Here is a 115,343-nt window from a genome sequence, read left to right on the forward strand (position 1 = left end):
GATTACTTTTTTCAAAGTTAGAAATAGTATTTTTAAATCTAATAAAAAGTCTTGGTTCTGTACATACCATAAGTCTAGCTGAAATTTCTCATCCCAAGAAATTGCGTTTCTACCATTGATTTGTGCCCAGCCTGTGATTCCTGGCTTCACATCGTGGCGCTTATTTTGTTCTTCTGTATATAGCTCCAAATAACTCATCAATAGTGGTCTTGGTCCAACCAGACTGATATCTCCTTTGAGTACATTCCACAATTGGGGGAGTTCATCTAGGCTATTTTTTCTTAAAAACTGACCAAATGGAGTTAGCCGATCTTCATCAGATAACAGATTTCCAAAACGATCTTTTTGGTCTGTCATCGTACGGAATTTATACAGATAAAACGGCTTGGCATGGAGTCCTGGTCTTTCCTGCTTAAAGATAATTGGAGATCCGAGTTTGTTTTTTACTAAGATGGCAAGAATGCCTATTACAACTGAAAATATGATCAATAAAACAAGAGAGGTAATCATATCAAAGGTTCTCTTCACAATTTCTAGGCTCCTAATCTTTTAGGTGTAATTGAGGCTAAAATCTGTTTTTTCAGTTCATTAATCATGTCTATTGCATCTTCAATTAGTAGATTCTCTCCTTGTTGCTTAACATCTATCAAAATGCGTTTTAGTTTTTCTTGAGTCAGTAATTCGAATGAACCCATCTTAATCCCCCGCTTTTTCAGACATAAAAAAAGCATCTTAATTATTTAAGATACAATGGTCTGTAAAACTATTTTATTAATGCGCAATTGCTTTCTGTTCCCGTTTATTATCGATAGATACTAATTTACCTTTACTCATTTTAAACACAATGTCACAATTTTCTATCGTACTGAGTCTATGAGCGATAATGATCAATGTCTTTTCGCCTTTTAACCCATCAATCGCCTTCATGATTTCTTTTTCAGTTTCATTGTCCAATGCAGACGTTGCTTCATCCATAAATAAGATTTCTGGGTTATGGTACAATGCTCGTGCAATTCCTATTCGTTGACGTTGCCCGCCAGAAAGCCTTACTCCTCTTTCCCCAACCTCTGTTTCCAATTGGTTAGGAAGTGCCTCAACAAATTCTTTTAATTGTGCTTGATCTAATGCTCTCCAAACAGCTTCATCATCTATCTGTTCATCAGCAATCCCAAAGGCTACATTTCCCCGTATGGTATCATCCGTCAAGAATATAGATTGCGGGATATACCCAATTTTCTGCTGCCATAATGATTTTTGTTCAAAAATACTTTTCCCATCAATTAGAACATTACCTTTTTCAGGCTGGAACAACCCTAGAATGATATCAACAATTGTAGTTTTTCCAGCACCAGATTCACCGATAAATGCAACGGATTTACCAATCGGGATTGTTAAGGAGACATTTTTTGCGGAATAGTCTCTTTGATTAGGGTATCTAAAAGAGACTTCATTCAACTTAATTGAACCTTTGAATGTTTTTTCTCTTTTGTTTATGGATGTTAATACGGAATCTTCTTGAGAAAAAAAGATATTTGAGTTCTTATCGTTGCTAATAAATAGATCTTCATAAACAACATCTAATGCTGGCTGACTGTAACGAATTGTTGTAATCAAGGCTATTATACGTGTAATAGATGGCATTAAACGGAAAGCTGCCATCGTAAATAGAGCCATGGTAGAAATGAGTTGTGAAGTACTCTTTTCTTGAAAAACGATAATTAGCATTGTTATAAGTACGATTGACACAAGTAATGTTTCAATAAAAAGCCTCGGTACCTGTTCTAACATTTTCATATAACGACTATTATTCGCTTTAGTTTGGCTGTGCTTGGTGTATGCATTAATAAAAAGGCGTTCTCTTCCTGACACTTTAACTTCCTTACTAGCTCCTAATCCTTGATTAACCCATTTAATCATTGATCCACTTACTTCTTGTTGTTCCTTACCTAATAAAGTGATTTTTTTACGAAAAAATTTAAAAAACAACCACATACTTCCACATAATAGAATTGCTGAAGTTATTGTCGCTACAGTATTTGTCATTAACAGAAGAAATAAAATACTAGTTGTTACTAATATTTCAGTAAAAAGCTGAAAACCAGACATAATAATACCTTGGAATACTTTAGGTACCTCATCATTCACATTTCTAAGTAAATCTGCCGTATTACGTTGTAAGTGAAATGTATATGGTTTATTTAAGTACTCTTCAAACAATCTTTTGGAGAGCTTAACTTGCTGATTAAGGATAACTTTTAATTGAGCAAAGTTAAAAAAAAGTAAATACAGGTTTTTCAGTACAAAAATTGTAAGTAAAACCACAACACCAAATACAGTAAAAGCTAAAGTTGATTGAAAGTTAAAAAGTTTATATATATAAGATAAAATTTCTTGTTCTTGAATTATTGTAGGATTTGTTACTAATCCAACGAATGGAACGATTAATCCAATTCCAATAGTCTCAAATAAAGCAGCAACTACCATTAAAAAAAATAAAAATATTAATTTTTTCTTTTCTTTTTTATTCAAAAGCAGTAAAAGTTTTTTTATTGTTCTCATCATTTTTTCACCTTTCACAAAACCAGACATTTTTCTAAAATTTATTTAATAGTAATTGAAATTTATTCTTGGTAAATATGACCTTGTATAATAGCCTTTCGTTTTTGTTAAAACAAAATACCTTTAATAATTTATAGTAAAAGGATGGGCATTTATAACCTTTAAGATCCTCATTAAAATGTATATCATTTAAAATCGTAGATATGATTTTGTATTTTTCATTGATAGTTAAAGGACTCTTTACCACTTCTTGTATATAAGATAAAGTTACACTTGTATAATGATTTTTTACATATATAGTGTAATCTTTAAGTTTGTAACTATTACATATCTCTATTAAAAGTTTTTTGTTATCAACAATATAATCGTAAAAGTTTTCTCTGAAAATCTGAGTAAGTGATTCTCTTTTGTGTTTATAATAATTATATAAGGGCTGTTCTACAAACACTAAATTATTTGTTATTGTTAAAAACTTAAAATTAAGCCTTGCATCTTCACTATGATGTTTGTGTTCTTCAAATTTAAAAGAATTAAATAACGACTTTCTATAAAGTTTATTTACACTAGATACAAGACTAAAAGTTTTATTTTTTAGAATTGATGGAATTATATAATCTTCAATTGCTTTTTTACCAATAACAGAATTAGTATTTTTCCAAATTGATGAAGTAGAATAAGTGCTTGTTTCTACATTTATTGTCTTTATGGGACAAACAACAATATCAGCGTTAAGATGTAACGCATTCTCTAATAACACTTCGTACATGTTTGGCTCAATAGTATCATCGGGATCAACAAAAGCTATATACTCCCCCTTTGAAATTTCTATCCCTTTATTACGTGCGGAGGATACACCTCCATTCTCTTTATGAATAATTTTGACTCTTTTATCTTTTCTTTTGTAATACTCACAAATTTCCCCACAATTGTCTGGAGAACCGTCGTTTACAAGTATTAGTTCAAAATCTGAATAAGTTTGAGATAGAATTGAATTAATACAATTTTCTAAGTAGTTTTCAACTTTATAGATTGGTACAACTATACTTAGGACTGGCCTCATAGAATCCTCACCTTCTTATTTACAAATTAAATTAATATGCATAAAATACTTAATTAAAAATCGAACTCATATTTTTATCTTCTATTGAAGATTTAATACTTTCGTCTAGTAGATTGGAACATAATATGTTTCTTAATTTATGATCTTTTAATAATTTAGATACAGCAACATACAATTCATTTTCATCAATTTTCACTACTAGTCCAGTTACTCCATTTTTAATTTGTTCATTTACACCATTTACATTAGTTGTTACGATAGGTTTTTTTAATATTCTAGCTTCAATAAGGGATATACAATAACCCTCGTATCTAGAGGGTTGAACATATATATCACATTGATCAATAAAAGGATATGGGTTTGGATTGGAACCTAACAAAATAAAATTATTCTGAAGATTATTTTCTGCTATTAGTTTTTCATATTCTGTTCGAGAACTTCCTTCCCCTAAGCAATACCATCTAACGTTATAACCATTTTTTATTAACCGCACCAAAACTTTTATAGCTAAATCCTGTCCTTTTTCATTAGTTAACCTTCCTACTGTAAGAATTCTTTCACCTTCAAAATTATCGTTAAATCCAGTTCCTTCTTTTGATTGTTTAAAAACCTCATTCTTAGATACCATGTTGAAGAAAATATCTGTCTTTCCTTTTATAGTAGGAACTGCATTAATAAGTTTATTTTTTGCTTCTTTTGAAACAACAAATATTTGGTCAAACTTATTATAAATTTTTGATGCAAAATGTTTGTTAAATCCAATCTTAGTAATATCAAAATGAATCCATTGAATTTTCTTTTTAGCTTTTATTTTTTTTACAATAAAATAGCTTATGAAGTCCATCGGACCTGCATAAGCTACAGCGATATCAAAATCATTTTTAAAATCTGGTATATTCTTTAATATATATTTAAAAATAATTGATCTATCTTTTATTAGTTTTGAAGTAAAATGAAGGATTAATAGATATAGACCATTTAATACTTTCCCTTCATTAATAAGGTTCCAAGCAGTTGTTTTTGGTGGCTTATTCAATATTGGTTTAATTTTATTATAACCTTCTAAATACTTCACCTGAACGTCTTTTGGTATTAAGTCTAAGAACCCTCCATACTTTTCAAGCATAAGGATGGTGATATCAAACTCTTCTCTTGGCATCTCTGATATCATGTTTAGTAAGGCTTTTTCTGTCCCACCCACATTCATATTTATTACCATGAATAAAATTTTCTTTTTCATTATGTTTATTCACTCTTTCATTAATGGCACTAACCAATTAATTGATAGAACTTATCTATTTCCTCTAAGTTGCCTTTTTTTTCGGAATGCAAATAATCAATTATACTTTGCTTTAACTCACTATCCTTAATTAACCTTTTTATTCCTTCGCTAATTGCATTAGCATTCATATCAACTACTAAACCATTTTTTTCATGAATCATTTGATTAAATACTGCATCAAACCTTGTAGTGACTACTGGTATATTAAGCATTCTAGCCTCTGCAATCGCCAGTCCAAAACCTTCATATCTTGAAGTCTGTACGTAAATATCAGATTTTTTTATAAATGGATACGGATTAGCATGAACTCCTAATAAAATAAAATGCTCGGATAAATTATGATCTTTTATATACTTTTCAATTTCTTTTTGAAGAGGTCCTTTGCCTAGTACATACCATTTAAAATTAACACCTTCTTCTTTTAGTTTTTTACAGGCTTCCAAAGCAACATCATAACCTTTTTGATTTGCTAATCTTCCTATAGTCAGAATCTTTATTCCATCAAAAAAATCCTCATCTTTAGGTCCAGCTTCAGCTAAACTAGAAATAAAGTGGGGATTGTTGATATCATATATAATATTGATTTTATCTTCGTATTCGGGAAAAGTTTCAATTAATATTTCCTTTGTTGAATCAGACACTGCAATTATTTTTTTATATTGATCATAATATGCTTTTTGAAATTTCTTTTCATTTTTATTTAACCGATAACTAACATTCACCCATGCAAACTTTTCTTTTGCCTTCACTTTTTCAGCTACATAAAAGGTGGGTACTCCCTGTGCATAACTAATAGCAATATCATAATTTTTCGGGTTGATTTCAATAACATCAGATACATTTTGCCAAAATATTCGAGCTTTTTGTGGATTACTGTATTTTTGTTTACGGATTTTTGCTGAATACTTAAATCTTGAAAGCAGCATTTTGAACTCTAATTTTTGAATAGTGTATTTTATTGATTCTGTTAGACTCAGACTAGAATATTGGGTATATTTCATTGGTCGTAATAGATTAACTTCTTTTGGAATAAGGTCTTCAAGCTCACCGCCATACCCAAACAATTGTAAATCAACAGAGTATCTTGAGTAATCCAGCATTGATAATAATGTAACTAAACTTTTTTCTGCTCCCGCACAATGCAATGAGTCTATAACAAATAAAATGTTTTTTTTCATTTTTATCAACTCTTTTGAAATTATTTTTGTTTCTAATTTATTTGTGCCAAATCTCTTCTCAAAGAAATTAGATTTATAAAACTATATAAATAGAGAAATCCTCTAGTGTTAACATTTATTAGTGTAATTATGAATTTACTCTTAAAAGATAATTCACTACTTCTAATAATTTCTTTAAAGTGTTTTCTAATATATTTTTTTATTACATTTAAATATTCAAGTTGTTTTTCTTTCAAAAGAACTTGGTTTAAAATATAAAAAATATTGTCTATACACCAATAAACAAAACAAGATATATATTCTTTAGAAAGTTGTGGATATTTCTGATCCATGTATTGAATTATTTCATCCCATCCAATAAATGCATCTAACCTTTTATTACTATATATAGAGGTTAATATACTACTCTCTCTTTTCACATAGATATATCCACTATAATTTGTAAAAACTACTTTTTTTGCGTTAGCAAATACTTTATATGAAGTTGATAAATCTTCATGAATTCTTCCTTCTGGAAACTGAATATTCTCAAAACATTTTTTATTATATAACTTATTCCATACCGCAAATCTATATAAATCACCTTTGAAAAGCTGTCTCATTGCTTCAACATTATCTAATTCTGTAATAAATTCCTTTCTATTTAAATAAACTATCTTATTATCAATTTCTCGTAACATAGTACAAATAGCTATATCACTTTTAGTTTCAATACATAACTCATATAAATTTTGATACATATCCTTTAATATCCAATCATCGCCATCTACAAATCCTAGATATTTCCCTGCAGCCATCTTAATACCAACATTTCTAGCTGAGCTAAGCCCACCATTTTTTTTATTAATCACTTTGACTCTTGCATCTTTTAATGCATATTCCTCACATATCAGCCCGCTATCATCCGTAGATCCATCATTTACAACAATAAGTTCAAAGTTTTTAAAAGTCTGTGCTAAAATACTATCCAAACACTTTCTAAGATACTGAGCAATATTATAAACAGGTACAATAATACTGATTTCTGGTGTCATTTAGTACCTACTCCTTTATAACATTATTTTTTCTTTTACAAGAGTAGACGAAACATTTTGTGTATATGGAAAATAAACAATGTCTACCCCTACTTTGCTAAATTGTTTTTCAAGTTGATTAAATAGATTATTTCCTTTCCAATCATCCCCAACAAACATTACATCAAAACTTAATTGTTCCCAGGCTGTAAACTTATCTCTACTCGTTTGAGGAACAACCCGATCTACATATTTCACTCCTTCTACAATTGCCATCCTGTCTACATGCGAAATTACAGGTTGTTTTTTCTTATAATTCAAAACTAACTCATCCGAACTGACACCAACTATCAGATATTCACACTGTTCCTTTGCTCTCTTTAAAATATTTAGATGTCCAACATGAAATAAATCAAAAACACCTGTTGTATATCCAACTTCATACCGCTTCATAAATATCGCTCCATTCCTCTAAAAACAAATATTTTGAATATGCTGCATCAAGTATTCACTTGCCCTTCCATCTTCAAAAGAACCAACTTCTGATAAGAATCTCCTAAGATCTTCTTCATAACTTTTGTATTGAAAACTTTCTATTTTTTCTAATAAGTCATGATTACTAGTAGCACTAACAAAAGGGAGTTCCATTAAATCAAAATAAAGATCCCTATCGTTATTTGTATATTCAAGTAAATCAGGCACATAAAGAAAACATGGTCTTTGTGTAATAGAAAAATCAAATATAAGTGATGAATAATCAGATATTAGAACATCGGAAATTAAAAGCAGTTCTTGTACATCATCATATGACGTCACATCCACAACATTTTCACCAAATGTTAATTGACTAGATTGTGAGACTAAATGAGGGTGCAATTTTACTAAAACGAGCCATTCGCCTCCGAATTTATTAGAAAGTTTTTGTTCTATCTGGCTAAAGTCCAGGTCATAGACATCTAAACGGTTATTCTTTCTAAAAGTGGGGGCATACAACAGAATTTTAGAATCCTGCTGTATATTTAGCCTCTTCTTTATCTCAACGCTTTTTTGTTCATTCTTTTGAAAGAGTAAATCATTTCTTGGAATTCCATGCTCAAATATTTCACCATCATACCAAAAAGATCTTTTAAAAATCTCTGTACTGAATCGGCTTCCAGATAGAAGTAAATCACATTTTAACGAGTCTTTTTTAGCCATTTTTACATAGTACGGTGGCAATGCGTCTTCAGCATCTTTTTCAATTTGTTTTAGTCTTAAAGAACTATGCCAAGTCTGTATATAATACTGATTTTTTCTCTTTACAAATAAATCTGTCGTTCTAAAATTCGTAATAATAATTTTGGATGTACAGATTTCATAAAAATATTTTAAAGACATCGTTCTAACTTTTCGTACACCAATGATATTTTGCTTTGACTCAGGTTTATTGAATGCCCATACAAGGTCATATTTATCTGATGGATAATTTCCGAGAATAAATTCAGTTATATATTTAGGGCTCCCTCCAAATTGGCTGCCATAATAACTAAATAAAAAAATTTTATTTTTCTTTATTGGAAACATATTAAATAAATAGATTAATAGGAGGTATGTATATTTTTTTATTATTTCAATATCTAACTTCATTATTTAAAGTCTCCTTACTTCAACCTGTAGTAAAGGCTGCGATATCAAATTCATTTTCCTTAACACTTTATTAATTATCAGAAAACCCACATTTAAATAGGGGTGTATTCTGAAAAGAATCAGTTGCTTTTTAAGTTGTTTATCATCAATTAATGCTAATTCGGAATTGTAATTTTTCACGTAAGTTCGTATTTTTTTTCTATGAAACCCATCACTATCTTCCTTCCTATTAGCCAGAAGTAAATTATAGTGAACCAGACAAGTTCGTAATAACAATTTTAAAGACTCATCTAATAATTCCTGATAATACTCTTTAATAAATTGATGCCTCTCTTTTAGTCCTGTAATCATATCCAAGTTTCGTATTGTATAAGTAGCTACAATACTGTCGTTTCTTTGGTAATAGTTGTAATACGGTTGCTTTAACATAAGAAAGGTATTTACCCGGTGCATTACATGATGAGCCCAAAACACATCTTCAAAAAGAACACCCTTTTTAAATGGAATATCTCGGATGATCTCCGTTTTATATAATTTTCCCCAAGCAAAATTTTTCACTTTTTCATTAGTCACTAACTCGTGCATTAATGTTTTCTTATCTAATATTTCAGGAGAAGCATTTTGCGAATCGTATATTCGATCCAGTAAAAGCTTATCTTCATAGGCATAATAAAAAGCTGATTGAACGACATCAGCTTTGTTCGTTATTGCACTATTCACCATGTTGTTTATCATCTCTATCTCTAGCCAATCATCACTGTCCACGAACATAGTAAATTCGCCAGTTACCTGTTTCATACCATAATTTCTAGCATCCGATAATCCACCGTTTTCCTTATGAATTACCTTTATACGATTATCTTTAGAGCCATAATCTTCAGCAATCTTACCACAACGATCTGGGGAACCATCATTTACTAAGATGATTTCTAAGTTTTTATACGTTTGATTCAGAATACTATCTATACATCTATGAATATATTTTTCTACCTTATAAATAGGGACAACGACACTCACTTTTGTCTCTTCTTCCATTTATTGTCCCTCCTAAATCAATTGATATAATTTTTGTAATTCATGACTATTATGATAGTTTGTATCAAGGCAATTATGCGAAAGCTGTTTTCTGAATTCTTTATCCTTATACATCCGTTCTATTCCATCTGCTATTCCTTCAATCGACATTTCACATATTGATCCATCAAATCCATTCTTTACTTGACTGTTTGCTGTGGCATAATTTGTGATCAGTACTGGTTTGGAAAGAATTTGGGCTTCTCCTACTGTAACAGCTTTTCCCTCATACCGAGATGGCTGGACGTATAAGTCAGCTGCATTCATAACCGGATATGGGTTTAATTGTTTCCCTAAAAGGATGAACTGATCTTCCAGTCCATTTTGTTTGATTAATTCTTTCAACATTCCTTCATCTCCCCCATATCCAACCACATACCAGACGATATCATCATAACCCTTTTGTTTTAATAACTTTAATGCTTTAACTGCATTATCTATTCCCTTTGCATAGGATAAACGAGCCACTGTTACGATCTTAAACCTTGAATCCTGAAAAATCGGACTATCCACTTTCTCGGCTGCTAGGTTAAGGATAAATTCTGGAGAAGTAATATTTTCAATGACAAGTACCTTATTTTCTAAAGCCTTATATTTACTTAGAAAAGCATTTTTGCATTCCTCAGATACTGCCATAATGTAATCAAATTTATTCCACATTTGAAAATCTAACTCTTCATCTGTATCTACGGTTGAAAAGTCTGTATGTATCCAGGCAATTTTGGTTTTTGCTGTCACTTTCTCTGCAACAAAATAATGGGGCCACAAATAACTTATCGCAACATCATATTTCTTCTTTAACCTTGGTAAAAAAGGTAGTGTGTACACCCACATATATTGCAATTGTTTATACCCATTTTCATGAGAATGATTTAAATTTGCTTTATATTTTGCAAATAATCTTGCTAAAGCTAATGGCAATTTCGCAGATTGCAGTATTTTCCCGATAGGCATTCTAAATGTTTTATAAGCTTTGGATTCGCTCAATAATTTTGCTTGTTTAGGGAGTAAATTCATAAAGTCACCCGTATGACTGTATAACATCAGATCTACTTCATGATTTTTATAGTCAAAGTTATTTAACATACTGATAAGACTTCTTTCTACTCCACCCACTTCCATATCATATGAAGCTATTAGCAGCTCTTTCATACACTTCTCCATCATTCGTTTTATAAATGGCAAATAATCGTGATATTCCTTCAGTCAAGGAGTATCCATTATCATCAAAGCATTGAATAATTTTATTTATATCTTTTTCTTTTTTACCTGCTATTTCTATAATATTATCTGCCCAAACCTCGCTACCTTTTGCTAATGGAAGTTTTGTCACTAAACCCATTTTCAGATCTGCTTCTGGTTGTATGGCTTCAGATACTATGCAAGGAACACCGCATGCTTGAGCTTCTAAAAGCACAAGTCCTAATCCCTCGTATAAAGAAGGGAAAACAAATACATCCATACTATGCAGCATCGTAGGTATGTTATCTTTTACACCGACAAAGTTTATTTGTTCATATATCCCATCTTTTTTTGCCTGTTCTTCTATATGGTTTCTTAAGTCTCCATCTCCAACTAATAATAATTTTATGGTAGGATCATTTTTGATTACTTGTTTCAATATTTCTAATAAAAACATATGGTTTTTCGCTTCTATAAACCTGCCAATGTGACCGATAACTAAACTCTTATCAAGACTTTCTTCATCTTTAAAACATTTAACATCTGAAATGGGAACATTTAAGAATCTCGAGTAATCAATTACATTAGGAATATAGGTATATTTTTCATTTAATAAAGCTTTTTTGCCAAACAAATATGTTCCAGCACCGTTACTGCATGCTAAAAGGTTTGTAGAAAGATGATTAATAATAAATCGCATAAAGTGAAAGTAAATCTTTCTTATTAGGCTTTTATTATGATCTAAAGTTGTATGTGCATGGGATATTCTGATTTTCACACCTGCTAATACAGCAGCGATAATAGCAATTCCACAATGAAACAATGTATGGGCGTGGACAGCATGATATGGCCCATGTATTTTGATAGCTTGATAATGTTCTTTAATTGAGAGCGTGCGGGGTATTCTAATAACATTGCCACCCAAACTTTTTATTTCCTCATCGTAGTGAGCGCCTTTTTGACTATAAGAGATAAAATCAAATTGAACTTTATTTCTGTCGATGTTTCTATAAATATTCATTAACATGGTTTCGGTTCCAGCTCTATTCATAGCTCCAACAACATGGAGAATTTTTATAGGTTCATCGTTATTCATAACTATCTCCCTTTAGATCATCTTATTAATAAACCTAACTTTTTCTAAGTTAGGTTTCCTACCAGCTTAAAAAATCACTTTTATATACGGTATGCAAACTTATTACATTTTCAAAAAAATAATAAGCTCCATAGCAAATTAAAAGTCCATAATAAACGAACATTTCGTCTTGTTTCCTAAATAGCTTTACAATCCAAGAAATTAATAGAAGCAAATACAGATCAAAATAGATTGAGAACCTGGCAAAGATCCAGTTTTGTGTTGAAATAATCATAAAGACAAGTCCGATTATTGACATATTTACGATATAATCACTTTTCGGATATATCTCTTTTAGTTTTTTTCTTCCTATAAAAGCTATAATTACTGGAGCAGCATTTACAGCTACCCTAATAATATTTGCCCCACCTTCCGCAAAATTTTCGTATTGGCCATATTGAGTATCTTTAATGCTTGAAAATAAAAATGCGGAAAATTGATCGAATACAAGTGTTATTGCTATTGATAAAAATATAAGTAACACTGTTGCTTTAGACCATGCTTTTGTTCTTGCTAAAAAATAAATCGGTATCAAAATGAGTGCGCTTTGGTGAAAAGTAGATGCAAAAAGAACGATTAAAACATATTTTTTCCAATTACCTTCAATAAGATATTTGGTCGCTGTAAAAATGATGGATGCTGCAAAAAGTTGCCTGATCCCATTCATTGAAATTAAAAATAAGCCTCCTGTGATATAGACATAGAGACTTAATTCAAAAATCCTTGAATATTTAAATAAGATAAGTACAATTAAAACATTTGTTATAAGTGCGGTAGTAAATATCATAATCTGCGGGTCATCTGAATACATTTTTAATATTTTTTGTAGAATGCCAAATCCTATATCTTTCTGACTCAAGATAAAATCCCAAGTAAAATCATTTATTTCATAGATATGCTTATAAAAAAAAGTATCCCCAATGTTTGAACGAAGACCTGAAACTAAGACTAAAGTTAACATAGCGAGGAACATTAATAATCGATTAGGCTTTATAAGAATATGTGTTGAGGAAGGATACGGAATCAAAGTTGCAGGACTTGAAAAATATCTTGCAAAAAATGAAAAAATAAAAACTATGGCAAGATTAATCCATAGAATAGTCATACTTTTTTTCCTTTCTTTTAGATCAGACTGTTTTTGTCTTATTGGATATATAAAGATATAATAAAAAACCAAATGGTATGGCCAATATTGTTAAGTCTTTTCTTGGTGTATCATTAAGAAATTTCCAATTTTCCATTAATAGATTACTAGAAACAAAGTGGATTGCCTGCCTAAACTTAAATGAGAGACTAGCAAAAGGTAACTTCATAAGCTCTATACGATAAAAAGCAAATCCTCTAGGGTTTTTTCGATATTGGTTTATCATATTTAAAGAAGAGCCGTCTGGTAAATACTCCACACAACAGAGAATTTCATTCATAAGCAACATTTTATATTCTTTATCTAACATGTAATATTTATATGCTAATCCAACATACTTTTCATTATCAAAAACAGGATATGGGTATTTCCTTGTTAGTTCTGAACGATAGACAAGTTTTTTGTCACCAGTTACCCCATGTTTGTTATATAAATCAAACAGCGTAGACTGCTTTATATGATCTGGTAACATTGAGCCAATGATTTGGTTTTCAGTATCGGAATCAAGAGCAATCATTCCACTGACTTGATCACTTCCATACCTATTCCAAAATGTAAGGATTTTTTCAACAGCATCCTTTGGCATATAATCATCGGAATCGATACACACATTTAATTCTGTTTCAATGAGTTCATACGCTGTATTATGCGCGCCATGCATCCCTTGATTACTTTGCCAATAGTAACTAATTTGAATCCCTTTTTCATCGATCCAACTTTGTACGAGCTCTTTTGTATGATCTGTAGAACCATCATCTATAATCAACCACATAAAATCTTTACTTGTTTGTTGTTTTAGACTTTCATAACATTTATGAAGGCAATAAGCTCGATTAAATGTTGGAGTAAAAATCGTTAATTGCTTCATATTCACCTCACCATTTTTAAATATAAATCCTGTGTTTGAGTTGCTGCAGCGTTAATATCATAGCCATTGTTTTTTAAGGCTGTCTTTGCATGATAATTTCTTAATACTGAACACCTTACTGATTTTAAGGATGCTTTCCATTTGTTTATACTATTTATTGGTAACTTTTTTACCATTTCCAAGCCCATATCAACCTCACTTGTAATGGTATCTGAGATCAGACATGGGAGACCTGCACATTGAGCTTCTATAAGTGTGACTGGCAAACCTTCATGAAACGACGGGAAAACAAACACATCAAATGCCTGAAATAAGTGATGCACATCATCTCGCACCCCTAAGAACTTCACACAATCATTTAGGTGCAAATCGTCTACTTTCTTTTTAATCGCAGGAAGTAAGCTGCCCTCTCCAATTAATAGAAGTATGGATTTATGATTTTCTTTTAATGATTCAGCAAAAATATCAATTAGAAAATGATGATTTTTTTGCTTATTAAATCTCCCTACATGACCCACCACAAAGGTATCGTCAGGTATTCCTAAATCATTCCTTACCTTCAGCCTTGTTTCATTTGAGAATTCAAACTTATTACAATCGATGCCATTTTTTAATATGAATGCTTCATTCGATTTTTTACGAAACAGCCAATTTGCTGCTTTCTGTGAACATGCTATTTTATGAGTTGCACTCTTATTGATTTTATTACCCGCATACCACTTATAAAGTTTAGCTATACTTCCACCCTCACTATTTGTGTTATGACTATGAGAAACTCTACATGGAATCCCTGCTTTTGCAGCAGATTGAAGAACCAGCCCACTCATCTTATCCATGTGAGAATGAACAATTCTATAGTCTTTATGAGCTTCAAAAAAATAATCTAATGACTTTATATACTTAATGTGTCCGATTTCTGTTACATAAGGAATTCTATAAATTCTCCCGCCTAACCGGGCAATTTCCGAATCAAAAATGCCTTTCTTACTCGTTAAAAAATCGAATTGTACTTTAGATCGATCAATATTCCGATAAAGATTCATAATCAGTGTTTCAGCACCGCCACGATTCATGTTTACGACTACATGCAAAATTCTTATTGGGCCATCCATTCTCTTTTTTCCAACCCTTCCATATAAGTCTTATAAATGGAAATATTCTGTTCAAGTACTTTATTAATCGCATATTTATTTTGAACCATCTGCCGACCTTTTTTTCCAAACGATTGAATCAGCATTTTATCCTCAGCAATTCTTATGATTTTTGAAGCTAGATCTTTTGTGTTATCACTCTCAAATACCCAACCGGTTTTATTATTTAGTACTAACTCCTTATGACCTCGATTAAGAGTTGCGATAACCGGCAGCTCACAAGCCATAGCTTCCATAACATTAACTGGCAATCCTTCTCGCAAACTTGATGCCACCGCAAGATCACACATTGGTAAAATCGAAGATAAATCATCTCGATATCCTAAAAAATCAATGTAATCAAAAACACCAAGACGAGCAGCTAAGTTTTTGCATTCCTCAAGCAATGGACCTGTTCCTGCCAGCAGCAGCTTTGCATGCGGTATTTTATCTTTTAATAAAGATATTGCATGAATTAACAATTGCTGATTTTTGTTCTTATTAAATTCCGCTGCATAGAACAGGAGAAAATCATTTTTGGAGTAACCGAATTCTTCTCTTAAACTAAGTTTTTGCTCTTTACTAATTGGTTTAAAGCCATTCGTATCTACTCCTACACCATGGACATGCTTTATTTGTTTTGCAGAGAATTTGTGTTTGCGGGATAAATTGTAATCTTCGCAATTAATAGTAATTAGACAGTCTGTAATAGATGATAGAACCCTTTCAACAGGATAGTAGATCAACCAGTTTGGAATAGGTGCTCCTTTATAAAAATGAAAGCCATGAGCCGTATATATAACTTTCGCACCCTTTTTTCTTGCTTTTCGCGCAGCTAACCGAGTAAGAACTCCTCCCATAGGGGTGTGACAATGTATGATATCAAAATCATTATTACAAATAATTGATTTGAGAGATTTATAAGCTTGCATATTTTTGGGATGTAATGGTGAACGCTGAATAGAAATGTTATATTGTTTATCCACAAATGGAAGGTTCATCGTTCCTGATGCTGCCACATGAACTTCCCATCCTTGTTCTTTACACCATTTCATAAGTGGTATATGAAAGGCTATAAAATGATAATCAACAGTCGCACATAACAAAATTTTTTTCATCCTGGCTCATCCTTTATTTAGCATAAAAAATACAGCACGGTTATCATCACCGGCTGTTTGATTAATTTATATTGATTTGTTCCTTGGTAAGGATTCGTGAGAAATAATCCAAAAGATCATATTTTAATTCGTCTTGCTGGAGTGCAAAATCTATCGTTGTTTGAATATAACCCAGCTTTTCTCCGACATCATACCTCGTTCCTTCAAAGTTATAAGCATAAATAGCTTCGAAATGATTCAGCTCTGCAATTGCATCCGTTAATTGAATCTCACCGCCAGCACCAGGTCTTTGATTGGCTAGCAAATCAAAGATTCGTGGATTTAATATATATCGTCCCATAATCGCAATATTAGAAGGTGCTTCACTTTGTTTTGGTTTCTCAACTAAATGACTAACTGAATATAGTCGCTCTGTTAAGCTTTTACCGCTCACAATACCATAGCGAGACACTTGATTATCAGGAACTTCCTGTACTCCAATTATAGATGAACGGTATCGCTCATATTGTTCAATCATTTGCTGCAGACACGGCTTTTCAGCTTTTACGATATCATCGCCAAGCAAGACAGCGAATGGCTCATCTCCGATAAATTTTCGTGCACACCAAATGGCATGCCCAAGGCCTTTTGGTTCTTTTTGTCTAATATAATGAATATCTACTAGCTTTGATGATTTCTGTACTTCTTCAAGCAATTCTAACTTTCCCTTTTCTAACAAGTTTTGTTCTAATTCAAAAGAATGATCAAAGTGATCTTCAATCGCTCTTTTCCCTTTTCCAGTTACGATAATAATATCTTCAATTCCTGACTGAACAGCCTCTTCAACGATATATTGAATTGTAGGCTTATCAACGATTGGAAGCATTTCTTTAGGCATTGCTTTTGTTGCTGGTAAAAATCGTGTACCAAGACCCGCTGCTGGAATAATCGCTTTTTTTACTTTCATAGAATTCTCCTTTAGCTTGACAATGTCATTAATGATTCCGCTGTGTCCCGTTGATTAGCAAGATTTAATAATGTTTCGCGTAACTTTTCTTTGTCCATATCTGGAAAAGTGTTTACAAGCTCTTCAATTTCTTCTATATACAATTGAGATGTTTTTCCGATATAAATTTTAGGGTAAATTTGTTCTTCATGTATTTCCTCTTTTTCCAATAATTCTTCAAACAATTTTTCACCTGGTCGTATTCCTGTGTATTCAATTCGTATTTCATCAGTAGAATAACCCGATAATTTTATTAGATTCTTGGCAAGGTCCACTATTTTTACCGGCTCTCCCATATCTAGCACAAAAATTTCCCCACCCTTTGCTAGTGCACCAGCTTGAATGACAAGCCGTGAAGCTTCAGGAATCGTCATGAAGTAACGAATCATATCTGGATGTGTAACCGTTACAGGACCGCCTTTTTCAATTTGTTGTTTAAAAAAAGGAATGACACTTCCTCTGCTTCCTAATACATTTCCAAAGCGTACAGCTACAAATTTTGTTTCACTTTTATTATTTAAATCTTGAATAATCATTTCTGCTAATCGTTTTGTAGCTCCCATCACACTTGTTGGATTAACCGCTTTATCTGAAGAAATCATCACAAATGTTTGAACCCCGCTCCAACTTGCTGCTGTTGCAGCGTTCAACGTTCCTAGTATGTTATTTTTTAAAGCCTCTTCGGGATTTCGTTCCATTAGCGGTACGTGTTTATGTGCAGCAGCATGGTACACTACATCAGGGCGATATGTATGCATAACTTCCATCATTTTCTTAGCATCCTGCAACTCAGCGATTTCAGTAATAAATTCAATAGCACTATCTTTATAAATTTCTTTTAAATTCATTTCAATAGAATAGATGCTATTTTCACCATGACCTAAAAGAACGAGCTGTTTGGGTCCGAACATAGAAATTTGACGGCAAATCTCTGACCCTATCGAACCGCCTGCACCTGTTACCAAAACAACTTTATTCGTTACATAGTCAGAAATACTTTCCAGATCTAATTCCACAGGATCTCTTCCCAGTAAATCTTCAACTCGCACTTCTCTAAACTGGGTTACAGATACTTTTCCTGTTACTAAATCTTCTAACATGGGGAGTATTTTTGTTTTCGCTTTAGTTTTGGCACATTCCTTAAAAATAATGTTCAACTCTTGTTTTCTAAGAGACGGAATTGAGATTACGATATTTTCAATATTTTCGTTTTGTACAATTTGTTCTAATTGATTCACACCACCAAAAACGGGGATACCAAAAATATCGAGATTATGTTTTTTATCATCATCATCAATAAATCCAACTGGTAAAAGATCGGATTCTTTATTCTTTAACAATTGCCTTGCTACCATAGTTCCTGCAGAGCCCGCTCCAATAATTAAAGTTCTTTTTCTGTTATCTGTTTTTTTCATAAGAGAATCTCGATATAACCTCCAGCAAAAGCGAGAACCTCCGATCAGGAGCATATGAAGGAGCCATGTAACTAAAAGGAGACGAAAGTGTGTTTCTTTTAATACAAATTGCTGAAATAATCCACCTGAAATGATTGAGCATGTCACAACATTAAAAATAATAATAAGTTCACCCACACTAGCGTATTCCCAAACCTTTTTATAAAGTTTGAATTTCAAAGCAAAAAAATGATGACCTAGAACTATAGCCATTGCACTTAATGAAACCATCGGTGTTATGACATGGATATCAGCACTAACTAAAAAAAGGCTAAAATAAATCGCGGTTATGACAATACATGAATCAATCAATAAAAATAACGACATTCTCTGTTTATATGTCATTATTGCCCTCCTTTCACTTACAGTTATTTTTTTAAAATTGATTTTTTAAAGTCCTTAAAGATATACTCTCTTTAAAAGAACCCATCATTAAAAACTTTAAAATTAAAATGGGCATTCAACCCGTCCTCACATCACACCAACGACAACTAGCGTCTAAGGTTATCTAACCCACAGCATGATCGAGTGCCTGCATTGTTACCGATAAGCAGACATCACCGCTAAAATTCTTATTACCAAACAAGTCGTTCTAAATAAAGAACGTAACGTTAAAAAAAATATTCTTCTAACCATGAATTATTTTTCTCATTCAACACAACACCAATAATATTAGCCTTTGCAACTTCAAGCGCTTTTTGCGTTTTTACGATTTCTTCAATCTTCGTAACAAATTTGTTTGTTATTAGTATTACTCCATCACTTTTACTGGCAAGAAACCTAGCTTCAGCAGCTTCAAGTACTGAAGGAGCATCAATTAAAATGGCATCATATTTATTTGAAAGAATTTCCAACAGTTCTGTCATGGCAGTCGTTCCAAGTTCCTCTAATGCACTGGTTCGAGTATCTCCGCTTGTTAATACATCTAAGCCTTCTATATACGTTTGGTGAACCGCATTTTCAAAAGTTTGTATTCCTTTAATTACATCAATTAATCCTCTTCTGTTTTGTAGTTTAAGAATGGTATGTATGGAAGGATTTCTAAAGTTAGCATCAATAATGAGAACTTTCTCATTACCTTTAACCATAGATATTGCAAGATTGACGAGCGTTGTCGTTTTTCCCGCTCCTTTTCTAGGTGATGTAACCAGTAAAATTTTTCTCCCACCTTTTTTTGTGAGAAAATATAAATTGGTACGCGTACTTCTATATTGCTCAGCAATACTTGAATATGGGTTTGTATATGAAAGTAAACTTCTCATTTTTGCAGCAACAGGATTATTTTTTTTAAATCCCAACCGTTTCACCCCTTACTTTCAATTCCTCTTGTATGTGAACATCTTTTTTTAAATTTTTTTTGGTTATTTTTGAGATGTTTCCAATCACTGGCAGACCTATTAACTCTTCAATTTCATCTTCTCTTTTTACCGTTTCGTCTAAAGAATTCAGAAAAAAAACAAAACCAACTCCAATAACTATTCCCATTACCATCGAAATAAATAAAAAACGGTATTTGTTGTCATTAATTGGATAAGGATTTTCTTTTGCTTCCTTTAACAATTGAACATCATTAAAACTTAATATTTTAGCAACTTCATCTTTAAAAGTACTCGCCGTATTATTGGCAATCATTGCCGCAGTTGCCGGGCTATTATCAACCACAGTTATCAGAACAACTTGTGAATCACCAATACTTTCAACTGTTATCTGTGACGCTAATCCTTCAGCTGATCTTGGCAGTTGTAATTCAGAGACCACTTTCTCCATAATAGCCGGATCTTTCACCATAACCATCAGTGTTTTCATCTGATCTGGATTTGCTTTAATTAAAAGTCTAGTAGAGGATTGATACAAATACGAAGTTGTATATTTATTGTATAATCCTCCGAGTAAGGTTATCAGTATTACGAACAATACAATAACCCAAAATCTTCTTTTTAGTAGACTATAAATCTCTATTAAATCAATCTCTTTTACTTTTGATTTATTTTTTGCCATGTTACTGTTTAGATCCGTCATGAAAACCACCTTATTAAATATGACTTCATCTCTCATCTTATTATTATGTTCTAAATAAAGAACTTGTAGTGTAAAAAAAATATCACTTCACAAAAAAAATAACACAATCGACAAAATGACGTAATTTTCAATATATATTACTACAAGTATAGTTCTATATAAAGAACAAGTCAACTGTATTATTTATATATTCTTACAATTAACTTTTGCTTAAAACCATTTGCTTCTCAAGTAAATCGCTAAATGTCTTTTGTTTTTCATCTGCTAATTTTTGAAATGCTCCATTTTGAATAATTCTACCTTCTTCCAAAACTATTATTTGATCAGCATTGCTGATCGTTGATAACCGATGTGCGATTACGATTATGGTCATCTTCCCTTTTAATTGTTCAAGAGCCTCTTGTATTTTTGCTTCATTTTCTGAATCAAGTGCACTCGTAGCCTCATCCAATATTAGGATGGATGGTTTTTTTAAAATTGCCCGTGCTAATACAATTCTTTGTCTTTCGCCTCCAGAAAGTCTTACTCCACGATCACCAATATAAGTATCAATTCCTTTTGGCAGCTTTTTAACAAAATCTGCTGCTGAAAAGTTCAATGCCTCCCATATTTCATCATCTGTTGCTTGGGGATGTACTAATATCAAATTGTCTCTTATAGTACCATTAAACAAAAAGGGTTCTTGAGGGACATATCCTGTTGCTTTTCTTAATGACAATAAATTTTCTTTTGTTATAGGCAATCCGTCTACAATAAGACCTCCTTTTTCAGGCTGTAAAAGACCCATTAAAATATCAATCAATGTACTTTTTCCTGCACCTGATCTTCCTATTATAGCTGTCATCTCATTTACTTTAATCACGAAATTAATATCTTGTAGAGCTGACTCTGAACTATAATCATATTTAAAGTACATATGCTTACATTCAATTTTCTGTTGAAGAGAAATCGATGGCAAACTAGTATCTCTGCTTGCATCTCCCAATTCAATTGAACTTTTACTTTCTTCTTGTAATTGTAAAATCGAATGAATGGACGGAATATTTGTAGCAAGTTGCTGTAAATTATTCTGAATAGCAATCAGTTTTGGCCAAAGCCTTGAGAAAATAAGAATAATCAACAACAATTGTCCTGGTTGTGCCTTAAACATGACGATGGATAAAAATATGAGCCCCGCAATGAGCAGCGCTGATATTATTTTATATAAAACTTGTGAATTGTTAATTAGCTTACTAAATTCAGACTGTTCTTGTTCAAAACGTTCAGACCAGTTTTTTAACCAAATATAGCTCGAGTTCTCTAAATGGTTGCTTTTTATATCTTTAATTCCATTAAAATTATCTGTTAAACCACCGATATATTGCTTTGCTAGATCAGATTTTTGCATACCTAGAATTTTCGAGCTTTTTAATGTTTGTTTCGAAAAATAGGCAAGTATACACCCTGCAATTAATACAAATAATGTGATTTTTGCTGACAACAAAAAAGCAATAATTAATTGAACAAATGTAAAAATGACAGAAGTGAAAAGTTGAAACAGAAGATTTGTTCCATTCGCGACACGATTAAGATCATCTGTTAGAGCATTAATAAAATCTGATTTTCTTCTTCTCATTAAAAATAGCCAATTTGCTTCCAGCAGCCCTTTATATGTCACTAATCTTATTTGATTAACAAAGCGAACAAGAATTTCCACATTTCTTAATGTTAAATTGCGTTTTAATAATGAATGTCCTACCACTAAGAAAATATAAACCCCAAAAATCATTAATAAACCATATAATTCTGGAACACCATTAAAGATTGAAGAAAGGCCAGAAAAAATAGTAGACTCTTTTACATTCATTAGGTTACTTAGATGAAGCATAGGAAGGAGAAGTAACAAACCTATCCCTTCTAATAAACTCACCACTATCATTCCGAACAGATTGATAAAAAGTGACTTTCCTGCAAATTGATAGAGTTGTTTTGCAAAAAATATGAGACTACTCATTTGATGTCCCCCTTAAGGGTTTGTGCGCCAGGTCTCGCCTTATTCCACAGCCATAAAACGGGTCTAAGCGGAAAATATAAGAAATGGAGTTTTTTAGGTAACGGTAAAATATCTTGATCTTCTGGGTATGGGTAAAAGAAGCTAAGAAAAAAAATAAATTTTTGAATCGGTGTTTTTAATTTAAATAAGTAGTTTTTATGATAGCTAGATATGTCTTCGGGAACTGGATAGGTATGCAAATTAACTTTATTCTCTAGATAAAAAATGGATTTTCTAGCCAAATATAATGCGTGCTTATTATTACTTAATTCAACAAAATACTTTATTTTTTGATAATTAAATAATTCATAAGATAATCGAATAGCTTGACCTAATAAATGTTTCGTTTGATGTTTCTCTGCTATTTTCTTTAGTATTTCTAGTTTTACATTTTCTTTCATTAACATTTGATGGATATCCAGTAGCCATCTTAACCTTGACCATCCATGTCTAGCACCATGAGTCGATAAAAACATGAAAAGATCTTCATTACCTAACATATAAAGAGGTGTGTGAGTTAATGCACTAATCTGTCGTCGTTCCCATAGATCATTAAAGGAAGGTTCACTTGCCGGTCCAGGATTTAATCGCCAGTGAACTTCAAATTTAACCTCTTTTACGGGATGAAAATAAGTAACATGATGATGTCTCCATTTCCAGTCATTTAAAATGCTACGAATATAATCATTTTTTATATAACCTTCATTCTGTAAAATTACATCAATGTTTTCTAGTTCATCTATTCGAACTAAAAGATCTATATCGCACGAGGTTCTAAGGGAAATATCCCCATATAATTCTTTAGCCAATGCAGGACCTTTTAATAATAGGAACTTAATATTTTCTTTTATCATCAATTTGTTGATTCTATCCATCTCGGCAGATAGATGTAACATTTTATAAATATTTTTTTTATAGAGTATTTCTAATTTACGTATGACCTTGTCGGGAATATGCTCACCATTTAACAGTTTTACTTTTCTATAAAGCGTACAAAATGTTCGGTGGTGTAAGGTTGATGCTAGAAATTCATCCCAGTCAATCTTTTTAAACAAATCTTTATTCATTTCATCCAAACTATCAAACTTTAACAGTTCAACTTGAAGTAATAATTCCTTTGATAAACTAGTTAAATCAAGTAATTTCGAACGTTTCATTTTATGCCACCTTCTTAATGTACGGTTTTTGCAAATTTACCCACTATCGTAAATCTGTTCATTTCTTCTGCTCCAGAAATATATAAAGAACCACTTCTTAACCATGCATGTGCGCACATATTTCCATCTTGATCTCTACCGGTACCAAAATAAATAGTACATGCAATTCTGCGTTTATTGAGCATCCTCATTCCAGCTAATGCTTTAACCATACATTGACTTTCCCAAAAGGTATGACGACTCATAATATGAATAGCTTCAGAAATTTTTTTTAAAAGGATCTCATCTGATTCTCTTGTAATATAAGGTGTCTCTTCCATATGTGCACCTAATGAATTTGAGGTCTTAGATATAGGAAGTAATTTTAATATACGAGCAAATCCTAATTCAAAATAAGCCTCTATTAATAACATTTTCATATCACGTTTCAATAAGGAGAATGTCCATAAAAAATGAAATGATCTCATCATATGTTCACACCTATTTTATTTCAGAACAATCAAATTCTCTTCATGCAAGGAATCTAAAAATGAGATGACATGACTCTCACAGACCTTCCTATCAATATCAAATTCAGCGGTCAAATCGTCGATAAGTTCCTCAAAAGTAATTGGATCAATTAGTTTGCTCCAAATCATTCCTCCAATAGTGCCTAAATTGTAATATTTTCCATTAGCAATACTCATCATTACTGTTTCCCCATCCATATCGCTGATAATGTTATTCTGTTTTTGATGTATGATAGATTTTTGTAAGATGCTCGATATCTTTTCCATGAATATCCCCCTCAAATATTGTCTAATACGACAGCTACTAGTTCATGTGCTGTAAATTGGTTTTTAGGCCGGCTTAATTTATTTATTTGTATTTTATCCAGAAGTTTTACGGTTTCTTTAAAATGCCAATCTGATAGCTCTAATCTATTAATAAATGAGCTGCGATATGTATGTTGAAAAAGGGTTGCAATCTTATTCAGCCCTTTTATTTTTTCATATTTAATCGAATCACTATCGTTTACTTCTAATTCAATTACACCTGCAAGTTCAATCGGAACCTTAACAGGATTTTCAACCGGAACTGCAAATTTAGTTTCTCGTTCAAATAATGGCTGGTACTTTTTAGAATCCATGCCAAACTTAATTAAACTTTCTTTCCATAGCTTTTGTTGAGGATATGAAGGCATCATTATAGGGTTGTTTTGATTATCAAAATTAATAGCAATAACATCATCACTTATTAGTTTAAAATCCTGCAGAATAAATGCTGAAGCCAGTGTGGATTTTCCAACACCTGATTCTCCGATAAAAGCATAAGCCTTTCCATTAATAGCTATAGCACTACCATGTAAACCAAGTATTTTTTTCTGAAGTAAAATCGTACCCATGCACGTTCCTAACAAATAGAGCCTTATCTTGTCTAAATCAAGATTCAGAAATGGCGAAAATACAATGGAATTTCCATCACGAATGCAGAAAATTGCTAAATCTGGTATTTGAAATAACACAAAGTTTCTTTCCACAAATACTTGTGTATTCGGTGATACTTTTTGTTCCCAGATTTGTGTTAGATCACTTACCTCGATATGTACATCTCCTTCACCATAAAAGGGAGTAGGAAATAATTCTGGCAGTTGAATTTCACTGCTGATCGATAGCCCAAATGTGTTATATTGGTAAGTTTGTTTTGTTGTAAGCAAACTTTTCACTTCCTTTCACCCACCTAAGATGATAACCCTTATACAGTTTAATGGTATAAGGGCCTTATCCTCTAAATAATTAAGTATTCTTTTTAGCTGTAATGAATATGTTCAGTTGGATCCGGCTGTACGGCATCTGGAGTTTTTATTCCCGGGCCAGCCATTGTCATATTAATATCAAGTACTTCCAATACTGGTTGCTGCCAATCTTTTTTCATATCGATCACCTCCTTTCAATCTTTTTAGAAAGCGATAAACAATTATACTTCTCATCATTACTCGAAAACTCGGATTAAAAGCGTCATCTGTTACTAGGTTATTTCTTGCGGTTTTTAAAGTATCTAAATTTAGATATTGCTCTGTTAGCGGATCTGTACAAATATAATCAAATTCATCCAAAAATGCTGACCATTGAGCAGACATTCGCTGAATCACATCAACACCTTGAATTCCTCTGATACGTTGGTTTAATCGTACCTTATCAGGTAAGTAACCTTCAGTTGCCCTTCGAATCATCCATCTGCCATATCCATTCCTTATAAATTGATCGATCGGAACAGAGAGACAAAATTGAACAACACGCAAATCGTTCGTTGGATCATGCGGGCGTATGGAATGATTTAAGGAGAGTTTAGTCCCTGTTGTTCCCGTAATATTCCAATTGTTCAGAATAACAAAATGGTGTTTTCTTAGATCATGTATCTCGATTTTTGAAAAATCGACTTGATATAAGCCCCGGTCTTTCAGGCTTTCATAAATATTGGTTTTTTCAGCTAATTCATTGCTAATCATTTCTGGAAAAATGTAAGGTTCTTCGTGTGATTTAAAATACTTGGGAAATGCTATTTTTCTTATTTTCCTAACCACTTGTGATTTATTAACATTAATATTTTTGGAGTAAAGCTTAAGTTCACTATTTAATTTTATCCACTTCATGGTTTTCATTAAGTTAGCGAAATATTGTAACTCTGGACCCCAAGAAATCGTATAGTTTCCGCGTTGACCATTTAATAAAATTCCTATTCCTTCTGATTGAGCTTGTTTATAAATCCCTTTTAACCAAACAGAATTTTCGAAAAATTTAAATGGCATTTCCATTATATCGAGCCATTCATCAATATCGGAATATGGATCACAGCCATTAAAAGCTTCATAATGATCTGAAATATTTCCAACATGATTAACAGTAGATTTTATATATTCACTTTCGTCAGGTAATCTATATTTATTGTTCCACCCCTGAAACTCAGGAATTGGGATGGCACTAAAAGTAGTTAACGTTTTGTTCATGTCTTTCAATGAGTTAGAAGCAAAACTTACAACAGATCCTGAATCCAATCCGCCGCTTAATTCAGATCCTATCTTTTTAATTGTGCGCAGCCTGGAATTCACAGCTGTCTGAAACACATCCCTGAAGGCTGCTATGTATTCATTGTTATTCTTAAGTTTTAACTCCTTATTGTCCAAAATATTAAGATATCTTAATAAGCTTAGTTTTCCGTTCTTTACTGTAATCGTATGCGAAGGAGGAACAGACAGTATATTTTTGTAAACGGTTATATTGGGATTTTCCACATCATTCATATGTTGGATTGTTAAAAATTCTGCTAGCCAATATTTATTTAGTTCATTTGAAATATAGGGTAATTCTAGTAAGGGATTTAAGAGTGTAGCGAATGCGACTCTTTGATCGTCATGATAATAGTAAAATGTACGCTTACCTGAAAAATCTCTTGCCCCAAAAAGACTTTCTTCTTTTTCGTCCCAAATCATAAAAGCAAATTCACCATTTAAGTGTTTTGGCATTTCTTCTTTCCATTTACAATAAGCAAGTAATATAATTTCGTTATCCGTCATAACCTTGCGATCTGATTGGTCAACGTTCAATTTATTAAATAGCTCATCCCGATTATCGAGTATGGCATCTGATGTAATTGCTAATCTTTTTTCCGAATCATAAAATGTTTTTTTCTTATTTAAGTCCTCGGGCATAATCCATTGAGCATGACAACCAAAAAACAAATTGTCTTTAGAATAGATATCTATGCTGTCTACTGGAAATCGTTTAAAATAATCCATCATTAAAAATCCTTCTTGATGAACTGACTGACCTTCATTAAAATTATAAATTCCAGCAATTGCGCTCATATTTCCTCCAGTACGATAACGAATTTCATTTTAAAGAACGATATATTTAATATATGTTCATTATAAAGAACAACTTAAGTATAATTTACCATCTGTATTTTTGAATGTCAAAGATATTTTTAAAAATTTCTCTAATGAAAAACTTTTTATGCTTAAAACAAAAAAAGCCCGCAAGGTTACCTTTAAGGTTCCTTGCAAGCTTTTTTTACTCTTTTTATTTCGCTGTTTTTCTAAATTTAAACACGAATCCAATGATAAATGACAAGATCGTTGTTACCAATACTGCTGTTGTGAGGGTTGTGATTCCTTGGTTGATTCCTACAGCATGATAAACTTGTACACAAACGCCAAATGGAACTGCAAAGAATAGAAATACCAACCCGAACAAAGCATTTCTCGTATTGTAAAGTGCAGTCTTATGAGCAATGTCTAGCACTTTAAGGCTTACAATCCAAAATACACTAGCTATTGACCAGAATAAGAGTATGGAAGTAATAAATGAAGTAGATGTCATACCCATAATTCGATCAAGGACAAAGTTCATATTCTCCCAGACCATCACCGTCTGATAAAGTCCGAGTGCAAATAGTGCTGCTAAAAAAACAAATGCGTATTCAAATCCTGATGTATTATTTTTCATCCCCAAATATACTCTCCTTCCCCAATTCCGGTAATCCGAAACCTCATTTTCAAATTATTTTACAATATTTTTCGAAAAATTTAAACCCTTAAATAATTTTAATGTGCTTTTTTGGATTTTTCAGGGGGGGACAGACCCCATAAAAAGACACTTTTATGCATTTGTCCTTTTCAGGAGGACAATTAAGTTGTTTTGCTTGAATCCAAAAACTAAGAAGGGATCTGACTTTATTACATACATACTTTTGAGGACAAAATAAAAAGGCAGCATATGTCTGCCTTTGAATAGGAGTGTTGTTATTTGAGATGTTCCGTGATGTCCATCTGAATTACACCTTTTATTTACTGATTGTATTGTTACTATCGATGATCCAGAATAACCTTGTTCAAAATAACCAATTAATCTTTCAGTATGTTTATTCCCTTTGTCATCCTTATAAAAGAGTTTCATCGTATTCTCACTAAACTCTTCAGTAGGGGTTACTTTAAGTTTGTATATTTTATTAGGTTGTATTGGGGGGATTTCAATATCTGAAGCTATGTTATGGTACGTAATCTTTAAATGCGAGATCTTCTTTTCGGTTTGATTTTTTATTGTGATGTCAAATCCAGCCTCATACCTAGGAATAACATAGCCTCCAACAGCTAGAAAGCATAATAGCAAAACCACAATAAAAATAATTTTTTTCATCACTCACCCTCATTTTTAAAATACTAAAAAGCAGTTAGATCACATTAAAATCTACTGCTTCTATATTATTTATTTGGTTGTTTTGCCTATCTCTTTTGTATTGCTTCCTTTTTGCTTTGGTTAGCTAAAATCCCCTCCACATGACTCTGTAATAGGTCTGCCTTCGTGTAAATTGTTTTTTCAAATTGCTCAATCGTCGTTTGGTTTCCATTGCTCTTAATCCGATTTTTATTAATCAATTCTTCCAGATGATATTTGATTGCCTGATTAGAAAGTTTTTTGTTTTCTGTTTGAGTGATAAAAACAAAAACATCCATATCCTTATAATTGAGTTCAATCTCAATTACAATCTCTTTATTTTCATATAAGAAGGTCGTCTTCCAGCTCCCATCTGTTGCAATAGGATTTGTAAACCCATAGTTGCTTACAAGAAAAGAAAAGCTTTCTTCTGTTTGTGATGAGAATAAATTCATGATGACACCTCCATAATTTATAAAATTTAAAATGATCTACCTATTATTACTTATATTTTCTTCTTTTTGCTCATTAATCCTCTTTTGTAATGATTATGTAAAGAGCTCGTTCAGTCATATTGACTAATCATATCAAAATATAGAATTAATTTTCTTAATTTCATATGGATAAAATTACAAAATCCCCCATTTGGAGTTTACAAATTCTTGAAATAGGGGATTTAATTTATAATTATTTAGTAATTAGTAAATTTTTTGTTTCAAGTGCCTTTTTATAGTCCAAAGCTAACTCTTCTACGACATCTTTAACGGTTGCCATCTTTTTGATACTTCCTACCCCTTGGCCAGCTGACCAAATATCTTTCCAAGCTTTTGCTTTTGATTCAGAAAACGATAAATCGACTGCTTCTTTTTTCTTGAGATTTTCAACATCGAATCCCGCTCTTTGTAAGGATGGAAGAAGATAGTTTCCATTAATTCCACTTATAGCGTCTGTGTAAACTAAATCTTCAAGCGTGGATTCAATCAGCATCTGACGGTATTCTTCGCTAGCAGAAGATTCTTCTGTTGCAATGAATCTAGTTCCCATGTATACGAGATCTGCTCCAAGTATTTTTGCAGCAAGAATGTCCTCACCCGTCGAGATCGATCCTGCTAAAACTGTAATTCCATCCCAGAATTCTTTTACAGCTTTTAAGAAAGCGAATGGATTGAGTGTACCACCATGTCCTCCTGCCCCGCTGCAAACGAGGATTAGTCCATCTATACCCGTTTTGGCAGCTTTTCTAGCATGATCAAGTGAAATGACATCAGAAAATACTATCCCTCCATATTTATGTACAATCGCAGCAACGTCAGTAGGGTTACCAAGGGAGGTAATGACGACAGGCGGTTTATATTTTTGAATGAGCTCTAAATCTTCTTGAAATCTTTTGTTTGTGCGATGAACGATTAAATTGACTCCCCAAGGCGAAACTTTAGTCGTTGGGTTTTCATTTTGATATTGTTCAAGATTTTCAGTAATATGAATCATCCAGTTTTCAAGGAGTTCTGATGTTCTGGCATTTAATAAAGGAAACGTTCCAATGATACCTGCTTTGCAGCTTTCAATCACCATTTCCGGGCTGGAAACTAAAAACATTGGAGCATTTATGATTGGCAATGATAATTGTTTCGACAAATTTGTTGGTAATTTTGACATCAAACTGGTCCTCCTTAGAAAATTATCGTTAAAATAGTTTTCCACAGTTATTGTCAGAATCCTTCAAATTGAACACTTTTATGATGCAATAGCCTCAATTTCACCTTGATATATTACATTTTTGTAACAGCCATTTTCTGACAATATTTTCTTTTTAGCTTGTATATAATCAATTTATATTAGGAAATTCGACCTAATACCTTCAGACAAGGGCAAACATTATCGAAAGAAATGGGCGCAAAGCCACGGGTCTAAAGCAAACCGCTATGATCGCCGGGTTACCTGAAAAAATTACCTATCTGGAGGGATCTTTTAGTGGAAAATACAGTAACGTTAGATCGTGAGTGGATTGATTTAATGAAAGAAGCTAGAGATCAAGGTTTCACTAAAGAAGAGATTATTGAATTTTTGAAAAACCCAGCCGCTAAATTAAATGCACTCTATACATCACAAATCGCCAGCTCCTAAATGGATTCAAGATTATATTTACTTCATCTGTGCAAAAAGTTATAATATAGGCAAATTCTTCACAAATGGGGAACGCACATGATGATTGGTGAACGAGTAAAAAAATACCGTATGGACAAAGGTCTCTCCATTACCGCTCTAGCGGAAAAAGCTGGAGTTGCTAAATCCTACATAAGCGCTTTAGAGCGAAATATTCAACAAAATCCATCTATACAACTTTTAGAGAAAATTGCTGACGTTCTAAATATTTCTGTCGATCACCTGATTAATCAGGAAGTGGACACAAAAAATTTGGACCATGAATGGGCAGAACTTGTAAAAGAAGCGATGGGTTCAGGTGTCAGCAAAGAGCAATTTAAAGAATTCTTAGAGTTTAATAAGTGGAAGAATAAACAAAGCTAGCCATTAGGTTTTCCTATAAGCTAGTTTTTTTATTAGTAATCGTATGCCTATAGTGTGGAATATGACGTTTCTTAACGTATGGTGTTGGTTTTTCACAGAAATCGTCTATTTAATTTGGTTTACTTTCTTTTGTACAAAAGTTACGATTATCATTATTAAGAACATTACCGTTCTTAATAATGATAATTTGTGCACTATAAGGAGGATAATCAATGAAATTGGGTAAAAAACCACTCTCATTACTGCTCTCATTGCTTTTGTTGTCTTTATTTTTTTCTCCTCTTAAAGCAGCTGCAGCACCAGAAGAAAATCACATTACATATGTTGCTCTAGGTGATTCGTTAGCTGCTGGTGTAACACCTTCTAATACGTTAGGACTTGGCTACCCTCATTACTTAGCTGGAATGCTTCAGCAATCTAATTACACAGTCACACCTGGCTTTTTTGGAGTTCCGGGTTATACAAGCACTGATGTATTAAACGATTTAACTGTGCCAGCCCGACCTCTTTATTACCAATTACAAAATGCCATAAAACAAGCAGATATAATTACAATTGATATCGGTGCGAATGATATTCTTAAAAAACTGACTTCAGGACAACAAATTAAAAATACGGATATCCAACAAACGGTGAGTAATTTAACGGCCATTTTGGTAAACATTAAAAAGACGAATCCTTCAGCAAAAGTTTATGTGATGGGTTATTACAATCCGTTTCCACATCCTAATTCAGTTTATGCACCATATGTCCCTACACTTATGAGTACTCTTAATAAATATAGTCTGATGTCACAGGGTATTTCAAAATTATTAAATGCCACATTTGTACCGACAGCAAGTCTCATTCAATCAAACTATGGAGCTTATCTTACAAATCCAAACAACATCCATTTAAGCCCTGCTGGGTACCAAGCAATTGCTGCAGAATTCTTTAAAGCTATTCAATCCAATAAGGCTTTAAAAAGCGCTGTAAATTAGAATTTGATATCGAGTATGCCCTTCAACAGTGTTGATAAGGCATACTTTTTTGTTTCATTCTCCTCCCAACAGGGTATAGGTATTGGATGTCTATTATTTATGAGTTGTTGGAGGATAATTTATGGATTTGACACCGAAAGAATTAAATAATTCTCAAAAAAAGATAGATATTAATGGTTCATCATTTTTTTGGGATTTAGAAAATGGCACTTTCCAATTTGAAAGCGGAGACGTCATGTTGTTTTGGATTGATTCTGCATTCAAAGTTTTCCTTAGCACCATTGAGGAAATCACTGGTGAAGGTACAGCTGATCTTGTATTTGAAACTGCAGGTTATCGTACAGGCCTGGTGGTTAGTGATTTTTACAAAAATTCTGTGGGAGATCTTGCGAAATCCATAGATGCTTTGCCGAATATTTATATTACTGCCGGCTGGGGAAAAACATATATAGAAGCGGATATCGAAAAAAAGGAAGCCATTATTACAATTACGAACAGCTGGGAAACGAAAGTAAAGGTCTCACAAAACAGTGAACGTATTGGCAGATTCTTACCTGGCCATTGGGCAGGTGTATTTACTGGATTGTACGATACAAATATGTGGTACAACGTAATCGACGATGAATGTGATGAAAAAAGATTAAAAATTAAAGTTTTCGAGTCTGATATTACACCTAGTACGAATATTCGTGATTTGATAAAACGAGAAGAACAAAATGAGATTATGAAACTGGAAGCGATGGTTGAAAATCGAACACGTGAATTAACGGATTTAATTAAAGAAATATCATCGCCAGTTATTCCAGTTACAGACAATATTGTCGTCATACCTTTAATTGGAAAATACAATGAATTACGTTCGAAAGATATGTTAGAACACACACTTACAGCTCTTCCTGCCCACCACGCACAATTTGTCATTTTAGATTTAACAGGCATCAAATCGATCGATACAACGATGATTGATATGCTGAATAAATTAGTATCTTCTGCACGGCTATTCGGGATGGAAACATTGCTCGTAGGCATCTCCCCAGAAATGAGTATGGAGATTACTAAGAATCAATATTGCCTTGGTGAAAGTACCTATTTCCGCAACTTAAAACATGCCATCTATTTTGCCTTTGCAAAAGAAGGCATGCATATCCAGGAGCCAAAATAGCAGCTGGATAAAAGAATCCGCAGTGCAGAACTTGCACCGCGGATTCTTTTTGTTTTTTATATTTTGGTCTGGTGTCCTCCTGAAAAACACAAAACACCTAAAAAGTATTTGTATGGGGTCTGTCCCCACCTAATTTTTAGAAAACACCCTACATTCGTCTATGCAACTCATCTGTTCGTTCATATGATATACAGAAGCCGACACGTGAGATCGGTTATCATGCTGTGAGGTGAAATTATCAATGTGTTACAAGTGTGGAAATTTCGACCACTGTGAACTCAAGCACGAAAAAAAGGAAATGGAAAAGGAAAAGAAAGTGAAAAAGGAAGAAGTTAAATGTGAATCTTCTTCATCTTCTTCATCTTCTTCATCTTCTTCATCCTCTTCTAGTTCTTCTAGCTCTGTCGTTTACAAGTGCAAGAAATTCAAAAAGAGAAAGAAGCACCACTGCTGCTGCGATCCTTGGGCAAGAATCTTGTTCTAGGATGACAAAAGGAGACCAATATAAACTTGGTCTCCTTTATTATTATCCTCTTCACACTACAGACGCTTAGCCCCTAGATAACGAGGCTGCCAGTATGTGTTGCTCATTTCAGCAATACTTACACCATTAGAAGAAGTTGCACTGATAAACTTTCCACTTCCAATATAAATCCCTACATGTGATGCACCTGAGTCAGTCGTCGAAAAGAATACGAGATCACCGACACCAAGAGTAGTTACTTTATACCCGATGTTTGCCCACATATCTTTAGCTGTTCGTGGCAATGTGATGCTGTGTGATTGCTTAAATACATAATCCACATAACCTGAGCAGTCAAATCCGCTTGGGTCTGTTCCACCCCACTTATAAGGCGTTCCTAAATAACGTTTTGCATAATCTACTAAATACGAGTTATTAACCTTGTAAACTCCTAATTTATCAAATGTGCTGCGGCCAGCAACACCATCAGCTGATAGACCTTTTGCTCGTTGAAAGCCTATTACAGCACTTTTCGTGTAAGAACCGTAGTATGAAGTATATGAGCCGCTGTATGTAAAGTAACCCTTATCTTTTAACATTGATTGTAAAGTTTTAACCTCTGAAGCAGTCATTGTTGGACGAAGTGTTTGATCTCCTAAATTAGCAAAAGCTTGTACCGGTGCAAGTAATAAAGTCGCGCCTAAAACCGTAGTTGAAATCCACTTTTTCATAATATTCCTTAACCCCTTTTAATTTCCAAGTAATCTATAATTATCCTACTATATTAAAAAGAGGTTGTGTTTTACACTTAAGTTACGAAAAATAGGAATATGGTCTATCTTGCTTTCGCGTTAAAAGTATATTAATAGTTTTCTGTTCTAAGAAATTAAAGTGGCATTAAATACTTTAAACCATACCCCGTAAACATTTCCACACAATAAAAACCTATCGCAATTAAAAATAAAAGTGCCGCTCCATTTATGGTGAGTTTATTGTTAGAATCGTTCTTTTTTTGCTTTTGCCATTCATCTGACATAAAAAACAACACTGTACAAATAATGCTAAATAACGCAAACCCTTTAATTAAAAACATAGTAAGTACTGCAAAGAATATATGTATAAATGCTGAGCATACAAAACGATAATGCTCCATTTTATTTGTTAATGTATCAGAAAATAGTGAGACAGGAATCATATAAACAAAGTTTCCGATAAAAAGAACAATAAGGGTTACAATCAAAATAACACCAGAACTTTCACTAAAACCCTCAAATAAAACCAATAAATAACTAAAGCAAAGGAAAACAAGGGTCGAAAACCAAGCTGCTCTCACTTTTCTAGGAATGAATCCCTCCATGTTTAACTCTCCTTTTCACCAAATTGTGAATATATTCACATAAATAATACCATATTTTTCTATAAAAAAATTAAATAAAATAGACCTTTCACTTAAGTGATCAGGTCTACGTATAATTATAAAGTTTTTGCTTCCTCTAAATATTCCTTTGCCGGGTCAGGATGATTATACCTGGCCATAGCCGTCTTATGCTTTCTCAACCCTAGTTTTTCATAAAAGCCTTCTCTGCCAGTAGTAGCAGTCAAATGAATAAAAAAGATATCTTTTGCTTTCGTTAAAATATCATTCATGATCTTTTTACCGATGCCTATACCCTGGTACTCTGGATGAACAATTACATCATAAATTGCACCGTAAAAGACTCCATCCGTTACTACCCTTCCGCATCCTATCAGCTTTTCACCCGAATAAATGAGTGTGACAAAATAGCTTGCCGTAAAAGCTTTCATTAATTTTTCTTTCGGAAAGCCATCCCAATTTACAGCTTGAAATAGCGATTCAAGCTCAACCCAGTCAATGCTATCTAAATGGTTTACTATCGTCATATTTGAACTAATATTAATTTCCATACGTAACCCTCCTGAACGATTTGTCTTTTTTTAATCAAGCTCTTCTCATCAAATTACTCCCATTTACATCTGTAGTAAATCCGAATTTTTCATAATAAGAAGTCAATCGGTCCGGACAATACAATTCAACTCGTTCAACATTTTTTATTAACGGATGATTTAGTAAATGATCCATAAGTATTTTTCCGATTCCAAGTTCGCGATGTTCTGAATGAGCAATCACATCAAAAATAAATGCTCGATAAATCGTGTCTGTTATAGCTCTTGCAAATCCAACTAACTTGTCAGTGCTCGCATCTATCAAACCGATCACCACATTGCTGTTTTGAAGCATTTGTTCGATATCGGCAGCCTTTCTTTTCTGCGTCCACCATTCATTTTTAAAAAGCAATGTAAGTTCTTCAATCTGGTTTTTGTCTAGTGAATCTATCACTCTATAATCCACAATCAATCCCCCTCACTATTTTTTATAAATATCGTAATCAATCTGCAGAAAAGGTATGCCGAAGATTCTCATTTTATGAAGTGCTGTGAGGTACCCTGGCTTTGTTTCTTGAATGGCAAAATGTTCGGATAATGGCAAAACGATTAGGGTTTTGCCTGCTGCTAAATAAATACCTGTATCCCCTCCACCTTCACTCGTAAGGATGAGTGAACCCTCCAATTTTTTAAGCTGTAAAATACCAATCATCGACGAAAAGGGCAATGGAAGTGCGATGTTCATATATGTTCTTCCATCGGTTTCATGCTGCGAATAAATGGCTGCAAATACGACATCTTCTTTCTCTTTACGAATCCAAACTCTCGGATTTCGCCTGCCGTCTAGAGAAGAATCGACAGTACGAATTTCTCCTGTCATTTCAATTTGTTTACTAGAAATGGGCAGGTTCAACTGCTGCATTTTTTTACTGATCAATTTGTAGCACACGGCAAAAGGTTTAAACCACGGTGACCATTTTATAGAGGCGAATAACTGGTATTGACTTGTTTGCTCATAAAAATCGACAATCGTTTTGGGCAACTCTCTTGTATCGACGAGAACACTCAAATCATCCACCAGTCCCGGATGTTCCTTCCCTGTTCCTTTTAGCTTTCCTCGAATCCTGCTTACAGGAAAGTCAGGTGTTACATGCTTTGTTTCAGGAGGTGCTATAGCCCAGCCAATTACGCCAAGAAACCCAAATCCAATACAGTTCACAAAGCCATGGAAAGTCAGCATAAAATCAATGGTGATCGGCCAAATTCCAAATGCATTATTTGCCGCATATAGCATCGAAAATAAAATAGTGACGCCAATTGCGCTGTATGAGAGACGTATGAGTACGGTTTGAAATGTAGTCGAAAAACGTGTGCGACAGGCAAGGATGATTAACGTGTAAATCGCAAATATATACAATGCAACGGAAAGGACTTCAAGTAATGGCCAAAATGTAATGGCAACTGCAACAAGGATCGGACCTGCTAAAATAATGGAAACCATCCATGGGTACCATTTTGAATCGTGCAAACGGCCGAATAATCCTAATGATATAGGCAATAAACAAGCTGAATAATGAAAATGAATAGCGGTCAGCCAGTTGATTAGTGGACTAAATCCTGTATCAATCCCGGCAATATAGGCAAAAAACCATAAACCGCCTACAAATAAATACATCATCCCAAAATCAATTGAGATTTCTACGGCGTTTTTAAAACCACGCTGGAGAAATCGCAGAAATCCTTGAATCGCCACTAAAAAAGTGTAAACCAAATAGACGAGCGCAAACACAATCTGCCCTGTATGCGATGTAATAACATACAGTAATAAGACCGAGAGCATCGCCATCCAAGTAACAAAAATATGTATCCTGTTTATTTTTAAAACGAGCTGCAGCATAATCGGCACAAATATCAACTGAGCCGCTGTCAGCATAAGCAAATAGGGTTCCTCAGCCAGCAAACTGCATGCGATAAAGAGTAAGACTCCGGCAAGTGTAATCGGACTAAATAGATTCTTCTTTATATTCGCCTTCATACACCATCACCTTCCCTACAATTGGATTTTGAATATGCACGTTTACTGTATAAACTTCCCGGTCATCATCATATCCGTCCTCAACCGTCACAACCCCTTCTAAAATCTTTGGAATCGGGATTTCTAAGGAACCCAAAAGAAATCGTTGTCGGCCAGAATGAATGAGCTGATGACCCTGAGGTGTTACTTCAAATTTTAAGTCTGAATAAAAAAGGCTCGGCTCTCCTAAATAATCTTTAACGATCTTCCGCTCCGGATCAATGGTCATAAACGCATTGAATTTACGGATAACTTTTTCAAAATAAAACGTACGCTCCCAATAAATTTCTGTTTCTCCTGTCGGCAATGTCCGGCACGTATTTCTCACTGTAAATGGCACATCCTGCCCGGTTTCGGGAAAAAGAAACTGCCAGCGTGTGGCTAATTTGAGAAACGGCCAAAGCCAACTTCCACCCGATTCAATTTTTGTCATTTTTCCAGCTCCATAAAAGGGTTTATCGACCGGAAGTGCGTAGCGTTCTTGCAATTTTGGATGAAGTTTTTTGAAATCTTCCCCTAATAGAGTTTGGTAGATGGTCATTATGAATCACTCTTTCTTTTACGTTTGCAGCTCGTCGCTGTAGGCAGATCTTTTGCGATTAAGTAGCCGATGATGGAAAGAATCCACAAACTGGCATTGAAAGTTACCGGGTTAAACGGATGGGATGCAATCGATGAATTACCGATTAAAGCACTGATCGTTAACAGCGGGAAAACAATAACTTGAAGCAGATGTAAATTTGTTTTCTTGCGATAAAATAGCCAGACGAGTCCAAATAGCATCTCCAGCAGACCGATGATTCCAACCGCTTTTACAGCAGCCGCTCCTTTAATAGAAGATAAACTGGAAAACATGGCAATTTCCTCAGGGTGATGGGCAATTATCTTAGGTACAAGTCCTTGATAAAACCAAACAAAGAAAAATAATAGCGTTATAAGAGCACTGCTAAAAAAACGGAAATATTGGGTTCTTGGTGTTTCTCCCTTTTCCAGCAAGCGTTTTAGCACATCAAAACTAAGTGCTGTCGCCCACCCCATCATCGGGCGGAAGAAGAAATCTAGCAATCTTCCGAACAAACCATAGCGAACATCATAATCATATTGGGTAAGAAAGGTTGTTCCCTTACCAGCCGGTATGTACTTCCAATAGCCTTTCCCTTCTGATATAGGAGAGATTTTTTGGTCGGTACCAAAGTGGAGTGAAGATGTTTTTGAGCCATCCTCTTTATTGTGGGTGCCGATGCTCTTACCCCACCCCGCTACTTTTAATCCGAGTCCAATTTTCGTTTCGTACAAAAAGGATTGCGGCTCATCTTCGTTCTTTTTCGGCAAATAGGTAATGGATGAAAAGCGCAGGTCCCATTGCTCGTGAAGCTCAGGATTCTGACTCTTATCCCACACTTCCTGTACATCTGCATGTATCGGTATTTCTACATAAATCGATTTGTTTTTCATAAATAACACCTCTATGTATAAAGTAACATAAATTCCCATCGGTGATTTTACAAATTTGCTGGTTACCATAAAAAGAAAAATAAGGAAATTTAACCTAAAGTTGAATATAATGGAAGTAGTTTATGCATTTATTTTATTTTTTAGGGGGAGGTCATACGTATGCAGAGATACAGACGAAGAAACACGCAGGCTTTTACTTTACTAGCTTATTTCACGTTCTTTGCAGGAGTCGCGCTATTCTGCATCGGACTATACAATGCGGATAGTCTGCAGCTTAATGAAAAGGGCTATTACATTGCGGTTATGATTCTAGTGGCGGTTGGAGCGATTTTAACTCAAAAAGTAACTCGCGATAATGCGGAAGACAATGAAATTATCGCCGAACAGGAACGAGAAGAACGCGCTAAGTTGAGTAAGGCGGAATAGTGGCACGTAAAAGAAAGTCACCCCCGTGGGTATGAGGTAATAACAAACAGATAACAAATGTAATGCAAACAGCTGACTAATTCACACATGATTTAGTCGGCTTATTTTAGCTGGCGGTTCTTGTTTCTTATATATTTTTTTAAAAGAGCAGTTTCATGAAATAATCGTTTTTAAGAAAGAGTGATAAATATGGGTGCGATTTTAACTCTGCTGGGAGATTTATTTGCAGCTATTGCAGGCTCCCTGATTAAAAAGGAGAAGAAAAAGAAAGAGGAAACAAAGGACTGAACATTTACATAAATTTCATGAACAAAATTGTTAAAGCACTGCGTTTTTGCAGTGCTTTTTTTTTGATATTCAATTGACTATCGCCCCAAGTGTTTCGGCGAAATTTTTTGATTGTGAAATTGACCCGAACTGGCGGACCTTTTGCTTCGATCCGTAAAAGAGCAGCTCACCGTCTTTTAAAATAAGAAAAGATGTACAGAGTGACTCGAGTTCTTGTGCATCATGGCTGGAATAAAGGATCGTTTTCCCTTCGTTTCCAAGCTGTCTAAGATCGTTCACGATTTCCTGTTTCGCTGTAATATCAATGCCAACTGTCGGTTCGTCCAAAATTAGAATGTCAGGATCATGCAATAAAGCGACGAGAATATTTAGCTTTCGCTGATTGCCTCCTGAAAGATGCTTTACTTTTTTATCGAGGTGTTCGGCCAGCTTCCATTCTTCACACCGCTTCATCCAGCCTTGTTCTGACCTGCATTTCGCAAGCTTTGCAAAAAAACGCAGATTCTCTCTAGCAGTCAACTCATGATACAGCGCGATTTCTTGTGGAACATATCCGATTTTTTGACGAATTTTTTTCATATCTTTTTTAGCGTCTAAGCCACTGATCTGTATCGTTCCGTTATTAGCTTTCATGATGGTCGCTATAATTCTTAAAAGAGTGGATTTGCCTGCTCCATTCGGGCCAACAACGCCGACTGTTTCCCCTTTTTCGATAAAGAAGTTCATTTCTTTCAGCACTTCTTTTTTACCGAATTTTTTTGTGAGTTGATTGGCTGCAATCATGCGTTGTCACCTGCCTTTATCGTTGAAAGTCCAAATAGCACGATGCTGAGCCCCAAAAAAGTTAGCGGAATCAACATTGTATCTTGATGCAGTGCAGCCATGACCCAATATTGCGGCGTCCATTGTGCTGCTTTTTCTAAAAATCTTGTAAGTTCATCACTCGGAAAAAATGTCCCGCTTAAAAGTGAAGTCGATAGCACGGTAAAGAGCGTAATCGCCTGCCATGTCCTATTCGCTGAAACGAAATAAGCAAACAATAGAGACAGTGCGTTCAAAAATAATACATACCCCAATAATGATGCAACAGTGGCACTATTCACGGCCAATTCACCTTTCCACCAGCCAAACGCGACCAGCAGTACGAGCAGCTGCAACTGTAATATCCATACACCAAGCGCGTTCCCGCTCCAATACACAAAAGATGATCTCGCAGAATAAGGAACTCGGAAACGCATGCCCGCTTCTCTGTCTTTGATCGGCCAGCTATTCCATAAAAAGCTGAATAGCATTAACAATAGAAGCATTCCTGGCACATAAATGGATAGGTTTCGTTCCTGGACGGGCTGTGCTTTTTCTTTAGTTGCTCCGACTTTGTAATTAATCGTCATTAAAGGTTCTGGCTTCCACTGATGATCACTGTATTCCCAAGCCTCTTTCCAGACCGTTTTCTGTTCTGCTGCGTTCTCACTTTTCCCGTATGTTTTTATAACGGTGCTCGCACCATATGAATTGGCCGAGAGCCGTTTCACTTCACTCGCAAAAATTTCTCGGACTAACCCGTGTGAAATCGAACCTGTGGATAGCCACATCGTGACGAGCTCATTTTCCTCATTTTCTTGAATGTGTTTCATAAATCCTTCTGGAATCAGAAATCCGATTGAAGCTTCTTGGGTTTTAATTTGGTTTTTTGCTTCAGATCGGCTAACGGTTTTTACTGAAATGGCTGGATTTTTTCTAACTCGATCGAGGACCAGCTTGGAATAATCGGACACATCTTCATCCACGATAACAACAGGAATTTTGCTGTTTTGGGCTGTTTTTTCAACTGACAAATCTAAGAAACCGAGCAGAAGTACGGGAATGACCAACCCCAGCCAGCTCCAGGGACTTTGAAGAAGTAATTTTATACGTGTAAAGGCAATTGTCCAGACCATAACAACCTCTTCTTCACCATAATTAGTATTAGCCCAGCTACCCAGGTTACAAAGGAAAATTCAACTAAAATTAGGATCGGATACCACGAATTTGTGCCGATAAATAATGTCTCCATTAATGCTTGGTGCGTGTGGTGCATGATGTTGAGTTCACTCACACCCCGCCAGCTGTCAGGCAAGTACGATAACGGTAATAACGTTCCGCTTGCTGCTGTCATTCCTGCGGTCATAAGCAGCCCCGCTCCCCATTTTGCTCCGTTTTTTTGAAAAAGCTCCTGACAAAGTGCAAATAGTGAGCTAACAGCTAAGCAATAAGCCAAAATGATTCCTATTGCAGAAAAACTCCATGTTTTTGTTACGAAAAAAAGAAGTGCTACTAAAATTAAACTTTGAAAAGCCAGCAGCATAAATACGGATAGAATGTTTCCGAAAAAAAAGACGGATGATCTGACACCTTGTAAGGAAAGTCGGTCTCTTAATGCGATCTGTTCTCCCCTTGATGTTAAACTCATGCCAAATAATCCGCCGATCATTAAGAGAATCAGCATGCCTGACAGACTGTAGAACTGAAACGGAGTAACCCCGCCAAATGCACTTAGAGTGTGTGTTTCATAGATTTTGTTCCGGTTTAATGCTTGTAAGGTAAAATCGGGAATAATGGCATCGCGGTATTTTGAAAACTGAGCTGAACTCAAGTCCATTTTCCGCAAATAATAAAAAACCGTATTCGCACCGCTTTGGGCGGCCGAAATTAAGTTCGCATTACTTACCATCACTTGTCTTAAAAGCTCTGCTTGAAATGGACGCGCCGGGTTTCCTATAACCGTAACAGGTTTGTTTTTGCCGTTTCGAATTCCTTTTGTAAAACCTTCTGGGACGATGACCATTCCAGCGATCTCATTGTTCGATAACTGCTTGCTCGCGGCTGATGCGCTCGTTTTTTGAAAAGAAAGAACACTGCTGATCTCTTTTGACTGTTCGTATTGCTTCATCAACAACTTAGTTTCGAAGGTGTTATCCTCATCAACAATTGCTACCGCAAAGGGCTCTACCCACTGTTTGTCTTGCAACAGTGGCTTTAAACCGAGGTAAGTGACCGAGAGCAGCAAAAGCGGAAACACCATCATCGCTAAGAGCGGAAACGGCTGTTTCAGCCAGCATTTTACAGTTAAATGGGCAATGAGTAACGTTTGCCTCATAAAATAATTCCTTTCTCTCGTGGTGTTTAAAAAAGGACAAAGATAAGTGAGTTGCCTTTATCTCTGTCCTTCTTATTTTGTATTAAACGGTTGATTTCCGCTTCAGGATGTTCGCACCTTCCACTCCAATCAACTTTTTTCAACAATTCTTTTTCACAAAACTTTATAGTCCTTGCATAAAACTAGCATTTTCACCCATAAACTGCTGCAGGTTGCGCTGGATTTCGGACATTAAGCCCATCATCTCTGCATCACTCATTTCGGCTAAGTTCACCGATTTTCCTTCTGCAAGTTCAGGGAACTTTAATTTTTTGCCGAATGTTGTTTTCGTTTTAATGTTCAGTCCTACATTCAAGTCCCCTAATGAAGGATCTTTTGAAATCAGTCTCACTTTGTAATCGTGGTTCGCAAAGTCTTTATCCAGGTTTTGATCGCCTTTGTGCTCAATCTCAAGTGTTGCTTGCGGGATTTGAGCAGGCATGTCTCCTGCTGGAACGAGCTCAGCTGTCCAGTTCGACTTTTCGCTTGTGCCTTCTCCCTTTACATGGAAACCAATCCCTTGTGTTGATCCATTTTCAGCTGATTCGAATTTTGCTTTAATATCGCGTTTCATACCTTTTCCTTTTGGTTCGCTCTGCATTTTCACATCAGCAAGAACGGTTTGACCTTCAGGACCAGCGTTTAATGTCCATGATGAGTTTGTCACATCGTCTTTTGTCCAGCTTTCAGATGCGTAATTCATTGGAATCACTTCGCCGCCGTTTGCCGCCGCACTCAGTTTCAGATCACGCTTCACTACGTTTTCATCACTGTCGATCAGTACAACTTGCTTCATTCCTTCTGGGAAAGAGGCATTTTCTTTTACTGCTTTTTGTGCTTCTTTTAAACTGTTCTTTAATTCTTTTTTCGTTTCCTCTTTACTCATCGCTCCAGGTGTTGGTGCCATCGTCCCTGTAGGAAGTCCTCCAGACAAGGAAGCCTGTTCTGCCATTGCATCTAACAGCTTATCATCAGACTCAATTTTCTTTAAGAAGTTCACGATCAAGTCTTTTGTTTCTTTTTCAGAAAGGGTTACGGTTAATTGGCGAAGCTTTTCGCCTTTAAAATCAACATTTTCTTTTAGTTTTACATTGTCTTCTTTAATGCTGTCCGCGTACACTTTTGCGTACTCTTTGAACAGATCATCGCGCTCTTCTTCGCTAGTGATGTATCCGTCGTATGCTTTAAAGAAGTTTTCAAGCTTTTCCATACCTACGTATGCCGGGTCGAACTTGCGCATCACATCACCAAATTTGGCATTTGGAAAATACACACGTTTGTCGTAGGCCGCAGGTACATTCAATGCCGTTTCTTTATTGTTTTGGTAAAAATCAGCTTTCACAAGGTCTGCGTCGTTCACGGTAAGTGCCATGTTAACTTGGCCTTCTTCTTTTTTCGGGTCATGCTGAGTTGTGAATTTCAGCTCGCTCGATTTTAAAATCGAACCGATCATAGCTGCTTCCATTCCGCCCGCTCCAAGCTTTTCTGTGTCCATATCTACACTGACACGTGCTTCAGACTTATACGCTTCTTTCGCTTGTTTTTCTTGAAGCGACAATGCATCTTTAAAATTGTCATTTACAGATTCATTCAGTGTTTTAAAGGTGTTCATCTCTGATTTTAAATACAGTTCACGCGGTGAGAGATCGATAAACATCGCATAAGCCGTAGCACCAATCGCAAGTAAGGCGATAATGGCGAGTCCAATTATAATTGGACGTTTTTTACTTCCAGGATTCTGATTAACTTGTGTTTCCATCGTTTGGTTGTCCCCCTCTTAGTACATGTATAAGCTTTTCCCTATCAACTTAGTACACTATATTTCTACTTACAAATTTGGGTAAATTTAGTAATTTACCATCACAGTTTCTAACTATACCCTAATTATTGAATTATATCCATGATTAGGAGTAGTAAGAAAGAGCATTTTAATTGGAGTTCAAAACCAATCTTAGCTTTTTAATCGCCGATTTACGCCATGATTTTACTGCATAAACCGAAACACCAAACATTTCTGCAATCTCGGCTTCGCTTTTCAAATCAATGATACGATGCATGACCCAGCGCTGCTGATTTTCGGTGAGATGGGCTAAGTACAGGTTTAACGATTCATCTTCTAAAAACGGGATGGAGTCCATGTGTGAGAGATTTTGAAATACAAAAGATTCATGAGGATCATGATTATCTTCTTTCTCCAATCGTCTCATTTCTCCTCTAAATTCTTGTAAAATACGGCCCCTCACTTTTAAAAAAGCATAGGAAGAAAACTGCCCTTTCTCTGGATCAAAAGTTTCATAGGCTTTCCAAAGTCCAAGTAAACCAGCTTGATAGTATTGATCAAAACGGGACGTCAAGTGGTAGAGGCGGATTTGAGATTTAATAAGCGGATCAAACTGAGAGGCAACTTGTTCAAAAGTCATTTCATTCATCGGATAAAGTCCTTTGGAGAATGTGCGCACATTCGGGAATTCCGCGGTAAACCTACTATAGAAAATGAACACTCTACCGAACAAAGCAGCAAGATTGAAGAATGATGATGTGATGCCGATCAGATGATATGACTTCTTCCTGACATTTTAGTTGAGTTATCCACAGTTCAAAGATCATATGACAAATTGCGACACATTTTCGGGGTGTTTTTGAGAAAAACAAAGGAAATTAGGGTGGATTTTCGGAAAAATTTCTTCAATTGAGGATAAGTGCATGAAACGGTCGATGATATTACGTTAAAATGGAAATAACAGTTTACAATATTTGGAGGTACTGATTTGAATAAAAGATATACTTACACAGCCCCGCTTTTAAAAACAATGAATAAGGCTTTTGAGATTAAGGATGAGAATGGATTATCTGCAGGTAAAGTTCAAAGATATTATCCAAATAAGCTAAAGATATGGATGGAAATTGTTATGCAAGGCTGGGAAGCACATGTTAAAGCAAATCAGGACGATAACGATTACTTAATTAAAGAACACTTTCGCTGGACAACTTGCGAATGGTCCATCTTCGAAAACAATATAAACATCGGCACCTTAAAAAACATAAAGAGAATTGAATGGGGAGATACGAAAGAGCTTTGTATAAAAGGTGAAAAATTTTATTACCTGGATAAACCGCTTCAGACAGAGAGTTTCATTTATGACGAAAACAAAAAAACGATCGCAAAGATTAATTATAAAGTTCTGGACTTGTTTCAAAAAAAGGAAATCGTTTTGTACAGTGATGCGGTGCCTCTCGCCTTGCTGGTCTCTATCGATTACCTATCGAACTTAAAGAAAAGATAATTTTTTATGATGATGGCTCTTTCTTTCACTTTTCAGGAACTTATAAAGTGAAAGGAGGTGAGGCACATGGCTACAGCAGCTTTAGTCGACTCGTCCATGCGCTTAGAGCTTGATGGTGGTTTAGACGCTGACAATAAACCAGTTGTGAAGTCCAAAAACTTCGCGAACGTAAAAACAGCATCAACACCTGACCAGCTTTATGCAGTGGCAACCGCTCTTGCAGGTCTGCAGGAGTATCCGCTTCTCATGATCAGACGCAACGATTCTTTCGCGATCAACTCTTAATCTGAGTGGCGCGGAATGAAAATATAAAAGAAAGGAGGGATTTTGATGGCCAAAGTACTTGAACTGCAATTTCTAAACCAGGAAGACAAAACGGTGACGATCCGACTGGATGCTCCTGTTGAACCGGTTGATCCGGCAGCTGTAGAAGCAGCGATGGACACAATTATCGCTCAAAACATCTTCATTTCGTCTGGCGGCGATTACACAGCGAAAAAAGGCGCGCGCATCGTAGACCGGACAGTGAGTGACATCGTGTTTAACTAACTTCAAAAGGCTAGAGCGACCGCAAAAAGAGGCTGATCCGAATGGGTCAGCCTCTTGTTATTTTGTGTGAGAATGTGAGTGCGGGTCTTGCCGGTGTCGAATGATGGCGCTTCGTGGTTATAATTGGAAAAAGTGTGGGTATTTTTTTAAAATCTCTGGGATTGTCATCTAAATTTCTGGAATGATCACGTAAAATTCTGGGATTCCCATTAAAAAGTGTGGGAATAACGAGTCATAGCTTTTTTAAGATGATGTTCCCCGTTAAAATTCTATCGTTTGAGGAACTTTTGGCTATAATATCAATCGTCAGGAGGTCATTTTCAACGTTGGCAATCGTTCCATGTATCGTAAGGGCTTCTCCAGTAAAAACTGGTGCGCGAAATGTAGTCTCATATTGCTTTACCCAATATCCAACACGTAAAAGAGGTTCCACAATTTGAGCAGCGAGTCCCATTGAAAGCATGCCGTGAATGATTGGTGATTGAAATCCTACCTTTTGTGCAGCTATTTGGTCCAAGTGAATGGGATTATAGTCACCGGAAACTTTCGCATAGTCCTCTACCATTTCTTTTTTGATCTCCGAAAAGTGAAGCGGCTCTAGGGCTGAACCTGCTTTTAGGAGTTCCATTATTCCGCCTCTTTTAAAAGGATCGATTTTGCCGAAAACACGACCTGATTTCCGTCGTTTTTGCCAATAAGCTCTTGGTGTAAAACGAGAAAACGGCGTCTTTTTTCGAGTGAAATTAAGGAAACGGTACATTGAAGGGAATCGCCTAACGAGATAGGATGTTCATACGAGAACACTTGTTCCTTATGGATAAATGATTGCTGCTCCAGCCAAGGTACTTTTATGAATTGATAAAAAATCATAGGAAAGGCAGGCGGAACAAATTGCGAATCTGCAGCTAAACCATTTGTGGCTTTGAGATACTTATTTAACAGTTCGTTTGTCACACTAATAGTTACTGGAGCTGTTTCTGTACCTTCCCATTGTTTAAAATTCATTGGCATTCATCCTTTTGTTATATTTTCAAAAAGTGCTGCAATCCCGAGTCCCCCGCCAATTCCTAATGTAGCAATTCCATAGCGGTCATGAGCGGTCATTTCTCTAAGCAATGATGTAACCAATATGGCTCCTGACGCACCGTACGGATGGCCGAATGCGATGGCTCCCCCGCCTTTGTTGAGTTTGTCCCATGGAATATGGAGTTCCTGAGCAGAAGCAACCACTTGTGACGCAAATGCTTCATTTAATTCAAATACATCAATTTCTTCAACCGTTTTGCTGTTTCTTTGTAAAAGAGATTCAACAGCAGGAACAGGACCGATCCCTGGCAGGTTTGGATCTACACCGGAAGCAACACTGTCTATGAATTTTAATTTGGGACGAAGCCCGAGTTCTTTCGCTTTTTCTTCGCTCATCATTAAAACGGCGGAAGCTCCATCATTCACAGCGCATGAATTTGCTGCTGTTACAGTTCCGTTCTCTTTAAACGCGGGTCTAGATCGCTTTATGATTCTCTCTAAAGTAGAGATTGGTTTTATTCCTTCATCTATTAGAGGTACATCTTCAAACGGAACAACTTCACGAGTGAAACGTCCCTTCTCGATGGAATGATGCGTTTTTTTATAGCTTAAGAGTGCAAATTCATCTTGAATCTCACGCGTAATACCGTAAAATTCAGCAACTTTTTCTGCTCCTGCTCCCATGTCTGGATCTCCAATTGCGTTAGGTGAAAAACGAGCTCTTTTTGGATAAGTAGATGTACTTGCAGATTCAACACCACCAGCAATATAGATGTCACCTGCTCCTGACTGAATTAATCGGCATGCTAAATTGATTGCTTCGAGCCCTGACCCGCACTGCCTGTCTACTGTAAACCCCGGAACTGTCACGGGAAGCTCTGCCGTTAATGCGGATAAACGCGCCAGATTCCCACCTGGTCCGACGGTATTGCCTAATATGACATCTGAGACTAAGTGAGAGGGAATATTATTTTCTTTTAAAATAGCCTGAATAACGGCTGCTGCAAGCTTTTCAGGTGGTACATCTTTAAAATAACCATCCTTTTTTCCGATTACCGTTCGTTTTGCATCAATAATGACTGCTGTGTTCATTCTTTGAATACTCCTTGGTCGTAGTAATCTTTTATTTTTGCACGTGCTATTTTCCCGCTTTCGGTATAAGGAAATTGTTCCGTAAAAAGAATCTGCCTTGGTACTTTATAAACCGATAAATGCTCCCTGCAATAACGCTGGATTTCTTGTTGTGTTAATGCGAATCCGTTTTGAAGCTTTACAGCTGCTAACACTTTTTCACCCCAGTAAGCATCTTTATCTCCAAAAACCACTGCTTCATCAATTCCGATCATTGAATGGAGGATATTTTCGATTTCTTCTGGATAAACGTTCTGCCCTCCTGTTATCATCATGTTGTTTTTTCTGCCAATGATATAGAGGTGATTGTCTTGATCGAGTTTGGCAAGATCACCTACCGTAAGCCAGTCGTTATCATCCCATACTTCCCGATTGGCATCAGGACGGTTCAAATAAAAAGAAAAAAGCATTTCACTTTTCACATACAGTGTACCAATTTCACCATATCCTACCTCTTTCCCTTCTTCATCACGAATCGATAATTGCACGTTATGAAAAGGACAGCCAACTGACAACGGTTTGAATTCTGTTTTTGTGTGATTGATATAACTTACAAAACTAAGTTCTGATGCCCCATAAAATTCGATAAGCTCTGTCTCAGGAAAAAGTGCATTAATCCTGCTCTTTAACCCTGGCTCCCATTTTGCCCCAGACGAAATGATCTTCTTTAAGGAACTTGATTGAGGATCTGATTTCTCTATTTCGCTTGCAAGTGCTGCGAGCATGGTCGGAACGGCATATAACGCTGTAAGGCAGCCCGCTTTAATTTCTGTTAACATTTTTCTCGCTGAGAATTTCTGCAAAAGTTTGACGGTTCCTCCTAAAAACAATGTGCTGACCGCAGCGTACAGAAACAAAGAATGCACAAGAGGTCCAGGTATTAAAACAATATCTTTTTCAGAAAATCCGAATTCCTTTTCACTGCAATCAAAGCTTTTTACCCATGAACGATGGCTGCGTACAAAACATTTTGGTTTGCCAGTTGAGCCCGAAGTAAATCCCATATAAAAAAGGGACTCCTCATTGATGGAATCGACCGAGTGCTTTGTATTTTCGAATTGAGCTGATTTTATTTCTAAGTCTAAAATGACAATCCCATTCCCGAGGTCAATTTGATTCTTTAGTTTTTCAGTTGTTATGATTAGATCCAGGTCACCTTGTGAAAGTCTTTCTTGCCGTTCATTAGCTTTCCATTTCGGATCAAAAGGAACTGCAATCCAGCCAGCCGCTATCGCCCCAAAGAAATATTGTAAAAAAGCAATACTGTTTGGCAAAAATAATCCTACTCTGCCTTGTTTTCCTTTAAATGAATGTGAGAGAAAAAAGTTTGCCGTATTTTCAACACTGTTATTAAAATCTTGATAAGTTATTTTTTCTTCACACATCTGAATCGCTATTTTTGTTGGATGATTCAAGGCATTTTGTCGTATCGTATCAGTGATGAGCACAAGACTTCCTCCTATACAAAAAGACTGCCCGAGGGCAATCTTTATTGGCTGATCGTTTTGGTTTGCGTGTACTGACTATTTATCTTGATTCTTTCTCTAATCTTAACTCCAAGTATTGCGGCGATTACAGCTTTCGTCAAATCACCAGGCAAGTAAGCTAAACTTGGAATAGCAGCAGCTTTAAGGCTTATGTCCATAACCATTGCCTGAACTGGAATTCCACAAGCATAAACAAAAATAATTCCTGCAAGTATATTATATAAAAAGACCTTCCAAACACTTAAAGGCTGCCGAGATTTATCTGTTAACCAGCCGATTAAAAATGCTGAGATCGGCCAACTGAGCAAATAACCTGCACTCGGTCCAAAAAGAACGCTCAAGCCGCCTCTTCCACCAGCAAGTCCGGGGACACCGATTGCAATAATTAATAAGAATACAATCATACTTATTGAACCGAGTCTTGCACCTAAAACGACCCCTGCCAGCATAACACCTAATGTTTGTGCTGTAATCGGAACGGGTGTAAAAGGTAATGCGATTGGAGGCAATAATCCAAGTACGATCATAATTGCTGCAAATAAGGATACGTATGTCATTTCTCTTACTTTCATGTAAAAAGCACCTCTGTTTTCTTATGTTAACTTTCAATATAAATAAGTTAACATTAAAAGCGCTTTAATGGCAATAACTAATCTTTGCCGCTATAATTACTTAACAAATAGAAATTTTACCGAAACCAAGTATTTCACTAACAATTATGGTAAAATAGAACAAATTATATTTTGGGGGATAAATGATGGAATTTAAAATCGGTGACATTATTGAAACAAATGACGGTTTAAAAGGCGAAATTACATCTTTATTAACAAATACGGCGGTTGTAGATTTTTCTTTAACCGAAGATTATGAAACACATTTTGAAGATGCAAAACAAGTTGTACGCCTAAACAACATAAAACAAATAGTAAATGGATAATTTATAAATCAAATACCAAAACAGTCCTCTTTGTAAAAACAATTTACAGATGGCTGTTTTTTCTTTTGTCCGCTTTATTCTTTATACATAAAAACAACTCTTTTTCTTCATACTATAGGGAAATGATGCAAGAAAGGAGAATTTCTAATGGGTCGAGACAGACAGGAAAAGAAGCTGAAAGAATCAAGACGCGTAGAATCTGACCGCGATCAAAGCTTGAAATATTCAGGAGCTGCAAAAATGGAAAGTCCAGATGAAGCTCGCGCGCGCAATCACCAAGATCAATAACAACAGAGGCTGAGCGATGGACACTTCAAGTAGTCAAATCGCCAGTCTTTTTTCTTGTGAAATTACATCTCTTAATCTAAGTGAACAAAATAGGCGTCTAGATTAAAATTTTGTATAATAAACGTAGTACATACTTAGACTTTTGAGGGTGTAATTTTTAGGCTGGCTTGTTATTACTGCCGGCCGCTAAGGGGAAAGCAACAATAATGACAATTCTAATGGTAGATGATAATCCTGTAAATTTATTCGTGATTGAGAAAATCTTAAAAAATGCAGGATATGATGACTGTGTTTCCTTATCCTCCGCTCAAAAATTATTTGATTATCTTGAGCAAAACGAAAAAGAAATCGACAAAAAATCGATTGACCTTATCCTTCTTGATATTATGATGCCGGAAACTGACGGTGTCGAAGCATGCCGCCGAATCCAGCAGATGGATATGTTTAAGGATATTCCTATTATTTTTATTACAGCTTTAGAAGACTCTAGCAAACTAGCAGATGCCCTAGATGCTGGGGGTATGGATTACGTCACAAAGCCCATCAACAAAGTGGAGCTTCTTGCCCGTATACGAGTGGCACTCCGCTTGAAATATGAAAAGGACTGGCACGCAGAACAAGAACAGAAGATTCAAAATGAACTGGATCTTGCCATGCAAGTTCAAAAGGGCTTATTGAATCCGCCTTTAGAGGAAGATAATATTACGATTAACATCTCCCACCTTCCTTCTTTTAAACTCGCAGGTGATATGTATTATTGGCACAAATTCGACGACCATCGATACGGAGTAATTCTTTTAGACATGATGGGCCATGGTATTTCTTCCTCTCTTGTTTGTATGTTTATTTCATCTGTCATGAGAGATACCATTAAAGAACTTGCCGACCCAGAATTGGTCATTAAAGAGTTAAACCGTTATATGGCGCTTCTTCACAACCCCGGCAATGATCATAATTATTATTTTACTGGCATCTATCTTCTGATTGATACGAGAGAGAAAACGATAGAATATGTAAATGCCGGCCATCCTGAAGGCTACGTTTTAGTGGACAATAACTCGCTCCTCCCGATTGAAAGAGGCAGTTACGCCGTCGGTTTTTTCGAGAAGATCGAAGTGAAGAAATCCGTGATTCAATATGAAGACAATATACAGGTTCTTTTGTTCACGGATGGAGTACTCGAAGCACTAGGATCAGATGAAGACGTGATGCTTAACAAACTGCAATTACTAGCATCCCAGAAATGGAGCAATATTCGCTCCCCTATTCACCTAGTTATTCCAGAAGAACACCATTCCGGCCAAGGCGATGATATGTGCATTCTCATGATCCAGGCTAAATAAATAATCCCCACCATGAAAAAAGCAGAATGAATTGGACTCTACAAGAACCCTTTCCATTCTGCTTCTTATTTTTTTTGATAGATCTTCATGTTTTCCACAAACTCTTCATATTTATCAGCATTATTCGCAAATTGAAGCGATTCTTTATCTCCTAGACCTAAAAACCCTTTTGATCGCAGGCTGTCATAAAATAGTTCATGCACTTGATTTTGAAGTCCTATCGTAAAATAGATGAGTACGTTGCGGCATAAAATAACATGAAACTCATTAAAGGATTGATCAGTAACTAAATTATGCTGCGCGAAGCTTATCTGCTTTAAAATTGATGGTTTCAAGTAAGCAAACTGGCCATCTGCCGTATAATAGTCCGAGAAATCCTGTATGCCTCCAGAAAGCATATAGTTTTTCGTATAAGTCCGCATTTTATTGATCGAAAAAATACCTTGTTTGGCCTTTTTTAAAACAAGTTCATTCATGTCTGTTGCATAAAGCTTCGTCTTACTGCCCAGGCCTTCTTCTTCCATTAAAATCGCCATCGAGTAAACTTCTTCGCCTGTTGCACATCCAGCATGCCAAATTCTGATTTCAGGATAGTCCCTTAACTGAGGAACCACACGCTCACGAAAGGCTTTAAAGAATTCCGGGTTTCTAAACATTTCTGTAACGTTAATAGATAGGTCATTCAGGATCTTTGTTAAAAATTCTGGCTCATGTATGATTCTTTCGAGTACTCGAGAAATGGTTTCGATGTTCTCGAGCTTCATTCGATTTTGAATTCTTCTAACGATGGAAGACCGCATGTACTGGCGAAAATCAAAGCCAGACATACGGTACAATCCTTCTAATAACAAATCAATTTCAATATTATCTTTGCTGTCGGTATGGTATTCCTCTTCCGTTATCCACTCTTTATCATCCATTGGAATGCTGTACCTCACTTACTTCGTTATCCAAACGTGCATGACAGAAAATAACTGTTCTAACTTTAACGGCTTACTGATGTAATCCGATGCTCCAGCCTCTATACACTTTTCACGGTCGTTTTTCATAGCTTTTGCCGTTAAAGCGATGATTGGCAGCTCAGAAAATTTATTGATTTCCCGGATTCGCTGCATCGTTTCGTATCCATCCATTTCCGGCATCATGATATCCATCAAAATGAGGTCTACTGATTTCGTTTCATCTAAAACTTGAAGACATTCAATACCGTTATTTGCGACAAGGATGTTCATGCCTTTGCTTTCAAGTGCTGTTTTTAAGGCATAAATATTTCGGTTATCGTCATCTGTGATCAAGACCGTTTTCCCATAAAATACATTTCCGTCTTCGCTATCCTCTTGCAGAACAGTTTCTTCTGTTGCAATGTTTTGCTGCACTTCTACAACAGGTGAACTTGGCTGTTCAATCGTTACAGCAATCTCTGAAGCTGCATCGAGGAATCCAGTAGTGGGTAGGTGTTCCTCAGCAATGCTCGGAATCAGCAATATAAATGTACTCCCTCTTCCTTCTTCACTAATCAGTTGAAGTTTGCCTCCTAGGAGCTTTGCAAATTCATTACTGATCGACAAGCCTAGACCCGTTCCTCCATACTTTCTTATTGTAGCGCCGTCCGCTTGCTGGAAAGCTTCGAAAATAAGGCTGTGTTTTTCTTGTGAAATACCGATTCCTGTATCTGTAATGGCAATTTCAAGCCAATAATCAACACCCGTATAGTTTACATTTGCTAAATGCTTTTTAACGGTAACTGTAACGGACCCTTTCTCCGTGAACTTAAAGGCATTCGAGAGAAGATTTTTAATAATTTGCTGGAATCTTTTTTCATCCGTTTGAAAAATAGTCGGGATGTCTGGACTCATGTTAATTGTAAAATCCAGACCTTTTTGGTTCGCAACATGTCTGAAATTACGTTCCATATGGGCAGGGAATTCGCTCATATTGACTTCGTTAATCACAACATCCAGTTTTCCTGCTTCAACTTTTGATAAATCTAAAATATCGTTAATCAAGTTTAATAAATCCTGACCTGATGAGTTAATGACTGTGGCAAATTCTAATTCTTCATCTGATAGTCTCTTATTTGTGTTTTCAGCAAGCATTTCAGAAAGAATTAAGATGCTGTTTAATGGTGTTCTCAGTTCATGCGACATGTTTGCCAGAAATTCTGACTTGTACTTGGAACCGATCGTAAGCTGCTGTGCCTTTTCCTCAAGGTCTTTTTTAGCTAGTTCAAGAGCTTTTGATTTTTCTTCTGCTTCTTGTGAACGTGATTCGAGCTGTTCGTTGATCATCTGGAGTTCTTCTGACTGCATTTGAAGTTCCTCTGATTGTGTCTGAAGTTCTTCTGATTGTGCTTGCAGTTCTTCTGTCATAGCCTGTGATTCAGACAACAGTCTCGCGATTTCCATACGATCGATTACGCGATTGATCGTTAGTCCGAATGTTTCGATTACGGTTTCAATGAAAAGTTGATGCTGATCTGTGTATTGGTTAAGGCTCGCTAGTTCGATAACAGCGATAACTTCATCTTCATGAACAATCGGTGCGATTAACAGGCTTTTCGGTTTTGCTTCACCTAAACCTGATGAGATTAGCTGATATTCCCCTTCGATCCCATTGATTACTTGTACACGTTTTTCTAATGCGCACTGGCCAATCATTCCTTGGCCAAGTGTAAAACTTTCTCTTCCTACGTCATCCATTAAGTCGGCAAATGACGCTTTTTTCGTAAATTTAATATGTTTTTCTTTTCCTTCACGAATATAAAAGGCACCGAATGAGGAATCGGTAATTTTTGCTATGCCAGTAATACAGGTCTCTGCTAGTTGATCCAGCGAGGAAATGCCTTGGTTCATACTGACCACTTCAGTAACGCTTGTCTGAAGCCAGTCTCTTTGTTGGAAAGTATCGAGCAATTCGTTTGTAACATCGCCTAATTCTTTGATCTCGTCGTTTGTTTTTACTTGAATTCGGTTCGAAAGGTCGCCACCATGTGCCATAGCTCGAATGGTTTCGACGACAGCTTTTATCGTTCTAATGATCGAGCCTGAAATGATGTAGGCAAGTGTGATAGAAGCAATAATCACAAAAGCTAAGAGTCCCATCAATCCAACTCTTAGATAGCTGTTCTTTTCATTCAGCTTTTTAGCACGCTGTTCTGTTAATGCTTTCTCCGTGTTTCTAAATGTATCAAACTGACTTTTGACTTGCTCTACTTCTGCTTTACCCGGGTCATTTCTAAAAAATTCCAAAACACCCTTTGTGTCGCCTTTTTCCTTCAGTGCGATGGATGGTTCACCTGCAACTGTGACCCAGCGCTTGATATTATTATTTATTGTTTCAATGTCTTTTTGCTGATCAGGGTTGTCCGATAGCAGTTCATTTAAGTTGCTGTAGTCTTTTCTCCATTGCGTTCGTGCGTCATTATAAGGCTCCAGATAATTCCGATCCCCTGTAATGATGTAGCCGCGCTGTCCTGTTTCCATTTGCAAAAGATCTTTTTCGATTTGATTCGTTAAGTCTCTCACAGCAAAATCATGTTCTATGATGAAATTTCTCTCACGCTGCATCGTGTTCAGCTGATTGTTCACAGCAATGATGGCCATGATCAAACAAATGATGATGATAATATAACCAGTAATAATTTTAGGGCGAATGCCAAATTTGAAATTGTTCCCCATATTCATCCTGCCTTTTCAAAAAAATACAATCTGTATTTAATTATACTGTTAGGCTGCTCATATAGATAGTTTTAGAGTGTGTTAGAATATGCTTTTTCGACGATTGGAAAGTTGGTTATATCTTAGGTAGGAAAAAAAGAGAAAAAAGGACTCAAACAGACATTATATCGGGATCTGTTTGGGTCTTTTTGTGTTTGTTTATCCATTTTGTCGTATTGAGATGATTTTATGTGAGTTCTCTTTCATGGTGAGTTGGACGAATCAGGGAAATAACCTTTTTAAATTGAAGTTAAAATTTAAAACGAGTAAATTTTAACACCTATTTTTGAGTAAACCTTTCTAAGCAAATCAGGAAGATTAGAAAGGGAAATAAATTGTTTGGGGTCAGACCCCAATGGTTTTTGTTTTTTTATTTGTTTTCGATGCCCATGGCGATGATGAACCAGTTGGCGCCGTTCTTGCTGCCAATCTGGAAATACAGCGCGATGATTTCTTCTTGTGTAAAATGCTCGGTTAATCGGTTGTAAAGGTCATCGGGCAGCTGTCCGTGGTACGCCATTGTATGATCAGCCAGTTCTAACGCTAGCTTTTGCCGTTCTGATAGTTCAGTCTCGCCTTTTTTCATGGCATGTTCTTTTGTGGATTCATCCAGAATCCCGTAGTCCATGCTTTGTCAGTAATCGCAGCCGTTATTTGATGCAGATCGCAAGCGCAGCATCTCCATCAGTTCAGGTTCGAGTAAGTTATTCAGCGCTCTATCCATCTGTCCGAATGCCTCTAAAATTTCAGGAGCATTGGCGAGTACTTTTTTAAACGGTGTCCCTTCTACATTTACTTCAGGTAACCTTGCCATTGTTTTGTCTCCTCCTTCAATAAATCTTCTACATTTTTATCTTTCTTTGCATGTAGAGATTTTCCCTTTTTTACGCTTTGTAAATCTTCTATTATTTCTTTTTACATTTTCTTCATATAATAATCCTTTTTGTAACTATATCTTAAGATACTAAAATAGTTGGACGTGTTATGCTTTTTACATAGACAAATAGACTTACAGGAAACAAACGTGTAGTAAATAGTTATTATTTTAAGATAATTTTAAAGGGTTTTGTAGAAATTTGTTGAAGTTATTTAGCCAACCTTGCATCCCTTTGCTTGGTAAATCATCTTGAAGGAGTGATCATATGTTCAAGCGTTTCGTGGCATGTGCCGCATCTATCCCCCTTTTGGTCTCTTTAGCTCTCCCAGCTTCTGCTGCAGAGTCACAAAATAAGGAAGCTTCATTTTCACCTGCTGTTGAAAAACAGTCTGCTCCAAAGGAATTAATTGTTCATTTTAAAGACTCCGTTTCTAACGCTTCCGCTAAAAAAATTATTTCTCAGAACGGCGGACAGATTACAGATAAATCGGATCAATTTTATGTGGTAAAAGTGAATAGCAGTGCGAATGATGCTGTAAAAAAATACAAAAATCTAACGAGTGTTGAATATGCAGAGCCAAACGCAACTTTCCACGCAACTTATGTACCAAATGATCCTTTCTACAAGACTCAGCAATATGCACCTCAAAAAGTAGCTGCTGAACAGGCATGGGATGTTACTCAAAGTTCTTCATCGGTAAAAATCGCTGTTGTTGATACAGGGGTTGACTACAATCATCCAGATTTAGCGGGCAAGGTCATTAAAGGGCATGATTTTGTAGCCGATGATGAAGATCCGATAGACGAAAATGAACACGGAACGCATGTTGCAGGTATCGCAGCAGCTAACACAAACAACGGTGTTGGTGTCGCGGGACTTGCTCCAAAAGCTTCTATATTAGCGGTTCGCGTTTTAGATGCAGATGGCAGCGGCTCTTTAGATGATGTTGCACAAGGAATCCGCTATGCTGCAGATCAAGGTGCACAAGTTATTAACTTAAGTCTTGGTGGAAATCTCGGAACAAAAACACTGGAAGACGCGGTCAACTATGCATGGAATAAAGGTTCTGTCGTAGTTGCAGCGGCAGGAAATTCAGGCGTTAACCTGCCTAGTTACCCTGCCTATTACTCCAATGCAATCGCTGTTGCGGCGACTGATCAAAACGATCAGAAGGCTTCTTTTTCTAACTTCGGGACTTGGGTCGATATTGCCGCTCCTGGTGTAGATATTTATTCAACGATTCCACTAAATCGTTACGCTAGTTTCTCTGGTACTTCAATGGCATCACCAGTTGTCGCAGGTGTAGCTGGATTATTGGCCGCACAAGGCAAGAGCGCATCGCAAATTCGTGCTGCTTTAGAAAACACAGCTGATCCTGTAACCGGAACCGGTGCTTTGTTCCAGCATGGACGTGTGAACGCAGCAAAAGCTGTGCAGCAATAAATGAATTGTGGCTCCGGAAGCTTTGCAGTATAAAGCTTTCGGGGTTTTTTGTTTAAATTCCGCGCTTTATTCCTACACTATGTACAAACACTGTGACTATGAGCGGAGGATTTGTATGTTTATGTTTGGAAAAAAGAAAAAAGCGAACCAAGAAGAGGATGTTCAATCGCCTAGTTCAAAACAAAGAGTAGAGCAAAGTGAGAGAGAAGCGGAAGAAAAGATTGTTTATTTCTTGTTGATTAGTTTAGCGGTTTTTAGTGTAGTCGTTATTTATTTAGGGGTGGCAAAAGAGTTCAATTAGCCAGTTGCTTTTTCAGGATGGTATGGGATAATAAGCATAATTTAATGATTGATCTCTTATTGTGAGCAGGCGGAGGGAATTAGCCCAATGAAGCCCGGCAACCACCTTTTACAGGTACGGTGCTACTTCTAACAGTCCATAGACTGAAAGATAAGAGGATGTCGATGTTATCAGGTAATCGTCCTCTTTTTATTGAAAGAGGGCGTTTTTTTATTAAAAACTTCAATGAAAACCATTTTATCAAAAAATAGGAGCGTGATTAAAGTTGGGACTTAATAAGGCAGATAGAATTAAAAAAATGCGTGTTCCTGAAGTGGATAAAAGTCTAGAAGGAAGGCTGCCGCCCGGCCAGGTTTTGACAGAACGGTTCCCGATTCTGCATGAAGGTGAAGTTCCTGTTTATGATATGGAAAAATGGACGTTGTCTGCAGAAGGACTTGTGGGGAAAGAAGTCGAATTTTGTTTTGAAGACATTATGAAAATGCCGCAAACAAAAGTAGTCCGCGATATTCATTGTGTAACTAGATGGTCAAGGTTCGACAACACGTTTGAAGGAGTTTTGTTCAAGGACTTTTTGAAAGCAATTGATGTAGATCCGGCAGCGAGGTTTGTAATGGTTCACGGTGACTATGATTATACGACTAATGTTCCGCTGGAAGATTTGCTTCGAGATGACGTTTTACTGGCGCATTCTTTTGAAGGCAAACCCCTGACGGATAAGCACGGGTATCCTCTTCGTCTCGTAGTTCCACATCTTTATTTTTGGAAAAGTGCGAAGTGGATCCGCAAGTTTGAGTTTTTAGCAGAGGATCAGCCCGGCTTTTGGGAACAGAATGATTTTCATATGTACGGTGACCCGTTTAAGGAAGAACGCTTTTCGGGTGAAGGGTTCGAGATGCCTGAGGATGAGTGGAAAAAGAAAGACTTTGATTGAGCATATAAAAAACGCTTTGGAGGATGATAGAAAAGGCTATCTTCCCCGAAGCGCTTTGATTTCTTTTTTCAGATCGGAAAGCTGATCTTGGATATCTTTCATCTGTGTTTCTTGTTCTTTTTCTGCCTTTAGCTGCTCAATTCTGTCGATCTGTATCTGTCTCAATACGAGCGCAGCACTGATTGTCGCAAGGAAGTCACCCACTGTAACTAGTGATGATGCAAGCAGCGCTAATTCTGCAGCGAATGTTTCAGTATCTTTATTTTTAACTAAAAAGTCTTCTTCTGCCGCTTCTAAAACAACATCTACAACACGTTGGTTCAAAAGGCCCACCCCTTACTTCTACTTTTTATTACAATATGCGCCCGCGGGAAATGCGGTGCTGATGGATTCGAGCTTGCTACTATTTTTTTGTCGATAATATTTTGACTTTTTCGTCATTTTATCTGTAACGACTAGGTATTTTGTCCGATATATAGTTATGGGGGAGGTTGGGAAGTTGGAAAATTGGCTTTCTTTGCGTATACCGTTTGATATAATCTCGATTTATATCTTGGTTGCTGCTTTTATTGTAGTTGGGATTTTCGCAAGCCTGCTTCGATCTGCCTTGCCAGAGTGGTCGGTCCGAATCGTGAGTTACACCGGGTTTTTCGGTGTGATTTTCGTATGGCTGAAGCTTTTGGAGTATTAAAATAAAGAAAAATGCCCGCGGCCGATGTGGTCAGGGCATTTTTGCTGATTAAAACCTATAAAGCTTTGAACAGCAATTTTCGGAGTACGGGCATGAGATAATCTACGAGTTCTTTTGCGCTTGGTACAACTACGTTTTGCGGTCCGTAAATGTTTTGCATGAGCTTTTCTTCTTCCTCGGTTACTTCTCCGTTTGCGATAAACATTCCGATCGTTTCGATTCCGAGCTTCCGTGTTTTTGTAACGGCTTCGTGCGTGTCGAGCACTCCATGAGTTTCATAGTCGAAAGCTGCTGGCTCTCCGTCTGAAAATACGAGCAGGATTTTTTGCTGTTCGGGACGTTTGAGCAGCTCCTCTCCCATTCGCCGGATCGAGTAGCCATCACGATTATCCTCTTGCGGCTCGAGCTGGATAATTGATGCTCCTGATTGATGCAGCGAATTTCGGTACGAGATCACTTCATGAAAATAGTTTGGCTGATCATTTGTTGTTGCATCTGCTGCGTCTTCCCAAAAGCCCACGACTGAATGCGGAATTCTGAGCGTTTTTAAAGTCTCATGAAAAAGGACGATCCCTTTTTGCGTCTCCTCCATTTTATTAAATATAGAGGCTGAACAGTCTACGAGCAGTGTGAACGTTGTGTCGAGTTCATGCTGTGATTCTGTTTTTTTCCGGAAAAGCCTTGGATTTTTGTCTGTTGCAAGACGCGTAAGTTTTTTTCCAAGCCGTCCAAAATGCAAATCTTCACGCGGGCTAGTGCGTTTATGCTCCATCGTTTTTAAGAAATTCTGTTTAAGCTGCGTGACGAATGGTGCGATTTCTAGCTGAAACGCTTCGTACTCAGCCATTTCTTCCATGGATGCTGGCTTTGCGGGCACAAAATGCTCGGTTACATTTTTATTAACTTCACCATATGGGTAATTCGCTTTTGAGTCTGAGCCGGACTGGTTGCTGTCGGTTTCTGCTTCGTGTTCGTTTTGTGTGTTGAAGTCGTTGTTATCCGTCGACTGAGCGCTCGTTTGGACAGAACCAAATACAGCGTCGCCTGATTCGGCTTCTCTCGCTGCTTCCCCTAACAGATCCGTATTTGTTCCTTGATCAAGATCCATCTGTAAAAAAGAATCTTGTGGATCTGAGGTTTCGTCGTGCCATGAGGAGTAATCTTCTTTTTCCTGCTCTTCTTTGCCGTCTTTATCGTCCTCTTTTTGGATGGACTTTTCAGTTTTTGTTTCGCTGTTTCGCGTTAAGTCATCGAACTCCTGAGTATTGTTTTCTATATCTGAGAGCTGCGGCTTGTCGCTAAAACTGCGATAAGCTGTCTTCATATCAGAAAGTTCGGTGTGCTGTTCTATGATTGCTGCCATTTGTAAAATACTTTCCGCAATGTCTTTTGTTGAATGTGCGCTTGTTAGTTTTGTTAAAGTTGGGCGTAAGTCTTGGTAGAGTTGCTGTGTTTGCGGAGGCACCGCGACAAAGCGTTTATTGGCTAAAAGGATAATATGACAAAATAAAGCGTCGAGTACGCGCTTGTTTTGGATGTGTTTTCTGTATTCACGATTGTAGTGAACTTGGAACGTCTCTTTCCGCAGTTTGAAGGCATGCGCCATCCCCGGCCGTTTTACGATACACAGTTCTTCTAATCTAAAATCTTCCGAGAAAAGAAGCACTTGCTTTAGAAACTCGCGGTGCGGATGGGTTTTAAGCTGATCCAAAGTATCCCAGACTACATCATCTTCTGTATGAAATTGTGTGCCGAAACTGCGTAAATACACGTCGGATTTCCAGCCTTCCAGCTGGATCTCACGCGGATACGGGTTCCAGAATTGACTGACATGCACGATGTCCTTGTCTCGTTCCAGGTTTGAATGGTACGAGAAAGAAACGTCCATCTTGTCCACTTTAGAAAGCGAACGTGCGAGGTCGATCAATTGCATTTGAACGAAAGAATCGATCTTTGTATCAGCAAAAACTAGGAATTTCATCAGGGCGAAACCTCCAAAATCATCGCGGGAAATAAATTGTAGGGGTCTGACCCCATTTCCCAGCTTACATAAACAGCGTCGCGGCCACGTTGGAAACGAGGGCGCGTTCGCGGGCATCTTCGAGCTTGTCGGCGATTGCGCGCTGTATGGCGCGCTTCGCCGGCAAGTAGACGGAGAGGTCGGCCGCATCCAGCAGTGCACGGATGGATGCGGCGTCCTCGGACAGGTGTCCGGCTTTCGCCTGACCGATAAGGTCAGATGAAAGCTGGACAAATTGATCGAGAATAGCATCATCTTTTTGCATGGACTGGCTTTTCAGCATCTCTTTTAACGTCCCGCCTTGAATGTAGGGCACTTCGATCACAACAAAACGGTTTTTCAATGCTTCGTTTAGCGGCACCGTGCCGATATACCCTTCATTAATCGCAGCAATCACGTTGAATCCCGGATTCGCTTTTATCACTTCCCCAGTAAACGGGTTGGCGATCGTCCGTCTGTAATCGAGCATCCCGTTTAAGATCGGCAGTGTTTCTGGTTTTGCGATGTTGATCTCATCGATATACAGAAAATGTCCATGGTTTGCTGCTTTTGTCACAGGTCCAGGGATAAATTCAATCTCTTGTTTTCCGCCTTGGTAGCTGAGCGTTTTATGCCCTAATAATGCTTCAGCATCTAAATCGACAGAAGCATTCACTTGATGCAGCGGCTGGCCGAAAAGGCTTGAGAGCAGTTCGGCAAGTTTTGTTTTACCGGAACCGGTCGGACCTTTTAACAAAACATTTTTCCCTAACGCAAGTGCAATCACTGCGTCCTCAACGAGCGATGCGTCAGGTGCTGTATAGCCTGGTTTTCCGATCAAATCTTTATAAACATCCGGCAAGTTCTCTATTCGTTTAGCTGCTTCTTGTTGCAGCTTTTCTTTTATTTCAATTGGGATCTCAAGGTTCATCTTAAAAAATCCTTTCCTTCGTCTATCACCATTATTTCCACTAATTCCGTTACGTAAATCCTTACACACTTTAACATTGTAAGCTTTTTCAAAGCAAGTCTGTTATCCTGCAAAGAAAAACGCTTTGATATACGAGATATCAAAACGCCTGCATCTTCATAATGCTTGTTTTTTATGTCGTTTAGCTGAAATAAAGAAATACGCTAAAAATCCAATTGTTGTGACTGGTAAATTAATGATGGCTTTTGTTTCTTCTGTAATTGAAGTCTTATCTAAAAGAAGTTCAGGACCAAACATGATGAGAGGCAAAATAATGAATGCCCATGATTTCCCCCACAAAGACAAGAATATAAAAATAAGAATACAAAGACTAATAGTAATCGTGTTTCCTGTTTGACCTACCTCGATGACGACAGGCTGATTGGATTGCCGGTTAAAGAATAGCAAGCCTACAAAAGCAAAAATCGGAAATACTGCTAGAATTCCAAAGAGCAATCTCTCTCCCCATTTTGGAGGCGTATGACTCGCCAAATACTTAAAAGTTAGCCAAACTGCCAATAAAAAGAGAATGCTTATTAGAGGATAGCCTATTAATTGCAGTAAGGAATAGGTCATTTCACTGCGTATGGCGTCACCTAAAACCAAGTAAGCAAAGGCTCCTAAAATAAACATTGGTAAATATTTTGTGATCCAGCTTTTATCAAATGACATTTCATTAGATAGCTGTTCCATATAGGCTTTTGGCGACTGACCAACTATCGTTTCAACGGACTTGCCTCTTTTTTCGGCTTCCATTAAATGATCCTCCAGCTCTTGAACAATATCCTCAATGTCATCTTCCTTTTTCCCACTGGTGACCAAATAAAGTTGAAGATTTTCGATAAAGTCTTGACTACTCTTTGAAAGTTCATTTTTCACCTTGATCACTCCCCTTTTTGATGATCCGATTTACACTCAAACTTAGCTGCGCCCATCGTTTTTTAAAAGCTTCGAGTTCTTCTTCCCCTTTTTCAGTTAAGGAATAGTATTTCCTTCTAGGGCCAGCAGTCGACTTTTTCGAAGTTGTCGTTACGAGTTTTTCTTTTTGCATCCTCATTAACAATGGATAGATCGTTCCTTCGCTCATAAATTCAAATCCGTATGATTCAAGTTTTTCAGCTAATTCATATCCGTAAACTTCCCCTTCTTGAATAACGGCGAGCAAGCATCCATCCAATATTCCTTTTAACATTTGAGTTTGTGACAATGGCTTCACCTCAATTTCACTATCTTGTATAACAAGGTATATATTTAAAAAAAAGAACCCGTATCCCAAGATATGGTTTTAGTATATGATCAACTATCTTGTTTTGCAAGGTATATTTCTAACATTTTATCCCATTTTCTATCTTCCTTCTTTTTTCATAAGCTCCACGATATGCGGTTTCGGCTCCCAGCAGTTAAATTGATAGTCAGGTTTCGTTTCATATCCCAGCCTTGTACAGAAATAGTGCATCCCTCCAGCTGTTTTCAGAGGTTTGAAGTTCACACATGTTGCACAGCAATGATATCGATTTTTCTTTTCCATGGATGTCACACCCTTCTTACCGGTCTGTGAAATAGCTTTTGATGATGGCCATGTATTCTCTTACATGGGCCTGTGGTACAGACGAAATTCTGATCGGCGACCCCAAACCTTCAGCATCAACTCCTAAGCGTTTGGCAATCATCTTCGTCCGAAAAAGATGAAAATCACTCGTAACGATGAGTACATTTGCACCTGGATTGATCAATGGTTCCGAATATAATAAGTTTTCGTATGTACTTGTTGCTTTTCCCTCTATTTTTACTCGTTCTGGATCAACACCGTGCTTCACTAGATAGCTTTTCATAATAGCGCCTTCACTTTCCGTTTTTCGAAAACCGAGACCGCCGCTCACAATAAAATGAAGATCTTTATGGTCTTCTGCATAATCCAGCGCTTTATCCAATCGCCCTTTTAACACAGCACCTGGCCTGTTGTTTTTCGTTCCGCCTCCTAAAATTAGCACGGTGTCGATTTTGCCAGAAACCTTATCGGGATCAGTATTTGCTGATAAAAGAATAAGAGTTTCTAACGTTCCTGCAAAAAGGACAGTCAGGGTAATTATGATCGCTGTCGTTTTCTTGTATTTTTGAAAAAGCTTCATCATGGGTTGAAACTTGTAAAAAAGCAGAAAAAAGAAAGCACTAAGGACGAAAAAAACGGCTAAACCCATGTCCATGTTTGTTGTTTGAATCAGCATCGCTGCAGCGTAAACGAAAAAGAACAAACTTAAAAACAGAAAAAATTTTTTCATGAAAATTAGCTCCATTACCATTTTATTAGGATTCCTGATTCTAGTATATCGAAAAATAGAAAAAGAGCGGAGATTTTCCGCTCTTTTTGATTACTTATTTATATCTTGTTTTTTAATTTCTTTTTCGATTTCATCCGTTATTTCTTTTTTATAGCTTTCAGAAGTCGTTGCTGCTTCATTTTTCATATCTTGTGTCACTTTATTTACTGCTTCTTGCTTTCTTTTCGTTATATTAGCGATTTCATCGTTGTAATGGTTTTGAAGATCCGTTTTCTTTTCTTCAATAATGTCTTTTTTCTTATTGTCCAGCTCTGTTTTTGTTTCTGAAAAAACAGATTTGACCTGGCTGCTTAAATTTTTTAGCAGATCATCTTTTTGTTGCTTCAGCTGGTTTTGGATATCTGATTTAAAAGTAAAAGCTAAAATCTGAGTATAAACTTGATCCGCTAGTTCAGGCTTAGCTGCAAATGCGGAAGTTGTGCCTAAAGCTGTAGCTAACAGTGATGCCATCAATACTTTCGGCAGTTTTTTTGACTTGTTTTTCTTCTTTGAACTGAACTTTTCTTTACGTGATATTTCCATAAAAAATACCCCTTCCTTTTATCGGTTGATTAAAAGAAACGGTCGGTTGCGCTACTAGCTCTGGTTATTCCAAGCGCCCAAATAAAGAATAACTTTCACAGCTCCACTCTTATTAAATTATTTCCTAATATTAAATTTACCATCATAGGAATTTGTTGTAAATAATAATTTAATATACTAATATTGTAAACCAGCATTTGGAAATCACTGAGATCGCTAGTTCCTTAAATCCACCAGTAAGCAAAAAAAGGGAAATAGACTTGGGAGTTTAATAGATTTAAGATGATAACAACAAATGAAAGGGAAATTCTATGATAAGTGGCATTATTATGATCACTCGGTTTGTTAGTGAACTGCTAGCATTATGGATTTTAAGACGATGGGGATATGATTATGGGAACAGCTTAGTTTTTAAATGGGTGTTTGCAATGGGTACTCCTTTCATTTTCGCGATAATCTGGGGATTATTCGCCTCTCCAAAAGCCCACTATCAATTTGAAGGTATTTATAAAATCTTTTTTGAGATCGTACTATTTTCTATTGTTGCCTTGGCTTTGTATACGATAAACCATCATACTCTTGCTGGTGTATATTGGATGATTGCCGTTTTGACTGCATTGCTCATACATAAGTATAAAATATAAAAAAGAGAAAGTGTCCATTCGGGATGGACACTTTCTCTTAATGTGTAATTGTATGGGGTCTGTCCCCTTTTGTGAAACTTCCCACAAGGTAGGCGATAAGTGAGAGTATGATCGGGAAAACAACTGTATGCATTCCCCATAAGTTCGGGTGATTCAAATGCAGCCAAATGTATGATCCTACTCCGACGACGATGGATGCCAATGCTCCATTTGCGTTCCCTCGTCTCCAATAGAGCCCTAAGACAATCGGCCAAATAAAGGAAGCTTCTAATCCCCCGAACGCAAACAGATTCAGCCAAATTAATAAATCTGGAGGGTTGATCGCCATGACAAACACGCCGATCCCCACTACTGCTGTGATGACAAAGCTTAGTTTTTTTACAAAACGTTCGTCTGCATCAGGTCTTATATAATTGATATATACATCCTTGATGATAGCCGAACTCACTAAAAGCAGTACAGAGTCTACCGTTGACATAACTGCTGCCAGCGGTGCCGCCAGGACAACCCCCGCTAGCCAGCCAGGCAAAACTTTTAATGCGAGCAGCGGCATCACTGTATCGGGAACTTCAACCCCTGGAAGAACCGCTCTGCCAAATACCCCTGCTAAATGCATGCCTAACATGATAAAACCTACAACAAATGTGCCGATAATCATCGCTCGATGCATCGCCTTTGAATTTCGGTAACTCATCGCACGTACTGAAATCTGCGGTAAACCAACCACCCCAATGCCTACAAGTACCCAAAATGATGACACGTAGAGTGGTGTGAGAGAAAGATCCGACCCAAATGGAGAGATTAAATTCGGATTTTCTGCTCGGAGCTCACCCATAATGTGGTCGATTCCACCGCCTGCAACAATCGTTCCACCAAGGATAATTAACGTTCCGATTAACATGACAACACCTTGAATTGCGTCTGTTATGACAACTGCGCGAAACCCGCCGGCAATTACATAAACCAAAACAGAGACTGAAAAAATGAATAGCGCAGTCGTATAAGAGACCCCGGTAAACGATTCAATCAATCTGCCGCCTCCGACCCATTGAGCAGCCATGGATGAGAACAAGAAGATCACAATACTAAAAGCTGATAAAATAACGACCCATTTGCTTTCATATCTTGCTTTTAGAAAATCAATAAGGGTAACGGCTTTTATCTTTCTGGCTACGATTGCAAACTTCTTTCCTAATACAGCTAGTGTAAAATATCCCGTTACGAGCTGCGCCATAGCGAGGAGGACCCATCCCAAGCCCAATTGATAGGCAGCTCCTGGGCCACCGATAAAACTCGATGCACTTCCGTATGTTGCAACCATGGTCATCGCAAGTACAAAACCGCCAAGTTCACGGCCAGCTAAAAAATAATCTTCTAAAAATCCAGGACCGCTTTTAATAGCACGAGAAGTATAAATACCAACTAAAAATACTAAAATCAGAAAAATAGCTAGCGGAAGAATAACGTCCCAGTTCATTCCGTCTCCTCCTTTTTATACTCATCTACATCAAACGGCACCTCTGTAAAAAAGTATTTCACCATGATCCAAACCAAGATGGTGAAAACGATAAACCCTAAGATACAGCTATAAAAAAACCATGCAGGAAAACCGAGTATGTATGTGTAATCTTTGACCGGCCTGCTGCCAAGTCCATAGGCAAACGCATACCACCAAATAAAGTTTAAGATCGCTAAAACGACTCCCATCATGGCTTCTTTATTGGAGATCCGATATCGCCAATCTATTCCCTTTTTCATTGTAATGCCTCCTAAAACGCCGATAATGAAGTTCTCACATTACACTATGGCAAATGAACAATTCATTGTCGAGTTCTTTTGATGGGAATTTGCAGTTTCGTTTGAATAAATGGTAAAATTTTCAACAAAATCGGTAAAATTGGTATGAAAAAAGCAACAATTCCTAGAGGGAGTTAGGAGATTTTCGATGATACTTTACAGAGCGATATTTATTGGAATCTTTGTAGGTATGGTTTATTACATGGCTAGCTATTATGTCCCAGAAACAAAGGTACGAACACTTATTATCATCATCATTAATTTTATTTCATTTTTAATTGGTGATTTTCTTGGCAAAAAAATTTTTAGAGAACCAAATTAGTTAAAAAAACGCTTGAGTGAATTCATTCTCAAGCGTTTCAAATTACTTAAGCTATTGCAGCGGCGGCATGGTTTGCGCCTTTCCGTAAGCATTTATCATTTGATTCATATCTTGCTGAGCTAATTGCGGCACTTGATAAAAATGCTTTTTATTTTGCCAGATTGATAATTCGTAAGCCATCTCGATCCAGTTAGGAATTCCGTCTGCTAATACTCGCCGAAGGACAGGATTGGTTAGTTCCAAGGTTGCCATTGCTCTTAAGGACGCATTTGATTTAAGTGTTCCCAGAATTAACGACGAGATTGCTTCATCGTTTAATTGGGATACATTTTGAATGGGTGTTTTGGGCTGTGACGGACTCAATCCGTAAACAAAATCATTTTCTTGAGTCATTTTGTAGGATTGAGTTGGCATAGAGGGATCTTTGCCGGTTTGAAATGCTTGAACACAAGCATTGTATTCATTCGTAATATGCTGATATTGACGATCTAACATTGTTTTTAGCTCTTCATCTTGAATATGGTCTCTGCAAAGCATATACAGATTAAGTGTACCTATCGTCCCTCCAAGCATTTCATGAACATCAAATAGCTCATGGCCTCCGTGATTGAATTGAGCAGGTACTTGACCAGTTTGCATGTTTTGATGAACAAACTCAGAACTGTTTGCATTTTGCGGCAGATTATTTTGATTTGAGTTAGATTGATTCGGATTTATAGGGTTCATATTCTTACCTCCGTTTTTAAAAATACGGGGTTATTTTATGTAGATTGAAGTCATATATACAATAAAGGTGCGAAAAGCAAAAAAATTTCCGGGGAAATTCGATAAAATAACCCAATAGTTTTCTGCAATCGACAAATTGTCATGAAAAATATTGGAGTAAAATGAGCTATTATGAAATTCGAAAAATTGAATCGTTTGAATTTTGATTTCCTAAGGAAGGTTTACTCAAAAACAGTAAAGGAAATAAATTGTTTGGGGACTGTCCCCATTTCCCAAATTCAGTTAAAAGCTTTACACTAGAACTATAACGGAAAGGAGGTGAATCCCATTCCTAGGACGAGACGTATTTGGTATCCCGATGCTGTTTACCACGTAACTACGCGAGGTAATCGACGTGAACCTCTTTTTTACTCTCATCAAGATTATCATCATTATTTGAAAATCCTTAGCCATTGTATTCCGAAGTATTCTGTTAAACTATTCTCTTACTGCCTCATGCCGAATCATACCCATTTGCAAATTCAATGCTGCCAGTCCCCTCCTGGTGATTTCATGAAAGAATTGAGCGAAACTTATGCGATGTATTTTAATAAGAAGTACGAGCTCACTGGCCATGTCTTTCAAGGTCGATATGGAGCAGAATTAATTGAAGATCGCTCATATTTATTAGACACAAGCCGCTATATCCACATGAATCCTGTTACCGCTGATCTTGTTATGTACCCTCTTGAATACCCTTGGAGCAGTTATCGTTATTACGCAAGCCAATCCGTATGTTCCTTCTTAGATACCTCATTCATTCTTGAACAGTTTCAAAATTCAAAGTCACTTTATCGAGATTATGTAGAAAGCAGAATTACACCGGTTGTAGAGCAGTAATAAACGAGTAAAATTACTCTCTATTACTTTTAGAAAAGCTACTCATAGCAATGAAAAAAGCCGGTTATGTCCTTCTGCAGAAGACAAAACCGGCTTTTTTGTATTTGTCTGGGGTCTGTCCCCTAGATTTGAAATCTCGTAATATGGTTGCGCATTTGTTCAGCATATTGTTCCAGTTGTTCGGCAAGCTGGTTCAACTGTTCCATTGACGCTGATTGTTGTTCAGTTGAAGCTGAAACTTCCTCAGTACCAGCGGGTGTTTCTTGTGTGACAGCAAGTATATTTGAGGCGTTCTCCAACAAAAGATCTTTTTGCTTCGTCATTTCTTCAACAGATACAATGACATCTTGTAATTTTTCTGAGTTGCCTTGAATAGCCTCAGAGATCCCTTTAAATGTGTACTCTGTTTCTTCAACCGCTTCGCTTTGCTCCAAGATAAGCGCTGCAGCTTCCTGAACTTGCCCCACGGTCGATTGTGTAACAGCTTGCATATCACTGATTAACACACTAATTTCTTTTAATGATTTTTCTGTTTGTTCTGCTAATTTTCGAACTTCATCCGCAACAACGGCAAAACCTCTGCCAGATTCCCCAGCTCGAGCTGCCTCAATTGCTGCATTCAATGCTAGCAAATTCGTTTGATTTGCGATTTCACTTATCGCATGAACAATTTGTTGAACACTATCAGATGTCTCATGCAGTTTTTTTATAGAATGGTCATTTCTCGTGTCATTTCAGTAGTGAGTAAAGATTTTTCTTTTAAGAAAGTTACTTTTTTTACCCCTTCAACAGATGCCTGATTCATTTGCTTTGTTGCTTTTTCGATCGCTTCTCCCTTTTCTTGTACTTGAGAAATGCGGTCAGCTAGCACTCCTGCAGCATGAACGTTTCCTTCCATGAGTTCAGCTTGATAAGAGGAACCCTCAGCTATTTGCTGCATCGTTCTTGACACTTCGCTTGCGGCTGCTGAATTTTCTTCGGCACTTGCTACAACTGTTTGAGAAGCGTCTGTTACATGATCTGTAATTTGCGCCATCTCACCAATCAAGTTTCTCATTTGTTCACTCATTTTGGTAAAGCTATCTGCTAAATCTCCAATCTCATCTTCTCGGTCAATTGAAACGGTGACTTGTAAATTTCCATTTTCCATTCCATTCATGGCTTCTTTTAATGTGCGTACAGGTTTTGTGATTTTTCTGGATACAAGTACTGAAATAACCGCAGCAACAAAGAGCGTAATTAAAAGAGCAATACCGATTGGCAGCAAGATGACGGATGCTTTCCTTTCAAACTCGCTAACCGCAACGGTTCCAACAAGTTTCCAGCCAGTCGTTTCATTTTGAACGTAGCTAATCACTCGCTCCTCACCATCAAGTTTATTTGTTAGAATACCTTGTTTGTGTTCCATATTTTTATAGAAAGATTCATTTACAGCACTTTTACCTGTCATTTTCGGATTTGGATGCACCATATATGATCCGGTATTATCAATGAGAAGGGCATATCCCGAGTCCCCGATTTTCACATTTTGCATCAGTGTCAAAATATCGCTAACAGCGATATCTATCGCAGCAACCCCAACAAATTCTCCATTATTTTCAATGCCTTTGACTGCTTTAACTACAAGTCTCCCTGTTGATTTATCAACAAATGGATCCACCCAAATTATTTTTTCAGGATTTTCTTTAGACTTTTGATACCAATCCGCAGTTGTAAGGTCTTCTACTTTTGATGCAGGAACAGGATACATCACTACTCCATTATCCTTGGATACAAAATAACTATTCACAATAGATTCATTTGAAATTTGATAGTCTTGGAATTTTGAAAGAATATAATCAGGTGTGTCCCCTTTTTTGTAAAGCTTGATCCATGCATCATCCGCATATGCTAAAACAAATTGACTATTATTATATAAAAAGCGGTCAAGTGATTCATTCATATCCACCATCCTAGCAGAGGTATCGGCAGATGAATTATCCACTGTCGTTTTCATACTAAAAAAGTAACCTACACAGCTTATAACGATTCCTGTCATTAATATTAACAATAAAAAAGGCACAAGAATTTGCCTTTGTAAACTTTTTTTAATCATTTTTTCCTCCAAGTTGATAGTTTCTAAGTCAGCAAACAGTATATCGACATAACTCTACAAAACTTTTAATAGAAAATGTCCAGTTTGTCTTTTCAAAAAAGACAAACTGGGCATAAATGTATTTTTTAGGGGTCTGTCCCCCTATATGTACAAAAAAATGATAGACTCGACACAAAATATGGGGTATAATGTTATTAACTTTTACAGAATTTAATAGTGCAGAAGTGGGTATTATATATGAGGGGGTATGGACCATGAGCCGAACCAATGCTCTTGTCTTAACTACAGAAATAGATGCCATTCGCACGACCATGTATGAAGTAAGTAAGAAGGTTAATAGTCTAGCTGACCCGCTCTTAGTCCAGCTAAGTCAGATTTTAGATGAAAAACTCAATAAACTTGATCAAATTAGAGAATGTGCTTAATCCTATAAACGTTTAACCGGAGATGTCTGTTTTGCCAATCGGACGCTTCGGTTTTTTATTTGGCTTTTTTTATCGAAATTCCTCTCCTGTCATAACACTCATAAAATCATTGAAGAACTTCGGATAATCAAAATCAAACGCAATTCTATGTTTTTTCTCGTTCTCTGCAATTTTTACATACGGTCTTATATCTGCGATGCTTTGTCCCCTGGCGATCATTTCATCCCTTAGGACAATATGGACAGGCAGGCTTTTAAAAGTAAACATATCCTCCCGAATCGGTGCCATTAAAGTAATAGCATCATGAACAGGACTGCCTAAAATACTAGGATTCGTTTTTTTATAGAATTTAAAATAAAAGTCCAGCAAAGGCTTGAGGACTGGTGCTTTCCCTTTATAATCGATGTAATTCACCATTTCAGGTGTTACGATTGCGCGATTCGTCACATTCAAAGGGATGATGGTTACATTCTCTGCATACGTAAGAACGACTCTCACAGCTATCGGGTCGGCATGAAAGTTCGCCTCGGACACGGGGGTTACGTTCCCTGGAACCATGAACGCGCCGCCCATAATATAGAATGCTTTCACTTTCTTCATTAATGACTGAAATAAAATGAACATTGTTGCAAGCGAAGTGAGCCTTCCTGCATTTACAATGATTAATTCATTCTCGTATTTATTTATCAAATTTACGATTTCAAAAAAATTTTCAATTACACCTTCATAAACGCCAGGTTCAATTGGTCCTAATCCATATTCTCCGTGCACTTCTGGATAAAATATGGGCTCTTCACCTGTCATAGGCACTTCTGCCCCGCCGATAATCTTTACTTCGCTCGGAAAATGAAATAATTTTGCTAAATAATGAACGTTTGTCACCGTTTTTTCTCTTGAGACATTTCCATAGTCAGCGACAACACCGACGATATCGATTTTGTCAGTCAAATAGGCGTAGGTTAGTGCGATTGTATCATCAATTCCTACGTCACCAAAGAACAAGACTTTTAGCCCCATAAAAATAATCCCCTTTTTCTTTTTTGTTTTATTTTATTACGGGGATTTCTTGTCCTATGAAAATTTGCCCGCAAAACTATTCAAGGAATCTTTTTCGTAAAGCAGGTGTCGGAATCATACAGCTATCTTTCTTGCCAAACCATCTATATCTGTTTTTGGCGATTCTTTTGTAAATAAAATCTCTGAATGAGCGTGGAACGATGAGGAAATGCTTACTGAAGCTCCAAGGGAAATTTAAATACCGAGTAAGCGTCAGGACTGCATCTGACATGAAATAAACTTTGTCGTTTTCGATGAAAATAACGGAATCTGTTCGTGTGGGATCAATGTGATGGTGCGATAACAATTCCTTTCCCGATTCTGATTGAATGGCGGCAAATTTCAATTTTTCTTCTTTTTCATGTTTTAATATGAATTGCACGCTTGAGTTACAAAGGTTGCATACTCCGTCAAATAAAAGAACCGGCTCATGACTTCTCTCCATATTTTTCACGTTATCCCCCCCTTTTTTTATGAATTAAATTCCTGATAGTTACAGTTTATACAAGTGGCATGTTTTAGTAAATTGGATAGATTCATCCATAAAATGCATCTTTCAACAATAAGGATAGTAGTATACACTCGAATGTAGAGACAAGGAAAGGTGAAGATCAATGAAAATTAGAGATTTTAAGACAGAAGCAAAACAACAATTAAAAGGCCAATGGTTTGCTGCAGCATTGGTTACTTTGGTATTTGCTGCGATTTATGTTGTAATACCGATGATTATCGAAATGAAGCTAAGCGGTGGATATGATAATTGGATGAACACGACAAGTAATGAAAATGGCCAATCCGCTAGTACTTTTATCATCACACTCGTTTTACTACCTTTATCGGTCGGTTATTCATGGTTGTTTCTATCATTGATTCGTACAGGTGAGCGAGTTAAGATTTCAGGATTATTTCAAGCATTTTCTGAGATCAGCATGTACCTCAAACTTTTAGGCACGTATTTGTTGATGATGATTTATGTTATTTTATGGTCATTATTATTGATCATCCCAGGGATCATTAAAGCATTCGCTTACTCTCAAACGTACTTTGTTTATAAAGATAATCCGAAAATGGGAATTAATGCGGCGATTACGGAAAGCCGAAAATTGATGCATGGTTACAAGTGGAAGTTTTTTGTACTTCAATTGAGCTTTATTGGATGGGTTATTTTAGGTCTGATTACGGTTGGTATCGGCTTTATCTGGATCTATCCATACATGAGCGCAACGTATGCCTCGTTTTATAATGCTCTAGTGGAAAAGAAAAAAGGTGCTGAGCCTATCGTTATCGATGAAGTTGGTAAAGACGAATAAAATTTCATTAGAATATATTGAGTGAAATGAACCCCGTAATTGTCCACCTGAAGTGGACAATTACGGGGTTTTTGTATTTCTTTGGGGTCAGACCCCATTTCCCAAAATATTTCCCGCAGTTAGGACATATTTATCAGTAAGACGAGACTTCTTGAGGGGTGGCATAATGGATCAAATTACCGTAATTGTTGTCGCGGCCATTGGGATTTTAGCTTTTGTGGGAATTGTGGGATATACGCAGACAACCTTTTATTTTCGAAAATGGAGCAAGGAGCTGCAGCAACTGGAAACACATCCTGAGCAGCAGCCGTATTCACACTGGATACAACGCGTTACCACTGATTACAAACAATTTCATCTTGCGGGTGTTCCTCAGTTGAACACGCAGGCCTTGATTGAAAAACATCTTTACAACGAAAAAATCCCGGTACTTGGTGTATTCAGAGTCCCGGTCGGAAACATCCAGCGCTTTCTCAGCCAGCTTCCCTCTTTCACCATTATTCTCGGTGTACTCGGTACGTTTATCGGGCTTACCCTCTCCCTTTTATCGATGCAAGATACGTTAATGACGCTAGGCACACAGCCTGCTGATTCCAATCTTACCCTGAATTCCATCATCTCTTCTTTAACCGCTCCTTTTAAAGGAATGAGCGTTGCTTTTTTCACAAGTATTGCTGGTATTACTGCCGCTCTTTTTCTGAACTTGATTCAGACGGGCTTTTTTTCACAAGGCTCTTCCCTTTCTTATAAACAAGGGAAGCTTTTATCCGATTGTGAAGTGTATTTGGATCATCATTTCAACAGCTTGCTCATCAACGACAAACCGCAGGATTCAGTGGAACGACTGCTTGACCGGCTTGCTGCGCGTGTTGAAAGTTCGTTTGATAAAACACTCGGTGAGTTCGCTTCGCAAATGGTAAACTTTACAGCCGGTCTTCAAAAAGCAATGGAAGATGTGAACGGCATTTTCGAGGCACAGCGCCAGCATTCCGAACGCTTTGCCGCTTCAGCCACACAGCTGGATCAATTCGGCAACCGTTTTAACGAAACGACGAAAGAACTCGGCACCATTCAAAAGACAGTCGATTCCAGCATTAACGCACTCGCACAAAACATTTCGGCGTTCGAGCAGCAGATGAAGGTAGCAAACGACCGGCATACACAAGGTCAGCAAAAGTTTGAACAGCTCATGCAGCGTTCTGATAAAGTTTTACAAGAATCACAGAGACGGTCTGAGGAACATGCCCAAAACCTGCTTCGCGGCATGCAAGAACAGCTTCAGCACTATCAAACACAGCACGAAAATCTCGAAAACCGGCTAGCCCAAAAGCAAGACGAGTGGTATTACCGCTATTCCGAAAAGCAAGGGGAATACGGCAGAGCCTCTGCAGACTTTGCTTCGAGCGTTCAGCAGCTTGAAAAAGGATTTTATGGAGCTGTCGAACATGTGAAGCGCGATTTTACCGACCAAGTCCGCAGCATCATGGACAGTCAAAGCCGTCAGCTCGGCACAATTTTAAACAACGCGCAAAATCAGCACGGACGTGAAGATGACATGCGCGAGCTTTCCCGAACTCTCGAGAACTTGTATCAGGGCTTAACCCGCAGCATCACGGACAACAACCGCACCCTTTCTGACATGCATCATCTGCTGCATCGCATCTATCAAGCTGCCATGAACCAGCCCTCACAAGTGGTTTATGAATCAAGGGAACCGCGGCAAGCGCAATATGTAGAAGATGACCGAGCTCCCATCATCACTAGGAGACGGTGACCGGGATGAAAGCGCGGCAATCGTATTTTCATAAAGAGGATCAAGAGACAAGTGAGATTTTTTGGCCGAGTTTTACCGATATGATGGCCATGATGGTGCTCGTCATGGTGTTCATCGCTATACTCGCCTACGTTCAGAGCATTTACAACGCGTATGACCAGGCACAGATCAAGCGCGAACTTGGTCAAGTAGCCGAGGTGAAAAAGCACATATCAGACCTCATTCAAAAACAGCTTGAAGAAAACGTCGGAAAAGATAAAATCATTCGCGGACCGAACAACACCATTTCGGTAGAGGGCAATATTTTATTTGATACCGGAAGCGCGGAGATTTCGGAAAAAGGAAAAAAAGTGCTCGATCCACTTGCTGATGCACTCGCCGCTATTATTGAAGAAAAAGATATGAGCAAATACCTCTACATCATTCTAATAGAAGGACACACCGATTCTGTTCCGTATGACAACTGGTCGCTATCCACACAGCGAGCGGTCGCGGTCGTAGACTATCTCGGAAAAGCAAACCCGAAACTCGCGAAAAAGGAGTATGCACAGTATTTGGCCGCAACCGGATATAGCGAATATAAGCCGATTGCAAAAGGAAACACAGCTGAAGCACTGCAAAAAAACCGCCGCATCTCGTTTCAAATCATATTGGATGACGATAAGTGGCAAAGCAAGCTGAAAGATATTCTAAATCAATAAAGGTATAACCCAAAAGATCATTCTTTTGGGTCTTTTTGATGCCATTGTTTGAGATCACTTTACGAAGAATGCTTTTTACACAAAACCTATGCCTCACAAAAAAAACAGCTCAAAAGTGAGTGTTTTTCCACTTTCAAGCTTGTTTTTTAAATAGTTCTTTTCTAAAAGTTTGTTGCTACTCAGACTTTTTAAAGAAAATCTTCATAGAAAAGTTAATTGGATCGGAAGGGCGAGACTCCTCGAAAATGAACTTCACATTTTCTTCGTGCGATATAACGCTGCCGAAGCTTTCCTTGTCCTGCGGGATTAGTGGGACAGGAGAGACCATTCAATGTCGTAAAGCGACGAATGGGCTCACCGCACGCCCCGCGGAAAGCGAGCCACTGCAGAGGAAATTAACATCATTCAAAAGCAATAAAGTATGCGAAAACAGCCTTATAAATTCTATTTTACTTTTTCAATACGGGGATCCATATTTCACTTTTAAATGTTGAAGAGGTTATATCCTTATGCTCGTTCCACAGGATTTCCGGTCCTTCCGCCTGCTCAAAGTTCGATGAAGGGAACCATTCGGAATAAACTCGTCCCCACACATTTTGCAATGTATCAGGGAACAGCCCAACCACTTCAAATACAGCCCATGTTGAAGCAGCAACATCCAGCATTTCAAAATGTTCAGGACATGCCTGAGTCGTTGCCGCACCAATGTAATGATCAAGCTCTCCTTTTTCCTCCATCCGACCTTCGGAAAAGTTTGTGGATGCACTGATTAACCCCATTGGTTCTATATTTGATAGACTCTTAAGCTGAACGATTTCAGCAGGTTTTAAATTTTGCCACATGGCTGCAATCACCGGATTTACTCCTTCAAAAACGATTGGAACCCTCTTTTTAAAGCCCACGATTTTAAATGCTTCTTTTTCGACGATACGGTACTTCATTTCGCTCTCCCCTTTTATCGTTAGTTGAAAGGTTAGGCGCGGAAAGGCTTTTAAGGAATGACCATTTCTTCTCGCTTCCGAAGGTGTGATTCCATGCAGACTCTGAAAAGCTTTTGTAAAAGAATCTGGTGAGTTGTATCCGTATTTTATCGCAACATCTATTACTCGGATTGAACGGTTGTTAAGCTCAAATGCCGCAAGAGTGAGACGTCTTCGCCGAATGTATTCAGACAATGGTACACCTGCCAGAAAGGAAAACATTCTCTTGAAGTGATACTCAGAACAATAAGCGATCTTTGCTGCTTCCTTATAGTCCACATCGCCAATAAGATTTTCCTCGATATAACTTAATGCTTCGTTTAATTTTTTCAGCGAATCCATTTTACCTAACCTCCTTTCAACATCTAAATTAACAGGGTTTGAATCTAATTATCCGACATCTGGTGCACAAATAAAACGGTTTATTTTTACACAAAAAAACAACCGCTGCTACGGGCAACGGCTGCTAAAGTTACTATATAAAAAGGGGGGGTAGTACTACTATTCCCAGCTGGATTTTTTTTAATCATCAATTTGCAAGATTCATAGGTTTTTTTTCAATCGGTTTTGATTTTCCGAAATAACTGTGTAAAAACATACCAATCATAATGACAGCTACCCCAATTAAAGACAATAACGTCGGGGTTGCAACAGAAAGCAGCCACATTTCTCCTAACAGTACAAAAACAATTTCTGCAGATTGCGTCGCTTCAACACCTGCTAGTTTCACAGGATCATTGCTGCATAAATCGGTTGCCTGGAAAAAGAGTACTGTCGCAATTACGCCTGACGAAACGGCAACAAGGAATGTCTGCCATAACTGACCGGATGTTGGCGGTCCACTTTGCACCCAGCCGATAACTGCGAGAACGATCCACCATGGAAGGGAAGCGATCGTCATACCGAATGCCCGCTGAAATGCGTCTAGCCTCTTGTTTGTCTCGATCATCATTTTTCGGTTTCCGAGCGGATAAGCCACTGCTGCAACAATCACTGGAAGAACAACATGAAGCAATAATGAGAGGTTAACTCCATTTGCGTCATGAAACTGAACGAGCCCAACTCCTGCTAGAATCAACAATGAGAATCCTAGTCCTTTAAAAGGAATCTTCTGCCGAATTAGTTTTCCTTTTGCTTCTTGTTTGTCATTTCCGTCATAAAAAAACGGGACAAGCAGTGATCCTGCAACAATTGTAATTTGCCACGTTGAAGCTAATAGCCATGCCTCCCCAAAGCCGGCTGCATATGTAATCGGCGCATAAAAGAGGACAAAACCGACTGAACTCCATAAAAACCATACACCGAACCGCGACCGTAATTCCTGAAAAACAGGACGGACATTCCCTCGCACCCATACGATTATCCCTAACAGCGGTACCATATAAAAAAAGCGGAGTGACGCGCTCCAATGCCAGCTGCCGCCTGCTAAATCCATGGATCGGTTCAATAAGAACGTGACTCCAAAGAAAAAGGCTGCTGCAATTCCTAATAAAATAGGTCTCATGATGATTACCTCTTTCCCGTTAAAATTAAATTACTTTCATTATACAACGAGAGCTTTGAAAAGTTGTTTAAAAAAAGGCAGTTTTCGTATTCTTTGTTGCTTCTAGAAGTGGTTGATTTCCATTTCAGGATGCTCGCTTTCCGCGAGGGGTAAGGTGAGCTAGCTAATTGCGCCTATGAAGTCTCTCCTGTCACCCTGATCCCGCAAGACAAGGAAGGCAACGGCCGCAATATATCGCACGAAGAAAATGTGAAGTTCATTTTCGAGGAGTCTCGCACCTTTCACTACAATCAACTTATCAATGAAGTCTCTTTGACCTAAAGGCAACAATCTTTTAGAAAAGAGCCTTGAAAAATAAACATCAGCAAAAAACAGAACCTCTTTTAAAGGTTCTGCATTAAGCTAAGAAGATCGCGCCATACCCGAGTGACCCGATAATCACAAATACAGGAGAGACTTTCAATCTTTCCATCAGCACGTAGCTCGCAGCTGCGAGAAATAGCGTGTGCATCCAGCCGGTCCCTTTATAGGATTCAGAAAAAAACTGATACGCCATGATTCCAAGGAGCACAGCAATCGTAGGCTTCACGTACGTACTCATGTTTTTTACACGAGGCGAGTCCTTGAATTTGTAAACCAAGCCAAGAAAAGCGACCATTAAAAGTAGCGATGGTGCGATAGAGGCAAAAACACCGACGAACGAACCGAGTACCCCTCCTTCATGGTAGCCGATATAACCCGCCATTTTTGTCGCGATTGGTCCTGGCAAAGCGTTTCCGAGGGCGAGAACTTCAGTAAAATCATTAACGGACAGCCAGTGGTAACGATCCACGACTTCATTTTCAATGAGAGGAATGGAAGCCGGTCCGCCGCCGTAACCTAATATGCCTGGGAGAAAAAAGGCGAGAAAGATGTGCCAATAAATCATCCTGTTCTTTCGCCTCCTCTGACTTTTTCTGTATCTTTGTTTTTATGTTTAGATGGGCTAAGCAATGCATATAAAAGCAATCCGCCGATGATAATTCCAGGATGGACGCCTAACAGCTGCAGCAAAATAAAACCAATCACAACATGGACGAGGCTCACCTTGAATCCAAGGCTTTTTCTTGAATTCTGGAAAAACTGCCATGTGAGTACAGCAAGCATGACACCAACTACCGGGACGACGCCTTTAGTCATCCCGATCACCCACGGCTGGTCCTTGTATTCACGGAGCGATGTGAGCAGTATGACCATTAAAATAATGGTCGGAAGTGTTGCTGCGATAACTGCTGACAATACCCCGAAAACACCTGCTACTCGGTAACCTATATACCCGGCCATTTTTGTTGCGATTGGGCCAGGAAGGGCATTGGCGAGGGCGAGTACATCACTGAATTCTTCATCGTTCATCCATTTAAACGTTCCGACTACTTCTTTATGCACGAGAGGGATAGAAGAGGGACCTCCTCCGTAGCCGAGCATGCCGCTTCGGAAAAAAGCGACAAAGAGATGCCAATTCTTTTTTACCATGCGGCGATTGATCCGTCCGTTCTAGCCTCTGTTCCGCCAGCCAGCACGCCAGTCACTGGATCTCTCCAGATAATCTGTCCTCTTCCGAAATTGCCGGAGTCCATCGCAACCTGTACCTCATGCCCTCTTCTTGCTAGTTCGTCTGCGATGTGTGCTGGAACTGTGCGTTCCACCATAACCTTTTTATTCTCGATCCATTGCCAGCGCGGTGCATCAAGTGTGGATTGCGGATTCAGATGAAAGTCGATGGCGTTCATGATTACTTGGACATGTCCTTGCGGCTGCATGTAGCCTCCCATCACGCCAAATGGCCCTACTGCTTCATCCTCTTTCGTTAAAAAGCCAGGAATAATCGTATGATACGTTCTTTTTCCAGGTTCCAATGCGTTGTCATGATCCGGATCGAGTGAAAAATCATGACCTCTGTTTTGCAGCGATATCCCCGTTTCCGGTACAACGATTCCTGAACCGAATCCCATATAGTTGCTCTGGATGAACGATACCATGTTGCCTCCTTCATCGGCTGTCGCTAAATAGACGGTCCCCCCCCTCGGCGGCCGCCCAGGCTCCGGCTGGATTGCATTTACACCGATTAAGCTCCGTCTTTCCTCCGCATATTTTTCCGATAATAACCCTTCCACTGAAACTTTCATTCTCGTGGGATCTGTTACATATTTTTTTGCGTCCACAAATGCCAGCTTAATCGCTTCAATCTGTTTATGATATGTTTCCGCTGATTCTTTTTCTGTAAAATCAAATCCTTTAAGGGTGTTAAGTGCCATCAACGCAACGATTCCCTGGCCGTTTGGCGGAATTTCCCACACGTCATACCCACGATAGTTCACTTTGATCGGATCCACCCACTCTGGGTAAAAACCGGCTAAGTCATCACTCGTTAAAAATCCGCCGTGATCCGCTGACGCTTCACCCATTTTCTGTGCCAGAGCACCTCGGTAAAAGGATTCGGCATTTGTTTTCGCAATTTCTTTTAACGTTTCAGCATGACCTGGCGATCGCCACAGTTCACCGACTTCCGGGGCACGTCCATCTGGTGCAAACGTCTCAAACCACGCGTTGAATTCCTTTCCTTTTAGCTCTTTCTTAAAAATTTCGTACGCACGTTTCCAGTACTTTCCGAGGATCGGAGTTAATGGATAACCATCTTCCGCGTATGAAATGGCCGGTTTCAACACTTCTTCAAACGAAAGTTTCCCGAATCGGCTCGATAACTCAGCCCATGCGGCAGGTGCTCCAGGAACCGTCACGGGCACCCAGCCATACTTCGGCATCTTTTCGTGTCCTGCCTTTTTTACCTCTTCAATCGAAATGCCTTTTGGCGCTGGTCCGCTAGCGTTTAATCCGTGAAGTTTTCCTTTTGTCCAGACAAGGGCAAACGCATCTCCGCCGATTCCGTTCGAAGTTGGCTCCACAACGGTTAAACAAGCCGCTGTCGCGATAGCTGCATCAATCGCGTTCCCGCCTTTTTTCAGGATATCCAATCCCGCTTGTGCCGCAAGTGGCTGTGATGTCGCCACCATTCCTTTTTTGGCATAAACCGTCATCCGCTGAGATCCGTATGGATAGTTTTGTTTATGGTACGGAAGTGTTTTTGTTGATTCTTTTATCGTCTCGTTCAATATTTTCACCTCTCATAAGTAGTTAGCAAATCATTTGTTAGGGTATTATTCAAAATTGATTAACATTCGGTTTATTTGTATATTGTTACTGATTATAAAATAAATTCAGAATATTTTCTATACTATTAGAAAAAGAAGTAGGTTTAGGAAGTTATGCGGTGAATTTTTAAGAATAATCGATTCAGTTTAAAAGGAGGTTGTTTTATTGAATCATCACGACGTAACGACAACTAACAAAATGACATTTAAGCTATTAGGGGGGAATCAGACTTTTTACGAAAGTGAAACCAGGGGTCTTTTTGGCGGTCATCGAAAAAGTAAAATCTATGGCAGATTGGACTGTTCTTCCGCTCTAAGCGCGATCGCAAAAGGCGGATATGTGAAATACCGTGTCTTTTTTGCAAATGAACAGGATGCAATTGAAGCTGGTTATCGCCCATGCGGTAATTGCCTAAAAGAAGATTATATGAAGTGGAAAGCTGAACAAAAATAAGGAAACTTCCTGTAATTAGAAGTTCCCTCACATGTTAACTACTTGAGTTGTTTATAGCAGTATTGCTGTATATTGTTCTTTTCACAAACAGCCCTGTATACGCTAAAAACATCCCGCACATTATAGTGATCCCGATATAGACTGACATCATCATTGGCATTAAATACGCTCCGAGGATAATGCTTCCGCGGGCTAAGAAATCTGCACCGCTAAATGAAATGTTAGAGAAGGCTGAGTACGACCCTCTTTTATCTGCCGGAATCATGTTGGCTTGCTCGGTGTTCATGACTGGCGAATAGATCAGTTCACCCAATGTGGCAATTAAACTAAAAAGGATGAGAATGTACCATACGTTTGCTGATGTGATAACAGAATAGCCAATTGCATACAATACAAGCCCTAAAAGCAGCACCTTTGGACGGCTAAACCGGTCTGTCCAATTGTTTACGAGAAAGGTAAAGCATACAACTAAAAGCATGTTCTCGATATTAAGTATACTCAGCATCCGTACACCTGCTAATTCAAAACCCCCAATATGTATAGGCTTAAACGACTCTGCAAGCCGAACACCAATATAGCTGTTCAACGTAAACTCCGCTGCCATAATAAAGGTCATACCGATCACGGTTTTTACGAATGGGATATCTTGAAAGGCAATTTTGTAGTTTTGGATCAAATCGATGATTACGTTCTGATGCTTTTTTTCTAAGCGTTCTTTATGCTCGTCTATGAGCCAGATTTTATAGGCGATGGGAAGACTAGTAGAAGTTACTGTAAGTAAGACAAATAACTCCATCTGATAGTTTATGAACAACAAGCCTCCTAGTGCCGCTCCGATAGCCATAGATAAATTGACGAGCCAGTACTCGATGGCATAGACTGCCTTTCGATTTTCAGGCGTGGTCGAATCAATAATGATGGCATGCATCGCTGGTCGGCCAAGGCTGCTCGTTATTACGAACATCACATAAGCAAAAGCAAACAGCCAGATGATATTGTCCTGAGGATACAAACTAATCGTCATAACAAAAAACATGATAGCACTTAGTGCGGATGTGAGAAGCAGTACTTTCTTTCGATTGAAGCGATCTGAAATATAGCCCCCGATTAAATTAACAAAAAAACTAACGATAACGGTAAATAATAAAAACGTTCCTGCCCAGACTTTATCCTTTTCCTGCGCGAAAAATAAAGCCATAAAAGGCATAACCGCTGACGACACTGCCCGGTTAAAAAATGACGTAATTAAACGAACTTTAATGTTTTGCGGATAATCTTTCCATCTCATGTGAAAACCTCCTCTGCCTAATTAATAGTAAACCAAACCAGAAGAAATAAATATACAAATTTGTTAATACAATCCATTTTAAGAAAAGAGAATTTGGCCAGCAACAACCCTTTTTAATTAACGAAAAATATATTTCCTTATATAAATTGCGCACATGGTAATATATAGTTAAAAAAGGAACGAAGGTATTGATATGAATAAGTTTTTCTTTAGCCTTTTACTGCTGATGAATTTAATTTACATAGCCGATTTTTTAATAAATTTCGGATTGTTCCCTTTAGGACGATTATGGTTAGCACTCTTTATTTTTAGTTTTATTTTATCTATTGTTTTTTTATGGCGTTCGAGAAAAGAACCTCATTACAATCCCTATTTATCGATCGCTCTTTTAGTTACGAGCTTTAGCTGTATTGGAACGTATTTTTTTCAATACTTTTTAACGAATCTAATGGGTTGATATCTTGTCACAAAAAAGAACCTCTCTGCATTCAGAAAGGTTCTCAGTTTTTATTACGAAACTAATCGCTGTGCTTCTTCAAATTCTCTGTTGATTTCTGCACTTGGCGCTTTTGTTAAAAGACTGACTACGAAGATTGTAATGGTACACACAATGAATCCTGGAATGATTTCATAAACGTCCGCAAATCTTGGAATCAGCTCCCACACAATAACGGTGATGGCTCCGACTACGATTCCGGCAAACGCTGCCCATTTCGTCATGCGCTTCCAATATAAACTCAAGATAACAACAGGTCCGAATGCAGCTCCAAACCCTGCCCATGCATAACCAACAAGATTGAGGATGGTTTCGCTCGGGTTAAGAGCCATAACAAAGGCAATCAACGCAACGACTAATACAGCTAAACGGCCGACAAACACAAGCTCCTTATCAGATGCTGAACGTTTTACGAACGCTTTATAAAAGTCTTCTGTCAGTGCACTTGAAGTGACGAGCAATTGAGACGAGATCGTACTCATAACCGCCGCAAGAATCGCCGCTAACAAGAAACCTGTAATGATCGGATGGAACAAGACTTCAGATAATAAAATAAAGACCGTTTCCGATTTTGATGCTGCAAGCGGTGTACCCGCCTGGTTGAAGTAAGCTATTCCGACAAGTCCTGTGAACATTGCTCCAACGATCGAAAAGATCATCCAGCCCATGCCGATTCGGCGGGCACTCTTCATGTCTTTTACAGAAGTAATAGCCATAAAACGAACGATAATATGCGGCTGGCCAAAATAGCCTAGCCCCCACGCAAGTAATGAGATGATTCCGATTAAGCTTGTCCCTTTAAAAGCATCTAGAAGTGCTGGACTCACACTTTGTATCTCATTAAGTGATGCGTCCCATCCCCCAACATGCATGATGGTAACAACCGGAACGAGAATTAACGCAAGAAACATAATCGTTCCCTGAACGAAATCCGTGTAGCTCACTGCTAAAAACCCGCCGAATAATGTATAGATAATAACGACTCCAGCTGTAATAATCATTCCCCACTGATAGCTCATTCCAAAAGCAGTCTCAAAGAGCTGACCGCCCGCAACCATCCCTGATGATGAGTAAAAAGTAAAAAAGATGATAATAACAAAAGCTGATGTGATTCTTAAAATACGAGATTTGTCTTTAAAGCGGTTTTCAAAATAATCCGGTATCGTAATGGAGTTATTCGAAACCTCCGTATACGTTCTTAAGCGAGGTGCCACAAACAGCCAGTTTAAATACGCTCCTGCACACAATCCTACAACAATCCACCCGCTGCTCAAACCGGATGCATACATAGCCCCGGGCAACCCCATTAATAGCCATCCCGACATATCTGATGCACCGGCACTTAATGCTGTAACAGCTGGACCCAAATTTCGCCCGCCAAGCATATAATCGGTAAGATTACTTGTTTTTCGATACGCATACAGCCCAATAAGCACCATGCCGATCATGTAGACGCTGATTGAAAAAATAACACCATAATCCATATTCAGTTTTCCTCCTGTTTTCTCTCGTTGTAAAAACGCTTTCAATTTATGAAACTTTCAAACAACTTTTATTATAAGCAGGAAAAGCATTAAAGGAAATGGTAGATTTGGATGTTTTTGTTTTTATTAGGCTATTTTCGTAGCGCTTGATATTTTTGAATGAGGTTAATCTCCGTTACAGGACTCGCTTTCCGCAGGGTGTGCGGTGAGCCCAATCGTCGCCTTGCGACATTGATTGGTCTCACCTGTCCCACTCATCCTGCAGGAGTCTCGCCCTTCCTCTCCAATTAACTGTTCAATGAAGGATTCTCCAAAAAACATTAGTAACAGCAATCTTTTAAATAAGAACCTTTTATTTAAAAACATTTATATAAAAAAAGAGCAGATTTCCAATACGGAATTCTGCTCATTATAAGCAACTATATTAATAAATCTAAATATGGCCTTTTGAGAAACGGTCGTGGAATCTGCATAAACTTTTTCTCTTTCCATCTACTTATCGGCTGAACAGGTTGGTGAATGATCCCTTTATCCGTTGATTTCATCTTCATTCCCCTAAATATCTTTTTATCTATTACAATTTCAATCCTGAACGGCTTTTGAATCGTCTTAATAAAATGTGTGATTCTACTCGGGATATCCCCTTGATTCCATAGAGTTCGTTGTTGATGAATTTCTCGAGGGACGGGAAGTCTTCTACTAAAACGTGCATATGCAGCGTGCTTGGACCTGTCATTTGATAGCAGCTCGCCACGCTCGGGTTGTTTACGAGTTTCTCAGCCACTTTTACGAGATAAGCTGGTTCGCAATCAACTTCGAAAAATGCAGAGACTGTTTTTCCAACCGCTTCGGAATCGATGACAACACTGAATTTCTCGATGATGCCGGCGTTCTTTAGCTGATTGACCCGTTCACGTACTGAAACTCGCGAAAGACTGAGTTCCTTTCCGATTTCGGCATATGACATCCTTCCATCCCTTGTAAGGAGTTCTAATATTTTTCGATCTGTATCATCTATTTTCAATACCATCACCACGCCTAATTTGAATGTAATCATTGTAAGCATTATTTTCGAAAAATTCAATAAACCACTATTTTATGATCTGTTTTATAACAGAGATGGTGATTGAGAATAAAATTATTGAATTATTTGTTTGAACATGTCAAAACGATGGGTCATTTGCCTCAAAATAAGCAAAAATTAAAAATAATTATATAACAGCCGTTGCATTTTATAAACTGTTATAATACAATGCTATTAATCAAATCAAAACAAATCCAGGGAGGAATTTAAAATGAAAAATTATCTAGAATTTTACCGCAACATGCCTAAGAAAATCTGTACAGAGTGTGGTTGTGAAATCGAAGAACAGCATGAATCTTATCTTTATGAGTGTGAGCGTTGTATCGGAAAACACGAAAGATAAACTTTTTTGCACACACTGTTATATAACATAGTTTACTTAAATTAATTGTATCATAACAAATTCCAGGAAGGACTGTTGTATACATGCAAATCGATACCTCCACTCTTACTGTATCAGGTAAAACCACACCAGCTTATGAGAAAATCCTAACACCTGGCGCAACTTTATTTTTAAAATCGCTTCACCAAAACTTTAATGAAGCTAGACTAGAATTGCTTGAAAAACGCAAAGAAAAGCAGAAAGAGATCGATTCCGGGGTGCTCCCCACCTTTCTGCCTGAAACAGAACATATAAGGAACAGTGATTGGACAATTGCTCCACTTCCAGATGATCTTCATGATCGGCGTGTTGAGATTACTGGCCCAGTTGACCGAAAAATGATCATTAACGCATTGAATTCTGGCGCGAAAGTGTTTATGGCTGACTTGGAGGATTCTAACTCTCCTACTTGGCAAAACACGATCGAAGGACAGATTAATTTAAAAGATGCCGTGAACCGAACCATCTCTCTTGAAGGTGCAAACGGTAAAAAGTATGAACTCAATGAAAAGACAGCGACTTTAATCGTCAGACCTCGTGGCTGGCATCTTGATGAGAAGCATATTTTAGTAGACAACGTACCGATGTCTGGAAGTTTAGTAGATTTCGGACTGTATTTTTACCATAATGCCAAATCATTAATCGAAAACGGATCTGGTCCCTATTTTTATCTGCCTAAGATGGAAAGTCATCTGGAAGCACGCCTTTGGAATGATATTTTCATCTATGCGCAGGAACAGCTTGGGATTCCGAGGGGGACGATTAAAGCAACTGTACTTATCGAGACGATTGTTGCAGCTTTTGAGATGGATGAGATTTTATACGAACTGCGCGATCACTCTGCAGGTGTGAACTGCGGCCGCTGGGATTATATTTTCAGCTATATCAAAAAGTTCCGCCATCAGCCTCACGTTATTTTACCTGATCGATCACTCGTGACAATGACTGTTCCGTTTATGAGGTCGTATTCCTTGCTCGCGATTAAAACGTGCCACAAACGTAATGCACCTGCAATCGGTGGAATGGCAGCACAGATTCCGATTAAGAACGATGAAAAAGCGAATAAGGCTGCTTTTGAAAAAGTACGTGCGGATAAGGAGCGCGAAGCAACGGATGGTCATGATGGAACATGGGTTGCCCACCCTGGACTCGTTCCTGTTGCGATGGAAGTGTTTAACCGTGTCATGCCGCAGCCAAATCAGATTGATCGAAAACGTGAAGATGTTGTTGTAACAGCAGACGATCTAGTTGCTGTACCACAAGGGGATATAACAGAGGAAGGCGTGCGCACAAACATAAGTGTTGGCATTCAATATATTGCTTCATGGCTGAGAGGAAAAGGTGCTGCGCCAATCAACAACTTGATGGAAGATGCCGCCACTGCTGAAATTTCACGAGCACAAGTGTGGCAATGGATTCGCCATCCAAAAGGGATTTTAAACGATGGCCGCAAAGTGACATTTGAGATGGTGGAACAATTTAAATGGGAAGAGCTGCAAAAAGTGAGACAAAGTATGAATGAGGATTCATTCACTAACGGCCGTTTTGATGAAGCAGCTCAATTATTTGATGAACTGATTGTGAATGATGATTTTCCAGATTTCCTAACGTTAAGAGGCTACGACGTTCTTTAAAAAAATGGGCTGACACCAATTATGATCCGTCTGCCCTATTGAAAAAAACAAACACTTTAAAGGAGAGATTTTATATGAGTCAGTCACGTGTACAAAAGCTGCAAGAAATGTGGGAAAACGAAAGCCGCTGGCAAGGAATCACTCGTCCTTACACTGCTGAAGAAGTTATTCGATTAAGAGGTTCAATCGACATAGAACATTCGCTTGCTAAGTATGGCTCCGAAAAATTCTGGAATCTGCTTCAAACGGAACCATATGTAAACGCTTTAGGTGCTCTAACGGGGAACCAGGCGGTGCAGCAAGCAAAGGCTGGTTTGAAGGCCGTATACTTAAGTGGCTGGCAAGTCGCTGCTGACGCCAACCTTTCTGGAAACATGTATCCTGATCAAAGTCTTTATCCTGCAAACAGTGTGCCCTCTGTTGTAAAACGTATTAACTCTGCATTACAGCGCGCCGATCAGATTCAGCATTTGGAAGGCGGAGATGAAGTGGATTACTTCCTGCCGATCATCGCGGATGCGGAAGCTGGATTTGGCGGTCAGTTGAACGTATTTGAATTAATGAAAGGCATGATCGAATCTGGTGCATCTGCTGTTCACTTTGAAGATCAGCTTTCTTCTGAAAAAAAATGCGGACACTTAGGCGGTAAAGTTTTGTTGCCAACACAGACTGCAGTACGAAATTTGATCTCAGCTCGTTTAGCGGCTGATGTGATGGGAGTTCCGACGATTTTGATCGCACGTACGGATGCGGACGCAGCTGACTTAATCACGAGTGACATCGATCCCGAAGATCAGGCGTTCATTACCGGTGAGCGCACAGCTGAAGGCTTCTATCGTACAAAAGCAGGCATCGATCAAGCAATTGCACGGGGTCTCGCTTATGCTCCTTATGCGGATTTGGTATGGTGTGAGACATCTGAACCAAACTTAGAACAGGCACAGTGTTTTGCGGACGCAATTCATGAACAATTCCCTGGAAAACTGCTGGCTTATAACTGCTCACCATCATTTAACTGGAAAAAGAAATTGGATGATGCGACGATCGAGACGTTCCAGCAGCAGCTTGCTGAAATGGGCTACAAGTTCCAATTTGTTACGCTTGCTGGCTTCCATGCATTAAACCACAGCATGTTTGAGCTCGCAAAAGGATACAAGGCTCGTGGCATGGGCGCATATTCTGAACTGCAGCAGCGAGAATTCTCAAGCGAAGTGGACGGATACACAGCTACCCGCCATCAGCGTGAAGTAGGAACAGGCTACTTCGACGAGGTATCACAGCTCGTTTCAGGAGGAACTTCCTCAACGACCGCTTTGAAAGGCTCGACAGAGGAAGATCAATTCCAGCAAGCACAATAACTGGCAATAAATGATTGATAATGATGAAAGCTGGCACTTGCGAGGGTGATTCTTACCTCTGGAGCCAGCTTTTTCATTTTTTTCATATCCTTAACTTGTTCTATGAGTAAAAAAGACGGTTTTATGAGCAAAAGTACAATTCTATGAGCAATAACTTGATTTCTATGAGTAAAAAGTGAATTCTATGAGCAATTACGTAATTTCTATGAGCAAAAGTGTAACACCTAATAGAACACATACCGTAAACCGCCGATTCCATAAGAAAAAGGACAGGAGTACGTGCTCCTGTCCTTTTGACGTGGACAAATCAGGGATTTGTCCACAGGTGGGGTCAGACCCCTTCTTTTGTACTACTTAAGCTTTCACGTCGCGCTTTTGGAAGATTACAAACGTAATCGCAAGGAAAATCGCTGAATACACAGCCAGCATACTGATTGAAAATGGCAGCGACAATCCATCAATCATCTGGTTTTGATTATCAATTAAAGAAGTCAAATCCATGTTTGCAAACAACGTGTAGATGATCCACTTTTTGCTTGCCAAAAGCGCTACGATTGCATTTCCGGCAAACATCGTGAACATCGCAACACCGATCGCAACGGAGTTACTCATGAACAATGTAGAGATCATGAAGCACAATGCTACTACGACCGCTAGCTCGATAAACTCAAGTCCAATATTCGTAAAGACATATTCAACGATAGACTTTTCATTCATTTGCCCGCCTGATTCAACGATGTATGTTTGATCCATACCGCCGAATCCATAAGCGAGTCCTCCAACGAGCCAAGAGGCAGCAATGACAACAAGCCACATCACAAAGGCGAAACCAAGTGTAGCCAAAAGCTTTGATAAAAGAATCTTCCACCGGCTGTATGGCCGGATGAGCAGCATTTTAATCGTACCTTTTGAAAACTCGTTAGAAACAATGTCACTCGCTACAACGATGACAAACAACCCGATCAGCGACGAGATCGGCGCCATGTCTTTCATGAACTGCCATGTTGTGCCTTCGTATGGTGAAATATTATTTTTAATCATGTATTCATTTTGTGCGATATTTGATTCTAAATATTTGCTATAGGATTCTGGACTATCATCCTTCTTCATTTCTGCTAATTCTTTTTTATCGTTGTCGATCTGAACCTGCAGCTCTTGCTTCCAGTTTTGATGCTCTTCCTCGGTTACTTTATCGTAAACCGCTACCCCGATAATGATCAGGACTGGAATCGCCAAGAAAAACCATGTTCTCATCCTGCTAAATATTTTAATCCACTCATTTGTTAACAGGGACAGCCACTTCATTCAGATCTCCCCCTTTCTTCGTCATTTCAAGGAATCGTTCTTCCAAGGTCTTTGTTTTGCGCTGGATACCGACTACCTGCACTCCAGCAAGCACCAACTGTTTATTAATTTCTGCAATTACTTTAATATCGGCAGTTTCCACTACAAGCTCTTTCCCTGACTCTTCAACCACTAACTCAGGATTTAGATCCGAAATTACGCGCTTCGCATCAGAAACATCTCCACCGATTACAAAGTGCACTTTTACATCGGTTTCTTCGCGCTGCGAAATTTCATCAATTCGTACAAGTTTTCCGTGCTGGATAATTGCCACACGGTCACACATAAGCTGCATTTCAGCTAAAATGTGCGATGAAACGATGACAGACGTACCGTTGTTTGCAAGCATACGCAAATAATTTCGAAGATCGTACATTCCTTGAGGATCGAGCCCGTTCGTCGGCTCGTCCAGAATTAAAATGTTCGGCTTATGTAATAGCGCCTGTGCCACGCCAAGACGCTGCCTCATTCCGAGTGAATACGTTTTTACCTTGTCATGGATCGCATAATCCAAATCTACTAACTTAACAACTTCATCTACTCTTTCTTTTGTAATATCAGGCATGATTCTCGCGTATTGCATCAAGTTTTTGTAGCCTGACATAAAATCATAAAGCTGCGGGTTCTCAACGATCGCACCAACGCGTTCCATCGCTTTTTCAAAGTCTTTGCTGACGTTGTTTCCGTTCACCAAAACATCGCCGTCCGTAATTGAGATCAATCCCACAATCATACGGATCGTCGTTGTCTTTCCAGCTCCGTTCGGTCCGAGCAATCCGAAGATCTCCCCTTCTCTCACTGAGAACGACAAATCATCAACGATCGTTTTCCCTTTGATTTTTTTCGTTAAATTTCTTAATTCCAACGTGTGTGTACTCATGACTCCTCCTAACCAAACTCTAGTAACTTATCTACCTAATAACTTACGAAATGAAAATAAATAAAGTTTCTTATTTTTGTAAAAAATATCCACTTTCCCAGTTTACGCTTCCTCTCTCTGAATCGCAATCCTCTGTTTCTCTATTTTCGTCAAACGTGTAGACATATAGACTCCTAGAATTACTATAATTCCTCCTGCCAGCTGATACCAGGCTAGTTTTTCACCTATAAAAAGGACGGCAAAAAAAGCAGCAAAGACAGGAATTAAATTTAAAAAGACTCCAGCTTTGTTCGCTCCGACTCTCGCTACTGCTGTGTTCCAGGACATGAAGGCTACTATCGAAGCAAAGATTCCGGTATACAAAATCGTTAAAACAGAGCCGACTGACCAATGGACTGGAGTCGTCGCACTCTCATGAATATAGAACGGCAGAAGTAAGAAAATCCCTAAAACCATGCAGACGGTAAACGTACTGAAACCCGGCAGTCTCCCCGCATACTGTTTGATCAATAATGAATAGATGCCCCAGCAAATGACCGCTGCGATGACGATCAAATCTCCTTTATTAAAGGAAAAGTTCAGTAAAATAGCGAGCGAACCTTTTGAGAGAATGAAAAGAATACCGAACAGCGAAAGAACAGTTCCGATGATCTGGTTTTTGTTCAGCCGCTCTTTTAGCACGATAAACGACAACATGTAGATGACGATTGGTGTTGAGGTGTTTACAAGGGATGCGTTGATAGACGTTGTATAATGAAGAGCTATGTACAATAACGTGTTAAAGCCGGTAATGCCGGTTAACGCCATCATGATGACGATCGGCCAGCGTTTCTTTACAAGATGCCATTCTTTTTGAAGCGAGCTCCATGCAAAAGGGAGGAAGATAAGGAACGCAGTGCACCATCGAAAAAATGATAGTGTAAATGGAGGCAGACTGCTCGTAATCGCTCGTCCGATCACAAAATTCCCTCCCCATAATAGGGTCGCTAAAACAAGCAGTGCATAGGGGTTTATCTTTTTCATAGAAGTCTCCACCACTTTTCTAAAAGTTACTCTTACTATATTAATTTCCTATTCTGACAGAAAAGCTTTTGCCTGTTTAAAATAATTTTAGGAAATACGCATTATTTCTAGCTTTTTTCCTTTAAATTTTTTCACATTGCGTTACAATGGAAATTAAAAATTCAATTACAATTTCCTTCCTATCGAAATAGAGATGCTGAAGAAAGAAGATGACAGAATGAAAGCCTACCAGACCTACATTATTTTGGTGCTCGTCATGATTGCTTGGGGATTAAACGTCACAGCAACGAAAATCCTCGTTACAAATTTTTTACCGCTCACCATCACAGGGATCCGTGTTTTAACCGCTGGATTAAGCGTACTACTTCTTTTGGCGCTTATAAAAAAAGTCCGCAAGCTGACCCGCAAAGAATTTTTTTATGTTTTTCTCGCATCTCTTTTTAACGTCGTTGCGCATCACTACTTTTTATCGATCGGTTTAACGGGAACATCCGCTACACACGGTGGGTTGATTTTGGGGTTGTCGCCGATTCTTACGACTATTTTTGCTATTATTTTTTTAGGAACACCTTTAACCTTATTGAGAACGATTGGTCTTCTTCTAGGATTTTCGGGTGCCGCGCTTATCGTCCTGCAGGGCGGTGCTCTTACTGGTTTTGCTTTCGGTGATGGATACCTCTTCCTTTCCGCTTTAGTTCAGGCGATCAGCTTCATTCTGATAAAAAGAGTTTCACATACGCTCGATCCACGCTTGATGACTGGCTACATGCTTGTGATCGGATCTCTATTCATCATCGTAATCAGCTTTTTCAAAGAGCCAGGAGGATATGCCGAACTCGCTTCAGCTACACCGAGTATTTGGCTCATTTTCTTAGGTTCAGCCGTTATCGCAACAGCGATGGGACATATGATGTACAACGATGCAATGGGAAAAATCGGAGCTGCTGAAGCATCGATTTTTATCAACCTTAATCCGTTTTTCGCGCTTATCGGAGCTGCTTTATTCTTAAACGAGACAATCCGCTTCAATCACATATTAGGATTTTTGTTGATTATATCAGGAGTTCTATTAGGATCAGGAGCCATTGAGGAATTTCGAAACAGAAGAATACGGAGAAGGGATGCGGCTTAAGCTGAGGCTAACCTGATGATTTTCAGGTTAGCTTTTTATTTTGTCTTTCCCAAATGGACACCTTTGTTGCGGATGACATTTTTGTTTATAGACATGCTATTTTGGTTTGTTAGAGTCGATTTATTGTCTGAAAGAGCCCTTTTTTTGTCTGAAGAAGTCATGTTTTTGTTTGTAAACGTTCTTCTTTACTATAGTCTGTTTTCCTCAAAAGGAATCCGCATACCGGCTTCTCTGCGCCTCGAGGAAAGCGAGCATTCTGAAACGGAAATTAACTATTTCTAATAGCAACATTATCCTAAATACCTATGATAAAGCGTTTTGGCTTCTGATGTACTTTTTGTGCCGTGAATTAACGCGCGTCCGTCTTTAAATAAAACCATTCGGTGCGATCCGCTCTCAAACGCTAGTAAATACGGATTCCGCTGAACTTTTCCTTGTGTGAGCAACAAATTTTCAACCTGTGCCAAGTCGATCTCTCTTCCCACTGATGGTCTGATTTGCACAGTATCCCTACCGCATAACACAGCGGCTTTCAACTCAGATGATTTTTCCAAATAAGGATAGCTGGCATTCACGCCGCATGATGGACAATCTGCTTTTTTCGCCTTGTCCATATTCATTTTCATCTGCTGGTTATTCCACAAATCAAAATTCACGATACCTTTCCTGACAGCACCAAAGTCTTCCACTAAAATCTTCAGAGCTTCTGCTGTTTGATAGGCCACTACCATTTGAACGGCTGGTGCAATAATTCCTGCTGTGTCACACGTTTGTCCGTTGGCCGGAATTTTATCAATGATGCAGTTCAGACACGGCCCCTCTCCAGGTAAGATCGTATAACTGACACCGTAACTGCCGACACACGCACCGTATATCCACGGGATATCGTACTTTTGCGCCAAGTCATTGATCATGAGTCGTGTTTCAAAATTATCGGTCGCATCGAGAATCAAATCGATCCCTGAGATGAGTTCCTCCGCTTCTTCAATACCGAAATCCATCACTTGTGCTTCAATTTCCACCTCGGAATTGATTTGGGAAAGCCTGTTCTTGGCGGCTACTACTTTTGGCAGATGGTTCTCAGCGTCCTGTTCCGTATATAACTGCTGGCGCTGCAGGTTTGTCCAGTCGACATAATCTCTGTCTACTATTACGATTCTTTTCACACCAGCTCGAGTTAAAGCTTCTGCACTAGCCGCACCCAATGCTCCAGCTCCTACGATCAATACGCTTTTTTGACTTATTTTCAATTGCCCCTCTTTGCCGATCGGGCTAAATAATTCTTGTCTTGAATATCTCTCGTTCACTTGGCACTCAACCCTTCTTAGGACTGCTTTCTTCCATTCTATCAGTGAATGAAGTCTGATATCCAGCAAAATGGGGAATACCATATGTGTAGAACTTTCATTTAGGAGCTGTTAGCATGCGCTATTTTATTAACGTAAATAAAAGTGTTGAAGAAGAGTATGCGAGGATGTTTGTTCATGATTCTCGTAAAAACAAAGAGAATGAAGATGAGCTGGAAGTCGTAAACAACCTCGATGAACAGGATGTAGGAAAACCGTACATCTTCCCAAAAAGCTTTCTGCTGGAAGTGTCGGAAGAAGACTATGAAAAATATGCCGAAGCGAAAATCACTCACCGTGACACAAAACCTGTTACGGATTTGATTTTAGACAAATATAAGGGGTAAGGGTTGATCCACTTTTGGATTAACCCTCTTTTTTTTTAGATGATACGTGTTGAACATACCTAGATAGATGAAAAACGGTTCGTACGTTTAATAGGTATTTTGACATTTCTTGATCGGGCAAAAGAAAAATGCCCCGAAACCTCGAGGCACCTTTCCTTCTCACATTTAGTTCTTATTAATCGTCATGACGATATCCTTCGTGTTCTTTCCAATCGCACCGCCATCGTTTTTAAAGATGGTGGTTTTGTTTTCATCGGAAGGCTCGATGTGGATGTTGATCTTATTCTCGCCATTTTGCAGGTTCACAGTGTGTGAGAATGTCATGTCAGCGTTAATGGTGACAGACTGACCATTGATCGTCATCACGCCCTCTTTGATTGCGTTCCCTTTTAGCGTAATTGTGTCAGATGTTACAGTTTGTCCGTCTGTATGTGATGTCACAACGACCGGCATGTCGATCCAGCGCAGAATTTTATCTTGGACTGTCATTTCGTTGCCGCCTTGGTTCGTGACAACAAAACTTAAGTCAGTCCCTTGCGCTCCGTAGCCGTAGAAACTTATGTCATCATCATTTGCATTGCTTGGAGTATGATCAGATAGACCTTCCTGATCCCACGAACTGTTCTTCGTGTACTTGTATGTGATGACTTCCCCTTCTTGTGCTTCAAATGTGTATTCATAATCGTTTGTTACCGCACCGCCGCGCGTCATTTTCCACGCACCTGTGTTCCAGCCGTTTTTGCTGCCAGGCATTGTGATGTCAACGCCTTGTGGAGTGTATGCTGGTGCGTTTACTTTCATCGTTACTTTTACCATCACTAAGTCAGGTGTGACATTAACAGCGTTCGACTTCACGCTGTTTCCAGCTTTATCATAAATGTGCACTTCGTAAGAGTATGTTTTTCCGTTTGTGACGTTTCGATCTTTATAGGTTGTGGCATTCGTGTCCAGGAGTTGATCAATCACTTCTCCGTCACGGACAATGGTGAACAAATACGGCTCGTTCGCTCCATCCACAGACCACTTCAAGTTCACTTGTCCTGATTCTTGCGCAGGCTTTTCGAGTGTCACCGCTTTTGCCGGTAGAGTCGTATCGCTTCCTTTTGTGAATGTTACTGAATTTGTTTCGCTCGTTACCCAAGTTCTGCCGAGATCTGTTGTAAAGGCGTATCGGTATTGATACGTACCTTCTTCAAAAGGCAGGAATGAGCTGCTGAACTGGTTGGATTGTCCGTTTTGTGCGGTATAGCTTGCTTTATGTGATGTCCATGCGGTTTTACCTGGCTCCTTCACTTGAAGCTCTGCTTTTAGTCCTTCAGCTTGATCGGTTTCGGTTTCACCTTTTATAAAAAGATCAGCCGATACGATTTGCGTTTTCGAAAGATCAATCACTCCATTTTCAAGCTTTGTCACATTCGTAATTTCATAGTTTCCTGTTTTCAATTCCACGTGAGGAATGGCTGCTGTTTTTAATTCTGTTTTACTAGATTCATTGTTGTATTTATCGACTGCAACAACGGCGAAATAGTATTTGCGTCCGTTATCAAGACCGTCGATTTTTACAGAGCTTCGATTTGTTTCCGTTACTTTTTTATAAAAAGCGCCTGAAATCGTCGTTTGGTAAACAGCATAGTGTTTGGAGTTTCCTTGCCATGTTAACGACACCGAATGACTGCTTTCTGTTGCTTTCATATGTTTCACAGCTTTTGGATGCTTAAAATTTTGCCCTTTGTCTGTAACGAGCATGCGTCCGCTCATTGCTGGAACTGTAATTGATAGCTTTCCATCTTTTACAGCTGCTTTGTATTTTTTGTTCAGTTGATCGGTTAATTTTACGTTGTTTACGATCAGCTTCTTCACATCAAGCTCCACCGTTTTCTCTTCGTTCCCACGATTTGTGATTACGATCGCCGCATTCTTTTTATCTGTACGCGAATAGGCTAGTACATCGTTTTCTGCGTAAAGGTGGTTCAATTCACCATAACTGAACAAATCATGATAGTCAGTTCGTACTTTTCCGATGGTCTGATAGTGTTTCACAAGCTCTTTATCTTCATGGCCCCATGGATAAACTCTGCGGTCATCTGGATCTTTAGAGCCTGTTACGCCTGCTTCATCTCCGTAATAAACCGTCGGAGCACCTGCATACCCCATCTGTAAAATGCTTGCTAGCATTAAACGCTTCTTGCCAAGTTCAGGATTGTAATTCGGATCCAGTTCCGCGCGCTCATAAGAATCGGTTCCGTTACCCAGTACGAATGCTGCACGCGGTGTATCGTGTGAACCCATTAAGTTCATCAATGCGTAAAAAGCTTCTTGCGGATAGTCTTCAAATACAGCGTTCAGCTGATTTTCGGCACCTTTTGCATTGCCGTTTTTCAGGTAATCAATCATCGCACCTCTGAAACGGTAGTTCATAACCGAGTCGTAAAGATCGCCAAGGAAGTATTCTGACGCATCATCCCAAATTTCGCCAAGGATCAGCGGTTCTTCTTTTTTCCCTGTTTTCAGCTCGTTTCTGAATTCTCTCCAAAACTCTGTATCTACTTCATTCGCTACATCTAGCCTCCAGCCGGATGCACCGCGGTCGAGCCACGATTTTGCGACTGAGTCTTTTTTGTACATGATGTAGTCTGCGAATGATTGGTTGTTCAGCTCAGAATCATAGTCAACAGCTTTTCCTGGAACCGATTTGATCTCAGGAAGAGAGTCAAAGCCCCACCATGCTTGGTATTTATAAACACCGTCCACTTTTTTGTTTTCGATGTTAAACCAGTTTTCAAAACCGTACGGACTGAATTTCTGTCCAGCCTTCACCAGATTTTCTTCCGTTTTCTTTTTAGCTTGTGCTTCTGTTAAGCCTTGATTGTTCATAAGGTCGTAGATGCTCGACCAATATTCATAAGCACCAACCGTATCGTACTTGCCGTAGCGGTCAAAATAGATGGAATCATCCCCGACGTGGTTGAACACACCGTCCAGGATAAGGTGCATCTTGCGCTTTTTTAGTTCCATTGTAAAAGCTTTAAATTCTTCTGGTGATCCGAACATCGGATCGATTGCTTTGTAATCCGTTGCATCGTATTTATGGTTCGATGATGCATTGGCGATCGGGTTCAAATAGAGCGTGTTTATGCCAAGTGACTGAATGTAGTCTAGCTTTTTCTGTATACCCGCAATGTCCCCGCCAAAAAAGTCGTTCGACCAGATCAAGTCGCCATCATAGCCTTCGTTCTCAGCCAGTCTCGGGTTATCCGGAAGCTTGTTCCAATCTCTGTGCTCGATTGGTTCTGTTCCGCGAGCTGTCGTTTTGGCAGCATCGTTCTTTTTGTTGCCGTTGAAAAAGCGGTCAGGGAAGATTTGATAAACGACCGATTCCTTCATCCAATCCGGTGTTTTGTATGCCGGATCATAGACTGTCATTTGGAAAAGGCCTGCATTCGTATCGCTCGTTGCTCCTTTTCCGCCTTCTTGCGTGTCTTCTCCATATTCTTTAATTGCATCTCCATCGCGTGCTTCAAACTTGTAGCCGTAGACGCCTTTTTCAGCTGGCGTTACAGTCGCTTCCCAAAGCTCGACTTCTTCGCCGTTTACCGTTGTCCATCCGGCATTCTCCATCTCTTTTACAGTCGTGCTTCCTGAATTGTAGTTTCTGAGGTAAAGCTTTGCTCCTGTCAGGTCGCCTTTTTTAGATTGCAGGCGAAGTTTTACGTCTTGACCTGCTTTAATTGCTCCAAATGGTGCACGATACGCTTCATTCCACGTATCATGGTAGAGCTTGTCCCCTTTTAAACTGCCGTCCGGGAGACCTGCATCATAATCAGTGTACACTTCTTTCGTGTCATGGTTGTAGAAGAATGTGATCGTCGCATCTTTTACAACGTTCAGGGCAAAATTGTTCCCAGGATAAGCTGGCGCATTCCAGTTGTTGCCGAGAACGATCTTGAATTCGTACTTTCCTTTAGGAACTTGTGTTGTATATGTGTAAATGTTGTCTGTATCTTCATCTTTTAAAAACGCATTGGATTCGCCAGGCGACCATTCCCCACCCGCACCAATTGCAGGCTGAATGCTCCCGACAATACGAGGCGCTTGTTCTACTGGAAGTGGTTCTGGAATCGAAACTTTGTGCGTCGAGTAATCATACACAAACGTCACTTCTTTCTCGGAATCGACTGTGAGTTTATAATTGTCGCCACCCGCTTTTCCATCCACTCCATAGTTCTCATCCCAAGAGCCGTTGATGGCAATTTTGTATTCATAGTTTCCTGCAGGCAGCTTTCCTTTAAGCTTATACTTTCCGTTCGGCTGCAGTTCCATTTTTGTTTTTGCCTCTGCGGGGTTCCAGTCTCCTGAACCACCCAGTTCTGATTGCAGATCGCCGACAAGTGTCACCGTTCTTTCAGCTGCTGTTGTTTTCAATGGATGTATAAGTACCGTTGATGCAAACGTTTGCAAAATCAGCGTAAAAAGTAAAAACCATGAAATTGATTGAAATGATCTTCTTTTCCTCACAAAAATCCTCCTTTTGAGTTGAACAATATAGGAGAAAGCGTTTGCACAAACCTATAAATGACAGCGCTTCCACTTTCTTTATTATGCCACGTTTTCTTTTTCTGGAAAATATGACTTTCGGCTGAGATTTAAAATTTTTAATAGGCAGCAATTACCATAAAAGAAGGAAAACTTTATAAACTAATTCTTCAAAATAGGAAAACGGTTACTTGTTCGACATATTTTTACAGTTTAAAGTAAATTGAATACATTTTATTTGGAACTTAAAAAGATAAAGGCAAACCTATGGAAACATAGCGACGCAAAGCTAAAGGGGCTTCCGCATACTTGTGCAATGCCAGCCAGCTGCCGTTTTTCCCGGAGCACACTCCGCCAACGGCACAAGTGTGTCTTTTTAATTTCAGTCTAATTGAGAAAGGGAGAAAAAAAGTGAAGAAGATTTTGAGTTCATTATTAGCAATAGGATTAGCAACAACATCGTTCGGACCAGCCGTTTTCGCGAACACAAATGGAACGACAACTACAGAAAAACAGACAGATGAAACAGAAATAAACGACACAGTTGATACACCATCAACTGAAACAGCAGAAGAAAATACACCAGATGATGTGACAACAGAAGAGCCAGCAGAGGAAACGCCAACCGAAGAGGCTCCCGATTTAATTCCTGGAGATTTCTTTTATTTTGTAAAAATCATGATGGAAAAAATCCAGCTGGCAATGACGACCGATGATATGGACCAAGCTAAACTATTGGCAAACTTTGCTGCCGAACGTATTAAAGAAGCAAACGTCCTTATAAAGGAAGGAAGCATTGATGATGCTGCCAAGCTTTTAGAGGAAGCAATCACACAGCAAAAAGAAGCAGTGAAAAAAGAGGAAGAAGCAAAAGACACAGATTCTGAATCAGCAGATTCCGAAACAACAGATTCAGAAGCAACGACAAGTGATGAAGCTGCTGATGAGAATACATCTGATGATAAAGCATCAACAGATGATAAAGAAGCTGCTGCAATCAATGGAGAAACAGCCCCAGAAGAAAACGAAGAACCCGCTACTGAATTAGAGAAGAAATTCTTCCAAAACATCGTTTCGCTAATGGCTGCACTTGAAAAAATCGATAATCCAAAAGCCCAAGAATCGTTATCTAAGAACATTGCAAAAGCTTTTGGAAAACTTGAGAAAAAAATCGCTAAGCATGAAATGAAACAAAATAAAAAAGTTGAAGAAGAAGATCAAGATAAAGAAGATCAATCATCTACAGACGTCCCAACAACAACTGAAACACCTGATACACCTGAAACAAAAGATTCAGAAGATCCTGTAGTTACGGAGCCGGCTAATGAAGTGGATGAAAAAGATGAAGTACAAGCACCAGCAATCGCTGTTCCTGTGAAAAAAGTGACAGATCAAAAAGACAAAAACGTTTATCCAGTAAAAGATGAACCCAAAAAGCCTGAAATTAAAAAAGAACAGCCGAAAAAGATTCAACCAAAGATCGAAAAACCCCAAAAAATAGAGACTCCTCAACAGCGTAAAGATAGAGATGAGCGCGGTGAAAAGAATCATGAAAATAAAGACAGAGATAAACATGATCCCAACGAAAATCATGATCAAACCAACGATGATCATCAAAAAAATAAAGAAAATCATGATAAAAAAGGCAAAGAACACGGCAGAAAAGATAAATAATGAGATTGTTTTAGCGACTCGATAGTGGATTAAGCCACTTTCGGGTCGTTTTTTGTTTTTGGATGTCTTTTGAAGCGATCATTTTTAATTAATTCCACGTTCACGCTCAATATTTCAACGTTAATTCGTATTCCCACGTTATTTTCGATTTAACCACGAGTCGACAAAATTGGAATGCCGCAGCCCATGCACAACTCATCCTAAACTCTCTCTAAACTAAAAACCGGGTCCTCTCTGATAGGTAGAGGCCCGGCATTTGTATTATCTTATTAAGATGAGTGCTCAGATATGATTAAAATAGGTGTTCCTTAATTGGTTGAATTATCTTCGTCTTGACTCTGACTTTGTTCAGTGTTTGATTTGTCGTCTTTTTTGTTGTCGTCCTGATTGCCGCATGCAGTAATTAACATAATTGCCATAAGAGATGCTCCGATTTTCGCCAAAAAGATTTTACTCATTTTTCACTGCTCCCTTCGGATGTTTTATTATGATTTAAATGCATGAGTTCTGGGATTTGTCTGTCCCTTGCTCATAATATATCACCAAAAAACACCGAAAAGACTGAATTTACCAAGTCCTAACGAAGGCTTTACAATTCCTGCATAATGTTAAAATACGCTTAACAAATACCCGAAAATCATTCATCTCTTAACAGTCGATCCATTTTTTTTGCTGCTTCATTTAATGTTGTTTGAACATCTTCATCGCGATAAATTATCGCTTCCATCGCTTTCGTATATATATTTTCCATACGGGACCAGTTTTTCACAGGCGGTCGTAAACGTGCATTTCCCAACCCATCGACGTACGCTTTAATATAAGGTGTTTTTAGTACAGCAGAAGAATTGGCGGCTTCTTTATTAGCTGGGAGAATACCTGATTTAAACATATGCTGCTGAACCTTTTCGTTTGTCATCCATTTCATAAACGTCCATGCTGCATCTTTTTGTTTTGTCCCTTTCATCATAACCAAATTTTCCCCGCCGAGAATCGAACCTTTCCCTTCCTTATCTAGCGGAAAGCGAAAAGGAATTGTCACGTTCATGAGCTGATCGACAGTGTAATAGGAAGTCGATAAAACACTATAAAACCACGGACCTTCTTCTGTCATGAAAGCGTGTCCCTCTAAAATAGCGTTCCACGTATCAACTGACCCTGATGAAAAATTTTGAGGGAGTAATCCTTTATTTTTCCAACTTTTAATTGTTGAGACCGCTTTAATACTTTCAGGACTGTTAAAATACCCATTTGTTTGAGTATAGTCGCTATTCGTCAGCATTCCTCCGAGACCCCAAAAATAAGGAAGGCTGTCCCACGCATTTAAACCTTTCATTCCAATAAAACTGTTTCCCTTAATTCGCTCAGTCAGTTGTAAAAATTCTTCCATCGTTTCTGGGGGAGAATTCACTCCTTCGAGTTGCAGCGATATACGATTATAAATTGCAGCTTTCGTTGTGAGATTCACCGGAAGTCCATAATAAAGACCATCATAAAAATTTGTTTCGAGCGCATTGGGATATAACGTTCTTTTTTTATCGGTAAAACCCTTAAAATTATCTAAAGGTACTAAAAGACCAAGGTACGCAAATTCAGGTACCCAAGCAATGTCCATCCTTACTACATCTGGAGCCTGATGAGAAGAACCCTTTGAAATAAGAGCTGTCTTTAAATGATCATTGTATGGCTGCCTGACCGATACAATTTTTATATTAGGATGCTCTTTTTGAAAAAGAGGTATGAGTTCTTCTTCAAATACCCTTGTTTCTTCATCACTATAAGTGTGCCAATAAACAACTTCTGCAACCTTGTTTACTTTTTTCAGTGACGAAACAGTTTTTTTGTTTGATATGATTTGATCAGAACAACCGTTTAAAAGCAGGGCTAAACAAATATAAAGAAATATCCTTACCACTTTTGTTTGTTTAACCATACTCTCACCATCTCCTTAGTCGACGTTCAAAAGTTCTTTTTCCCTATATTCGATTGGGCTTGATCCTATAAGTTTCTTGAATAATTTGCTGAAATATTTCACATCGTTAAAACCAGATTTATGAGCGACTTCATACACTTTTAATGAGGTAGTCGATAACAGTTCTTTTGCTTTTTTTATTCTTAGTGAGATTACATAATCTAAAAAATTTTGATTCATGTATTTTTTAAACAAAATACTAAAATAGTTTTTGCTTATAAATGTGTAGTCCGCTATTTTTTGCAGTGTAATTTCTGATGTGTAATTATGCTGTATGTAATGTATCGCTTTCTCCATGATCTGCTGATGATTTGTCAGGGAATCAAATGCTATATACTGCTCTGTTTCCCATTCAACTACCGTTTTTGTTAATACATCTTTTAGTTCTAACATTGTTTCTGTATTTGCAAGTTCGTCGACTTTTTGAACGAGTAAAGAGATATCAACTTTTCTTTGAGAGCGAATACTCAATAATTCTCCTGCCTCACGTTTTACCAGCTCTGGAGATTTTGTTCCTTTTTCCCACTCACTTATCCATTCCTCTTGTACGAAATTCATTTTGGAATCATCGCTTTTGCTGACTGCTTCTTTTAATAAAAGAGAAAAATCTTTTTTGTTTTCTTTATAGTCTTGAAACTTGTTTTTATAAGGATAAATTTCAGTACTTTTATAAAAATAATGATAGTCACATGCCTCTTTTGCCTGGTTAAAGCATGTTTGAAACTTACTCATTGAATCTCCTATTTGAAATCCGAATGATAAGCTTATTCCAGTTTCACTTTCCAGTGAACTCTTTATATCGTGGAGCTGTGACTTATTTTCACTCGATTTCGGTACTACAAGAACAACATCTGCGTTATATAAAGAAAACATGACACCTTTATCAAAAAGGCGATAGTAAGATTCAACTACTTCTTCTGCCTTAATACTTAAGTAAAGAAATCCATTATTCTCTTCCAAATCCTTTTTGTGCCGAATCGTTCCATAACAAATCGTGTACGGTTCAGGAAAACAAGTATTCCATTCGTCTGAATCCCATTCGTACTCTTTTGCGGCCAACATCTGCTTTAGTTTTTGTTCAAGCTCTTTTCGATGATATCCTTTCAGTTTTTGCTTATGATCATTCAGATCCTGCTGAATTCTTTGTTCTTGTTCAATTAATAATGTACATTTTTTTAAAAGGTTCAATAAATCTTCAGGCTCTAATGTTGGTTTTAACAAATAATCGACCGCACCAAGTTTGAGACCTTCTCTTACATAGTCAAAGTCACTGTAACTGCTTACAAAAATGATTTTTATTGAAGGATGGATATCTAAAGCTTGCCTTGCCAGCTCTATTCCATCCATAATCGGCATTTTGATATCGGTAATTAATATATCTGGAAACTGCTCGTTAAAGCGTTCTAGGGCTTCTTTTCCATTCGCGTAAGCTCCCGATAATTCAAAGTGCTCACTTTCTCATGGTATTGATGCCTTTAATCCATTTCGTATTACGGGCTCATCATCAACAATCATAACTTTATACATACTTTTCGCCCTCCTTATTAGGATAGAGAAGCAAAGTAATTTTAGTTCCCATACCTTCTTCGCTCTCAATCAGCATTTCAGATTTTTGGGAGTAATATAAGTTAATGCTTTCATATACGTGCGCCAATCCTATTCCTACAAAGCCATTTTGAATAGAATCCTCCATATCTTTTACTAGCTTTAATTGTGATGGATCAAACCCTTTCCCGTTATCGGAAATTGTAAATTTTACTGCATCGCCTCTTTCTTCTGCTTTTATTACAATCATGCCTTCTTTTTCGGTTGGTACAATACCATGAAAAATAGCATTTTCAACAATCGGCTGCAGCAGCATCCTCGGTATAGTGAAATGACGGATCTTTTCATCGACCTCCGTTGTTAAGTGAAATTCCCGGTCATATCTTATCTGTAAGATGACTAAATATTTTTCTATAATATCTAATTCTTCCTCGACTGAGATGAAATTTCCTTTCTTACCCATATTGGCATCTAATAGTCTTGTTAAGGCTGTAATTGCTTCATTAGCTTTGTCGTTCTGCTTAAATTGGATCAGCCATTTAATCGTACTGAGTGTGTTGAACAAGAAATGAGGGTTAATTCTATGTTTTATTGCTCTCAGCTCAGCTTGCTGCTTTTTACTTCGTTCATCTTTTACAGTTTCCATCAGATGTTCAACTCTGATAATCATCTTATTGAATTGTTCGCTCATGACGCCAATCTCATCAAAGGAAAACACATTGGTTCTTGCTTTTAAGTTTCCTTTTCCCACACTTTTCATCTGGTTCGTCAGCAGTTTGATCGGCCGTGTTATTTTTCTTGCTATATAAAGACCTACCAGAATAGCAGCAATGGTTAATGCAATTGAAGAAAGAAGTACAAGTTGGTGCATCTTGTCCATCTCGTCTGTAATTTCGTGGATTGGTACAGTACCAACAATGAGCCATCCGTTGCTAAGCGGCTGCTTAACACCATAATAATCCGTGTGGGTATGAACATATTCAAACTCTGTTTTGTTTTCTTCTATGACTGCATGATACAAATCTGTATTTGTTAGTTTTGTTCCTACCTTAGAGAGGTCAGGGTGAATCATAATTTCACCTTGTTCATTCACTACAAAAAATTTACCCGTCTTGCCGAGTTTTAATTGATTAATTTTGGATAAGATATTTTTTCCGTCTAGATTCACTAAACAATACCCAATATTATTTAATGTTTGAAAATCTTTCAATACCCGGCCAACAGGGAGAACCAGTTCGGTGTTGCTGCCTCCTCCGCTATACTTATCTTTCTGAAGCCCCATCCAAACAAGCTCACCCTCTTTATCTTGTGCTTCCTTCAGCCATTGGAGGTCATTTTTTCTTTCGTTATTCCACTTATAGAAGGAAAATGTCCCGCTCCCCCAGCTCGTATTTTCTTCTTTTAATACATAGATAATCTTGACAAAAGAACTGGAAAAAACATAGTTGTTTAGCTTATCAGTCAAATTTTTGTTGTTTTCTTGCCTTTCTAAACCCTTTACGTCCGGATCGCTATCCATTTTTACGATTTGCTGCAGAGATGGGTCTCCATAGATTAAATCAGAGGTATCACTGCCTATAGTGAAAATGTAAGAGAGGGTGTTTGCTGCTTGTTTCGTAATTTGAAGCGATGATTCGCGGACGTTTTGTTTAATGATGGAAGAAGATGAGTTGTAATATAAAAAACTAAGAAAAAAGGCTGGAATTAAAATGACGACAAGGAATGCTGCGATTAACTTAACAGCAATACTTTGTTTTTGCCACGTTTGATGAATCATCATTCCAGCCCCTCTGTTTATACGTATGGTTTTTTATTTAGCATATTCTATGACAAACATATCCCAATATTTTAGGGATGGTATAGTTACAGTCATTTTATCATTCTTTTGCTTGAAATCTAGTGAAACAGGAGAACCAAAGTATTGGTCTGGAGTGGCAAGCCATACCTTTTCTACTTTTTTAGCCGTGTTTATCTCCAACTCTATTTCCTTCTTTTCTTTCGGCTCCGTTTGCGTACCTTCATTATCCTGCCATTCCATCGTTGAAGCATTTGTGAAATTAATAAGATGGACGATATTTCTATTGCCCTTTTCGTACGCTGAATAATAGATTTCACCTTTATTGAATTCAGGAGATATCTTGTTCGTCTTAGAATTCACCTCTAGGGAAGAAGGCTTTACTTCATCTCGAAGGAAATTTTGATAGCCTGTTAAAAAGTCATAGTACGAGATTAGTTGTTTCTCCAATTTCTTAGTAATTTTTAATTTTTTGTGCGGAAAATATTCTTTTGAAAGCATGTTCTCTCCGAGTTCGAGATGAGATCCTCCCGACGAAAAAATCACCGCATTTGTAAAAAGAATACCTGGTGTGTTAAATTCACCCAAGCTGTCTGATAGGTCATAGTTCATATATGCAGCAAGCACCGTATTTTTTTCAAATGAACTAAAATTGTTATTCTGATCAATAATCTGTTTCAGATGACTGTATTGCGTAAATGGTTTCCACACTTCACTGTATAAAAAATCTACAGGTGCTTTCTTGCTGATGTTTATTTGTCCATATTGATTAACAGCGTTCATGACGAGTGGAACTTTTAATTGTTCCTTTGCTTTATCTAAAAACGACACATACCCTTCTTCCAATGAAGTGATTTCTCCTTCATAGTTCCATCGCATTCCTCTATCGCCCAATTGATCGACATGCCATCCATCAAATGGAAGATCGCTAAACACTTCCTTCTCTTTTTCTATTAAATAAGATTGCCATTCTTTGTTTGCTGGATCTTCCAGCATAATATTACTTGCCCAGGAATCAGGTAATGGGTGGAAATCTTGCGTTTCATGGGCAGAGTCTTGATACAGCCCCCACTCCCGCTTCACACCTTCTTTTTCTGATCCTTCATACGAACCGAATAATAAATTGTAGTTCATCGCCTTCATATTAAATTGGTGGGACAAATCAATATAATTTTTGACGGTCTCATATGAAACAGGTCTGTTCGCGATATCAGTCCATTCCTTTTGTAACGGACTGCCTTCAGGCGGAAGCGGTTGGTGATGTTTGTACTGCCAATCGTAAAATTGAATGCCATTAATATGGTATCGATTCAATCTGTTCATAACTTCTTGTTGTTCTGTTTTGTCCATCGATTCAAAATCGGCTAAGTACCCATAGCGAGGAAATTTGGACCAGTCTTTTGAAACATCAACCGCAATATTTATATGATCCACATATTTTTTATCTTTTTTAAGAAAAACTTCAACCATATAACCTTTTTCATTCTCGGTTGGCGGATTCCACTTCCAAGTGAAGGTTTTCTCTTTATTTAAATTCTTTTTTTCCTCTTTAATAATTTTGTTTCCAAAGCGGTATCGAACCTCCAGCTGTTTTCCTTTTAGTCCTTGTTTGAAGTCCACCTTGAGTTGAACGGTTTCACCTGGTTTGTAAATGGCTTTGTCCGTTTCAATTGATGATAAGTACGATTTGTTATCATTGTTTTCATCCACTTGGACAACTGCACTTTTAGATGAACAGCCTGTAAACACGAAGCATAAGGAGATACAGATCAATAATTTCTTTATCATCCTTTCATACTTCCTTCACTTATACCGCTCTTCACAAATTGCTTCTGAAAGATGATGTACACTAGTACGACCGGAAGAAGTGCGATAATCGAAGCGGCAAAGATCCATGCCCAGTTACTCGCATGCTGTCCTTGAAACATCATGAGTGCAATCGGCAATGTTCGCATGGCTTCATCTTTAATAATCGTAAGCGCAACAAAGTACTCATCCCATGTTCCCGAGAATGAAAAGATTGCCATTGTTCCTAGTGCTGGTTTGGAAAGCGGCAAGTAAATATTCCAAAAGATCCGCCAATTCCCTCCACCATCCATGCGAATAGAATCCTCGAGCTCTTTAGGAATCGTTTCAAAAAAACCTCTAAGAAAGAACGTAGACCCGACTACTCCTCCGCCTATATAAAGCAGCCATAATCCAGCATAAGTGTTCACAAGACCCAGGCTATTAATCACCGTAAATTGCGGAACGATTGCTAAAACGACTGGAATCATCATCGTAAAAAGAAAAACACGAAACAAAAATTCTTTAAATGGAAATTGAAAACGTGCGAATGCATAGGCTGTCATCGCACCTAAAAACAAGCTGCCAATCATGGAAACCCCTGCAATCAATAAACTATTTAAAAAATAGCGGAAAAAGTTATTTTTATCCCATACTGTTTCATAGTTATCCAGATTCGGAGTTACTGAAAAAACCTCACTTGGTCTAGGCAAAGTGTAAGCATTATCTACAAAAGTCGTTAAAATCATATAAATAAAAGGAAGAATGAACACCGCAACACCTACTATTAAGACAGCATAAACGACGCTTTTCCAAAATAAACTTGTCTTTGTTGTATACATATAAGTACCTCCCTTCTAAAAGATTAAAAAAATCGCTGTCGTCCGATTTTTTTCTGCTGTGTCCAAGTGATCAAAAAGATCGTCAGTCCCATCATCACACCTAATGCTGAAGAATAGCCAAATTTAAAATTATTAAAAGCTTCTTTATAAATCATGCTCTGTAATACTTCTGTTTGTCCAATCGGTCCGCCATTCGTAATAAAGTACACCTGAGGAAAGATATTAAATGCTCCTATTACGAGATTGATTAGCACAAAAATTGTGACAGGTCCTAAAAGTGGAATGGTGACGTTTTTGAACAGTTTCAGCCCGTTAGCACCATCAATACTCGCTGCCTCGTATAGCTCTTTCGGAATGCCTTGCAGCGCAGCTAAATAAATCACAATCGTCCATCCAACCGTTTTCCAAATATGGAACGCCCAAATGACAACCATTGCTGTCCATTGATTCTGTAACCAGCTGATTGGTTCATCAATGATACCGAGCTTGTTGTATAAAAGATAATTGATCAATCCATTTTCTCCGTCTGCAAACAAATAACGGAATAAAAAAGCGACTACGATCCAGGAAGTGATGATAGGCAAATAATACAGTGTACGAAATGTGATCTTATATTTAATGAATTGCATGTTGATCAACACAGCAAATACAAGCCCTAATATCCAGTTGATTGGGACTGTTACAACTGTGTTCAACAAAGTGTTCCTTACTGCATACCTAAATTGTTCATCATGAAAAGCTTGCTTGTAATTTTCCAAACCTACAAAAGGACTATCTGCTCCTGGCATGATGTTATAATCCTGAAAGCTCATAATTATTCCTTTAATTAAAGGATAGATGACAAAAACGGCCGCCCCAACCAAACCAATAATGATAAAAGGAAATACCTCTCCCCATTGTTTTAAGCCTTTAGTAAGAGCGCTTTTTTCTTTTCGTCCAGGATTTGGAGTGTGCTGTTTTTTTAGTTGCTGCGTCTCAAGTTTTGGTACTGTCATGGTTCTCCCCCCTCGTTTTATAAATAGATGTAACAAATGCACCCCACACAGTGTGAAGTGCATCTATTGATTGTTATTTTATTTCTTTAGAATGGCTTCTCCTTGCTTAGCAGTGTCATCCAAAGCTTGTTTTGCAGACATTTTTCCGCGAATCGCTTTTTCAATATTTAAGTTGAATACTTGTTCGAATTCAGACCATTGCGGAATCGGAGTACGCGGTAATGCTGTATTCAATTGATCTACATATTCTTTTACAAATGGAACCTTCAAGAACTCAGGATCTTGTGCTGCGTTCTTATTCGTTGGGATCAACCCTGTATCTGCCATTAACTTTTGAGGCTCCTCTGTCAGCATCCATTTTGCGAATGTCCAAGCTTCTTCAGGGTGCTTCGAGTTAGCAAAGATTACTAGATCCTCTCCACCGATTACTGAACGGCTACCTCCAGGTCCTTCAGGAATAAGTCCGCGAACTGTATACTCTAATGGATCTTCCTTTTTCTTTTCTTCATTCATCAGTACGCTGTAGAACCAAGGTCCGTCATCTAGCATCATGTATTCATGCTTCTTAATCCCATCCCATGCTCCTGGCTCTCCTCCAAGGATCGTAGGACTAAGAATCCCGTCTTTTTTCCATTGGATAAGTTGTTCTAATGCTTTTACACTTTCAGGACTATTTACGTAACCATCAATTTTTGTATAATCTTCATTCGTTAACTTTCCGCCTAAACTCCAAAAGTAAGGAAGAACTCCCCATGCATTTGCTCCACCGATTGTGATTCCGCCTTTAGCACCTGCATCCTTCGCTTTTTTAGCAGCTGCCGCAAGTTCTTCCATCGTTTTTGGTACTTCTGTTACACCTGCTTTTTCTAACACTTTCTTGTCGTAAATCGCGACTTTTGTATTCGTATTTACCGGAACACCATAATATTTACCGTCAAACTGGTTCGTAGCTAATGGCCCTTCAAAAACAGAGGACTTGACCTCATCAAAACTTTTTAAACTGCTTACATCCTTTAAAGCTCCCATTTTTGCAAACTCCGGTACCCAGATAA

At 37.9% G+C, this 115,343-nt stretch carries 117 protein-coding genes, 1 pseudogene and 4 riboswitches (2 of these 122 cut by a window edge); of the genes and pseudogenes, 29 read left to right on the top strand and 89 right to left on the bottom strand.

Annotation, left to right across the window (positions count from 1 at the left end):
* The 31 genes from J2X07_RS11520 to J2X07_RS11670 form a co-directional block, all read right to left on the bottom strand.
* Positions 1-528, bottom strand: the 5' portion of a protein-coding gene (locus tag J2X07_RS11520) for a sugar transferase (protein ID WP_310258856.1). Its footprint begins 84 nt before the window's first position; 528 of the gene's 612 nt are visible here — the first part of the coding sequence; the start codon lies at positions 526-528; its stop codon lies beyond the left edge, outside the window.
* A 5-nt stretch (positions 529-533) separates the two neighbouring features.
* Complete coding sequence (locus J2X07_RS11525) at positions 534-695, bottom strand: hypothetical protein (protein ID WP_310258857.1); 162 nt, start codon at positions 693-695, stop codon at positions 534-536.
* 76 nt (positions 696-771) lie between these two features.
* Positions 772-2,562, bottom strand: a complete 1,791-nt coding sequence (locus tag J2X07_RS11530; protein ID WP_310258858.1) for an ABC transporter ATP-binding protein — start codon at positions 2,560-2,562, stop codon at positions 772-774.
* A 31-nt stretch (positions 2,563-2,593) separates the two neighbouring features.
* Positions 2,594-3,619 carry a glycosyltransferase gene (locus J2X07_RS11535; protein ID WP_310258859.1) on the bottom strand — a complete coding sequence of 342 codons (1,026 nt, stop codon included), beginning with the start codon at positions 3,617-3,619 and terminating at the stop codon, positions 2,594-2,596.
* A gap of 49 nt (positions 3,620-3,668) precedes the next feature.
* The gene (locus J2X07_RS11540) at positions 3,669-4,859 is read right to left on the bottom strand and encodes a glycosyltransferase (RefSeq protein ID WP_310258860.1); all 1,191 of its coding nucleotides are present in this window, start codon (positions 4,857-4,859) and stop codon (positions 3,669-3,671) included.
* A 29-nt stretch (positions 4,860-4,888) separates the two neighbouring features.
* Positions 4,889-6,079 (bottom strand): glycosyltransferase, encoded by a 1,191-nt coding sequence (locus J2X07_RS11545; protein ID WP_310258861.1) that lies wholly within the window; start codon positions 6,077-6,079, stop codon positions 4,889-4,891.
* Positions 6,080-6,111: 32 nt separating this feature from the next.
* Complete coding sequence (locus tag J2X07_RS11550) at positions 6,112-7,113, bottom strand: glycosyltransferase family 2 protein (RefSeq protein ID WP_310258862.1); 1,002 nt, start codon at positions 7,111-7,113, stop codon at positions 6,112-6,114.
* A gap of 15 nt (positions 7,114-7,128) precedes the next feature.
* Complete coding sequence (locus J2X07_RS11555) at positions 7,129-7,545, bottom strand: adenylyltransferase/cytidyltransferase family protein (protein WP_310258863.1); 417 nt, start codon at positions 7,543-7,545, stop codon at positions 7,129-7,131.
* Between the two features lie 18 nt (positions 7,546-7,563).
* The gene (locus tag J2X07_RS11560) at positions 7,564-8,718 is read right to left on the bottom strand and encodes a CDP-glycerol glycerophosphotransferase family protein (protein ID WP_310258864.1); all 1,155 of its coding nucleotides are present in this window, start codon (positions 8,716-8,718) and stop codon (positions 7,564-7,566) included.
* A 3-nt stretch (positions 8,719-8,721) separates the two neighbouring features.
* Positions 8,722-9,753: a glycosyltransferase family 2 protein gene (locus J2X07_RS11565; RefSeq protein WP_310258865.1), complete on the bottom strand. Its 1,032-nt coding sequence runs from the start codon at positions 9,751-9,753 to the stop codon at positions 8,722-8,724.
* A 12-nt stretch (positions 9,754-9,765) separates the two neighbouring features.
* Positions 9,766-10,944, bottom strand: coding sequence for a glycosyltransferase (locus J2X07_RS11570; RefSeq protein WP_310258866.1), 1,179 nt, complete (start codon positions 10,942-10,944; stop codon positions 9,766-9,768).
* On the bottom strand, positions 10,916-12,070 hold the full coding sequence (locus J2X07_RS11575; RefSeq protein WP_310258867.1) for a glycosyltransferase family 1 protein: 1,155 nt from the start codon (positions 12,068-12,070) through the stop codon (positions 10,916-10,918). Before J2X07_RS11575 ends, J2X07_RS11570 begins: the two co-directional genes overlap by 29 nt.
* A gap of 58 nt (positions 12,071-12,128) precedes the next feature.
* The gene (locus J2X07_RS11580; RefSeq protein ID WP_310258868.1) at positions 12,129-13,214 is read right to left on the bottom strand and encodes an EpsG family protein; all 1,086 of its coding nucleotides are present in this window, start codon (positions 13,212-13,214) and stop codon (positions 12,129-12,131) included.
* 22 nt (positions 13,215-13,236) lie between these two features.
* A complete protein-coding gene (locus J2X07_RS11585; protein ID WP_310258869.1) occupies positions 13,237-14,121 on the bottom strand; it encodes a glycosyltransferase family 2 protein in 885 nt (294 codons plus the stop codon).
* A 2-nt stretch (positions 14,122-14,123) separates the two neighbouring features.
* Positions 14,124-15,233 carry a glycosyltransferase family 1 protein gene (locus J2X07_RS11590; protein ID WP_310258870.1) on the bottom strand — a complete coding sequence of 370 codons (1,110 nt, stop codon included), beginning with the start codon at positions 15,231-15,233 and terminating at the stop codon, positions 14,124-14,126.
* Entirely contained in the window at positions 15,218-16,369 is a 1,152-nt protein-coding gene (locus J2X07_RS11595) for a glycosyltransferase family 4 protein (protein WP_310258871.1), read from the bottom strand. Before J2X07_RS11595 ends, J2X07_RS11590 begins: the two co-directional genes overlap by 16 nt.
* A gap of 61 nt (positions 16,370-16,430) precedes the next feature.
* Positions 16,431-17,315 carry a UTP--glucose-1-phosphate uridylyltransferase GalU gene (gene galU, locus J2X07_RS11600; RefSeq protein WP_310258872.1) on the bottom strand — a complete coding sequence of 295 codons (885 nt, stop codon included), beginning with the start codon at positions 17,313-17,315 and terminating at the stop codon, positions 16,431-16,433.
* An 11-nt stretch (positions 17,316-17,326) separates the two neighbouring features.
* On the bottom strand, positions 17,327-19,153 hold the full coding sequence (locus J2X07_RS11605; protein WP_310258873.1) for a polysaccharide biosynthesis protein: 1,827 nt from the start codon (positions 19,151-19,153) through the stop codon (positions 17,327-17,329).
* 266 nt (positions 19,154-19,419) lie between these two features.
* Positions 19,420-20,106, bottom strand: coding sequence for a CpsD/CapB family tyrosine-protein kinase (locus J2X07_RS11610; RefSeq protein WP_310258874.1), 687 nt, complete (start codon positions 20,104-20,106; stop codon positions 19,420-19,422).
* A complete protein-coding gene (locus J2X07_RS11615) occupies positions 20,096-20,827 on the bottom strand; it encodes a YveK family protein (RefSeq protein WP_310258875.1) in 732 nt (243 codons plus the stop codon). Before J2X07_RS11615 ends, J2X07_RS11610 begins: the two co-directional genes overlap by 11 nt.
* A 199-nt stretch (positions 20,828-21,026) precedes the next feature.
* On the bottom strand, positions 21,027-22,820 hold the full coding sequence (locus tag J2X07_RS11620) for an ABC transporter ATP-binding protein (protein ID WP_310258876.1): 1,794 nt from the start codon (positions 22,818-22,820) through the stop codon (positions 21,027-21,029).
* Positions 22,817-24,016, bottom strand: a complete 1,200-nt coding sequence (locus J2X07_RS11625; protein ID WP_310258877.1) for a nucleotidyltransferase domain-containing protein — start codon at positions 24,014-24,016, stop codon at positions 22,817-22,819. Before J2X07_RS11625 ends, J2X07_RS11620 begins: the two co-directional genes overlap by 4 nt.
* 14 nt (positions 24,017-24,030) lie before the next feature.
* The gene (locus J2X07_RS11630; RefSeq protein WP_310259037.1) at positions 24,031-24,483 is read right to left on the bottom strand and encodes a lasso peptide biosynthesis B2 protein; all 453 of its coding nucleotides are present in this window, start codon (positions 24,481-24,483) and stop codon (positions 24,031-24,033) included.
* Between the two features lie 18 nt (positions 24,484-24,501).
* A complete protein-coding gene (locus J2X07_RS11635) occupies positions 24,502-24,792 on the bottom strand; it encodes a lasso peptide biosynthesis PqqD family chaperone (RefSeq protein WP_310258878.1) in 291 nt (96 codons plus the stop codon).
* Between the two features lie 11 nt (positions 24,793-24,803).
* Positions 24,804-25,712, bottom strand: coding sequence for an aldolase (locus J2X07_RS11640; RefSeq protein WP_310259038.1), 909 nt, complete (start codon positions 25,710-25,712; stop codon positions 24,804-24,806).
* Between the two features lie 92 nt (positions 25,713-25,804).
* Complete coding sequence (locus J2X07_RS11645; RefSeq protein WP_310258879.1) at positions 25,805-25,930, bottom strand: paeninodin family lasso peptide; 126 nt, start codon at positions 25,928-25,930, stop codon at positions 25,805-25,807.
* On the bottom strand, positions 25,890-27,860 hold the full coding sequence (locus J2X07_RS11650; RefSeq protein ID WP_310258880.1) for an asparagine synthase-related protein: 1,971 nt from the start codon (positions 27,858-27,860) through the stop codon (positions 25,890-25,892). The genes J2X07_RS11645 and J2X07_RS11650 overlap by 41 nt, the downstream gene beginning before the upstream one ends.
* A 214-nt stretch (positions 27,861-28,074) precedes the next feature.
* Entirely contained in the window at positions 28,075-28,506 is a 432-nt protein-coding gene (locus J2X07_RS11655; protein WP_310258881.1) for a hypothetical protein, read from the bottom strand.
* 147 nt (positions 28,507-28,653) lie between these two features.
* Entirely contained in the window at positions 28,654-29,190 is a 537-nt protein-coding gene (locus J2X07_RS11660) for a hypothetical protein (protein ID WP_310258882.1), read from the bottom strand.
* Positions 29,191-29,276: 86 nt separating this feature from the next.
* Positions 29,277-29,663 (bottom strand): hypothetical protein, encoded by a 387-nt coding sequence (locus J2X07_RS11665; protein WP_310258883.1) that lies wholly within the window; start codon positions 29,661-29,663, stop codon positions 29,277-29,279.
* 232 nt (positions 29,664-29,895) lie between these two features.
* Complete coding sequence (locus tag J2X07_RS11670) at positions 29,896-30,864, bottom strand: NAD(P)H-dependent flavin oxidoreductase (RefSeq protein ID WP_310258884.1); 969 nt, start codon at positions 30,862-30,864, stop codon at positions 29,896-29,898.
* A 201-nt stretch (positions 30,865-31,065) separates the two neighbouring features.
* A riboswitch (cyclic di-GMP riboswitch) is annotated at positions 31,066-31,150 on the top strand.
* A 29-nt stretch (positions 31,151-31,179) separates the two neighbouring features.
* Here J2X07_RS11670 and J2X07_RS11675 point away from each other — a divergent pair.
* From J2X07_RS11675 to J2X07_RS11690, 4 genes are all read left to right on the top strand, one after another.
* Positions 31,180-31,332 (top strand): anti-repressor SinI family protein, encoded by a 153-nt coding sequence (locus J2X07_RS11675; RefSeq protein ID WP_310258885.1) that lies wholly within the window; start codon positions 31,180-31,182, stop codon positions 31,330-31,332.
* A gap of 81 nt (positions 31,333-31,413) precedes the next feature.
* Positions 31,414-31,734, top strand: a complete 321-nt coding sequence (locus tag J2X07_RS11680; RefSeq protein ID WP_310259039.1) for a helix-turn-helix domain-containing protein — start codon at positions 31,414-31,416, stop codon at positions 31,732-31,734.
* Positions 31,735-31,946: 212 nt separating this feature from the next.
* A complete protein-coding gene (locus J2X07_RS11685) occupies positions 31,947-32,714 on the top strand; it encodes an SGNH/GDSL hydrolase family protein (protein WP_310258886.1) in 768 nt (255 codons plus the stop codon).
* Positions 32,715-32,835: 121 nt separating this feature from the next.
* Complete coding sequence (locus tag J2X07_RS11690) at positions 32,836-33,876, top strand: STAS domain-containing protein (protein WP_310258887.1); 1,041 nt, start codon at positions 32,836-32,838, stop codon at positions 33,874-33,876.
* 540 nt (positions 33,877-34,416) lie between these two features.
* Here the strand turns inward: J2X07_RS11690 and J2X07_RS11695 are convergent.
* The 7 genes from J2X07_RS11695 to J2X07_RS11725 form a co-directional block, all read right to left on the bottom strand.
* Positions 34,417-35,070 (bottom strand): C40 family peptidase, encoded by a 654-nt coding sequence (locus tag J2X07_RS11695; RefSeq protein WP_310258888.1) that lies wholly within the window; start codon positions 35,068-35,070, stop codon positions 34,417-34,419.
* Between the two features lie 155 nt (positions 35,071-35,225).
* Complete coding sequence (locus J2X07_RS11700; RefSeq protein WP_310258889.1) at positions 35,226-35,696, bottom strand: hypothetical protein; 471 nt, start codon at positions 35,694-35,696, stop codon at positions 35,226-35,228.
* Positions 35,697-35,812: 116 nt separating this feature from the next.
* A complete protein-coding gene (locus J2X07_RS11705; protein ID WP_310258890.1) occupies positions 35,813-36,265 on the bottom strand; it encodes a GNAT family N-acetyltransferase in 453 nt (150 codons plus the stop codon).
* Between the two features lie 34 nt (positions 36,266-36,299).
* Positions 36,300-36,710, bottom strand: coding sequence for a GNAT family N-acetyltransferase (locus tag J2X07_RS11710; protein WP_310258891.1), 411 nt, complete (start codon positions 36,708-36,710; stop codon positions 36,300-36,302).
* A gap of 15 nt (positions 36,711-36,725) precedes the next feature.
* Positions 36,726-38,279 carry a YndJ family protein gene (locus J2X07_RS11715; protein ID WP_310258892.1) on the bottom strand — a complete coding sequence of 518 codons (1,554 nt, stop codon included), beginning with the start codon at positions 38,277-38,279 and terminating at the stop codon, positions 36,726-36,728.
* On the bottom strand, positions 38,248-38,859 hold the full coding sequence (locus J2X07_RS11720; RefSeq protein WP_310258893.1) for a DUF4166 domain-containing protein: 612 nt from the start codon (positions 38,857-38,859) through the stop codon (positions 38,248-38,250). The genes J2X07_RS11715 and J2X07_RS11720 overlap by 32 nt, the downstream gene beginning before the upstream one ends.
* A complete protein-coding gene (locus J2X07_RS11725) occupies positions 38,859-39,773 on the bottom strand; it encodes a DoxX-like family protein (RefSeq protein WP_310258894.1) in 915 nt (304 codons plus the stop codon). Before J2X07_RS11725 ends, J2X07_RS11720 begins: the two co-directional genes overlap by 1 nt.
* 159 nt (positions 39,774-39,932) lie before the next feature.
* On the opposite strand from J2X07_RS11725, the gene J2X07_RS11730 reads away from it, so the two are divergent.
* Positions 39,933-40,199: a YiaA/YiaB family inner membrane protein gene (locus J2X07_RS11730; RefSeq protein ID WP_310258895.1), complete on the top strand. Its 267-nt coding sequence runs from the start codon at positions 39,933-39,935 to the stop codon at positions 40,197-40,199.
* Between the two features lie 357 nt (positions 40,200-40,556).
* Here J2X07_RS11730 and J2X07_RS11735 read toward each other — a convergent pair whose 3' ends face one another.
* The 5 genes from J2X07_RS11735 to J2X07_RS11755 all read right to left on the bottom strand — a co-directional run bounded on the left by J2X07_RS11735 (position 40,557) and on the right by J2X07_RS11755 (position 46,091).
* Positions 40,557-41,270, bottom strand: a complete 714-nt coding sequence (locus tag J2X07_RS11735) for an ABC transporter ATP-binding protein (RefSeq protein ID WP_310258896.1) — start codon at positions 41,268-41,270, stop codon at positions 40,557-40,559.
* Positions 41,267-42,424, bottom strand: coding sequence for an ABC transporter permease (locus J2X07_RS11740; RefSeq protein ID WP_310258897.1), 1,158 nt, complete (start codon positions 42,422-42,424; stop codon positions 41,267-41,269). The genes J2X07_RS11735 and J2X07_RS11740 overlap by 4 nt, the downstream gene beginning before the upstream one ends.
* Positions 42,394-43,623: an ABC transporter permease gene (locus J2X07_RS11745; protein ID WP_310258898.1), complete on the bottom strand. Its 1,230-nt coding sequence runs from the start codon at positions 43,621-43,623 to the stop codon at positions 42,394-42,396. The genes J2X07_RS11740 and J2X07_RS11745 overlap by 31 nt, the downstream gene beginning before the upstream one ends.
* 163 nt (positions 43,624-43,786) lie before the next feature.
* Positions 43,787-45,421, bottom strand: a complete 1,635-nt coding sequence (locus J2X07_RS11750; protein ID WP_310258899.1) for a DUF6583 family protein — start codon at positions 45,419-45,421, stop codon at positions 43,787-43,789.
* 169 nt (positions 45,422-45,590) lie between these two features.
* Positions 45,591-46,091, bottom strand: a complete 501-nt coding sequence (locus J2X07_RS11755; RefSeq protein ID WP_310258900.1) for a sigma-70 family RNA polymerase sigma factor — start codon at positions 46,089-46,091, stop codon at positions 45,591-45,593.
* A gap of 339 nt (positions 46,092-46,430) precedes the next feature.
* Here J2X07_RS11755 and J2X07_RS11760 point away from each other — a divergent pair, with 339 nt between their 5' ends.
* The 3 genes from J2X07_RS11760 to J2X07_RS11770 all read left to right on the top strand — a co-directional run bounded on the left by J2X07_RS11760 (position 46,431) and on the right by J2X07_RS11770 (position 47,495).
* Positions 46,431-46,946, top strand: a complete 516-nt coding sequence (locus J2X07_RS11760) for a tubby C-terminal domain-like protein (protein ID WP_310258901.1) — start codon at positions 46,431-46,433, stop codon at positions 46,944-46,946.
* A gap of 66 nt (positions 46,947-47,012) precedes the next feature.
* Positions 47,013-47,231, top strand: a complete 219-nt coding sequence (locus J2X07_RS11765) for a DUF1659 domain-containing protein (protein ID WP_310258902.1) — start codon at positions 47,013-47,015, stop codon at positions 47,229-47,231.
* Between the two features lie 45 nt (positions 47,232-47,276).
* Positions 47,277-47,495, top strand: a complete 219-nt coding sequence (locus J2X07_RS11770) for a DUF2922 domain-containing protein (protein ID WP_310258903.1) — start codon at positions 47,277-47,279, stop codon at positions 47,493-47,495.
* A 232-nt stretch (positions 47,496-47,727) separates the two neighbouring features.
* On the opposite strand, the gene J2X07_RS11775 is transcribed toward J2X07_RS11770, so the two are convergent.
* From J2X07_RS11775 to J2X07_RS11795, 5 genes are read right to left on the bottom strand one after another with little or no spacing between them, the layout of a single operon-like run.
* Positions 47,728-48,123: a MaoC family dehydratase gene (locus tag J2X07_RS11775; protein WP_310258904.1), complete on the bottom strand. Its 396-nt coding sequence runs from the start codon at positions 48,121-48,123 to the stop codon at positions 47,728-47,730.
* Positions 48,123-48,500 carry an FAS1-like dehydratase domain-containing protein gene (locus tag J2X07_RS11780; protein WP_310258905.1) on the bottom strand — a complete coding sequence of 126 codons (378 nt, stop codon included), beginning with the start codon at positions 48,498-48,500 and terminating at the stop codon, positions 48,123-48,125. The genes J2X07_RS11775 and J2X07_RS11780 overlap by 1 nt, the downstream gene beginning before the upstream one ends.
* A gap of 6 nt (positions 48,501-48,506) precedes the next feature.
* Positions 48,507-49,613 carry an acetyl-CoA C-acyltransferase gene (locus tag J2X07_RS11785; RefSeq protein ID WP_310258906.1) on the bottom strand — a complete coding sequence of 369 codons (1,107 nt, stop codon included), beginning with the start codon at positions 49,611-49,613 and terminating at the stop codon, positions 48,507-48,509.
* Entirely contained in the window at positions 49,610-51,100 is a 1,491-nt protein-coding gene (locus tag J2X07_RS11790) for an AMP-binding protein (protein ID WP_310258907.1), read from the bottom strand. The genes J2X07_RS11785 and J2X07_RS11790 overlap by 4 nt, the downstream gene beginning before the upstream one ends.
* Positions 51,101-51,141: 41 nt before the next feature.
* Positions 51,142-51,711, bottom strand: a complete 570-nt coding sequence (locus J2X07_RS11795; RefSeq protein ID WP_310258908.1) for a biotin transporter BioY — start codon at positions 51,709-51,711, stop codon at positions 51,142-51,144.
* A 185-nt stretch (positions 51,712-51,896) separates the two neighbouring features.
* Between J2X07_RS11795 and J2X07_RS11800 the strand changes: the two genes are divergently transcribed.
* From J2X07_RS11800 to J2X07_RS11810, 3 genes are all read left to right on the top strand, one after another.
* Positions 51,897-52,076 carry a hypothetical protein gene (locus J2X07_RS11800; protein ID WP_310258909.1) on the top strand — a complete coding sequence of 60 codons (180 nt, stop codon included), beginning with the start codon at positions 51,897-51,899 and terminating at the stop codon, positions 52,074-52,076.
* Positions 52,077-52,223: 147 nt separating this feature from the next.
* Positions 52,224-52,364 carry a YpzI family protein gene (locus J2X07_RS11805; protein ID WP_310258910.1) on the top strand — a complete coding sequence of 47 codons (141 nt, stop codon included), beginning with the start codon at positions 52,224-52,226 and terminating at the stop codon, positions 52,362-52,364.
* Positions 52,365-52,570: 206 nt separating this feature from the next.
* A complete protein-coding gene (locus J2X07_RS11810; protein ID WP_310258911.1) occupies positions 52,571-53,707 on the top strand; it encodes a fused response regulator/phosphatase in 1,137 nt (378 codons plus the stop codon).
* Between the two features lie 65 nt (positions 53,708-53,772).
* Here J2X07_RS11810 and J2X07_RS11815 read toward each other — a convergent pair whose 3' ends face one another.
* From J2X07_RS11815 to J2X07_RS11830, 4 genes are all read right to left on the bottom strand, one after another.
* On the bottom strand, positions 53,773-54,627 hold the full coding sequence (locus tag J2X07_RS11815) for a CheR family methyltransferase (protein WP_310259041.1): 855 nt from the start codon (positions 54,625-54,627) through the stop codon (positions 53,773-53,775).
* 18 nt (positions 54,628-54,645) lie between these two features.
* Positions 54,646-57,384: a CHASE3 domain-containing protein gene (locus J2X07_RS11820; protein WP_310258912.1), complete on the bottom strand. Its 2,739-nt coding sequence runs from the start codon at positions 57,382-57,384 to the stop codon at positions 54,646-54,648.
* Positions 57,385-57,793: 409 nt separating this feature from the next.
* Positions 57,794-58,051, bottom strand: a complete 258-nt coding sequence (locus tag J2X07_RS11825; protein ID WP_310258913.1) for a carboxymuconolactone decarboxylase family protein — start codon at positions 58,049-58,051, stop codon at positions 57,794-57,796.
* Positions 58,052-58,057: 6 nt separating this feature from the next.
* Complete coding sequence (locus J2X07_RS11830) at positions 58,058-58,237, bottom strand: hypothetical protein (protein ID WP_310258914.1); 180 nt, start codon at positions 58,235-58,237, stop codon at positions 58,058-58,060.
* A 328-nt stretch (positions 58,238-58,565) separates the two neighbouring features.
* Between J2X07_RS11830 and J2X07_RS11835 the strand changes: the two genes are divergently transcribed.
* From J2X07_RS11835 to J2X07_RS11845, 3 genes are all read left to right on the top strand, one after another.
* Entirely contained in the window at positions 58,566-59,744 is a 1,179-nt protein-coding gene (locus J2X07_RS11835; RefSeq protein ID WP_310258915.1) for a S8 family peptidase, read from the top strand.
* Positions 59,745-59,859: 115 nt separating this feature from the next.
* Positions 59,860-60,045, top strand: coding sequence for a hypothetical protein (locus J2X07_RS11840; protein ID WP_310258916.1), 186 nt, complete (start codon positions 59,860-59,862; stop codon positions 60,043-60,045).
* A 53-nt stretch (positions 60,046-60,098) separates the two neighbouring features.
* A riboswitch (SAM riboswitch) is annotated at positions 60,099-60,202 on the top strand.
* 141 nt (positions 60,203-60,343) lie between these two features.
* The gene (locus J2X07_RS11845; RefSeq protein WP_310259042.1) at positions 60,344-60,979 is read left to right on the top strand and encodes a sulfite oxidase-like oxidoreductase; all 636 of its coding nucleotides are present in this window, start codon (positions 60,344-60,346) and stop codon (positions 60,977-60,979) included.
* Positions 60,980-61,015: 36 nt separating this feature from the next.
* Here the strand turns inward: J2X07_RS11845 and J2X07_RS11850 are convergent, their stop codons facing one another.
* Positions 61,016-61,303, bottom strand: coding sequence for a hypothetical protein (locus J2X07_RS11850; protein WP_310258917.1), 288 nt, complete (start codon positions 61,301-61,303; stop codon positions 61,016-61,018).
* A 175-nt stretch (positions 61,304-61,478) separates the two neighbouring features.
* Here J2X07_RS11850 and J2X07_RS11855 point away from each other — a divergent pair, with 175 nt between their 5' ends.
* A complete protein-coding gene (locus tag J2X07_RS11855; protein ID WP_310258918.1) occupies positions 61,479-61,670 on the top strand; it encodes a hypothetical protein in 192 nt (63 codons plus the stop codon).
* Positions 61,671-61,725: 55 nt separating this feature from the next.
* Here J2X07_RS11855 and J2X07_RS11860 read toward each other — a convergent pair whose 3' ends face one another.
* From J2X07_RS11860 to J2X07_RS11890, 7 genes are all read right to left on the bottom strand, one after another.
* Positions 61,726-63,651 (bottom strand): nitric oxide reductase activation protein NorD, encoded by a 1,926-nt coding sequence (locus tag J2X07_RS11860; RefSeq protein ID WP_310258919.1) that lies wholly within the window; start codon positions 63,649-63,651, stop codon positions 61,726-61,728.
* A 64-nt stretch (positions 63,652-63,715) separates the two neighbouring features.
* On the bottom strand, positions 63,716-64,600 hold the full coding sequence (locus J2X07_RS11865; RefSeq protein ID WP_310258920.1) for an ATP-binding protein: 885 nt from the start codon (positions 64,598-64,600) through the stop codon (positions 63,716-63,718).
* A gap of 156 nt (positions 64,601-64,756) precedes the next feature.
* Positions 64,757-65,518, bottom strand: coding sequence for an HAAS domain-containing protein (locus J2X07_RS11870; protein WP_310258921.1), 762 nt, complete (start codon positions 65,516-65,518; stop codon positions 64,757-64,759).
* Positions 65,508-65,831, bottom strand: coding sequence for a PadR family transcriptional regulator (locus J2X07_RS11875; RefSeq protein WP_310259044.1), 324 nt, complete (start codon positions 65,829-65,831; stop codon positions 65,508-65,510). The genes J2X07_RS11870 and J2X07_RS11875 overlap by 11 nt, the downstream gene beginning before the upstream one ends.
* Before the next feature lie 153 nt (positions 65,832-65,984).
* Complete coding sequence (locus J2X07_RS11880) at positions 65,985-66,167, bottom strand: hypothetical protein (RefSeq protein WP_310258922.1); 183 nt, start codon at positions 66,165-66,167, stop codon at positions 65,985-65,987.
* 16 nt (positions 66,168-66,183) lie between these two features.
* Positions 66,184-66,918, bottom strand: a complete 735-nt coding sequence (locus J2X07_RS11885) for a YdcF family protein (protein WP_310258923.1) — start codon at positions 66,916-66,918, stop codon at positions 66,184-66,186.
* 90 nt (positions 66,919-67,008) lie between these two features.
* Complete coding sequence (locus tag J2X07_RS11890; RefSeq protein ID WP_310258924.1) at positions 67,009-67,500, bottom strand: hypothetical protein; 492 nt, start codon at positions 67,498-67,500, stop codon at positions 67,009-67,011.
* Positions 67,501-67,531: 31 nt separating this feature from the next.
* Positions 67,532-67,614: riboswitch (cyclic di-GMP riboswitch) on the bottom strand.
* Between the two features lie 197 nt (positions 67,615-67,811).
* On the opposite strand from J2X07_RS11890, the gene J2X07_RS11895 reads away from it, so the two are divergent.
* Positions 67,812-68,144, top strand: a complete 333-nt coding sequence (locus tag J2X07_RS11895; protein ID WP_310258925.1) for a YrdB family protein — start codon at positions 67,812-67,814, stop codon at positions 68,142-68,144.
* 37 nt (positions 68,145-68,181) lie between these two features.
* On the opposite strand, the gene panF is transcribed toward J2X07_RS11895, so the two are convergent.
* Both panF and J2X07_RS11905 read right to left on the bottom strand, forming a co-directional pair.
* The gene (panF, locus tag J2X07_RS11900) at positions 68,182-69,621 is read right to left on the bottom strand and encodes a sodium/pantothenate symporter (protein WP_310258926.1); all 1,440 of its coding nucleotides are present in this window, start codon (positions 69,619-69,621) and stop codon (positions 68,182-68,184) included.
* The gene (locus tag J2X07_RS11905) at positions 69,618-69,902 is read right to left on the bottom strand and encodes a YhdT family protein (RefSeq protein WP_310258927.1); all 285 of its coding nucleotides are present in this window, start codon (positions 69,900-69,902) and stop codon (positions 69,618-69,620) included. The genes panF and J2X07_RS11905 overlap by 4 nt, the downstream gene beginning before the upstream one ends.
* A gap of 187 nt (positions 69,903-70,089) precedes the next feature.
* Here J2X07_RS11905 and J2X07_RS11910 point away from each other — a divergent pair, with 187 nt between their 5' ends.
* Positions 70,090-70,263, top strand: a complete 174-nt coding sequence (locus J2X07_RS11910) for a hypothetical protein (RefSeq protein ID WP_310258928.1) — start codon at positions 70,090-70,092, stop codon at positions 70,261-70,263.
* A 51-nt stretch (positions 70,264-70,314) separates the two neighbouring features.
* Here the strand turns inward: J2X07_RS11910 and J2X07_RS11915 are convergent, their stop codons facing one another.
* The gene (locus J2X07_RS11915) at positions 70,315-70,989 is read right to left on the bottom strand and encodes a spore coat protein (RefSeq protein ID WP_396194085.1); all 675 of its coding nucleotides are present in this window, start codon (positions 70,987-70,989) and stop codon (positions 70,315-70,317) included.
* A gap of 318 nt (positions 70,990-71,307) precedes the next feature.
* On the opposite strand from J2X07_RS11915, the gene J2X07_RS11920 reads away from it, so the two are divergent.
* Positions 71,308-71,868: a transposase gene (locus J2X07_RS11920; protein WP_310258929.1), complete on the top strand. Its 561-nt coding sequence runs from the start codon at positions 71,308-71,310 to the stop codon at positions 71,866-71,868.
* 122 nt (positions 71,869-71,990) lie between these two features.
* On the opposite strand, the gene J2X07_RS11925 is transcribed toward J2X07_RS11920, so the two are convergent.
* The gene (locus tag J2X07_RS11925; protein WP_310259047.1) at positions 71,991-72,578 is read right to left on the bottom strand and encodes a methyl-accepting chemotaxis protein; all 588 of its coding nucleotides are present in this window, start codon (positions 72,576-72,578) and stop codon (positions 71,991-71,993) included.
* Positions 72,575-73,963: a methyl-accepting chemotaxis protein gene (locus J2X07_RS11930; RefSeq protein WP_310258930.1), complete on the bottom strand. Its 1,389-nt coding sequence runs from the start codon at positions 73,961-73,963 to the stop codon at positions 72,575-72,577. The genes J2X07_RS11925 and J2X07_RS11930 overlap by 4 nt, the downstream gene beginning before the upstream one ends.
* Positions 73,964-74,217: 254 nt before the next feature.
* On the opposite strand from J2X07_RS11930, the gene J2X07_RS11935 reads away from it, so the two are divergent.
* Positions 74,218-74,388, top strand: coding sequence for an aspartyl-phosphate phosphatase Spo0E family protein (locus J2X07_RS11935; protein ID WP_310258931.1), 171 nt, complete (start codon positions 74,218-74,220; stop codon positions 74,386-74,388).
* Between the two features lie 69 nt (positions 74,389-74,457).
* Here the strand turns inward: J2X07_RS11935 and J2X07_RS11940 are convergent, their stop codons facing one another.
* Together J2X07_RS11940 and J2X07_RS11945 are read right to left on the bottom strand one after the other, a co-directional pair.
* Positions 74,458-75,405 carry a nucleoside hydrolase gene (locus tag J2X07_RS11940; RefSeq protein WP_310258932.1) on the bottom strand — a complete coding sequence of 316 codons (948 nt, stop codon included), beginning with the start codon at positions 75,403-75,405 and terminating at the stop codon, positions 74,458-74,460.
* A 76-nt stretch (positions 75,406-75,481) separates the two neighbouring features.
* On the bottom strand, positions 75,482-75,889 hold the full coding sequence (locus tag J2X07_RS11945; RefSeq protein WP_310259049.1) for a thiol-disulfide oxidoreductase DCC family protein: 408 nt from the start codon (positions 75,887-75,889) through the stop codon (positions 75,482-75,484).
* Between the two features lie 169 nt (positions 75,890-76,058).
* Here J2X07_RS11945 and J2X07_RS11950 point away from each other — a divergent pair, with 169 nt between their 5' ends.
* The 3 genes from J2X07_RS11950 to J2X07_RS11960 all read left to right on the top strand — a co-directional run bounded on the left by J2X07_RS11950 (position 76,059) and on the right by J2X07_RS11960 (position 79,229).
* Complete coding sequence (locus J2X07_RS11950) at positions 76,059-76,754, top strand: DUF975 family protein (RefSeq protein ID WP_310258933.1); 696 nt, start codon at positions 76,059-76,061, stop codon at positions 76,752-76,754.
* A 166-nt stretch (positions 76,755-76,920) separates the two neighbouring features.
* Positions 76,921-78,528 carry a hypothetical protein gene (locus J2X07_RS11955; protein ID WP_310258934.1) on the top strand — a complete coding sequence of 536 codons (1,608 nt, stop codon included), beginning with the start codon at positions 76,921-76,923 and terminating at the stop codon, positions 78,526-78,528.
* 5 nt (positions 78,529-78,533) lie between these two features.
* Complete coding sequence (locus J2X07_RS11960) at positions 78,534-79,229, top strand: OmpA/MotB family protein (RefSeq protein ID WP_310258935.1); 696 nt, start codon at positions 78,534-78,536, stop codon at positions 79,227-79,229.
* A gap of 449 nt (positions 79,230-79,678) precedes the next feature.
* Here the strand turns inward: J2X07_RS11960 and J2X07_RS11965 are convergent, their stop codons facing one another.
* The 5 genes from J2X07_RS11965 to J2X07_RS11985 form a co-directional block, all read right to left on the bottom strand.
* The gene (locus tag J2X07_RS11965; protein ID WP_310258936.1) at positions 79,679-80,551 is read right to left on the bottom strand and encodes an AraC family transcriptional regulator; all 873 of its coding nucleotides are present in this window, start codon (positions 80,549-80,551) and stop codon (positions 79,679-79,681) included.
* A gap of 187 nt (positions 80,552-80,738) precedes the next feature.
* Positions 80,739-81,713, bottom strand: a complete 975-nt coding sequence (locus J2X07_RS11970; RefSeq protein ID WP_310258937.1) for a DMT family transporter — start codon at positions 81,711-81,713, stop codon at positions 80,739-80,741.
* Positions 81,714-82,110: 397 nt separating this feature from the next.
* Complete coding sequence (locus tag J2X07_RS11975; RefSeq protein ID WP_310258938.1) at positions 82,111-82,641, bottom strand: chromate transporter; 531 nt, start codon at positions 82,639-82,641, stop codon at positions 82,111-82,113.
* Entirely contained in the window at positions 82,638-83,225 is a 588-nt protein-coding gene (locus J2X07_RS11980) for a chromate transporter (protein WP_310258939.1), read from the bottom strand. The genes J2X07_RS11975 and J2X07_RS11980 overlap by 4 nt, the downstream gene beginning before the upstream one ends.
* Positions 83,219-84,787, bottom strand: coding sequence for a gamma-glutamyltransferase family protein (locus J2X07_RS11985; RefSeq protein ID WP_310259051.1), 1,569 nt, complete (start codon positions 84,785-84,787; stop codon positions 83,219-83,221). The genes J2X07_RS11980 and J2X07_RS11985 overlap by 7 nt, the downstream gene beginning before the upstream one ends.
* 280 nt (positions 84,788-85,067) lie before the next feature.
* Between J2X07_RS11985 and J2X07_RS11990 the strand changes: the two genes are divergently transcribed.
* Positions 85,068-85,355 carry an Ada metal-binding domain-containing protein gene (locus tag J2X07_RS11990; protein WP_310258940.1) on the top strand — a complete coding sequence of 96 codons (288 nt, stop codon included), beginning with the start codon at positions 85,068-85,070 and terminating at the stop codon, positions 85,353-85,355.
* Positions 85,356-85,389: 34 nt separating this feature from the next.
* Here J2X07_RS11990 and J2X07_RS11995 read toward each other — a convergent pair whose 3' ends face one another.
* From J2X07_RS11995 to J2X07_RS12005, 3 genes are all read right to left on the bottom strand, one after another.
* A complete protein-coding gene (locus J2X07_RS11995) occupies positions 85,390-86,643 on the bottom strand; it encodes an MDR family MFS transporter (RefSeq protein ID WP_310258941.1) in 1,254 nt (417 codons plus the stop codon).
* A 510-nt stretch (positions 86,644-87,153) separates the two neighbouring features.
* Complete coding sequence (putP, locus tag J2X07_RS12000) at positions 87,154-88,623, bottom strand: sodium/proline symporter PutP (RefSeq protein ID WP_310258942.1); 1,470 nt, start codon at positions 88,621-88,623, stop codon at positions 87,154-87,156.
* A 574-nt stretch (positions 88,624-89,197) separates the two neighbouring features.
* Complete coding sequence (locus tag J2X07_RS12005) at positions 89,198-89,647, bottom strand: Lrp/AsnC family transcriptional regulator (protein ID WP_310258943.1); 450 nt, start codon at positions 89,645-89,647, stop codon at positions 89,198-89,200.
* A 271-nt stretch (positions 89,648-89,918) separates the two neighbouring features.
* Between J2X07_RS12005 and yhfH the strand changes: the two genes are divergently transcribed.
* From yhfH to aceA, 3 genes are all read left to right on the top strand, one after another.
* Positions 89,919-90,050: a protein YhfH gene (gene yhfH / locus J2X07_RS12010; protein ID WP_310258944.1), complete on the top strand. Its 132-nt coding sequence runs from the start codon at positions 89,919-89,921 to the stop codon at positions 90,048-90,050.
* 83 nt (positions 90,051-90,133) lie between these two features.
* A complete protein-coding gene (gene aceB / locus J2X07_RS12015; protein WP_310258945.1) occupies positions 90,134-91,723 on the top strand; it encodes a malate synthase A in 1,590 nt (529 codons plus the stop codon).
* Positions 91,724-91,797: 74 nt separating this feature from the next.
* A complete protein-coding gene (gene aceA / locus J2X07_RS12020) occupies positions 91,798-93,081 on the top strand; it encodes an isocitrate lyase (protein WP_310258946.1) in 1,284 nt (427 codons plus the stop codon).
* A 354-nt stretch (positions 93,082-93,435) separates the two neighbouring features.
* Here aceA and J2X07_RS12025 read toward each other — a convergent pair whose 3' ends face one another.
* The 3 genes from J2X07_RS12025 to J2X07_RS12035 all read right to left on the bottom strand — a co-directional run bounded on the left by J2X07_RS12025 (position 93,436) and on the right by J2X07_RS12035 (position 96,328).
* A complete protein-coding gene (locus tag J2X07_RS12025) occupies positions 93,436-94,386 on the bottom strand; it encodes an ABC transporter permease (RefSeq protein WP_310258947.1) in 951 nt (316 codons plus the stop codon).
* On the bottom strand, positions 94,358-95,305 hold the full coding sequence (locus tag J2X07_RS12030) for an ABC transporter ATP-binding protein (protein ID WP_310258948.1): 948 nt from the start codon (positions 95,303-95,305) through the stop codon (positions 94,358-94,360). Before J2X07_RS12030 ends, J2X07_RS12025 begins: the two co-directional genes overlap by 29 nt.
* A gap of 102 nt (positions 95,306-95,407) precedes the next feature.
* Positions 95,408-96,328 carry a DMT family transporter gene (locus J2X07_RS12035; RefSeq protein WP_310258949.1) on the bottom strand — a complete coding sequence of 307 codons (921 nt, stop codon included), beginning with the start codon at positions 96,326-96,328 and terminating at the stop codon, positions 95,408-95,410.
* Between the two features lie 217 nt (positions 96,329-96,545).
* On the opposite strand from J2X07_RS12035, the gene J2X07_RS12040 reads away from it, so the two are divergent.
* Positions 96,546-97,460 carry a DMT family transporter gene (locus J2X07_RS12040; protein WP_310258950.1) on the top strand — a complete coding sequence of 305 codons (915 nt, stop codon included), beginning with the start codon at positions 96,546-96,548 and terminating at the stop codon, positions 97,458-97,460.
* Positions 97,461-97,750: 290 nt separating this feature from the next.
* Here the strand turns inward: J2X07_RS12040 and J2X07_RS12045 are convergent, their stop codons facing one another.
* Complete coding sequence (locus J2X07_RS12045; RefSeq protein WP_310258951.1) at positions 97,751-98,767, bottom strand: MoeB/ThiF family adenylyltransferase; 1,017 nt, start codon at positions 98,765-98,767, stop codon at positions 97,751-97,753.
* Positions 98,768-98,883: 116 nt separating this feature from the next.
* On the opposite strand from J2X07_RS12045, the gene J2X07_RS12050 reads away from it, so the two are divergent.
* A complete protein-coding gene (locus J2X07_RS12050; RefSeq protein WP_310258952.1) occupies positions 98,884-99,153 on the top strand; it encodes a hypothetical protein in 270 nt (89 codons plus the stop codon).
* A 165-nt stretch (positions 99,154-99,318) separates the two neighbouring features.
* On the opposite strand, the gene J2X07_RS12055 is transcribed toward J2X07_RS12050, so the two are convergent.
* A complete protein-coding gene (locus J2X07_RS12055; RefSeq protein ID WP_310258953.1) occupies positions 99,319-103,668 on the bottom strand; it encodes an alpha-amylase family glycosyl hydrolase in 4,350 nt (1,449 codons plus the stop codon).
* Between the two features lie 266 nt (positions 103,669-103,934).
* A riboswitch (cyclic di-GMP riboswitch) is annotated at positions 103,935-104,021 on the top strand.
* A 76-nt stretch (positions 104,022-104,097) separates the two neighbouring features.
* Between J2X07_RS12055 and J2X07_RS12060 the strand changes: the two genes are divergently transcribed.
* Positions 104,098-105,360, top strand: coding sequence for a DUF5667 domain-containing protein (locus J2X07_RS12060; RefSeq protein ID WP_310258954.1), 1,263 nt, complete (start codon positions 104,098-104,100; stop codon positions 105,358-105,360).
* Positions 105,361-105,668: 308 nt separating this feature from the next.
* Here the strand turns inward: J2X07_RS12060 and J2X07_RS12065 are convergent, their stop codons facing one another.
* The 9 genes and pseudogenes from J2X07_RS12065 to J2X07_RS12105 form a co-directional block, all read right to left on the bottom strand.
* Positions 105,669-105,818, bottom strand: coding sequence for a hypothetical protein (locus tag J2X07_RS12065; protein WP_310258955.1), 150 nt, complete (start codon positions 105,816-105,818; stop codon positions 105,669-105,671).
* 179 nt (positions 105,819-105,997) lie between these two features.
* Complete coding sequence (locus tag J2X07_RS12070) at positions 105,998-107,290, bottom strand: extracellular solute-binding protein (protein WP_310258956.1); 1,293 nt, start codon at positions 107,288-107,290, stop codon at positions 105,998-106,000.
* 15 nt (positions 107,291-107,305) lie between these two features.
* Complete coding sequence (locus J2X07_RS12075) at positions 107,306-108,391, bottom strand: helix-turn-helix transcriptional regulator (RefSeq protein ID WP_310259052.1); 1,086 nt, start codon at positions 108,389-108,391, stop codon at positions 107,306-107,308.
* Positions 108,392-108,517: 126 nt separating this feature from the next.
* Positions 108,518-108,751: pseudogene (locus J2X07_RS12080) on the bottom strand (response regulator); the annotation flags it as partial.
* Between the two features lie 97 nt (positions 108,752-108,848).
* A complete protein-coding gene (locus tag J2X07_RS12085; RefSeq protein WP_310258957.1) occupies positions 108,849-110,654 on the bottom strand; it encodes a sensor histidine kinase in 1,806 nt (601 codons plus the stop codon).
* A gap of 30 nt (positions 110,655-110,684) precedes the next feature.
* Positions 110,685-112,457: a glycoside hydrolase family 66 protein gene (locus tag J2X07_RS12090; RefSeq protein WP_310258958.1), complete on the bottom strand. Its 1,773-nt coding sequence runs from the start codon at positions 112,455-112,457 to the stop codon at positions 110,685-110,687.
* Positions 112,454-113,296 carry a carbohydrate ABC transporter permease gene (locus tag J2X07_RS12095; protein WP_310258959.1) on the bottom strand — a complete coding sequence of 281 codons (843 nt, stop codon included), beginning with the start codon at positions 113,294-113,296 and terminating at the stop codon, positions 112,454-112,456. Before J2X07_RS12095 ends, J2X07_RS12090 begins: the two co-directional genes overlap by 4 nt.
* Positions 113,297-113,319: 23 nt before the next feature.
* Positions 113,320-114,291: a carbohydrate ABC transporter permease gene (locus J2X07_RS12100; protein WP_310258960.1), complete on the bottom strand. Its 972-nt coding sequence runs from the start codon at positions 114,289-114,291 to the stop codon at positions 113,320-113,322.
* A gap of 78 nt (positions 114,292-114,369) precedes the next feature.
* A protein-coding gene (locus J2X07_RS12105) for an extracellular solute-binding protein (protein ID WP_310258961.1) crosses the window boundary here: on the bottom strand, positions 114,370-115,343 show its 3' portion. Its footprint extends 304 nt past the window's final position; 974 of the gene's 1,278 nt are visible here — the last part of the coding sequence; its start codon lies off the right edge, out of view; the stop codon is at positions 114,370-114,372.

Source organism: Fictibacillus barbaricus, from assembly GCF_031457135.1.
GTDB lineage: Bacteria > Bacillota > Bacilli > Bacillales > Fictibacillaceae > Fictibacillus > Fictibacillus barbaricus_A.

What these genes read in the sequence shown, in the direction of transcription:
- J2X07_RS11525 (WP_310258857.1), bottom strand. Translation starts at nt 695, where the DNA reads ATGGGTTCATTCGAATTACTGACTCAAGAAAAACTAAAACGCATTTTG.
- J2X07_RS11530 (WP_310258858.1), bottom strand. Translation starts at nt 2,562, where the DNA reads ATGATGAGAACAATAAAAAAACTTTTACTGCTTTTGAATAAAAAAGAA.
- J2X07_RS11535 (WP_310258859.1), bottom strand. Translation starts at nt 3,619, where the DNA reads ATGAGGCCAGTCCTAAGTATAGTTGTACCAATCTATAAAGTTGAAAAC.
- J2X07_RS11540 (WP_310258860.1), bottom strand. Translation starts at nt 4,859, where the DNA reads ATGAAAAAGAAAATTTTATTCATGGTAATAAATATGAATGTGGGTGGG.
- J2X07_RS11545 (WP_310258861.1), bottom strand. Translation starts at nt 6,079, where the DNA reads ATGAAAAAAAACATTTTATTTGTTATAGACTCATTGCATTGTGCGGGA.
- J2X07_RS11550 (WP_310258862.1), bottom strand. Translation starts at nt 7,113, where the DNA reads ATGACACCAGAAATCAGTATTATTGTACCTGTTTATAATATTGCTCAG.
- J2X07_RS11555 (WP_310258863.1), bottom strand. Translation starts at nt 7,545, where the DNA reads ATGAAGCGGTATGAAGTTGGATATACAACAGGTGTTTTTGATTTATTT.
- J2X07_RS11560 (WP_310258864.1), bottom strand. Translation starts at nt 8,718, where the DNA reads ATGAAGTTAGATATTGAAATAATAAAAAAATATACATACCTCCTATTA.
- J2X07_RS11565 (WP_310258865.1), bottom strand. Translation starts at nt 9,753, where the DNA reads ATGGAAGAAGAGACAAAAGTGAGTGTCGTTGTCCCTATTTATAAGGTA.
- J2X07_RS11570 (WP_310258866.1), bottom strand. Translation starts at nt 10,944, where the DNA reads ATGAAAGAGCTGCTAATAGCTTCATATGATATGGAAGTGGGTGGAGTA.
- J2X07_RS11575 (WP_310258867.1), bottom strand. Translation starts at nt 12,070, where the DNA reads ATGAATAACGATGAACCTATAAAAATTCTCCATGTTGTTGGAGCTATG.
- J2X07_RS11580 (WP_310258868.1), bottom strand. Translation starts at nt 13,214, where the DNA reads ATGACTATTCTATGGATTAATCTTGCCATAGTTTTTATTTTTTCATTT.
- J2X07_RS11585 (WP_310258869.1), bottom strand. Translation starts at nt 14,121, where the DNA reads ATGAAGCAATTAACGATTTTTACTCCAACATTTAATCGAGCTTATTGC.
- J2X07_RS11590 (WP_310258870.1), bottom strand. Translation starts at nt 15,233, where the DNA reads ATGGATGGCCCAATAAGAATTTTGCATGTAGTCGTAAACATGAATCGT.
- J2X07_RS11595 (WP_310258871.1), bottom strand. Translation starts at nt 16,369, where the DNA reads ATGAAAAAAATTTTGTTATGTGCGACTGTTGATTATCATTTTATAGCC.
- galU (WP_310258872.1), bottom strand. Translation starts at nt 17,315, where the DNA reads ATGAAAGTAAAAAAAGCGATTATTCCAGCAGCGGGTCTTGGTACACGA.
- J2X07_RS11605 (WP_310258873.1), bottom strand. Translation starts at nt 19,153, where the DNA reads ATGACATATAAACAGAGAATGTCGTTATTTTTATTGATTGATTCATGT.
- J2X07_RS11615 (WP_310258875.1), bottom strand. Translation starts at nt 20,827, where the DNA reads ATGACGGATCTAAACAGTAACATGGCAAAAAATAAATCAAAAGTAAAA.
- J2X07_RS11620 (WP_310258876.1), bottom strand. Translation starts at nt 22,820, where the DNA reads ATGAGTAGTCTCATATTTTTTGCAAAACAACTCTATCAATTTGCAGGA.
- J2X07_RS11625 (WP_310258877.1), bottom strand. Translation starts at nt 24,016, where the DNA reads ATGAAACGTTCGAAATTACTTGATTTAACTAGTTTATCAAAGGAATTA.
- J2X07_RS11630 (WP_310259037.1), bottom strand. Translation starts at nt 24,483, where the DNA reads ATGAGATCATTTCATTTTTTATGGACATTCTCCTTATTGAAACGTGAT.
- J2X07_RS11635 (WP_310258878.1), bottom strand. Translation starts at nt 24,792, where the DNA reads ATGGAAAAGATATCGAGCATCTTACAAAAATCTATCATACATCAAAAA.
- J2X07_RS11645 (WP_310258879.1), bottom strand. Translation starts at nt 25,930, where the DNA reads ATGAAAAAAGATTGGCAGCAACCAGTATTGGAAGTACTTGATATTAAT.
- J2X07_RS11650 (WP_310258880.1), bottom strand. Translation starts at nt 27,860, where the DNA reads ATGAGCGCAATTGCTGGAATTTATAATTTTAATGAAGGTCAGTCAGTT.
- J2X07_RS11660 (WP_310258882.1), bottom strand. Translation starts at nt 29,190, where the DNA reads ATGAAAAAAATTATTTTTATTGTGGTTTTGCTATTATGCTTTCTAGCT.
- J2X07_RS11665 (WP_310258883.1), bottom strand. Translation starts at nt 29,663, where the DNA reads ATGAATTTATTCTCATCACAAACAGAAGAAAGCTTTTCTTTTCTTGTA.
- J2X07_RS11670 (WP_310258884.1), bottom strand. Translation starts at nt 30,864, where the DNA reads ATGTCAAAATTACCAACAAATTTGTCGAAACAATTATCATTGCCAATC.
- J2X07_RS11680 (WP_310259039.1), top strand. Translation starts at nt 31,414, where the DNA reads ATGATTGGTGAACGAGTAAAAAAATACCGTATGGACAAAGGTCTCTCC.
- J2X07_RS11685 (WP_310258886.1), top strand. Translation starts at nt 31,947, where the DNA reads ATGAAATTGGGTAAAAAACCACTCTCATTACTGCTCTCATTGCTTTTG.
- J2X07_RS11690 (WP_310258887.1), top strand. Translation starts at nt 32,836, where the DNA reads ATGGATTTGACACCGAAAGAATTAAATAATTCTCAAAAAAAGATAGAT.
- J2X07_RS11695 (WP_310258888.1), bottom strand. Translation starts at nt 35,070, where the DNA reads ATGAAAAAGTGGATTTCAACTACGGTTTTAGGCGCGACTTTATTACTT.
- J2X07_RS11700 (WP_310258889.1), bottom strand. Translation starts at nt 35,696, where the DNA reads ATGGAGGGATTCATTCCTAGAAAAGTGAGAGCAGCTTGGTTTTCGACC.
- J2X07_RS11705 (WP_310258890.1), bottom strand. Translation starts at nt 36,265, where the DNA reads ATGGAAATTAATATTAGTTCAAATATGACGATAGTAAACCATTTAGAT.
- J2X07_RS11715 (WP_310258892.1), bottom strand. Translation starts at nt 38,279, where the DNA reads ATGAAGGCGAATATAAAGAAGAATCTATTTAGTCCGATTACACTTGCC.
- J2X07_RS11720 (WP_310258893.1), bottom strand. Translation starts at nt 38,859, where the DNA reads ATGACCATCTACCAAACTCTATTAGGGGAAGATTTCAAAAAACTTCAT.
- J2X07_RS11725 (WP_310258894.1), bottom strand. Translation starts at nt 39,773, where the DNA reads ATGAAAAACAAATCGATTTATGTAGAAATACCGATACATGCAGATGTA.
- J2X07_RS11730 (WP_310258895.1), top strand. Translation starts at nt 39,933, where the DNA reads ATGCAGAGATACAGACGAAGAAACACGCAGGCTTTTACTTTACTAGCT.
- J2X07_RS11735 (WP_310258896.1), bottom strand. Translation starts at nt 41,270, where the DNA reads ATGATTGCAGCCAATCAACTCACAAAAAAATTCGGTAAAAAAGAAGTG.
- J2X07_RS11740 (WP_310258897.1), bottom strand. Translation starts at nt 42,424, where the DNA reads ATGGTCTGGACAATTGCCTTTACACGTATAAAATTACTTCTTCAAAGT.
- J2X07_RS11745 (WP_310258898.1), bottom strand. Translation starts at nt 43,623, where the DNA reads ATGAGGCAAACGTTACTCATTGCCCATTTAACTGTAAAATGCTGGCTG.
- J2X07_RS11750 (WP_310258899.1), bottom strand. Translation starts at nt 45,421, where the DNA reads ATGGAAACACAAGTTAATCAGAATCCTGGAAGTAAAAAACGTCCAATT.
- J2X07_RS11755 (WP_310258900.1), bottom strand. Translation starts at nt 46,091, where the DNA reads ATGAATGAAATGACTTTTGAACAAGTTGCCTCTCAGTTTGATCCGCTT.
- J2X07_RS11765 (WP_310258902.1), top strand. Translation starts at nt 47,013, where the DNA reads ATGGCTACAGCAGCTTTAGTCGACTCGTCCATGCGCTTAGAGCTTGAT.
- J2X07_RS11770 (WP_310258903.1), top strand. Translation starts at nt 47,277, where the DNA reads ATGGCCAAAGTACTTGAACTGCAATTTCTAAACCAGGAAGACAAAACG.
- J2X07_RS11775 (WP_310258904.1), bottom strand. Translation starts at nt 48,123, where the DNA reads ATGGAACTCCTAAAAGCAGGTTCAGCCCTAGAGCCGCTTCACTTTTCG.
- J2X07_RS11780 (WP_310258905.1), bottom strand. Translation starts at nt 48,500, where the DNA reads ATGAATTTTAAACAATGGGAAGGTACAGAAACAGCTCCAGTAACTATT.
- J2X07_RS11785 (WP_310258906.1), bottom strand. Translation starts at nt 49,613, where the DNA reads ATGAACACAGCAGTCATTATTGATGCAAAACGAACGGTAATCGGAAAA.
- J2X07_RS11795 (WP_310258908.1), bottom strand. Translation starts at nt 51,711, where the DNA reads ATGAAAGTAAGAGAAATGACATACGTATCCTTATTTGCAGCAATTATG.
- J2X07_RS11800 (WP_310258909.1), top strand. Translation starts at nt 51,897, where the DNA reads ATGGAATTTAAAATCGGTGACATTATTGAAACAAATGACGGTTTAAAA.
- J2X07_RS11805 (WP_310258910.1), top strand. Translation starts at nt 52,224, where the DNA reads ATGGGTCGAGACAGACAGGAAAAGAAGCTGAAAGAATCAAGACGCGTA.
- J2X07_RS11810 (WP_310258911.1), top strand. Translation starts at nt 52,571, where the DNA reads ATGACAATTCTAATGGTAGATGATAATCCTGTAAATTTATTCGTGATT.
- J2X07_RS11815 (WP_310259041.1), bottom strand. Translation starts at nt 54,627, where the DNA reads ATGGATGATAAAGAGTGGATAACGGAAGAGGAATACCATACCGACAGC.
- J2X07_RS11820 (WP_310258912.1), bottom strand. Translation starts at nt 57,384, where the DNA reads ATGGGGAACAATTTCAAATTTGGCATTCGCCCTAAAATTATTACTGGT.
- J2X07_RS11825 (WP_310258913.1), bottom strand. Translation starts at nt 58,051, where the DNA reads ATGGACTACGGGATTCTGGATGAATCCACAAAAGAACATGCCATGAAA.
- J2X07_RS11830 (WP_310258914.1), bottom strand. Translation starts at nt 58,237, where the DNA reads ATGGCAAGGTTACCTGAAGTAAATGTAGAAGGGACACCGTTTAAAAAA.
- J2X07_RS11835 (WP_310258915.1), top strand. Translation starts at nt 58,566, where the DNA reads ATGTTCAAGCGTTTCGTGGCATGTGCCGCATCTATCCCCCTTTTGGTC.
- J2X07_RS11840 (WP_310258916.1), top strand. Translation starts at nt 59,860, where the DNA reads ATGTTTATGTTTGGAAAAAAGAAAAAAGCGAACCAAGAAGAGGATGTT.
- J2X07_RS11845 (WP_310259042.1), top strand. Translation starts at nt 60,344, where the DNA reads ATGCGTGTTCCTGAAGTGGATAAAAGTCTAGAAGGAAGGCTGCCGCCC.
- J2X07_RS11860 (WP_310258919.1), bottom strand. Translation starts at nt 63,651, where the DNA reads ATGAAATTCCTAGTTTTTGCTGATACAAAGATCGATTCTTTCGTTCAA.
- J2X07_RS11865 (WP_310258920.1), bottom strand. Translation starts at nt 64,600, where the DNA reads ATGAACCTTGAGATCCCAATTGAAATAAAAGAAAAGCTGCAACAAGAA.
- J2X07_RS11875 (WP_310259044.1), bottom strand. Translation starts at nt 65,831, where the DNA reads ATGTTAAAAGGAATATTGGATGGATGCTTGCTCGCCGTTATTCAAGAA.
- J2X07_RS11880 (WP_310258922.1), bottom strand. Translation starts at nt 66,167, where the DNA reads ATGGAAAAGAAAAATCGATATCATTGCTGTGCAACATGTGTGAACTTC.
- J2X07_RS11885 (WP_310258923.1), bottom strand. Translation starts at nt 66,918, where the DNA reads ATGAAAAAATTTTTTCTGTTTTTAAGTTTGTTCTTTTTCGTTTACGCT.
- J2X07_RS11890 (WP_310258924.1), bottom strand. Translation starts at nt 67,500, where the DNA reads ATGGAAATATCACGTAAAGAAAAGTTCAGTTCAAAGAAGAAAAACAAG.
- J2X07_RS11895 (WP_310258925.1), top strand. Translation starts at nt 67,812, where the DNA reads ATGATAAGTGGCATTATTATGATCACTCGGTTTGTTAGTGAACTGCTA.
- panF (WP_310258926.1), bottom strand. Translation starts at nt 69,621, where the DNA reads ATGAACTGGGACGTTATTCTTCCGCTAGCTATTTTTCTGATTTTAGTA.
- J2X07_RS11905 (WP_310258927.1), bottom strand. Translation starts at nt 69,902, where the DNA reads ATGAAAAAGGGAATAGATTGGCGATATCGGATCTCCAATAAAGAAGCC.
- J2X07_RS11910 (WP_310258928.1), top strand. Translation starts at nt 70,090, where the DNA reads ATGATACTTTACAGAGCGATATTTATTGGAATCTTTGTAGGTATGGTT.
- J2X07_RS11915 (WP_396194085.1), bottom strand. Translation starts at nt 70,989, where the DNA reads ATGAACCCTATAAATCCGAATCAATCTAACTCAAATCAAAATAATCTG.
- J2X07_RS11930 (WP_310258930.1), bottom strand. Translation starts at nt 73,963, where the DNA reads ATGATTAAAAAAAGTTTACAAAGGCAAATTCTTGTGCCTTTTTTATTG.
- J2X07_RS11935 (WP_310258931.1), top strand. Translation starts at nt 74,218, where the DNA reads ATGAGCCGAACCAATGCTCTTGTCTTAACTACAGAAATAGATGCCATT.
- J2X07_RS11940 (WP_310258932.1), bottom strand. Translation starts at nt 75,405, where the DNA reads ATGGGGCTAAAAGTCTTGTTCTTTGGTGACGTAGGAATTGATGATACA.
- J2X07_RS11945 (WP_310259049.1), bottom strand. Translation starts at nt 75,889, where the DNA reads ATGGAGAGAAGTCATGAGCCGGTTCTTTTATTTGACGGAGTATGCAAC.
- J2X07_RS11950 (WP_310258933.1), top strand. Translation starts at nt 76,059, where the DNA reads ATGAAAATTAGAGATTTTAAGACAGAAGCAAAACAACAATTAAAAGGC.
- J2X07_RS11955 (WP_310258934.1), top strand. Translation starts at nt 76,921, where the DNA reads ATGGATCAAATTACCGTAATTGTTGTCGCGGCCATTGGGATTTTAGCT.
- J2X07_RS11960 (WP_310258935.1), top strand. Translation starts at nt 78,534, where the DNA reads ATGAAAGCGCGGCAATCGTATTTTCATAAAGAGGATCAAGAGACAAGT.
- J2X07_RS11965 (WP_310258936.1), bottom strand. Translation starts at nt 80,551, where the DNA reads ATGGATTCGCTGAAAAAATTAAACGAAGCATTAAGTTATATCGAGGAA.
- J2X07_RS11970 (WP_310258937.1), bottom strand. Translation starts at nt 81,713, where the DNA reads ATGAGACCTATTTTATTAGGAATTGCAGCAGCCTTTTTCTTTGGAGTC.
- J2X07_RS11975 (WP_310258938.1), bottom strand. Translation starts at nt 82,641, where the DNA reads ATGATTTATTGGCACATCTTTCTCGCCTTTTTTCTCCCAGGCATATTA.
- J2X07_RS11980 (WP_310258939.1), bottom strand. Translation starts at nt 83,225, where the DNA reads ATGGTAAAAAAGAATTGGCATCTCTTTGTCGCTTTTTTCCGAAGCGGC.
- J2X07_RS11985 (WP_310259051.1), bottom strand. Translation starts at nt 84,787, where the DNA reads ATGACGGTTTATGCCAAAAAAGGAATGGTGGCGACATCACAGCCACTT.
- J2X07_RS11995 (WP_310258941.1), bottom strand. Translation starts at nt 86,643, where the DNA reads ATGAGATGGAAAGATTATCCGCAAAACATTAAAGTTCGTTTAATTACG.
- putP (WP_310258942.1), bottom strand. Translation starts at nt 88,623, where the DNA reads ATGGATTATGGTGTTATTTTTTCAATCAGCGTCTACATGATCGGCATG.
- yhfH (WP_310258944.1), top strand. Translation starts at nt 89,919, where the DNA reads ATGAAAAATTATCTAGAATTTTACCGCAACATGCCTAAGAAAATCTGT.
- aceB (WP_310258945.1), top strand. Translation starts at nt 90,134, where the DNA reads ATGCAAATCGATACCTCCACTCTTACTGTATCAGGTAAAACCACACCA.
- aceA (WP_310258946.1), top strand. Translation starts at nt 91,798, where the DNA reads ATGAGTCAGTCACGTGTACAAAAGCTGCAAGAAATGTGGGAAAACGAA.
- J2X07_RS12025 (WP_310258947.1), bottom strand. Translation starts at nt 94,386, where the DNA reads ATGAAGTGGCTGTCCCTGTTAACAAATGAGTGGATTAAAATATTTAGC.
- J2X07_RS12030 (WP_310258948.1), bottom strand. Translation starts at nt 95,305, where the DNA reads ATGAGTACACACACGTTGGAATTAAGAAATTTAACGAAAAAAATCAAA.
- J2X07_RS12035 (WP_310258949.1), bottom strand. Translation starts at nt 96,328, where the DNA reads ATGAAAAAGATAAACCCCTATGCACTGCTTGTTTTAGCGACCCTATTA.
- J2X07_RS12040 (WP_310258950.1), top strand. Translation starts at nt 96,546, where the DNA reads ATGAAAGCCTACCAGACCTACATTATTTTGGTGCTCGTCATGATTGCT.
- J2X07_RS12050 (WP_310258952.1), top strand. Translation starts at nt 98,884, where the DNA reads ATGCGCTATTTTATTAACGTAAATAAAAGTGTTGAAGAAGAGTATGCG.
- J2X07_RS12065 (WP_310258955.1), bottom strand. Translation starts at nt 105,818, where the DNA reads ATGAGTAAAATCTTTTTGGCGAAAATCGGAGCATCTCTTATGGCAATT.
- J2X07_RS12070 (WP_310258956.1), bottom strand. Translation starts at nt 107,290, where the DNA reads ATGGTTAAACAAACAAAAGTGGTAAGGATATTTCTTTATATTTGTTTA.
- J2X07_RS12075 (WP_310259052.1), bottom strand. Translation starts at nt 108,391, where the DNA reads ATGTTGGCCGCAAAAGAGTACGAATGGGATTCAGACGAATGGAATACT.
- J2X07_RS12085 (WP_310258957.1), bottom strand. Translation starts at nt 110,654, where the DNA reads ATGATGATTCATCAAACGTGGCAAAAACAAAGTATTGCTGTTAAGTTA.
- J2X07_RS12090 (WP_310258958.1), bottom strand. Translation starts at nt 112,457, where the DNA reads ATGATAAAGAAATTATTGATCTGTATCTCCTTATGCTTCGTGTTTACA.
- J2X07_RS12095 (WP_310258959.1), bottom strand. Translation starts at nt 113,296, where the DNA reads ATGTATACAACAAAGACAAGTTTATTTTGGAAAAGCGTCGTTTATGCT.
- J2X07_RS12100 (WP_310258960.1), bottom strand. Translation starts at nt 114,291, where the DNA reads ATGACAGTACCAAAACTTGAGACGCAGCAACTAAAAAAACAGCACACT.